The sequence below is a fragment of the Mesorhizobium sp. WSM4847 genome (assembly GCF_055811335.1).
On sequence record NZ_JBVVPY010000006.1, the window covers coordinates 57,106 to 170,405 of the forward strand.

Below are 113,300 nucleotides of genomic sequence, written 5' to 3' on the forward strand. Positions count from 1 at the left end.
CCAGCGATCTGGGCCTCAAAAAATCGAACGCAAGGCACCTTGGAGGAAACCGATGGCTGGACGCAGAACCCACGAGCAGCAATTGCGCATCATTGAAAAGCGGGAGAACACGAAGGGCGCCGGCAAGGATTTCGACGCAGAGGCTGACCTGAAGCGATCAGCAGCGGAACGTGAAGCGCTGCGCAAGGGGTCGGAAATCAGGTCCAAGACACCCGACCTCGTTGACCCTGACGATCGCAACATCCTTCGCGGAGAAAATCAGCAGAGCGTTCATCACAAGAACCGTCCCGACGACTAAGAATTGGAGCAAGCCCATGGCAAAAGGTAGCAAGAAGCACATCGGAGCGGGTGCGCGGGGAAAGGGTTCCGGTGCAGGCGCCATGACCACCACCCCAAAGGACAAGCTCGAGGAAAACAAAGTCCTGTCTAACCGCGACAAGGCCCAGCACACGAAGCAACGCGGTCTGGATTCCAGGCAGATCGCGACTGAGCAGCGCCAGGATCACGCTGCCAATCGTTTGCGCGATTGACGGCTCAACCGCCGCTGGCGCGCGGTGGCGCGGCCCTGACCGGGGCCGCGCTTCAGGTCGGCTGCGAGCGCAAGGGGAGGGGCCGTTTGGCTCAGGCCAGGCCTATTCGCCACTGAAGAGCGGTTCTATCGGATGGCGCGATTTGGTCATTTTGAGTTCGCGCAGAAATATCGCCGCGCTCGACGATCGCCATCGGTTGTCGGTCCTTGCTAGCCATGGCGTGCTCCTTCGGCAGATCGCGTCGACGACCTGCTCTCAAACTGCTCTGCCTCACGCAGCAGCCGGATCACTTCCGCGTCCGTGGTCTGTTCGAAATCCTCATAGTACCGGCTCACCGCAACAAACGGCTCAGGCGTGGCGAGACAGACCACTTCGTCCGCATCGGCTTTGATCAGGTCCAGCGTGTCCCGAGGTGCGACCGGGACGGCCAACACGACATGCGCGGCGCGATCCTTCCTTAGCGCCTTGAGCGCCACTCTGACCGTGCCTCCAGTCGCAATGCCGTCATCGACGACGATGACGGTCCGGCCCAGGACCGAAGCCGCAGGCCGGCTTCCGAGATAGAGGTTTCTGCGACGTTCGATTTCGAGCAGTTGCCGCCGCTTCTCTGCTTCGACGTATTCGTCTGACGGCCGGACCAAAGCCATCGCCTCCTCGTTGAGGACGAGCTGCGGATTTTCCCCGTCGACGACCGCGCCGATGCCATATTCGGAATGGCCCGGCGCGCCGATCTTGCGCACAAGCAGCACGTCGAGCCGGGCACGGAGTGCCTTCGCCACTTCGAAGCCAACCGGCACGCCGCCGCGCGGCAGCGCCAGCACCATTGGATCGGTTGCCGCGAACCTGGCCAAAGCGGCGGCAAGCTGGCGCCCCGCATCCGTTCGATCTTTGAATCCCAAGGCGTCAAAGCGCATGGTCTTCACCCTTTTGACCCTGGCATCGCGCCGCTCAGGCCCGGATTGTCGAAAACACCCCGGCCGGTCGCGCTCCTCGACCAAAATTCCTTACTGGCGAAACGACGATAGGAGGCAATTGTTTCGTCTCACCTTGGTAAAAATTTGCCGAACCATGCGATTGGCCCCGGTTCTGCTGCTGGCCCGGAGGGCGTCTCAGGCAATGGGCTAATGCCGTGGCCTTGGCGCGCGAAAAAAACGCTGCTGGAACAATCGATCGCCCTGCTGCGTTCGACTGTTTTACTCCTGCCGGGGGTGCTCGATGGCGCCACGTCCTTTCTGGAAAGGCTATCTGAAGCTTTCGCTGGTGACCTGTCCGGTGGCGATGACGCCCGCTACCACCGAGAGCGAGAAGGTCCGGTTCCATACGCTCAATCGCAAGAGCGGGCATCGGGTGGTCAGCCAATATGTCGATGCCGTCAGCGGCAAGCCCGTTGCTGAAGACGACGAGGTGAAGGGCTACCAGCGCGGCGAGGACGAATACGTCCTGCTCGAGGACGACGAGATCGAAGCGGTTGCGCTCGAGAGCACGCGTACCATCGATATCGACATGTTTGTCGATGCCGACAGCATCGGCTGGATCTGGTACGACAAGCCGCACTATCTCACCCCTGACGACCCGGTAGGGGAGGAGGCATTCTCGGTCATTCGCGACGCAATGAAATCGACGGGGACGGTCGGAATATCGCGACTGGTCATGTACCGCCGCGAGCGCGCCGTCATGCTTGAACCACGAGGCAAGGGCATCGTGCTGTGGACACTGCGCTATGGCGATGAGGTTCGCGATCCCGAGGATTATTTTGGCAAGATCGACGACGTCAAACCCGATCCGAAACTGATGGATATGGTCTCGACCCTGATCGACGAGCGAACCAGGCAGTGGGATCCCGCCATGACCGGAGATCCGGTCCAGGCGCGGCTGCTGGAGATCATTGCCTCGAAGAAGAAGGGCAAGAAGGGTCCGGCCAAGGCGAAGGCCAAGGCCGAGCAACCGGCCAGCAACGTGATCAACATCATGGATGCGCTGCGCAAGAGCATCGGCTCGGAGCCCGGAAAGCGGAAATAAGCGCCTGGGAGCAGGCTGGGCTGGGAGACAAAGGCAGCACAATGAAGGTCATACCCCGCGATCCTGCTTTCGACAGCACCCGCCGATCCAGCGATTTCCTCCTGCCGCTCGATACGCCTCCAATGGAGGCAAAGGCGGCCGATGCGATTCCCGAAGGAGATGGATGGCAATACGAACGCAAATGGGATGGTTTTCGCTGCCTGGCATTTCGGCAGGATGATGCGGTGGAGTTGCGCGCAAAGTCAGGCAAGCCGCTAGGACGCTATTTTCCCGAACTCCTCGCGACATTGAAGGGACTGCCGTCGCGCCGTTTTGTCGTCGACGGGGAAATCGTCATCTCGGTCGACGGCAAGTTTTCGTTCGAAGCGCTCCAGATGCGGCTTCATCCCGCCGAGAGCAGGATCCGCAAGCTGTCCGCCGAAACCCCGGCTAGCATCGTCCTGTTCGACATGCTCTGCGATCAGCACGGAACCGTCTGGTTGGCGCGGACCCTGAAAAAACGGCGAGCGATCCTTGAGGCTTTCGTCGCTTCGGCAAACCGCAGGAACATCGTGCTTTCGCACTGCACGCGCGATGTGAAGGAAGCCCGCTCCTGGCTAGGGGATGCCGGACATGGGGCGACAGACGGCGTCGTTGCCAAGCGGCTGGACGGTCCGTACCAACCGGGGGTGCGCGCGATGGTGAAGGTGAAGCGGCTGCGGTCGGCCGATTGTGTGGTCGGCGGCTTTCGCTATCTCAGCAGCAGTCGTCAGGTCGGATCATTGCTGCTGGGTCTGTACAACGAGGCCGGCAAGCTCGACCACGTCGGTTTCACCTCGACCATTGCCAAGGAGGACAGGGCCGAGCTTACCCGCAAGCTCGAAACCATGCGCGAGCCACCGGGCTTTACCGGAAAGGCGCCGGGCGGGCCGAGCCGCTGGAGCACCGAGCGCAGCGGCGAATGGGAGCCGGTGCGGCCCGAACTGGTGGTCGAAGTGCGCTTCGATCACGTCACCGGCGACCGTTTCCGGCACGGCACCAAGTTCCTGCGCTGGCGACCAGACAAGGCGCCCGAGCAATGCACGCTCGAGCAGATCGCCTGATTATTCCGATGCATGCACTCGCAGTGCCGTCCTCAAGCCGCTCTCTTGCGCCGGTTTGCACGGTCTTCGATTGGCGCTGCGGCCGCGCGGAAATCCTGCCAGGGGTCCGACGACAGCGAGGCAAGCCGGGTCGGTGTGTTCTCGACCGTAAAATAGGCCGGTCCGATGCCGGGGCCGAGCTCGTCCCAGGCAAGCGGCATCGACACCGCCGCACCCGGTCGTGCTCTTGTCGAATAGGGTGCGACCGCGGTCGCACCACGCTGGTTGCGCAGATAATCGACCAAGATTTTCCCGCGCCGTTTCGATTTTGTGATGGTCGAGACGTAGCGGTTGGGACTGTCGGCGGCCATGGAGTCGGCAATCGCCTTGGTGAAGGCTTTTACAGCTGGCCATTCGGCTTTCGGCTTCAATGGCGCCACGACGTGCAGACCCTTGCCGCCGGAGGTCTTGATGAAGGGGACAAGCCCCGCATCCTTCAGCCGGTCGCGGGTCTCAACGGCGGCTTCGATCACCGCCTCCCAGCTCACGCCTTCGCCGGGGTCGAGATCCATGATGATCGTGTCCGGACGCTCCCAATCGCTCACCGTCGAGCCCCAGGGGTGGATCTCCAGCGACGCCGACTGGACGAGACCGATCAGCCCGTCGAGATCATTGATGCTGATCAGCCGCTCGTCGGGCGGATCCTTGGGGTCGTGGACCAGTACGATGTTGGGGTTCAGCCCCTTCCAGGCATGCTTCTGGAAGAATTGCTCGCCCGAAATCCCGTTGGGACAGCGCACCAGCGCCAGCGCGCGGCCGACGATGTAGGGCGACACATAACGCCATACCTCGGCATAATAGTCGGCGAGGCCTTCCTTGGTCACGCCCTCGTCCGGCCAGTAAAGACGGTCGGGATGGGTGAGCTTGACGGTCCGGCGCTGAGGTTTGGCCACCTCCTTGCTCGTCTTCGGCGTCTCGCGCGTGATTTCTTTCGCCGGCTTGTCTTCGCGCAACCCGCGGAACGAGGCGTGGCGCAGATGGCCGTCGGCGGTCCACGCCCGGAACTCGACTTCGGCGACGAGGTCCGGCCTGACATAGCGGACTTGCCGAGCCTCGTCGGCGCTCAGCCGTTTTTCGAACGGGCTTGACGGAATGCGTAACCGCTCGAGCTTCTTGAACAGGCTCTCGGCGACCGCTGCCGTGTAGCCGGTGCCGACGCGCCCGACATGATGCAGCTTGCCGTGGTCATAGACACCCAGGACAAGCGAACCGATCGCCTTGCGCGACGTTGTCGAGGGGACATAGCCGGCCACGACAAATTCCTGCCGCGCCGAGCATTTCGACTTCACCCAGTTCTTGCTGCGGCCGGCGCGGTAGGGCGCATCGCGAAGCTTGGAGACAATGCCTTCCAGGCTCAGCCGACAGGCATGTCGCAGCACCAGGGCGCCATCCTCCTCAAAATGGCCGCTGTAGCTGATGATGCCGCTGTTACTGCCGATGATTTTTTCCAGCAATTCCTTACGCTTGATTAACGCAACTTCGCGCAGATCGTAGCCGTCGAGATGAAGCAGGTCGAAGACGTAGAAGTGAAAGCGATCACTGCGGCCCTCGCTGAGATCGGCTTGCAGCGCGGAAAAATCCGATGCGCCGGCTGACGTCTCGACCACGAGTTCACCGTCGATCAGCGCCGTCCCGACAGGGATATCGGCCAGCGCCGAAACGACCGCCTTGCCGAATTTCTTCGTCCAGTCGAGACCGCTCCGCGTCAACAGTTTGACGCGGCCGGCTTCGATCCTGGCCTGCAGCCGGTAGCCGTCGAATTTGATCTCGTGCAGCCAGCGCTCGCCCGACGGCGCTGACGAGACCAGGGTCGCCAGCGTCGGTTCGACGAAATCGGGAAGCGCCGCCTTCTTGGCGCCCTTGATCTTTGACGGTTCGGGAACGCTGACAGTGGCGGGGGCCTCTTCCGCTGGAGCTGGCCTGGTGCTGCCGCCGCGGCGCCTGCGAATGCGCCCTGTCTTGGACGACCAGCCGGGCTCTTCGCCGGCGACGTCCTCGATCTTGCGGCCGGTCGCGACGGATTCCGGCCGCTCGTCCAGAATGTCGGGATCACGTTCGGTGCGCGCGGCGTCATCGTCGCCTTTGATCAGCAGCCAGTTCTCGCGCTTCTCCCGGGGCTTTCCGGCCATCCGCACAAGATGCCAGCGGCCGCCAAGCTTCTCGCCGTGAAGTTCGAAGTCGAGATGGCCTTTCGCATAGCCGCGATGCGCGTCGCCGATCGGCGTCCAAGTGCCTCTGTCCCAAAGGAGGACGGTGCCGCCGCCATACTCGCCCTTCGGGATTGTGCCTTCGAAGTCGCCATATTCCAGAGGATGGTCCTCGACGTGGACGGCAAGACGCTTCTCGCCGGGGATCAGGCTCGGCCCTTTTGTGACGGCCCAGCTCTTCAGGACGCCGTCCATTTCGAGACGAAAATCATAATGGAGCCGGGTGGCATCGTGCTTCTGTATGACGAAGCTGTCGCCGGTCCTCGGCGCCCTGCGGCCCTGCGGCTCCGGGGTAACGGAAAAATTGCGCTTCTTGCGGTAGGTCTCGAGCGCCATCGGTCAGCCGGCCTTCCGACGCGGCGCTGTCTGCTTCGCCTTGGCATGGCGCGCTGGCTTTGACTTTGCCGCGGGCTTTCTTGTCGAGGGCTGCTTCCCGCCAACGCCGGCACTCTGGCGCAGCGCATCCATAAGGTCGACGACCCTCTCCCGCTTGGCCGGCTTCGGAACGGCGATCTTCTTGCCCTCGAGCTTTGCCTTCACAAGCTCGGCCAGCGCCGCCTCATAACGGTCGTCGAATTTGGTCGGATCGAATTTGCCTTTCTTGGTCTTGATGATGTGTTCGGCCAGTTCGAGCATCTCGCCCTCGATCTTCAAGTCGGGGATGTTGTCGAAAGCCTCCTCCGCCGAGCGCACCTCGTAATCGAAATTCAGCGTCGTTGCGACCAGGCCTTCGTCATAGGCGCGGACGAGCAGGGTCCGGACGCGCCGAAACAGGACGGTCTGGGCGATGGCGGCGACTTTCTTCCTGCGCATGCCTTCGCGGATCAGCCCAAACGCTTCCTCCGCGTGTTTGTCCGACGGGGCCAGGTAATAAGGCTTGTCGAAATACACGTCGTCGACATCGGAACAGCCGATGAAGGCCGAGACCGACAGCGTCTTGTCGCTCTCGGGAACAGCGGCTGCGACCTCATCGGGTTCGAGCACGACGTACTCACCCGAGCCGATCTCATAGCCTTTGACCTGGTCGTCCTTCTCGACCGGCTTGCCGCTATCGCTGTCGACGAAGGCGCGATGCACCCTATGACCAGTGGCGCGGTTTATCGTGTGGAAGGCGATCCGCTCTGAGGTTGAGGCAGCCGTATAGAGCGCCACCGGGCAGCTGAGTTCTCCGATTTTCAGAAAACCCTTCCAATTTGCTCTCGGCGCCAAGACGATAGCCTCACTGTCACAAGCGTTTGCACTGGAAATGCAACGTGGCGGCGCACGGATTTGTTCCTTTGGCGCCTGCGCGGCGATCATCAGAGGGGTCATGGCCCAGCAGACAAGCCATTCCGCTGCAACCAAATTCACCACCCGCCGTTGTCGAGCAGCAAGGGAGCGGTTGGCCATGACGGGATTGTCATCGAAGAGACTGTCGTTTTTGTCGGCGCTGGTGGCAGCCCTGGCTCTGGCGGGTTGCAGCAACGAGGCCGAGCCGACGCAGGGCGGCACCAGCAGCACGGAACCGACACAGAGCAACACCAACACCGTCGATCAAAATCCCGAGGTCGACAAGGATCAGACGCCGAAGACGACCACAGGCGGCGATCAACCCGGAACGCCGCCGGAGCAGTGAGGGATCGGCCGGCCGACTGGATTCTGCGAGGGCATGCGTTCCCTTTCCGGATGAATTTCTGCCGACAAGGCACCGGGTTTCATCCCGACGGGCTCTGCTCGACCAGATGGTAGCTATACCGGTCGCGAATGAAGGCGTTGAAAAACCGGCCTTTTGACCAGGCCTTGCGGAATGCCGCATAAGTTTGCGGCGGCACGTCGTTGAAATCGTAGCGATTTCCGCTTGGGACAAACCATACGGAGAGGGTCCTCGTCGCCGGGTCGTAATTGACTCGACGCGCCTGGGCAATAACCCGCCCCGGCAATCCGGGTTCCATCTCGCGCATGTGGAGGCAATAATCCGGCGGGCCCCAAGGCCTTGCCGCCACGGGCCGGCTTCACCAATTAGGGTTGATGCCATCGCTCAAAACCAGGCAGCCGCAATCCGCTGGCCAAGGCGACCTGTTTCGCGCGCCTGACTTTCTCGCGCCCGACTTTCACGCACGTGACGACCTGCCGGAAGGATTTTGCTACCGGCCGGAGCTGATCACGGCGGAGGAAGAGGCCGAACTGGTGCGGCAGCTCGAAAGTCTCGCCTTCCAGCCTTTCGACTTCCATGGCCATCTCGCAAACCGGCGCGTCGCCGGTTTTGGCCTGCGCTACGATTTTGACCAACGCAAGGTGGTCGAGGCGCCGGCGATCCCTGCTTTCCTGATGCCGCTCAGGGACAAGGTGGCGGCATTTGCGCGGCTGCCCGCCGAGGCTTTTGTGCAGGTCTTGATCAACGAGTACCGACCCGGCGCGGGTATCGGCTGGCATCGCGACAAGCCGCATTTCGATGCCGTGGCCGGCGTATCTCTTCTTGCGCCGTGCAGCTTTCGGCTCCGCCGGAAGAACGGCACGAGATGGGCTCGCGAGACCGTCACCCTCGAGCCAAGATCGGCTTACCTGATGACGGGCCCGGCGCGCACCGAATGGGAGCACAGCATCCCGCCGGTTGCCGCGCACCGCTACTCCATCACCCTGCGGACGCTGCACCCGCAACGGTCGCCTCGATCAGAAGCGATAGTTCGATGACCAGAATCGAGACCGGCTCCTGTTTTTGCGGTTCGATAAGTGCTGAGATGCATGGTGACCCGTTCTGGATTTGCTCCGATCACGATGACGATTGTCGCAAGGCGATAGGCAGCCCGCTGACCGTCTGGGTCGGCTATCGGCCGGCCCAATTCAGATTGCTCACCGGCGCGCCAAAAAAATTCTCAAGGACCCGAGGCGTGCTCCGCACCTTCTGCGCCGATTGCGGGACATCCATAGCCTACTTCGACCAGGGGCTTCCCGAGGAACTTTATCTGACGATCGGCTTCTTCGACCACCCCGAGCGCTTTGCGCCGCAGGCTCATGCCTATTGGGACATGAAGCTGCCGTGGGTGGAATTTGGCGACGATCTGCCGCGTGTGGGAAGATATTCAAGGCGGCGCGATCCGGCGGTCGGAAATCCGGCCGACCGGTAACCGGCAACGCCGCCGATGGGACCCGAATGGCCCAGCTGAATTGAATTGCGATCAGTTTGTAATCCAAACGGACCGGCATCATCGCTTCTTCACGCCGCTTTCTATACTATCTGTTGAGCGCAAGGCATAGGTCGGAACAGGCAGAAAAATTTGGCACAACGATCGGGAAGCGCAGACCTTCCACTTCATGGCGGACGCGTGCCGAAATGGCTCGGCGACCGGATGACGCGCCTTGGAGCCGTCATGTGCGAGGCGATCATTCACCATTACGGTCGCGAAGAGCTGCTGCGCCGGCTGGCGCATCCCTTCTGGTTCCAGTCGTTTGGCGCCGTCATGGGAATGGACTGGCATTCCTCCGGCATCACGACCAGCGTCATCGGCGCCCTCAAACGTGGTTTGGCTCCGCTCTCCGGCGAACTCGGTATTCACGTGTGCGGCGGCCGCGGCGCGCATTCGCGCAAGACCCCGCATGAGCTTGCCGCCATCGGCGAGCGCGTCGGCTTCGACGGAACAGGCCTGGCGACGGCCAGCCGGCTTGTCGCCAAGGTTGACAGCGCCGCCGTCCAGGACGGCTTCGACCTTTATCTGCATGGCTTTATCGTCACCGATGACGGCGACTGGGTCGTGGTGCAGCAGGGCATGAACGGCGACAGCAAGGTGGCGCGCCGCTATCACTGGCTGTCCGAAGGCCTGAAGAGTTTCGTCGAGCAGCCGCATGCCGCCATCGAAGGCGCCAACCAGGGCGAGATCGTCAACCTGACCGACCGCCGCGCCGACGCCTCGCGCAAGGGCCAGTTGAATCTCCTGCAGGATCTCGGACCGGATCGCATTCTGAGGGAGTTCGCCGCGCTCGAACGTGACGTGGCTGCCGCACCGGAGCCCGACCAGCCAATGCTGCCGCACCTGGTCATGCCGGCGCACCACGACGTTCGCGAAAGCGATGTCGTCATGCGTCGTCTTCATGGCAACATGGCGGCGGCTGCCGAGCGTGGCCCCGCCGATTTCTCCGAGCTTCTCCTGGTGCCCGGCGTTGGTGCGCGCACGGTGCGGGCGCTGGCGCTGGTGGCCGAGGTTTTGCATGGCGCGCCATGCCGTTTTTCCGATCCCGGGCGCTTCTCGCTGGCACATGGCGGCAAGGACAGGCATCCATTCCCCGTGCCGCTGAAGGTCTATGACGAGACGATCGGCGTGCTGAAGTCGGCCGTCCACAAGGCCAGGCTCGGTCGCGACGAAGAACTCGGCGCCTTGAAGCGGCTGGACGAGCAGTCGCGGCAGGTCGAACGCTATGTCACCGGCCCCAGTCTGAAGGAAATCGTTGCCGGAGAGTTCGATCGGTCGCATCTGCTCGGCGGCCGCAGCGTGTTCGGCTGGGAGACCGCACCCGAGGCGCCCGCGGATGCTAAACAAATCAAACAAAAGGGATAATCGGACCGGAACGCAGTTCAGCGGACCTGGCCTGATCCGTGTTCAGGCATCCAGATCAATCAAGGCGATGCCGAGTTCCGGACGTTTTCTGCGGCGCAGATGACCAGGCGTTTCCACCAAAGTGACTTCGAGTGTAGGCCGAACAATGCCATCGAGCAGATGTCCGCCCTTCGTGCTGCCGTCGCGCAATCCGAGCACCGCATGGACGTGAAGGCTGGGCTTGCCGTCGTCGCCGATCGCAACGTCGCCGATCGCGCTGAGCACCTCGCACTGTTCCAGCACCGGGATTTTCCGATAAGTTTTTTCCTCGATGTCGAACCAGCCGACAGTCGCCTTTTCGAAGGCGCCGAGCGCGGTCAGCGAGGCGCCGCCAATATCGTTATCGACAGCGAAAGATGTGAGCGCCGCGAACGCTTCCTCGCCGGGATCAAGCACCACAACGAACGTCCTTTGTCCGGCGCTTTCGGCGACGAGCTGCGATTTCATGATTTCACTCCAGACGCTGTGTCGGCTTTGGGTTGTCATTCGATCGAGAGGTTGAACGGAAAGCTGGCTCGCGAGTTCCCAACAGGTTTGGCTTGGCTTTGAACATCGCAGCGCCGTTCGGCTGTGGCGAAGATGCAGCGGTGCGGAACAAGATTGTCCAGGAAACATTGTTCCCCGCAGGCTATCTCTGAGGAGCGGACGTGGCGCCAACCGAGATCATCGTCAGGCATGCGCTAACGCCGCGTGAGTTCTGGATTGGTCTTGGCCGTGCCTTTGCCGGAGCGTTGATCTTCGCCGCCCCGGTGCTGATGACCATGGAGGCCTGGGCGCTGGGCTTTCACCTTCACCCACTGCGGCTCGCCCTGTTCCTCGCTGTCACTTTGCCAATGCTGGTGCTGCTGCACAAGTACGGAGGCTTTCGCCACACGGTGGCGCTGCGCGACCGCATCGCCGATGCTTTTGTGGCCATACTTGTGGCCGCTGTGGCGGCTACGGCGGTGTTGTTTATTTTCGGCATCGTGACCGCCGAAATGCCGCTGCGGGAGGTGATTGGCAAAATTGCGGTGCAAATTGTCCCAGGCAGTCTCGGGGCATCCTTGGCACGCGCTCAGCTCGGCCCGAGTTTGTTGGAGGAGGAGGACATTCCCGAGCCCGGCTACACCGGAGAGCTGTTCCTGATGGTGGTCGGAGCGCTATTTCTATCGGTGAACATCGCACCGACGGAAGAGGTCGTCCTCATCGCCTACAAGATGGAGCCCTGGCAGGAAATCGCCCTGGTGGTGGTCACCCTCGCTCTCATGCACGCCTTCGTCTATGAGTTCGAATTCCGCGGCTCGCACAGTCCCGAGCCAGGCGCTGGATTCGTCAGCATCTTCTTTCGCTATGCGATCGTCGGCTATGTCCTGGTGATGCTTGTGAACCTCTACATCTTGTGGACCTTCGGCAGGACCGATGGCGCCGGCTTTTCGGAGACACTCAGTGCAGTCGTGGTTCTGTCGTTTCCTGGCGCGCTCGGGGCGGCGGTTGCGAGGCTCATTCTGTGACAAGGAACCCCGCAAAAGGCGACAAGCAACAGAAGCAGCAGTCCGACAACAAAGCAAAGACACGCAAACCCGGGACTTCGGTCACGGAGTGGGTCGTGGCGGGCATAAGCTCCGTAGTCCTGCTTGCCGTGCTCGGTTATCTTGTCGTCGATGGCGTGAGCACGCGCGATGGGACCGCCCGGATCGTTGTGGTGCCACTCGCGGTCGCGGTCACCGAGGGGGGCTACGTGGTCGAGTTCGCCGCTGCAAACAGGGCGGGGAAATCAGTTGCTGCTGTCGAGATCAAAGGTGAGCTCCGCAACGGCGATGAGGTCGTCGAGGATAGCAGCGCTACGCTCGACTATGTCCCACAGAATTCCCAACGGAAGGGCGCGTTGATCTTTCGTCGCGATCCCGAGGCCTATGACCTGCGCCTCTTTGCCATTGGATATAGTGAACCCTGACCAGTCAAAACGCCTATGGATGAAAGGGAACTCGGCGTGGATGACGCGGTCAACCGGCCACTGCTTCGCCCTGCTGTAAAAGCGACATGGCTGCAGAGAACCAACACGGCCGGTGCCTCCGAGGATGATGTGCGTGGGCGATCCTTTCGCACCCTATTCCTCTCTATTCCTCCGGGGCGGTGGCAGGAGCCGTATAACGGCGACGCACCGCATCCAGAACGTGCTTGCGGCTTTCCTGCGCCGAGAGCATTTCGTCCTTTTCCGCCTCGGCGGTCTCGCGCGCCAGATCCTTGTCCCTGATCTGTCGGCGAAACCATTCGGAATAGTCGCCGGCGCGCAGGTGATGCTCCCAGGTTCTGTCGTCGATGCCCTCGGCAATCTGAGCGAAGATCATCAGGTTGTGGGCCCGGAGGTTCATCGCGTTGTCGGGACCTCTGAAATAGAAGCTGCCGGCCTCGTCGAGTTGACCTTCTGCATATTTGCGGCTGTGACGCTTGAGCGACTGGCGCGGCTCGATCGCTTTGACCATGGCAATTTTCTTGCGGGCTTGCGGCCGCCAGAACAGCACACGCTCGCCTTTTGGCGAGGGAATATCCTTTGGCGGCTTGGTGTCCGTCTCCTGACAAAAGGCCTTGATGACATTCTTGGCCTTGGGACCGAGCGCAATGACGGCAGTGACCAGACGCAGGGCGTCGGTCGAGATCGCTTCCGGATGAACGGTGATCAGGACAGTGCCCGGCAATTCCAACGACAGGATGGCGCGCGTGTCGTCGCGCCTCTTGGGCAGAAGATGATGCGCCTCGTCGATGACCAGCCAATGCGGCCTCGCCGTACGGTAGCGGAAATTGCCAAGACCGGGGAGCAGGTCGGCAAAGAAGCCTGGTCGCTCGTTGACCCGCAACGCCAGCCCGTTGACGACCACATTGGTGTCGGGCTTTTCGATCAGGTCGAGCACTTGTGCCTTTGTCGGTTCGCTTGAGGCATCGCCTACCCGGACGGCGCCTTCGAGGCCATCATAGTCGCCTTCCGGATCGAAAACGCAGAATTGAAATCCGTTCTCGACGAAGCGTTCCGTCAGCGCGGTGGCCAAGGTGGATTTGCCGATGCCGGAGCTTCCGGCGATCAGAACCGTGTCGGTCGGCGTCAGATAGACTTCGTCGCCGCCGACCGAACCGAGAAGGATGCCGTCACGGCCTTTTCGGACAAATTCCCGATCACGCTTTACCAGCTTTTCGATCAGTTCCTCGACGCCCTTTCCACGTGCGCCGCGCGTTACAAGATCCGCTGTATCCTTGACCGCCGCAAGGGCGTTCTCGACAGCGACGCTGCAGCCGCAGGCCCGCAGGAACGCATGATCGTTTTCAGCATCGCCAATACCGACCACATTGTGTGGCGACAGCTTGAGGTCCTCAAGTGCGGCTGCCAGCCCGGCTGCCTTGTTGATGCCGGTGGGCAGCACCATCACCGCGCCCTTGTTGAAGATGATTTCCAGCTCCAGCCCGAGTTCCTTGATGACTTCAAGAACTGTTGCCTGGTGTGGTTCCCAGGTCGCGACGATCGACCGTCCGACTGAAAGCGGCTTGACGCCGCGTTTCTTCAAACTGGCGACAAATTTCGGCGCCGGCGCCGGTGAGATCGCACGTTCTTCCTCGCTGGCAGGCGTGTAGATCAACGCCCCATTTTCGGCGACGACCTTGTCGAACACGCCGAGTTCGGGAAAAACCCGCTTGAGGTCGGGCAGTTCGCGGCCAGTGACGAGGATGAGCTTGCGGCCACTTTTCTTGAACCGTTCGAGGGCTGCAAGCGTCTTTTCGACTACGATCCCATCGTGCGCCAGCGTGCCGTCATAGTCCGTCGCCAAGGCAATGAAATACATCTGTCGACCATTTCATATCTGAGATCGCCGCTACCTCCGCCACAGGCGAGAGGTCCACGATGATCGAGGCAGTGCGGGCGACACGTTCTCAGTAGCCGCCGATGATCGGCAATATCTCGCCGGTGATGTAGCTTGAACAATGCGGCGAGGCGAGGAACACATAGGCCGGCGCGATTTCCTCCGGTTGCGCCGGCCGTTTCATCGGCGTGTCTGCGCCAAATTTCGAGACGTCGCCGGCCTGCTTGTCCGACGGGTTGAGCGGGGTCCACACCGGGCCTGGCGCCACGCAGTTCACCCGAATTCCCTTTTCGATGAGGTTGCCGGACAGCGCGCGCGTGAAGGCATGAATGCCGCCCTTGGTCATCGAATAGTCGACCAGCTGCTTCGAGCCCTCGATGCCGGTTATGGAGCCGCTGTTGATGATCGCCGAACCAGGCTTCATATGCGGAACGGCCTCTTGTGCCATGTGGAAATAGCCGTAGAGGTTGGTCTTCAGCGTCGTGTCGAAATGCTCCTCGGTCAGCTCACTGAAGTCGCTGGAATGGACCTGGAAAGCGGCGTTGTTGACCAGCACGTCGATCCGGCCAAATTCCTTCACCACCTTAGTCACAGCCTTGTGGCAGTGGTCGCGTTCGCTGACGTCGGCCTTGACCAGCGTGCAGCGCCGGCCCTCGGCTTCGACGGCCCTCTTCGTTTCTTCAGCATCCTTGTCCTCGCACAGATAGACGATCGCCACATCGGCGCCTTCGCGCGCATAGAGCACGGCCACGGCTCGGCCGATGCCGGAATCGCCGCCGGTGATGACGGCCACTTTGCCGTCCAGCTTTTTTGATCCGATATAGAATGGCGCGTCGTAAAGCGGCGCCGGCTCTATCGCCCATTCATGCCCTGGCTTCGGCTGGTGCTGCTCGGGAAAGGGCGGCTCGGGATATTTGCGTGCTCCGACCTGCATGGCGCCTTGTTGCTTGCCGTTACCCTTCGTTTTGTCCTTGGCGTCGATGCCGCGCTGGATGTGGCGTTGCTTGGCGGCCTCGCCGGCGATTTCCGATTTCCTCTGCATGGCTGTCTCCTTGGCTTGGAGAACGAACAACGCATGTCCGGCGAAAAAGTTTACGCGACGGCGTCATTCCTTCGGCAACGAATCCAAACGCCAGGAAATCGACGGCGTGTACTGCGCAACTGGCAACGAATGACGCGGCCGGACGTTTGGGCACAAGCGGTGTCCGAAAACCTGAAGGCGCGCTGGCCAAGCAGAAGGTATTCCGAGGCTGGTGACCTGACGATTTCCCGCTTCTCGGCCGTACAGGCGATCTTCTGGATCGCGCCAAGGGAAGAGGAAAATGGCTGAAGATCATGCCAAACCAACCGGGCCGGATCTGGTCGAGGGTATCGCGTTATCCGACCTTGCCGACGGCGGAAAGCTCCTCGGCCATTGCGGCGATGAGCCGGTGCTGCTGGTGCGCCGCGGGGCCGAGATCTTCGCCATCGGCGCGACATGCACACATTATGGCGGGCCGCTCGTCGACGGTCTTGTGGCGGAAGACACCGTCCGGTGTCCCTGGCATCACGCGTGTTTTGATTTGCGTACAGGCGAGGCCTTGCGCGCCCCTGCTTTCAGTCCACTCGCGTGCTGGTCGGTGGAACAACGCGATGATCGGATAGTCGTGGGCGAGAAACGCAAGCGGACGGTGTCCAAGCCGCGCCCTGGCGGCTCCAGCCAGGCTCCCGAAAAAATCGTCATTGTCGGTGGCGGCGCCGCCGGTTTCGCGGCGGCAGAAACACTGCGGCGCGAACATTATCAAGGCAGCATTGTCATGCTCAGCAACGACGAAGCGCCGCCGGTTGATCGGCCCAATCTTTCCAAGGACTACCTCGCCGGCAAAGCACCGGAGGATTGGATTCCGCTGCGCCGGGAAAGCTTCTATTCGAAGAACGGCATCGACCTGCGCCTCAATGCGGATGTCGCCAGCATCGATACGCGTTCTGGCGAGGTTGTGCTCGCGGACGGGGCCCGGACTGCCTACGACAGGCTACTCCTGGCGACCGGAGCCGAACCGGTTCGCCTGACCATACAAGGCGCCGACCAGCCACATGTTCACACGCTACGCTCGTTCGCAGACTGCAAGGCGATCATCGAGCGAGCCACGACTGCGCGCCGCGCCGTCGTGCTTGGCGCCAGTTTCATTGGCCTGGAGGTTGCCGCGGCGCTGCGGTCGCGCTCGATCGAAGTTCATGTCGTGGCGCCGGAAAAACGGCCCATGGAACGGATCATGGGTCCGCAAATGGCCGACTTCATCCGCGCCCTGCATGAGGAGAATGGTGTCGTATTCCATCTCGAGGACACTGCGAGCAGCATCGACGCCAGCGAGGTGAAACTCAGCGGTGGCGATACGTTGGCGGCGGATCTCGTCGTCGCCGGCATCGGCGTGCGACCGCGGACAGGGCTTGCCGAAACGGCGGGGCTCACCCTTGACCGCGGTGTCGTCGTAAACGCCTTTTTGGAGACGAGCGCACCAGGCATCTTCGCGGCCGGCGACATTGCGCGGTGGCCGGATCCTCACAGTGGCGAGAACATTCGGGTCGAGCATTGGGTGGTTGCCGAGCGGCAGGGGCAAACCGCGGCCCTCAACATGCTCGGCCATCGCCAGAAGTTCGTCGCCGTGCCGTTCTTCTGGAGCCAGCACTACGATGTTCCCATCAACTATGTCGGCCATGCCGTGCAATGGGACGAGATCGCGATCGATGGCGACATCGTTGCCAGGGATTGCCTGCTCCGCTTCAAGCGCGAAGGGCGCACGCTGGCTGTCGCTTCGATCTTCCGCGACATCGAAAGTCTGGGGGCCGAGGTGGAAATGGAGCGCCAGACGACCTAGCCCGGATATCTCGAGCGAAGCGCACGCTGTGCGGCCGGTTCAGTCCCGGCGCGCAAGGATCCAGTCGGTCGCCGCCGCGAGATCGGCGACGGTTGCGGTCGGGCGCGGATCAAACCGTTTCTCGTCGCCGTGCCGGTATTTGCCGGTCCTCACCAGCAATGCGCCCGACAGTCCGGCGCTTAGCGCGCCAGCTATGTCGGCCTCCGCGTCGTCGCCGACCATGATCGCCTGGTCTGGCGGACAGTCCATGCTTGCCAGCGCCGACAGAAAGAATTCCGGCGACGGCTTGCCGAGAACGGTTGCGCGTTTCAGCGAGGCAAATTCCAATGCCGCGACGAATGGCCCGGCATCGAGGCTGAGCTCGCCGTCGGCATCCCGAAACGTCCGGTTGGTGGCAAGGGCCAGCAATTCGGCCCCGGCGCTCAGCTCGCGGAACGCGTCATTCAACGCCGCATAGGTGAAGGCGTCTCCGGCATCGCCGACGATGACGGCGCGCTTGTCGCGATCCGGCAGTTCGCAAAAGTCCGGCGCAAGGCCGGGGTGAATCAGCAAATATGGCGCTCGGCCATTGCGAAGCAGCCAATCGCGTGCAGCGTGCGCCGGGGTGAAAACATCTGCCCTGGTAACGGTGAGTCCCATCGCCTGCAGACGTTCGAGAACGCTCTGTTTCGACGAGCGCGTGGTATTGCTTATGAAGCGTATGGCCAAGCCGGCCTGGCGCAAACGCGTGACGGCGTCGATCCCGCCTGGTATGGCGGTCTCGCCATCATAGATGACGCCTGCGAGGTCCAGCAGTACACCTCTTGTCATCGGTCCAGCATGACCACGAGTCTGTCAGGCGTCAAATCCGGAACAGGCCATGGTTGTTCCCCTTGGATCAGGGGGCAGGCACATGCGATAGCCGAGGTCACTGCCACCATTCGGGAAGGGTCATGCGAGCGGCCTCGGCCAGCGTCGCGATCGCCTCGTCGGGGACCGAGCTGTAAGGCCAGAGCAGTCGCGGGCCAAGCGGCGCCCAGCCGCCGGCCGCCGCCATCGCTTTGTCGAGCGCCGCATCGCTGACGTCATAGCGAGCGCGAAAGGGCAGTACGTGGGTGGCGAGAAAGGCCTGGATGCGCGTCTCGACCTCGGCAGCGGCCGCCACGTCGGTGCGGATCGTCTGCCACCACATTACCGCGCCCTTGGGGTTAAGGCAGGCGACGTTGGAGTAGCTGCCATGCGCTCCCTGGGCGAATCCCGTCGCCAGCGTATGGCCGGGCACGAAGACCGAAAATCCCGGCAGTTCGCGGCGCATGTCGGCGTACCAGCCGGGGTCGCCGCCCGGCAGCTTGGCGCCGACGAGCGACGGCACCGCTGCACGCAGCCTGGCGATGGCTTCGAGCGTCAGGCGGCGCTTGGCATGCGGTGGATTGTAGAGCACCAGCGGCATGTCGGGCGCGGTCTCGCAAAGGCCGCCGACGAAGCGCATGACCTCGCCGTCGCTGGGCGGCCACCAGTCGGGCAAGGTGAATTGCACCGCCGCCGGGCGAAGCGCCGACACCCGCATCAGCCGCTCGCGCGCGACGCGCGGATTAGACTGGCTGATGCCGATCTGGAAGGGCAGGCGCGCGCGGCCGCCAATCGCGGCCATCAGGGCGCAAAGCCGGTCGAACTCGGGCTCGGTCTGGCAGTGGAATTCGCCGGCCGTGCCGTTGGAATAGATGCCGTCGACACCTGATGCGCAGAGCCGCGCGATCGTTTCCTCCGTCGCTTTCCAGTCGATTGCCCCGCGATCGTCGATGGCCAGCATCACCGCGCCCCAGACGCCGAGCGGCGCGTGTGCGGGCAAGTGGCTCGGGTGGTCGTCGAGCTCAGCGCGCACCGGAGATCTCGTGCTCGCGGCGCGTTTCGTTCGACGCAAAGGCGGCCTCGATGATGGCGATGATCTTGCGGCCATAGGCGCCGTCGACCGGCACCGGCTTGTCGTCGGCAATGGCATCGCGCATCGCGCTCCATTCGCGCACCAGCGCGGCATGCATCCAGTTCGGCTCGAACGAGCCGGGCAGGTCGGTCCAGGCCGTGTCGCGGCCAAGCATCGTGCCGCGGTCCATGTCGATGCGCAGCGTTGCCTGCTCGCAGACCAGGTCCATGGCGTAGCCGGCCGCGCCATTGCGATAGCCGACGCTCTGCACCTGGCCGAGCCCGCCGCCGGCGAAGCGCAGTCCGAGCAGGGCGGTGTCGTCGGCTTCCTGATCATGGGACATGGCGCCAAGCATGGCGCTCACCGACACGACGTCGTCATCCATGAGCCAGACGAGGCGGTCGAGCGCATGGATGCCGGCCGTCAACAGCATGCCGCCGCCGGTGGCCTTGCGCAGATGCCAGTCGCGGCGATTGTGCTCCATCCACAGCTTGATGATCCAGCTCGATCCGACGAGCGGCCGGCCGAGCGTTCCTTGCTCAAGCATTTGCCTGGCCGCCATGCAAGGCAGCGCGAAATGCATGAGATGGGCGACCATCAGCTTGACGCCAGCAGCGGCCACGGCGGCGTTGATCGCATCGCAGGCCGCCGCCGTCGGCGCCATCGGTTTTTCCAGCATGACGTGCTTGCCGGCGTTCGCCGCGCCGATGGCCATTTCGGCATGGAGATGGTGAGGACTGGCGATTAGGACTGCCTCGACATCCTTGTCGTCGAGCAGCTTGCGCCAGTCGGTGTAGCCGCGACCACCATGTTCGCTGGTGAAGGCGGCCAGGGCATCGTTATTCCCGCGGCACGATGCGACGAGATGCAGGCCCTGCACCTGCTTGATTGCCCTTGCATGGGCGGCGCCGAAATCGCCCGCTCCGATAATGCCTATTCCAATCATCGTCCTGCCTTTTCATACGCGGCGTCGATCAGCGACATCGCCGCAACATAGTCATCGACCGAAGTCGCCGGCGGCGCTTTTCGAGCCAGCCGGTCGATCGTGTCTCTCATGCACAGGCGGTAGCGCGTCGCCGGCAATTCGATCGGCAATTCGATGATAGCGCCATCGTCGAGCGTCGCACAGAAGGCGCGCTCGCCATAGTCGATGAGGGTCGCATTCTCACTGACGATACGCCATTCGAAATCGCCGCCGGGGCGCATCGAAGCAAAAGTGTATCCGGCCTCGACGACGAACAACGCTCCGGCAGCGTCTTCCAGCACAAGCAGCGCATGGTCCTCGACCGGGGCGCGGTGAATGCGGTTCTCGATCGAGACGGTTTTTAGCCTGAGCTCGCCGGTTGCCAGGCCGAGCGCGGCATTGACGCCGTGTATGCCGAGGTTCCTCAGTGCGCCGCCGCCACCGATCGCCGGATCCACCATCCAGGCGACGCCGTCGGCCGCATAGCGCTGCGGCGGGCCATTGACCAGCCGGAACTGGCAATGCGCGACCGCACCGGCGCGGCCTTGGCTGCGCAGCCGTTCAAAGGCAGTGGCGGCCGGCCCAAAGCGGTTGGGCAGGGGAACGCTGACAAAGGCCTGGTGCTGCCTCGCCAACTCGCTGAGCACAGCCAACGCTGCGGCGCTGCTCGCCGCCGGCTTTTCCAGGATCAGCGGTATGCCGGCTTCGATGACGGCGCGCGCCCGCGCCGGTATCGTCGAAGGGTGCCCCATCAGCAGGATCGCGTCCGGCGGGCTGGAGAGGATTTTCGCAAAATCGGCGATGATCGGCAAATGATGGCGCGTCGCGAAGGCGCGCGCATGCTGCGCGTCCTCATCCCAAATGCCGGCAATCTCGGCGCCGCAAAAACGTGCAGCGTCGAGATGCATTTCGGCGTGCCAATGGCTTGAGCCGGCCAGGACGACTTTCATTCAGCGTGTAATCCTCTTGCTTGCAGGATATCCTACAAGTCGCTATGCTACAAGCATCGACCGCTTTGCGACGCGCCATCGGCCGCAATTGCAGCGGCGCTGGGAGAAAAATGCCGGAACCCAAGTTGAGCTCGGAACCCAAGTTGAACCCGGACCAAAAATCGATCGAACCGCTGGCCCGACCGCCGCTGCTTCACGTCAGCGTGCAGGAGAGCCTGAGGAAATATATCCAGAGCAACCAGCTCAAGGCGGGCGACCCCTTGCCTCCGGAGACCTTCCTGGCGCAGCGGCTCGGCGTCGGCCGCAACTCGGTGCGCGAAGCGATCAAGGCGCTGGAGTCGATCGGCATTCTGGAGACGCGTCGCGGCATTGGCGTGTTCGTCAAGGAATTCTCGTTCAAGCCGTTGCTGGATAATCTGGCATACGGCCTGCAGGATTCGCTGCGCGACGTCGAGGAACTGCGCGAGATCCGCCGTGTCCTTGAAACCGGCCTGATCGCAAAAACCATCGAGATGATCAGCGCCGAAGACATCGCCGCGCTGCGCCAGCTGACCGAAAGCATGCGGCGGCGCGCCGAGCGCCAGGAGAGCTTTGCCGAAGAGGACCAACAATTCCATCAGTTGCTGTTCCGCTGCCAGAACAATCACATGTTGAGCGCGCTGATCGACATCTTCTGGGTGGCGTTCAACAAGGCCTCGAATTTCACCAGCCTCGACAATCCGACGCCGCTGGCGACCTGGCGCGACCATCACGAGATCGTCGAGGCGGTCGCCGCCAAGGACGTCGACCGGGCGCGCGAGCGCCTCGACGACCACTACAGGGGTATTCAGCAAGTGATCGCCAAAAACCGGATTACCTGACCCAACGCCGAACTACCTGACAATGCCAAGGGAGGAAACCATGCGCATCAGAACTATAGCTCGTCATCTGGCCATCACCGGGCTGCTGCTCGGCGGCATTAGCCTTGCCACCAGCGTCCAGGCACAGGGCGCCAAGACCATCACCGGAGGGTTCGATGTCGGCCCCGGCGGCTTTCCCAAGAACTTCAATCCGTTGGCTGCGACCGGCGGCTTTACCTGGCTCAGCACCTATTTTGAACCGCTGGTCATCTACAACGCCGAACTGACCGAACTCGAAGGCGATCTGGCCAAGGACTACAAGGTCAGCGACGACAAGCTGACCTACACGTTCAACCTTGCCCAGGAGAGCTGGCACGACGGCAAGCCGTTCACATCCAAGGACGTCAAGTTCACGCTTGAGCTCGCCAGGAACAAGGCCTCCGGCAGCCTGTTTGCCGCGCGCCTCGGCGACATCGCGTCGGTCGACGCGCCGGACGATCGCACCGTGGTCGTCAAATTGTCGAAGCCCAACGGCTCCTTCCTGTCGATTCTCTCGCAGGTGATGATCCTGCCGGAGCATGCCCTGGCCGCGATGCCGCCGGAAACGCTGGCCACGAGCACCTGGTGGTCCACGACGCCGGTCGGCACCGGCCCCTTCAAGTTCAAGCGCTATGTCAGCGATCAATATGTCGAACTGGCCGCGGATGACGACTATCGCGGCGGCAAGCCGAAGGTCGACGTGCTCATCAACAGGTATTTCGAGAACCCGGCGGCGGCCGTTGCGGCGCTGCGCGCCGGCGAAATCCAGTTCACCTATGTCGAGCCCGACGACGCGGTAACCTTCAAGAGCGCCAGCAATTTCAAGGTGATCGAGGGCGCCTCCTATGTGGTCAACTACATCGGCCTCAACCAGAAGGTCGAGCTCTTTAAGGATGTTCGCGTGCGCCAGGCGATCATGTACGCGATCGATCGCAATGCCATCATCGAGAGCCTCTATGGCGGCGCGGCCAAACCGGCCAATTGCGGCTACGTCGCGCCGCACCTGCTTCCCGAAGGTCTCGAACCCTATGCCTATGATCCGGCCAAGGCCAAGGCTCTGCTTGCCGAGGCGGGCTGGGACAAGATCAACGGCGACAAGCCGATCACCTTGCTGACCTATTACGGCTCGCCGCAAGCCGCCAACGTGATGGCTGCCATCCAGTCGATGCTGGCCGAGGTCGGGATCAATGTGGTGCCGCGCGTCGTCGATACGCCGACTTATAACGGCATCGTCTACAAGGAAGGCACGCCGGACTGGAACGCGTTTGCGATGGTCTATGCCGGCCTGCAGAACGGTCCCAATCCGGCCGGCATCAGCCCGGGTCTCAACAAGTCCCAGATTCCGCCGGCAGGCTTCAACACCATGCGCATCGAGTTCGATGATCTCAGCGCCGCGTTGGACGCTGCGCTCGCCCAGACCGATCCGGCCAAGATCGATCAATCCTGGCAGCAAGTCTGCAAGGTGATGAACAAGGATCTGCCCTGGGCGACATTATGGGTGGCCAACCGCTATGGCGTAGCCTCCAACAAGCTGCGTGACTTTGTCTGGACGCCGGCGCCGGGCGGCGGTCCTTATGCGGCTCACCCGGAACGCTGGGACATCCAGTGAAACGGCTGACTGGCCATTCCGGCCCGCCAACGAAACGGGCCGGCACGACGCCGGCTCCGCTCACCATCGCCACGGACAGCCAATGCTGAGTTTCATTGCCCGCCGCAGCGCTACAGGACTGTTGATGCTGGTCGCCCTGAGCGTCCTCATCTTCATCCTTCTGCGGCTGGCGCCCGGCGATCCGATCGATGCCTATATCAATCCGTCCAGCCCGATGTCGGCTTCCGACCTCGAAGTCCTGCGCGACCGGCTTGGGCTCGACCAGCCGCTTCCCGTGCAATACCTCGCCTGGATTCGCGCTGCGCTCGGCGGCGACTTCGGCTATTCGATCCAGCGCAGCGGCGTTGGCGTGCTGCCGCTGGTCATGGAGCGCATCGGCCCGACCGCGCTGTTGATGGGCACCGGCCTGGCCATCGCCATCGTGCTCGGCATTTCCGCCGGCATCTTCAGCGCCGTCCGCCGTAACACGCTGCCCGACATCGCGCTGTCGGTGGTTTCCTTCGTCGGCATCTCCAGCCCGGCGTTTCTGACGGCACTTCTGGGACTGTACTTTTTCTCGGTGCTGCTGCGCTGGGCGCCATCAGGCGGCATGCAGACCGCCGGCGCGCCTTTTTCTGTAGCGGACGTGCTCGCGCACCTGGTCCTGCCCGCCTGCCTGCTGTCCATCGGACACGCCGCGCTGATCATGCGCTACATGCGCGCGTCGCTGCTGGAAGTGCTCAACCAGGACTATGTGCGGACCGCACGTGCCAAGGGCGTGCGCGAATTCTGGGTGATCATCAAGCATGCAACCCGCAATGCGCTTTTACCGGTCATCACCCTGATCGGGTCGACGGTCGGCATAGCGATCGGCGGCGCCATCTTCCTCGAAAGCGTGTTCAACTGGCCGGGCATGGGCCTGCTGCTGGTCAACGCCGTCGGCACAAGGGACTACCCGGTGATCATGGGCGCCACTCTGGTAATCGGCATCTGCGTCATTCTGGTCAATCTCCTGACCGATATCGTCTATGCCGTCGTCGACCCGCGCATCCAGGTGTCGTGATGACGATCACCGCACCAGCTCCGACAATCGACCCGACAGCCGGGCCGCAAACCAAGGGACCGCTTCGCCGCGCGCTCGGCCGGTTCTTTGAAAATCGTGCGGCGCGCGCCGGTCTGCTTATCGTCGTCCCCATTCTGCTGGCGGTCTCGACCTATTCCCTGTGGTGGCCGTTCAGCCCCAACACCATCGATCTCAGGGCGATCAACAAGGGGCCGTCCGCCATTCATTGGCTAGGCAGCGACGGCGTCGGCCGCGACGTCATGGCCCGGCTGCTGCAAGGCGGACGGATCTCGCTGCTGGTCGCCGTCTGCTCGGTCGCCATCTCGATCGTCATCGGCTTCCTGGTCGGCGCTGTCGCCAGCTTCGGCGGGCGCCTTGTCGACGGCACGGTGATGCGCTTCGTCGACCTCGCCATGACCCTGCCGCCGGTGATCTTCCTGCTCGTGCTCGCTTCGATCGCCGGCACCGGCATCGCGCCGACCATCCTAGTGATCTCGCTGCTCTCCTGGCCGGTGCTGTCGCGCATGGTGCGCGCCCGGCTGCTCGAGCTGCGCGAGCGTGACTTCGTCGTCGCCGCCCGTGGCATGGGGGCGGGGCTGCCGCATCTCCTGTTCCGCCACGGCCTGCCGAACTGCATCGACATTCTTGTCGTCTACGCCACGCTGCAGATCGCCAATGCCATTCTGCTCGAAGCCGGCCTTTCCTTCCTCGGCCTCGGCATCGCACCGCCCGAAGCCAGTTGGGGCAACATGCTCAATCTCGCCCGCTCCACCGTGGTGCTCGAGCAATACCCCTGGCAATGGATGTTTCCCGGCGCCGTACTCGTGCTCACCGTGCTGGCCATCAACTTCATCGGCGATGGCCTGCGCGATGCATTCGACCCTCGTTCCGATCTCAACTGACCTGAAGGTTTTTGAAAAAATGCCCCTGTTTACCGGTGTCGTGCCACCCGTCGTCACCCCACTCCATTCCGATCTCAGTGTCGATTTTGGGTCGTTCACGCGGACCATCGAAAACCTGCTCGACGGCGGCGTTCACGGCCTGTTCGTGCTCGGCTCGACCAGCGAGGTGGTCTTCCATGACGAGGCCGGCCGCCGGGCCATCATCGAGCACGCGGTCAAGGTCAACAATGGCCGCGTTCCGATCTTCGCCGGGGTCATCGACCCGACAACCGATCGCGTCATCAACCACGCCCTGACAGCCAGATCGGCCGGCGCTGACGCCGTCGTGGTCACCGCGCCGTTCTATGCCCGCACCAGCCAGCCCGAGATCGGCGATCACTTCCGCTACATCAAGGACGCAGTCGACATCCCGATCATCGCCTACGACATCCCGGTCTGCGTCCATGTCAAGCTGGAGCGCCAGACCACCGTCGGCCTTGCCAGCGAGGGCGTTATCGCCGGCATCAAGGATTCCAGCGGTGACGACGGCAATCTGCGTTATGTGCTCAAGGACATGGCCAACGACCCGAATTTTTTCGGCATGACCGGGTCCGAGATCCTGGTCGACAGCGTGCTTGCCATGGGCGCGCATGGGGTCGTGCCGGGCCTCGCCAATGTCGACCCGCACGGCTACGTCAGGCTGTGGAACCTGATGCAGGCGGGTCAGCACGCCGAGGCCCGCCTGGAGCAGGAGCGGCTGTTGAAGCTGTTCGAGATCGTCTGGATCTCGCTCGGCAGGACGAGCGCCGGCTCGGCCGGGGTCGGTGCCTTCAAGACCGCGATGAGGAGCCTCGGCATCATCGCCTCCAACACCATGGCGCGGCCGCAACGCAGCCTGAACGACGAGGAAGGCGCAAAGGTCGACATCATCCTTCGCGACGTCGGCTTGCTGCGCTGACCGTGGACGCTCCGATCCTCTCGATTTCCGGTCTGCGAGCGGTGTTGCGTATCGCCGGACGCGACATCGCCGCCGTGCAGGACGTCGACCTGGTGATAGGTTCGGGCGAGACGGTTGCGCTGGTCGGCGAGTCGGGATCGGGCAAGTCGGTCACCAGCCTGTCGATCATCGGCCTGCTGCCGAAGAAGGTCGGACGCATTGCCGAGGGCTCGATCGCGCTGCGGCGCAGGGACGGCACGGTCACCGAACTGACCGGCCTCGATCCCGAGTCGCTGCGCAAGGTGCGCGGCAACGACATCGGCATGGTGTTCCAGGAGCCGATGACCAGCCTCAATCCGGTCTACAGCATCGGCGAACAGATCGCCGAGCCGATCCGCATCCATCTCGGCAGATCGCACCGTGATGCGGCCACTGATGCCGTGCGGCTGCTGGCTCAGGTCGGAATTCCCGACCCTGATCGGCGGGCGCGGCAATACCCGCATGAGCTGTCGGGAGGGATGCGCCAGCGCGCCACCATCGCCATGGCCTTGTCGTGCGATCCGACCTTGTTGATCGCCGACGAGCCGACCACCGCCCTCGACGTCACTATCCAGGCCCAGATTCTCGACCTGCTGGCCGCGCTGCAGGCGCAACGCGGCATGGGCATTCTATTCGTCACGCACAATCTCGGCGTCGTTGCCGAGATCGCCGACCGGGTCGCGGTGATGTATGCCGGGCGCATCGTGGAATCGGGTCCGGTGAGCGAGGTGTTCAACCGTCCGCGTCATCCCTATACCGCCGGGCTGATGCGTTCGGTGCCGCGGCTTGGCCAAGCCACCACGCTCAAGGCAGCAGGAACGCCGCTGCCGACCATCGCCGGCAATGTTCCATCGCTTGCCTTGCTGCCCAAGGGCTGCTCTTTCGCGCCGCGTTGCGCCCTGGCTGTCGATGCCTGCCGCACTGCTGTACCGCCATTGTTCGCGGCGACGTCGACCCAGCAAAGCCGCTGTTTGCGCTGGGAGGATCTCTGACAGTGGACGCTCCCTTCCTTTCAGTCAGGAACCTGACCAAGCATTTTGCGCCGACGGCGTTCTCGCGCGGTCCTGTCGTCAGGGCGCTGGACGATATTTCCTTCGACATCGCGCGCGGCCAAGTGGTCGGCCTCGTCGGCGAATCCGGGTCGGGCAAGACCACGATCGGCCGCTCGGTGCTGCGTCTCATCGAGCCGACGTCCGGCGAAATAAGGTTTGACAGCGTCGATATCACCAAGCTGAGCGCCGGGCCGCTGGCCCGCCAGCGCCGCAAGATGCAGTATATTTTCCAGGATCCGTTCGCCAGCCTGTCGCCGCGCATGACCTTCGGTCAGATCCTGACCGAAGGCCTGGATATTCAGGGCATCGGCAGCAGGCGCGAGCGGCGGGCGAAGGCTGAGAAGGCGCTTGCCGCTGTCGAGTTGCCAGTCGACGCCTATGATCGCTACGCCCACGAATTTTCGGGCGGGCAGCGCCAGCGCATCGGTATCGCCCGGGCGCTTACGCTCGAACCCGAATTCATCGTCGCCGACGAGCCGGTCTCTGCCCTCGATGTCTCCATTCAGGCGCAGATCATCAATCTTTTGCGCGACCTGCAGGTCCGGCTCGGCCTGACCATGCTGTTCATTTCGCATGACCTGGCCGTCGTCGAATATATCTGCGACACGGTGATCGTTCTCTACCTCGGCCGCATCATGGAAGTCGCGCCTGCTGCCGCGCTCTATGCCCGGCCGCAGCATCCCTATACGCGCGCGCTGCTCTCGGCCATTCCGTCGCTCGACCCGCTGGCCAGGCAAGGCCGGCAGGTGCTGAAGGGCGACATTCCAAGCCCGGCAAATCCGCCGACCGGGTGTGTTTTCCGAACCCGCTGCCCGGTTGCCCTCGGCGCTTGCGCCGGCATCGTCCCGCCATTACGGGCAACAACGTCCGATGGCCATTTGAAGGCCTGCATTCGCGACGACATCGCTTGAGACAAGACCCGACAAGGCGATTTACTTCGCGTGCTGTCTGAGAGACTCTCCGAAGGAAGGCGAAGAACCGGCCGCCAGCTTGCTGCCCAGAAAAGCCCCCGCCAAGCTCAACCGCCTCAATCCCGAGAGATCGATTTCCGAAGCTTCTCGAAAACCAACAGCTTGCTTTTGCGCACGCCGTCTTCAAGCAGGCTTCCGTTTGCCAGGTGCGCGGCGATGGCGCTGGCCAGCGCGCAACCCGTCCCGCGCATCGATCCGCCAAGACGCGGCGCATCGAAGCGGATGGGCTCTTGATCGGCGCGCAGCAGGATGTCCGTCGATCGACACCCCGCGGCGTGGCCGCCCTTGATCAGCAGGGCCTGCAATCCGGCGGTGAGCAATTTCTGACCTTGTCGCAATGCGCCGTCCTCGTCGATGGCCAGGTCTGAGCCGGCAAGGACAGCCAGTTCGATGAGGTTGGGTGTGACGAGACGGCAAAGCGGGATGAGTTCATGCTTCAGGACGCCGATAGCGCCTGTGTCCAGAAGCGGCCAACCCGAAGAAGAGACCAGCACCGGGTCGATGACTGCCGGTATCTGTGGGTTTTGGCGCAGCACATCCGCGACGGCGACGATGGTTTGCTCCGTCGCGAGCATGCCGATTTTGATCGCCCCGACCGCATTGGCTTGCAGCGCGGCACGCATCTGATCGGCCACCAGACCGGGTTGCAAATTGTGGATTTGCGTGACGGCTTCATGCGTCTGCACCGTCACGGTGGTAATGGCAAGGCAGGTGCGCAAGTCGAGGGCGGAGATCGTCTCAATGTCGCGGACTATGCCGGCGCCGCCGCTGGAGTCCGAGCCGCCGACGACAAGCACATGCGGTTCGCGCCTCAACGCCATCGGCTCGTCTTTTCGATCCACTGGCGCGTTCGCGCTTCCGGATCGGCATCCAATGTGATGTCGGTCACTACCGCGGCGCTGTCCGCACCGGCACCGAAGACGCCCTCGATCCGGTCGGGATTGAGGCCGCCAATCGCGACCAGAGGTGTCGGCGCGATCCGGCGCTTCCATTCGCCAAGCCGTTCGAGCCCCTGCGGCGCCCATTTCATCTGTTTCAGGATGGTCGGATAGACTGGGCCGAGCGCGATATAGTTCGGTCTGGCGGCAAGGGCTGTTTCGAGTTCGAGATGGTCGTGCGTGCTGAGGCCGAGACGGAGACCCGCAGCCCTTATCCGGGTAAGGTCCGCCGCTTGCAAATCTTCCTGTCCGAGATGAATGAAATCGCAGTCCTCCTCGATCGCCAGCCGCCAGAAGTCATTGATGATGAGCTGGCATTTGTAACGGGCGCACAAGGCCTTCGCCTTGCGGATCTCGGCGCGCAACGTAGCCTCGTCGAGGTTCTTGACGCGAAGCTGCACCAGCCTGACGCCGAGCGGCGCCAGCCTTTCAATCCAGGCGGCGCTGTCGACGATCAGATAAAAAGGATCGAGTTTCATTGAAAGACTGCCCGGCCAATTGTCGGCGTCGATGGGACGGCGAGGTCGCGCGGCTCGAGCAGGCCCGAGCGATACGCCTCACGGCCGGCATCGACCGCCTTGCCGAACGCGCGCGCCATGCCGATCGGATCGGCGGCCTTGGCGACTGCCGTGTTGAGGAGCACCGCGTCGAAGCCGAGTTCCATCACGAGAGCCGCGTGAGATGGGCGGCCGAGGCCCGCATCCACGATTAGCGGGACATCCGGGAAATGGCCGCGCATCGAGCGGAGCGCGGTGATATTTACCGGTCCAAGCGCAGAACCGATCGGCGCGCACCAGGGCATGAGCACCCTGCATCCGGCTTCCAGCAATCGCTCGGCGACGACGAGATCGTCCGTCGTGTAAGGAAATACAGCAAAGCCGTCGTCGCACAAGATTCGCGCGGCCTCGACCAAGCCGAAGACGTCAGGCTGCAGCGTGTCATGATTGCCGATCACCTCGAGCTTGATCCAGTTCGTGCCGAAGACCTCGCGCGCCATATTTGCGGTCGTGACGGCTTCCTTGACGGAGTGACAACCGGCGGTGTTGGGTAGGACATGCAGCCGCAGCGATTGGATAAGCGACCAGAATTTCTCGCCACCCTTGCCGCCGGCCATTTCGCGGCGCAATGAGACGGTCACCGCGGACGCGCAGGATGCCTTGACCGCATCGGCAAGAATGGCGGGCGAGGGGTACTGTGCGGTGCCGAGAAGCAGGCGCGACGGAAGCTTGGTTCCGTAAAGCTCGATCACGTTGCTAACCTCCTTGCATGGGTGAGAGGATTTCGATCCGGTCGCCGTCCTTCAGCTGGAACAGCGCCCGCTCAGTCGCGTGCACAACCTCGCTGTTCACTGCCGTTGCAAGCCAGTTGCCTTCGTAGTCGAGCGCCGCGAGAAGCTCCGCCAGGGTGGCGGCGGTGATCTCATGCGCTTCGCCGTTGACCGTCAGTTTCATCAGCAAGTTCCACCGGTTTGTCAGAATCGAAAACAAGGTCGGCCGCCCGACGCGCCATGGCGGGGGCCAGAAGGAAACCATGGCGGTAGAGCCCGTTGATCGCGACGGTCCTGCCATGCGCTTCGACGCGCGGCAGGTTGTCGGAAAACGCCGGGCGAATGCCGACGCCCGTCTCAACGATCGCGGCCTCGCCGAAGGCGGGATGAACCGAATAGGCGGCGTTCAGGAGTTCCATTATCGCCCGCACCGTGACCGGCTCCGTGGACAGACTCTCGACCATCGTTGCACCCGCCATGAAATGGTGGTCGGCGCGCGGCGCCAGATAGAGCGGCAAACGCGGGTGCAGCAGCCTGACCGGGCGCGACAGCGAGATGTCCGGTGTACGCAGGATCAGCATCTCGCCGCGAACGCCGCGAAGCCTTTCATCGCTGGACGCCATTCCTATGCAGTCGATCTCGCGGTCGAATCCCGTCATGTGCAGGGCGTCCATTCCGAAGCGGAACTCGACGCCCCTTCCGGCGAGTTTTTCATGCAGCGCCGCCATTGCACGGCGTGGGTCGAGATGGGCTTCGCCCGGGAAGAACAGCCCGCGACGGAAGCGGCCGGCGAGATCGGGTTCCAGGAGCGCGATTTCGTCTTCGTCGATCCGCCGATGACCCGACGTGCGGCTTGCAAACCGGTCGAGTTCGCCCGCATCCCGCGGCGTTGCCAGAACGAGCGTTCCGGCCCGCGTGACATGACCCGGCAGGACCGCATCCCACCAGTCGGCGGCATCGCGTCCGAGATCCAGCACCGGCTGCTCGGCGCTTTCGCGCTCGCACCAGGGCGCCAGCATGCCGCCGGCCATCCATGATGCGTTGCCGCCAAGGCCATGCCGGGTCTCGGCAATGGTTACCGCAGCACCGCGGGCGGCGAGTTCGAAGGCGGCGGTGAGGCCGGCGACGCCAGCCCCTTTGACCAGCAGCCTCATGACGGCTCCGGCATCTTCGGCATGGGCGGTTCGCCGTCCACCGGCATATAAAGATTGCCGCCCTCGCGGTACTTCGCGGCCATCGCCGCCATGCCCTCTTTCTGTGCCTCGGCCCGAATGTCGTGGGAGATGCGCATCGAGCAGAATTTCGGCCCGCACATCGAGCAGAAATGCGCCAGCTTGTGCGCCTCCTTCGGCAAAGTCTCGTCGTGGAAGGAGCGCGCGGTTTCGGGGTCGAGCGACAGGTTGAACTGGTCTTCCCAACGAAACTCGAAGCGTGCGCGGGAAAGGGCGTCATCCCTGACCTTCGCCGTCGGATGACCCTTGGCGAGATCGGCGGCGTGCGCGGCTATCTTGTAGGTGATGACGCCCGTTTTGACGTCGTTGCGGTCGGGGAGACCGAGATGCTCCTTGGGCGTGACATAGCAGAGCATCGCCGTGCCGTACCAGCCGATCATTGCCGCGCCGATGCCTGAGGTGATGTGGTCGTAGCCGGGTGCGATGTCGGTGGTCAGCGGCCCAAGCGTGTAGAAGGGCGCCTCGCCGCAGACTTCGAACTGCCTGTCCATGTTCTCCTTGATCTTGTGCATCGGAACATGGCCCGGCCCCTCGATCATGACCTGGCAATCCTTGGCCCAGGCGACCTTTGTCAACTCGCCGAGCGTTTCCAGTTCGGCGAACTGCGCCGCGTCGTTGGCGTCGGCGATCGAGCCGGGACGAAGGCCGTCGCCGAGCGAGAACGACACGTCGTAAGCGCGGCAGATGTCGCAGATTTCCTCGAAATGCTCGTAGAGGAAGCTTTCGCGGTGATGATGCAGGCACCACTTGGCCATGATGGAGCCGCCGCGCGACACGATGCCGGTGACCCGGTCGACCGTCAGCGGGATGTAGTGCAGCCGCACACCGGCATGGATGGTGAAATAGTCGACGCCCTGTTCGGCCTGTTCGATCAGCGTATCGCGGTAGATTTCCCAGGTCAGGTCCTCGGCGATCCCTCCGACCTTCTCAAGCGCCTGGTAGAGCGGCACGGTTCCGATCGGCACAGGCGAATTGCGGATGATCCATTCGCGGATGTTGTGGATGTTGCGACCGGTCGACAGGTCCATGACGGTGTCGGCTCCCGAGCGGATCGCCCAGACCATTTTTTCGACCTCTTCGGCCATCGACGAGGTGACGGCTGAATTGCCGATATTGGCATTGATCTTGACCAGGAAATTGCGGCCGATGATCATCGGCTCGCTCTCCGGGTGGTTGATGTTGGCGGGAATGATAGCCCGTCCGCGCGCTATCTCGTCGCGCACGAATTCCGGCGTGACGAAGTCCGGGATCGCCGCGCCGAAAGAGTTGCCGTCGCGCTGCATCCCGCCGCGTAAGCTCTCGCGGCCGAGATTCTCGCGAATGGCGACGAACTCCATTTCGGGGGTGATGATCCCGGCGTGCGCATAGGCAAGCTGCGTCACCGCTTGGCCCGTTTTTGCCTTTAGCGGCCGGTGGCGCACGGGAAATTCCGGCGTCAGGCGCTCACCTGACGCAAAGCCGTTGTCCTCCGGCCTGACACTGCGGGCATCGTGGAATTCGACGTCGCCGCGCACCGTCACCCATTCATTGCGAAACCTGGCGAGGCCCTTTTCGATGCTGGTTTCGACAGTCGGGTCCGTATAGGGGCCGGACGGATCGTAAACGGTGACAGGCGGTTCGCCTGCCGTCGGATGGACGGCGATTTCCCGCATCGGCACCCTGATCTGCGGGTGAATCAGGCCGGGTTTGTGGATTTTCCTTGAGGCGGGCAGCGGTCCCGTCGACACGGCGGGGGAAATGGCATTCATTTTGAGGCTCCTTTGCTCATGCATTGGAGACCCAGTTCTGTGCCGGAAGGATGAAAAGACGCTTCTGCCTGCCTGCTTACAGGTTTTCGGGCATGGACTCCCGCAAAGCGCTTGCACCGTCCCTACGCCAGTATGAACTGGATCAGGTTCAACGGGTCACTGCGCCGCGAAAGCCAGCAGTATCTCAGCCCCTTGCCGGGACCCCCCTGGTGAATGGGTCAAATTGAGCGGGCGATCGCCATTTTGTCAAGCGCATTCGGCCCATCAATCGGCCTGCTGGGCGCGCGCGGACGAACTATTGAGCCTGCGTTAGCCATTTGGGCTGCGGCACAGCCTGCAGCAGGCTTTGCGTATAGTCGTGGCGAGGCGCTCCGAACAGCGCCGCGGTTTGGCCTTCCTCGACAATCCGTCCGTCTTTCATGACCATGATCCGGTCGGCAAAATGGCGCACGATCGGCAAGTCGTGGGTGATGAAAATATAGGAGAGGCCGAGCCTCGTCCTGAGGTCGGCCAGAAGGTCGATCACCTGCGCCTGGATAGAGACGTCGAGCGCCGAAACCGCCTCGTCGCAGACGATCAGTTCCGGCTCGCTCGCAAGTGCGCGCGCAATGGCGATGCGCTGCCGCTGGCCGCCGGAAAACTGATGCGGGTAGCGCTCGGCGTGCTCCGGCAACAGCCCCACCAGTTCCAGGAGCTCTGCCACGCGAGCCTTCCACCTGTCCTTCGGCAGGATATCGCGGTGGATCACCCAGGGTTCGGAAATGATGGCGTAAACGCGCATGCGCGGATTCATCGAACCGTATGGATCCTGGAAGACCATCTGGACCTTGCGCCGAAACGCCATGAGGCGCTTCCCATTCATGTCGAAGATGTTCTCACCGGCAAAGACCGCCTTGCCGGCGCTTGGCGCGTTCAGCCCCAACAGCATGCGCGCGACGCTCGATTTGCCGGAGCCGGACTCGCCGACGATGCCGAGCGTTTCTCCTCTCCTGACCTCGAAGCTTATGTCGTCCACCGCCTTGAACGTCCGCTTGCTGCTAAAAGCTCCGGAAGCAAGCTCATAGTGCTTGGTGAGATGTTCCACCTTGAGCAGCGTCTCGCCGGCGATCGCCGTCGAACGCCTGTTCGGCGCCTCCGCTGCGTTGCCGTGGGGCAGGGCGGCGATGAGGCGGCGCGTATAGGGGTGCTGCGGATTGCTGAAGACCTCCTTGGCGATGCCTGTCTCGACGACCTTGCCGCCGTTCATGACGATGATCCGGTCCGCCATGGACGCGGCGACTTCGAGGTCGTGGGTGATCATGATCAACGCCATGCCGGTTTCGCGCTGGAGATCGCGCAGCAGATCGAGGATCTGCGCTTGCACGCTGACGTCCAGGGCAGTCGTCGGCTCATCGGCGATCAGGATGTCCGGTTTCAACGCGATCGCCATGGCAATCATCACGCGCTGGCGCTGTCCGCCCGAGAACTGATGCGGATAGAAGTCGACGCGGTTTTGCGGCTCTGGAATGCCGACGCGCCGAAGCAGTTCTATCGTCTTGGCGCGTGCGCCCTTGCCGCTCTCTGCGCCGTGGCTCTCATAGACCTCCTCGATCTGGCGCCCCACCGTGTAGACCGGGTTCAAATAGGCGAGCGGATCCTGAAAGATCATCGCAATCCTGCGGCCGTTGATGCTTCGGCGCGCCTCGGCACCGAGGCCTGACAGTTCGACGCCATCGAAGAGGCAGGAGCCGGCCACGATGTCGCCTGGCGGACAGTCGATGAGATCCATCACCGTGCTGGTGCTGACGCTCTTACCCGAACCGCTTTCGCCGAGGATCACCAGCGTCTCGCCACGGCTGACGTGGAAAGAGACATCGTCGACGGCGCGTATCGGTTCATCGTCCGAAAGAAAATCGACGGTCAGACACTCCACCTTGAGAATGGTCGCGTTGCTCATCGGGCAGCTTTTCGCAATGTCTGAAGGCGCCAGCGTTGCTGCGGATCGGCGACGGTGCGCGCCCAGTTCGAGAGGATGTTGAGCGACAGCGTCGTCAGCATGATTGCAAGGCCCGGCCAGAATGCGATCCACCAGGCGGTGGCGAGATAGCCGCGGCCGTTTGCGACCATTGCGCCCCAGGTGAAGTCGGGTGGCTGAATGCCGAGGCCAAGGAAACTCAGCGCCGATTCCGACAAAATGACGGTCGCGAAATCAATGGCTGAAATCGTCACCAATGTCGGCAGGACCAGGGGGGCGATGTGCCGGATGATGATCCGGGCCGGCTTCGCGCCCATGGCTCGCGCCGCGCTGACGAACATGCGCTCGCGCAACTCCAGCACTTCCGCGCGCGCCGTTCTGAGGTAGATCGGCATGCGCGTCACGGCGAGAACGATCACCAGGTTGGTGATGCTCGGACCCAGCGTGTAGAGAACGATGAGCGCCAGCAGCAGCGAGGGAAAGCTCATGACGACATCGGCGAGGCGCAGGATGAGATGGCTGTACCAGCGCTCCGAATAGCCCGCTATCAGGCCCAGCGTTCCACCGACCAGCATCGACGCGAACACCGCCGCCGCGGCAATGCCGAATGTGTTCTGCGCGCCGACAATCAGCCTGGCCAGGATGGGCCGGCCGAGGGTGTCGGCGCCAAGGACGTAGATCCAGCCACTGGCCAGCGAGAACGGGGCAAGATTGCGCTGGCGCAGGCCCAGCCGCGAAGCGGCATCGCCCACCAGCCACGGGCCGAGGACCGCAGCGAGCACGACGATCACCAGGAAAATGGCGGCGGCGAGCGCAAGCCTGTCGCGCTTCAAATAGGCGAAAAGCACGCGGCCGCTGCCTGGAACGGCCGCCGGCTTGATGTCGGGGGTGATGATCGTCATGGCTCAGTACCGGATGCGCGGATCGAGAACCGCGTAGAGGAGGTCGATCGCGATGTTCAGGATGAAGATGGCGGTTGCCGTCACCAGGATGGTCGACTGGACGACGGCAAAATCGCGCTGCATGATCGAATCGATCATCAGCTTGCCGATGCCGGGCCAGCCGAATATCGACTCCACGACGACGGCGCCGTTGACGAGGCTGGTCGCCAGGTCGCCGGCGACCGTGACGACGGGCAGCAGCGAGTTGCGAAGCGCATGGCCGAAGATGATCTTCTGCCGCGGCAGGCCCTTGGCCCTTGCGGTCTTGATGTATGGAGAGGCAAGCGCCGACAGCATGGTTCCGCGCACGACCTGCACCAGGAGACCGAAAGGGCGAAGCATCAGCACGAAGGTCGGCATGATCCAGTGGACCCAGGTGCCGGTGCCCGATGTCGGCAAAAGCCCGAGCCCCACGGCGAAGACAAGGATGCCGACGATGGCGACCCAGAAATCCGGCGCGCTTGCGCCGGCCAGCGAGACGAGGCTGGCGATACGGTCGAAGATGCTGCCTGGCCACGCGGCCGCCAGCGAGCCGACAAGGATTGCCAAGGCGGTCGACAGCGTGATCGCGACGACGGCCAGCTTCAGCGTTTCCGGGAACGCCTCGAGCGCGACCTGCATCGCCGAGCGGTTCTGGCGCAGCGATTCACCGAAATCCAGCTGCAGCAGATCGCGCAGATATCCCAGAAACTGCCAATGGATCGGCTGATCGAGGCCGTTCAACCGCGCGAACGCGGCCCGAGCTTCTGCAGTCGAGTCCAGAGGCAGGTACAAGGCGGAAGGATCGCCGGTGAGCCGTGTCAGGAAAAAAACCAAGGTCAAAAGACCGATGACCGACAGGATGCTGTGCGACGCCCGGCGTCCAAGATAGATTATCATTTCGGATGCCCTTCGGCGGATATCGACGGAGGCAGCGGGTCAGGGGGCGCAGGGCGACGACCGCCTGGCACCCCCGTATCGCTCAGTCTTTGATGGCGATATTGGCCAGCGGTATTTCGCTGTTGGTGGTGATATCGGGCTTCCATTCCAGCCTGGTGCCAACCCGGGTATAGCCGATCATGTGGAACATCGGGATGTCCGCCACCACTTCGTTGCGGGCCTTGCCGAAGATCGCCTTGAAGCTGTTGGTGCGGGCTTCGCCGGTCGCCGCCAGTGCCTCGTCTATCTGCTTGTCGAATGCCGGATCGGCCAAGGTCGAGTAGCTGCCGCTCGATCGATAGAAGATCGGCACCGTGAAGGCCGCATCGCCCTTGTTGTTGTCATGCATCATCTGCAGAAGATTGGGGCCGCGCTCCGCCGGGAACGGCTTTTGCAGATAGCGCAGCCAGTCGGCGACATCGAGCATGGTCAGCTTCACGTTGAGGCCGGCATCCTGCCACATCGTCATCATCGCCTCCATCGCTTCGGCGCCGTTCGGATAGATGCCGTTTCGCCCGATGAGCTTGATCTCGGTGTCGACCGCGACGCCCGCCGCGCGCGCCTCTTCGATGAGCTTTTTCGCCTCTTCCGGATCATACGACCAAGGCTCGAGCGCATCGTCATGGCCGTTGATCCCGGAGACGACCATCTGCGACGCACGCTTGACGTCGTCGCCGAACAGCTGGGCAAGGCCTTCCCAGTCGATCGCCAGGTTGAGCGCCTTGCGCACGCGCAGGTCGTCGAGCGGCGGCTCGGCGGCATCGATGCGGATGGCGGTGGTTTCGGAGTTCAGGTAGGCGAAATCCGTCTCCGGATTGCTGGCGTCCTGGATGGCAATCGACGGTGTCAGGTCGGCTTCCCCGGTCTCCACCATGGCGGCTCGAATCGAGGATTCGGGTCGCCAGACATAGGTTGCCTTGGTGATCTGCGGCTTGTTGCCCCAATAGCCGTCGAACGCGTCCAGCACCACGGTCTGCGGGGAAAAGGTCGACAGCGTGAACGGGCCGGTGCCGACCGGATCGTTCACCGCCTGGTCGACCGGCGTCTTCGGCGAGACGATCATGACCACGCTCAACAGCGTCGGCATGATGGGCTCGGGCCTGTCCGACTTTATTTCGACGGTCAGCTTGTCGAGCGGCGTCAGCGTCAGTTTGGCATCGCCGAATTTCGCAATGTTGCTGCAGGTAAGCTTGCCGCTGATCATCCTGTTGATGGAGAAGACGACCGCATCCGCATTGAGTTCGGTTCCGTCCTGGAATTTGACGCCTTCGCGCAGCTTGATCCGCCAGGTGGTCGGATCCACGCTGGTCCACTCGGTCGCCAGTTTCGGCTGGGGCTGTCCGCTGTTCGGATCGATGACGGTCAACGATTCAACTACGTTTTGGCTGAGTATCTGGCCGACATTGGTGATGATGGTGCCGCAGGGCTCCAGATTGGCCGGCTGCTCCGGCAGGACGATACGGATCTCCTGCGCCGCTTCCTGTGCGACGGCCGATGGCGCGGCAGCGGTCATCATTGCGACAGCTGCAATCGTATGAATGCTTCTGTTCATGTCTCTCCTCCCTTGTTCTTCCATTTGGGATCTTCCGTTTTGGCTGTCGCACGAGACGATCCTCCTCATCCCGTGCTGCCGACAACTTGCCGATCTCGCGGCGGCTAGGCGGCGATCTTCTCGATCAGTCCGCGCAGCGCGTCTTTCTCCTGCGGCTTCAGATCCGTCAGCGGCGGCCGAAGCGGGCCGGGTGTTCGTCCGATGAGTTCGACGCCTGCCTTGATGATCGACACCGGATAACCTTGCTCGCGATCGCGCAGAGCCGCGAAGGGAAAGAAGAAGCTGTGCAGGATTTCTTCCATTGCAGCGCGATCACCTGTCCGCATCGCCCTGTAGAAGCGCTGTGCCAATTCCGGCACGAAATTGAAGACCGCGGAGGAATAAGTCGTCACGCCGGCGCCGTTGAAGCCCTCGGCAAACAGCTCATGCGTGGGCATGCCACCGATGTAGCAGAGCCGATCGCCGAGCTTTGCAGTGACGTGGCGGACAAGATCTATCTTGCCTGTGCCGTCCTTGAACCCGATGAGGTTTGGGCACGCGTCAGCAAGGCGGGCGACCGTGTCGGCATTGGCGACCGAGTTCGCACGGTTGTAGATGATGACGCCGAGGCCGGTGGACTGGCACACGGCCTTGACATGCCGAAAAATCCCCTCTTGCGAGGCCTCCATCAGATAGTGAGGCAGAAGCAGGAGACCGTCGGCTCCCGCAGCCTCGGCGCGGCGGGCGATTTCCGTGGCGAGCGCCGTGCCGTAACCGCAGCCGGCGATGATCGGCACGTCTCCCGAGGCATCCTTGGCCGCGCGGGTAACGTCGGCGACCTCTTCCGGCGACAGCGAGAAGAATTCACCGGTGCCGCCGGCCGCGAACAGGGCAGCGGCACCGAACCCCGACAGCCATTCGACATGCGCGCGATAGCTTTCGAGATTGAGGCTGAAATCCTCGTTGAAATGCGTGACCGGAAACGACAGCAGCCCTGAAGCGACACGCGACTTGATTTCATCTGGCGACAAAGGAACTCATCCCACAAATTAATATGATGTCACCTAGATTCATATGATGAGTATCCAGACGAGTCAACCGCCGGTGTTGTCCTGATTTGTCGGGCGCCGGACGGTCAGGGCGCGATAGCGCTTTATCCCGGTCACCAAATGGCGGCGCATCGCCTCACGCGCCTTTTCCGGGTCGCGGGCGAGGATCGCATCGGCGATTTCCCTGTGCTCCTGCAGAATCGGATGGTCGCGATTGGGCAAGGGGTCGACGCCGCCCATCATCGTCTTGAACTTCACCCGCGGGATCATCCGCCGGCCGACATGTTCGAGGAAGGCCTTGAACCTGGCGTTGTTGGTTGCGGCGGCGATCGCCATGTGGAACTGGAAGTCGGCATCGTCCGTGGGTTGCCCTTGCGCCATGAGGTCGGCGAACCTTTCGACCTGGGCCTCGATTTCGGCCTCTTGCGCCGGCGAACTGCGGGCGGCGGCAAGGCCGGCGGCCTCGACTTCGATGCCGATGCGCAGCTCGAGCTCTTCGATGATGTCCGAGATCTTGTTGGTTTCGTCGGTGAACAGCTTCAATCCCTCGTCGACGGGTTTCGGGCCGAGAACGAAGACGCCGGCGCCCTGCCGCGATTCCACCAGCCCATCGGCACGAAGCGCGGCAATGGCCTCCCGGACCACGGTGCGGCTGAACCCGAACCGGTCGATCAGCGCTGGTTCTGTCGGCAATTTATCGCCAGGCGCATAAAAGCCGGCTTCGATCTGGTCGCGCAGCGCATCGGCAACTTGAGAGACGAACGACCGCCGGGACGTTCGATGTTCGGCCTGCTGCATGGGTCCTCCCAACTTTGCCGGATCCTGAGGATCCATACTCCCAGTGCGGGCCAAAAGCGAGGTCATCATATGAAAATTCGTCGTCCGATGTCGAATATCTTAAGGTCATCGTATGGCTTCTGTGTTCAGCGTCGGCCATCAGATCGCCCGTCGTGCTGGGCACGGCGATCAGTGAAATCCACGCAGTGGCAGCTTTCAGGCTGCAGCCGGCAGGTGATCGCGGACCCACCTGACGATCTGTCCCGCCGTCATTGCGCCGGATGTGCGCGCAACCTCCTGTCCGCCATGGAAGAGGATCATGGTCGGGATGCCGCGGATGCCGAGCCTGGCTGCAACGGCCTGCTCATTGTCGGAATTGAGCTTGATCAGGCGAACATGCGGCTCCAGTTCGTTGGCTGCCGCTTCATAGGCCGGCGCCATCATCTTGCACGGACCGCACCATGGTGCCCAGATGTCGACGACGACGGGGAGGCTGCTTCGCGTGACCTGGCGATCGAAACTCTGTGCATCGACGTCTGCCGGGTGACCCGAGAACAGCCTGGAGCCGCACTTTCCGCATTTCGCGTCCCCGGCATCGCGTGCCGGCGGCAGGCGATTGACCCCGCCGCATTTGCCGCAAACCACCAGTTTTTCCTGCGTCATGCCCATTTACCCGTCTTTATGCGCGTCGATCGTCGCCGTCACGATGCGGTCTTGAGTGGAGGATTCTGCGCAAAAGCGACCGCGTCCGAAACCTTGGCCAATTCTGCGGCGATATCGGCGAGCTTTCGATCGGCGTCGACCTTGCGCCAGTTGGACGGGGTAGCCTTTCGCTGCAATTGCCGCGACAAGATATCGACTGTGGCGTCAGAAGGACCGCCACTGCGCTCGCTCACCCGCTGCCAAAGAACGAGCGGATCCGCCTCCAGCCAGAATCCGGCGAAAGCAACGTCTCTGCCGTTTGCAGCTTTCTCGATGCGGTTGCGATTGGCCGGCCGGTCAAAGACGGCATCGGCGACCACCGAACCGCCTTCGGCAAGGATCAAGTCGGCGCGCCATGCCATTTCGCGGTAGACGCGGTCCGACACATCAGGTCGATAAGCCCTGTCCGGCAGCTTCGTCTCGGCTGGCACCCCATGCAGGGCTTTGCGGATGCGGTCGCTTTCGACAATGCGTGCGCCGGGCGGCGCGCCAACATGTGCGGCGAGTGCCTCGGCAACGGCCGTCTTGCCGGAACCGCTCAAGCCGCCGATGGCGATCAGCCGAGGCGGCTTTTCCTGGAGAAGTGTTCGGGCAAGCTCGAAATAGGATCTGGCCTCGGCAAGCAGGCCGCCGGGCATGTCACCGCCTTCCTCGATCTGGGTTGCGGTGACATGCGCGCGCACCGCAGCCCGCACTGCCATGAAAAAAGGCAGGAGGATGAAGCCGTCCTCGTCGTCTGCTTCGTCGAGATAGCGGTTCATCACCAGGTTGGCGAGTTCCGGAAAGCCGCGATGCCAGAGGTCCATCAGCAGGAAAGCCAGGTCGTAAAGCACGTCGATGCTGGCGATCTGGTCGTTGAATTCGATGCAATCGAAGAGGCGGGGCTCTCCGTCGAAGAGACAGATGTTGCGCAGATGCAGGTCGCCGTGGCATCGCCGGATCTTGCCTGCCGCCTCCCGCCGGTCGAGCAACTCGCAATGACGGGCGAGGGCGGTGCGAAACATCCCGGTGAATGGCTTTATCTCGGCTTGCTCGAAAACATGGTTGGTGGCAAAGCCGGCTTCGTTGATGGCGAGCACGCCTGCCAGGTTCGAGGATCCGCTGCCCTTGTGGACCTCCGGCGCGCCGCGATGATAGCGCACGATCATGCGCGCGACATCCGTCATCAGCGCAGGCGTCAGTTCGCCACCGACTGCCATTCCGTCGAGCAGCTTCGACTGATCGAAGCGGACCATTTCGATCGCCGCATCGACCAGTTTGCCGCTTCCGTCGAAGGCCAGCTCGCCGCCGGCCTCGCGGGTGACGCGCCGCACCCCCAGATAGAGGCCGGGGGCAGTCCTGGAGTTGAGATCGACCTCCTTCTCGCAAGCGGCGAGCCGCAGCGCCGGGGTCGAGAAGTCGACATAGGGCAGCTTGACCGCTCGCTTGATCTTGTAGGCGCGCTGGCCAACCAGGAATATCCGCGAGATATGGGTCTCGATCGCCTCGACCGGTCCGCTCTCGCCATATGCGGCAGGGTCCATCAACATCGCGGCCACGGATTGCTGATCCTCGACGATCATCGGATGCCTCTTTGTTTTGTACCCAACCTGGGGAAGCCAGCGAGCGTGGTCGCTGAAATTCCACGCCATCAGGCCCTTGCTGCCACAGCGCCTGGATATAACCAGCCAGGTCACGAATGCGTTCCGTGATGCTGCTGCTCCGGTGTTCGGGGCGTATTCTTGGCGTCCTCCAGCGGCCTGAAACCTGTTGGCGTCGGCACGTGGGCATGTTGATACGGATCAAATGATGACCGGCGGCGTTCTTGACTCAGCGCTAGCAGCGCGCCGAGCCGTCTCGCTGTTGTTGCAACGACGATTGGGCTTTGGGGCAAAATCGGGAGCAGCCGCCATGGCTTTCAGGACGATACTTGCCGTTACGGGACCGCACGAGGGAGACGGTGATCTCAAGCCTGCCGCCGACCTGTGCAACGAGATCGGCGCCTATTTTGCTGTTCTGGTCGTTGCCGTAGCTGCGCCGCCACCAGTCGGGGAGTATGCCGCGGTCGTTTCAGAAGCCTGGCTCGACGAGCGTCGGGCCGTCGAGGATCTGTTGAAGAAGCGGACTGCTGACCTGTCGGCTTTTCTCGCCGGCAGCGTGCTTTCGGCCGATGTCTCCAGCGAATATCCGGAAGCCGGCTGGGCCGACGACACCATCAACCGCCGTGCCCGCTATGCCGACATTACGGTCATTGGACCGGAGCTGCTCGCCAACGAAACGCTGAAAAGCAAAGCGATCGAAGGCGCATTGTTTTCTTCGGGAAAGCCCTTGCTGCTAATCCCCGCGGGGGCGCAGCCGACCCTGAAGCCGAAACGCGTGCTGATTGCATGGGACGCCCGTCTGGAGGCATCGCGTGCCGTCCGCGAATCCCTCGGCCTGCTGCCAGGCGCCGATGAGGTGCACCTCGTCATGGTCGATCCGGTGGAGGACGAGTACCGCCACGGGGCCGAACCCGGAGCCGACGTCGCCGCCTATCTCGCGCGGCATGGCGTGAATGTCACAGTCGACCGGCTGCCCAGCCTGGACCATTCAGTCGTCGACGTGCTTCGCCGGCACGCGCTCGACATCGCCGCCGACCTGATGGTGATGGGCGCTTACGGTCATTCCCGGCTGCGCGAGCGCATCTTCGGTGGCGTCACCGTCTCGATGCTTGAAGACCCGTCGATGCCGATCCTTATGGCGCGTTAGCCGCCGGCGCCCGTCATTGGCATCCCTTTTAAGTCCCAAGGGACACTCTTGCCGCCCATCTAGCCGTCTCATCGGTATCGGCGGAGCCGCGAATCTGTGGTAAGCCGCCGCTCAACCAACCAAAGGACGACACCTGTGAGCGAACCGACCGTGGCCGAGGCGACCGAAAGTATCTATGCCTCCCTCCGGGCGGACAATGCCGACATCGACGCGCATATCGCGACGCTTAAGGCGGCGATGACACGAGAAGGGATAAAACAGGCGGTGTTCGATCCGACCAGGCTTGCGCAGAACAACCGTTCGGGCCGCAAGCTGATGCAGGCTTATTTTCGGCAGCGCGGCGTGAGCGTGAGGTTTTCGGCCTCGTAGGGCGCACGCTGAGGCGCCACGGCCCGCCGGCAACCATTGTGGTCCAGGATCCGCCGGGGGGCTCAGGCAAGTCCGCTTTTGGCTTCTACCTTCTGTAGCCCGACTTTTGGCTTCCGACCCGCCCGACGTCAAAGTATGTGGGAAATCGGCCGCCAAATGGTCAATTCAATCACTTGCGCCGGCTGCCGAGTACATCTGTGACCGATTCGCCGCCTCTGGCCTACGGATTTGACCGGCTCGATCGCATGAATCTGCCGCTTTAAGCGCTTCAGCGCGGTAAGCCTTGTCTAACGCTCCGATCCGTCGAACCGACGCGAAGAACCGTGGATAGTCGCCCGAACACAAATCGAGCAAGCGGAGAAACGTCGCCACCTGATCGCCGTAGACGGAAGTCGCCGCGAGCTTCGCGTTGTTAATCGGAGCATTGAACCAGACATCGTATCCCCGGTATCCACGCCAGCGACTGTCGCGCATCTCTCGGTAGCGCATCCGCAGCCGTTCGATCGCGGCCATCTTCGCGGCCCGCTTCTGCTCAGAGGTAGCGCTGCCGTCATAGACATGGCTTAGCTCGTCCCGGGTCTGCGACACCAGCGCAAGAAATTGAGCTCTGCGCCTCCGGTCGGCTTTGTAACGGCGCAACTCGGCGGTATCACCAGCCGCGCGCAGCCATTTTCTCACGCCGGTTGTTTCGACGGCGACAGCGAACGCCTCGTTGAATGCGGAATCGTCCTTCACATAGACGCGTTGGTGGGCCAACTCGTGGAAAACTAGCCCTGCAAGATACGTTTCATCTTGGCTGAGCATCGTGCTTAGCAGCGGGTCACTTGACCAGCCAAGCGTGGAATATGCAGTGATGCCCGTCACATAGACGTCCAGGCCCTGTCTCTGAAGTTCGACAGCGGTTTCAATCGCAGACCTTTTGGAGAAGTATCCTCGGTACGGAACGCATCCGAACACCGGAAAGCACCATGTTCGTGGCGTCAGCGAGAATTCCGGCGCGGCGAAGATGGCCCATGTCACCGCGTCCCGACCAACGTTGACATAGCTGCGGTAGCTATCGTTGTCCGGCAGCGCTAGTTCATCTATCGCAAACTGTCGGATGGCGCTCGCCGATTCCATTCGAGCGCGCAATGTCCCAGGGATCGAAGGATCGTCGATCAGCTCTTCGACATCCTGGCGCGCCGCCATGATCTCCACGTGACCCTTCAAGGATTGTGCATAGTAGGAAATGCTCGTGCAACCTGCCAGGCCGGACATCACGATCGTCGCAGCAACCGAACGAAAAAATGCACGCATCACGGTTGCCCACGGCATTTGCTCACACGTCCGGATAGGGCAAACGTCGCAACTACGCCCGGTCCCAAACAGTGGCTCCAATTTGGTTGATGTCCTGGGATGAGGTTTAGGTTAGACGTTCGTCTTCGGCAAGATTGTCACAATGTGGTCATTCGCTGCCAAATTGCCGAATGTCCGCTATAAGCCGGACACGGCGGCATGCGAACTATCCGCCTAGCAGGTCTTTTTGTCCTGAAGCTTCCGGTCGCATACGGCCCAACGCTTGGTCCGCAATGCGCCTAATCTCTGTCGTAGGGGTAAACTTTGCCTTCGCCTGGAAGCGGACAACGCGGCAGACCTAGACGGGGTCGCGTTTGCGGCTCGAAGCCGTCATCCGAGTCTTCGCTCAGTTTATGGGCCCCGACCCGTGTTCCGCCTTTCGCAGCAGGCCCTCGAGGCGAGCCGCCCATTCCCTGTTCCCATCTCTGAACGGACCAAGCGCGTCGCCTGCAGGCTCCGGGAGATCGCTTGCAGCGACGGCGAGGCGGCGAGCCTCCTGATTATGTCCCGCGGCTGCTTGGCAGCATGCCTGAATGCGGAGGAGCGCCGGCCAATCAGGCCGCGCCTTAAGCGCCGCGCGTCCCGAGTTGAGCGCGCCCTCGACGTCGCCCGAAAAGAACAGCGCAAGCATCAAGAGGCTAAACCAGACCGCATTCTGGGGATCGTGGGGGTTGAGTTCGAGGCCGCGAGCCAACGGCTTTCGCGCACCGGCCGCATCGCCCACGAAAAGACGGGCCATACCGAGGACGAGATACCCCAAGGCAAAGCTCGGACCGAGTTCGATGGACCGTTCCGCTGCGAGGATCGCATGTTCGGCCCTGCCTGTGTAGGCTGACACAATCGCCAACGCATAGTGGGCATAGGGATTTCGAGCATCGAGATATATCGCCCGCAGGGCCGCATCGAGTCCTTCCTTCCCGTCTGCGGCGAGATTTTCCGTCCAACCATAGGCGATGAGGCCTGCGTTGACCCGCGCCAGCCAAATCTGCGCCTCGGGAAGCATGGGATCGAGTTCCGTTGCCCCTCGGAAGAATTGTCGTGCGAGACTGTGCGTCGGCTGCGTGACCTTGTGAAAGTTGAATGTGCCTTGCCGTACGAGATCCCAGGCGGTCACGTTGCCGGTGTGCGGAGCAACCTGAAGTCCATGGCGCAACAGCAACTCGGGCTCGACCGCCGCTGCGATCCGCTCGGCGATGGCGTCCTGCACAGCAAATACCTCGGCCACCGGAAGATCGTAATGTTCGGACCAGATGGTGGCGCCCTTCATTGCGTCCGCGAGGTGCACCGATATCCGCATCCGATCGCCGGCGCGCCGGATGGCTCCATCGACAAGAAAATCGACGCCAAGGTCGCGCGCGATAGACTTCGGGTCCTTCGAGACATTCCCCCTTGCGAAACTCGCCCCGCGCGACGCGACGCGGAACCATCGGAACCGAGCGAGTGCCATGATCAGATCGTCGGCGATACCGTCGGCCAGATACTGTCTCTCTGCACCGCCGCCGAGATTCTCGAAAGGCAGTACTGCAATAGCGGAGCTGGATCTCGCCTCTGAACGCCCTTCGCTACCGAGTCCGGCGGACCGGCTCTCTACCGGACCGGAAAATCTGTATCCGACCCGTGGGACCGTGACGATCCAGTCGCCGCCGTCTGATGCCGGGCCAAGCAGCTTGCGAAGGGCAGCAATCTGAACGGAAAGATTACTCTCCTCGACAGCGAGCCCAGGCCAAACGGCATCCATCAGCGCCGACTTGGTGATGACACGCCCATCTGCCGCGAGCAGAGCGGCAAGCAACGAAGCGCCGCGGGTGCCGATGGAGACATGCCGATTCTCACGGTGAAGGCATCCGTCCTCGATAATGAACTCAAAGGGGCCGAATACAAGGTGCTGGGCGCTCATATTGGGAATGATACGCCCGATTTTTGCAGTTTTTCGGAATTTTTCGGCGTCGTTTCAGGACTTGTGCCGACTCCGCGCGCAGATTCAGCTCCATGCAGCAGTTGAGGTGGTGAGAGCGATGAAGAACGAAACAATGCAACCGAAAAATGCTTCTTCGTTATCCGCGAAAATCGCACGCGGGAGTGACAGCTATATCGCCGAGCAAGGATCTGTCTATCGCTCGGGAGTGTCGGCGGAGAGCGTCGGATCTAGCATGCTGTGGCTCGGAACAATCTCGCTACCTGCAGGGCGACGAACCAGCGCCCATCGCCATCAGGGGCACGAGACAGCCCTTCTTATGACCGCAGGCAAAGAGATCGAGATCTGGTCGGGGGCCGCGCTCGAACGGTGCGATATGGTCCTTCCCGGCGACTACCTTTTCATTCCGGCCGGCGTTCCGCACGTGGCCGTCAATCGCAGCACGGAAAATGCCGAGTTCCTCGGTGCCCGCAACGACCCCGCAGCAAACGAGAGCGTCGTGCTGATGCCGGAGCTCGACGACATCGTACCCTAATCGGGCCGGGAGGTGCTCTATGACCATCATCGAACAACGTCTAGCTGCTATGGGCCTGGAACTGCCCGAGCCTCTGAAAGTTCGCGAGGGGCTGCATATGCCTTTCGCCTGGGTCCGGGTGCGCGGCAGCCGCGCCTACATCTCGGGTCACGTCGCGTGTAACCGGGATGGAACATTGGCAAGACCCCTCGGCAAGGTCGGGACCGAGGTTTCGCCAGAACAGGGTTACGCATCTGCGCGGCTCGTTGCCCTAGCCCATCTCGCGAGCCTCAAGCGGGCCGTCGGAAACCTCGATCGGGTTACTGCTTGGCTGCGCGTCTTCGCCATGGTGAATGTTGCTCCGGGTTTCAATGAGACACCACTGGTCACAAACGGCTATTCCGATTTGATACTGCGCCTATACGGGCCTGACGCTGGCGCCCACGCCCGCTCGTCCATCGGCATGGCCATCCCTTTGAATGCGCCCGTAAACTGCGAAGCCGAAGTGGAAATTGACGGGTGACCGCGTGCGGTTACAAGCTTTTAGAGTCCCTCTGATTGGGCCGATACCTGTGACCCCAGACGCAACCGCTTCCGACTCTCCACAACAGACGCCGGCGCAATCCTAGTATCGGCATTTATCCCATGTCCCGCGCAGCGGAACGGCAACTTCTCGACATCGCATTCCCGAAAGCTGACGGACGCCTCTCGGCCCCAAAATGACCATGAACGGCCGAGGTTTGGTGGAAAACGGAACGTCCGCTGTCGGCGCACCCTCCAGCAAATTTCCACCACATCCCAGAACTAACGGTCGCTTCATCGGGATTGGCTGATAGTTTCGGCACGTCTTGGCATGACATGACTGCGGGAGGATGCCCCCTTGAGAATGAGATATCTGCTAGCAGCCTCACTCGTTGTGGCGATCGTCCTGACGCTCAGATGGGAATGGCTGGAGCCCCATCACTTCGAGGATGACGTCATGCGAGCCGCGCTGGCGGAGGAAGTTCGCCGGGACGACACCCGTTGCCCGCTCAGCAGCAAAGCTGTGGAGCAGGCTCGGCCATGGGTTCTTGCAGCCTGCGCGGCAGGCGGGCTCGGCTGGCATGAGGCAGCGGCGAAATATGGCGACGATGCAGCCAGAGTGCTCCTCGTCTATGGCGAGGATGCGGATTTCGTGGAGGTTTTCGACCGTCTCGGCCATCCGGTCGTGCCGGTGATTGCTTACTTCGTGAAGAATGGATCGTCGCAGTACTTGTTGCAGGAAACCATCGGTCAGGGCCTCTCGAGCCTGTGGGACGACCGGCAGGTGGGATTCGGCCTCGCCGAGATTTCGCCGGAGCAATATGGGCTTATTGCCATTCGCGAGCTCAAGGATCGCGGGCATGAGATGCTGTCGGAGTTCGAGATCGTTGACGGAACAGCAGTCCGCAGACAGCTCACCCGCACGCTGCTTGGTGCGAAGAACATAGTCCTGGGCGGCGTTTCCGACCTGGAAGGGGTGATCACCCGCGGCGAGCGGCTTCCGACCTGGGACGAGATGGGTTGGGCGGCCTTCGATGCGGCAATCGTCGTCGGGGGCATGGGCGCCGCAGCCAAGGCATTGCGGGTTGCGAGGGCACCGGTGGCCGCAGCTGGTCGCGGAACTGTGCGGATCTCACATCTGAGGGCTGCAGGCAAAGGTGCGTTCCAATCGCTTTCCGCCGTCGGTACCGCAGCCGGTGTCGCCGCCGTCGTCGCACTTCCCTATGTGGCGATCACGCGACCTCACCTTCTGACAAACGCGGCCGGTTGGATAGCCGAACAAGCAGGTCTCCCGGCCTGGCTCGGCGCCTTTGCGGCCTACCTTATACTCTGTCTTGTCCTGGCTTCTCTGCTGAGGATGGTTCTGGCGCCGCTGGCCTGGACGCTGCGAACGCTGGGCAAGATCGTTGGACGATTCGCCGGTGCCGGCGGTGTCCGATCCGCCTAAGTCCCGGGCACAGCGCCAATGGTGCGCGAAGCAGACATAGTTTAGATGGCGCGGCCTCAGATTCTGCAAAATCGCGAGTGGGTATGTGCCGGAACAGCCGACCTGGGGTTGGCGGGTGAAATGGCAGCAATAGCGTGTCGCAGTTAAATAGTTATGCGTCTGCCAGCTCCATCGAGCGGCCTAGATGCTTTTCCATCTTTTCAGTGGGGATATCTGTGGGGCAGGCAGAATTCGGGATGCCTAACCCATTGTTTTTTCTGGTCGGAGTGGCAGGATTTGAACCTGCGACCCCATCGTCCCGAACGATGTGCGCTACCAGGCTGCGCTACACTCCGTGACCAGACCGCGGGCTTATAGCCGCCGTACTTCGTTCCTGCAAGCACCAATGGCAGCGCTTCTGTCGCATTTCTTGCCGTTTCGCTCTAACGTCATACAGGTTTCAGTTCCCTGCGGGATAAACACCGCTTAACGGCTCGTGTTATAGGCATGGCCACCTGCGTTGAAACCACTCTGAATCCAGCCGCTTGGAGTTGCTGTCTTGTCCCTGAAGATCGTTAGTGAAGCCCTTCCCAACACCTTCGAGTTTGAAACCTCGGCGCTGATCAAGGCGTCCGGCTTTCGTGAGTATGATGCGCGCTGGTGGTTCGGCCATCCGGGCTCTGCCGAGCCGCCGGAGCTCAACCTGATCGGTGTCCAGGCGCTTGGCATGGGGCTCGGCACGCTGATCCGGCGCCTGGGCGCCGGACCAGATATCGTGACCGGGCATGATTTCCGCTCCTATTCGCTGGCGATCAAGCTGGCGCTGGTTTCCGGGCTGATGGCCGCCGGCGCGCGGGTTAGGGATATCGGGTTGGCGCTATCGCCGATGGCTTATTTCGCCCAGTTCGCGCTCGACACGCCGTCTGTCGCCATGGTCACCGCCTCGCACAACGAGAACGGCTGGAGCGGCGTCAAGATGGGGGCGGCGCGTCCGCTGACTTTCGGTCCGGAGGAAATGAGCGCATTGAAGGCGATCGTGCTTGCCGGCGACTTCGACCTGGTCGGCGGCGGCTCCTATGACTTCGTTGCGGATTTCCGCAAGATCTATCTCGACGACCTGACCCGCGACAAGCGCATAGCGAGAAAGCTCAAGGTGGTCGCCGCCTGCGGCAACGGCACTGCCGGCGCTTTTGCACCTGAAGCGCTGGAACGGATCGGCTGCGAGGTGATCCCGCTCGATGTCGAGCTCGATCATAGGTTTCCGAATTACAACCCCAATCCCGAAGACATGAAGATGCTGCACGCGATCCGCGACAAGGTGCTGGAGACAGGAGCAGATGTCGGGCTTGGCTTCGACGGCGATGGCGACCGCTGCGGCGTGGTCGACAATGAAGGCAACGAGATCTTCGCCGACAAGGTCGGCGTCATGCTCGCGCGCGACATTGCGCGCCTGCATCCAGGCTCGACCTTCGTCGTCGACGTCAAGTCGACCGGATTGTTCAATACCGACGCCGCGCTGCGCGCCGATGGCGCCGTCACCGATTATTGGAAGACCGGCCACTCCTATATAAAGCGGCGCGTGGCCGAGCTTGGCGCCATCGCCGGTTTCGAGAAATCCGGTCATTTCTTCTTCAACCCGCCGATCGGGCGCGGCTATGATGATGGTCTGATCACAGCCATCGCCATCTGCGAGATGCTGGATCGCAGCCCGACAAGCAGCATGGCCGATCTCTATCGCGACCTGCCGCTGACTTTCGGCACGCCGACCATGTCGCCGCACTGCGCCGACGAGCTGAAATATGGCGTGGTCGAGCGGGTCGTTTCCGACTTTCAAGCCATGAAGCATGACGGCGCCATCTTCGCCGGCCAGAAGATCGCCGAGCTGATCACCGTCAATGGCGTTCGCGTCGTTGCCGAGGACGGCACCTGGGGCCTGGTGCGGGCGTCGTCGAACAAGCCGGAGCTTGTCGTCGTGGTGGAGAGCCCGGTGTCGTCCGAACGGCGCCGGCAGATGTTCGAAGCCGTCGATGCGGTGCTGCGCCGCAGCCCCGAAGTCGGCGCCTACAACCAGACGTTCTAAGTTCTCTGGCTAAGGTCTCCGGACGGCGGCGCGGTGAGCCTCAATAGGGGCTCGCGACGTCGCCGGCCTCGACATAGACCGACTTCAACTGCGAATAGAGTGCCAACGCGGCAAGCGAGTTTTCTCGCCCGATTCCTGACTGCTTGAAGCCGCCGAAGGGAATTTCGACCGGCGTTAGGTTGTAGGCGTTGATCCAGCAGGTGCCGGCCTGCAGCTCGGCGATGACGCGGTGGGCGCGCGGCAGGTCGCGCGTGAACACGCCGGCGGCAAGGCCGAATTCGGTATCGTTGGCGCGGTCGATCACCTCGTCCTCACCGTCGAATTTCAGCACGCTCATGACAGGCCCGAAAATCTCCTCGCGCGCGATGCGCATCGTGTCGGTGACGCCGGTGAAGACCGTCGGCTCGACGAAGAAGCCGCCTTGGAAACCTTGCAGCGAAGGTACATTGCCGCCGCAGGCGAGCACAGCGCCATCTTGCTTGCCGGCCTCGATATAGCCGATGACCTTTTCATGCTGCGCCTTGGAGACCAGCGGCCCCATCTGCGTTTCCTGGTCAAGCGGATCGCCGATACGGATTTTCTTGGTCCGCTCGACCAGCCGTTCGACGAAACGGTCGTGGATGCCCTTCTGCACGAACACCCGCGTGCCGTTGGAGCAGATCTGGCCGGCCGAATAGAAATTGCCGAGCATGGCGCCGCCGATGGCATTTTCGAGATCGGCATCGTCGAAGACGATCAGCGGCGACTTGCCGCCAAGCTCCATGGTGGCATGCTTCATCTTCGAGCCGGCGAGCGACAGCACCTTGCGGCCGGTCGGCACCGAGCCGGTCACCGAAACCTTGGCGACGACATCGTGGCCGACGAGGCCGGCGCCGACATCGCCATAGCCCTGCACGACGTTGAACAGCCCATCGGGCAGGCCGGCCTCGGTGTAGATTTCGGCGAGCGCCAGCGCCGACAGCGGCGTGTTCTCCGACGGCTTGAACACCATGGCGTTGCCCATGGCGAGTGCCGGCGCCGATTTCCAGCCGGCGATCTGGATCGGGTAGTTCCAGGCGCCGATGCCGACGCAGACGCCCAGCGCCTCGCGCCTTGTATAGGCAAAGGCGCCGCCGAGATCGACGGACTCGCCATTATAGGCAGCGACCGCGCCGCCGAAATATTCGAGGCAGTCGGCTGCCGATGGCGCGTCCGCCACCAGCGTCTCCTGGATCGCCTTTCCGGTATCCAGCGTCTCGATGCGCGCCAGGTCGGCGTTGCGCACGCGCAATATGTCGGCGGCGCGGCGCAGGATGCGCCCGCGCTCGACCGGCTTCAGCCGCGCCCAGGCCGGTTGTGCTGCACGCGCTGCTTCGATCGCCAGTTCCAGCACGTTCGGCGTCGCCGAACGCAGCATCGCGATGGTCTCGCCGGTTGCCGGATAGATGACCGGCAGCGGCGCACCTTGCTCATCGTCGATGTAGCGTCCGTTGACATAGTGCGATGCCTTTGGCTGGGCGCGCATGGGACCTTCTCCAAATTGTCTTTCGATGCGACCGGCGGGCAGACACCGCCGGATCATCGCTTATCGCATCGGCCCGAAAATCGGAATCGATTTTCGGAAAGCACGATGCGAGGACTAAAAAGCGATAGAGCGCTTGTGCGTCCGAATGGACGAACGTCGTTCTATCGATCCGACACCTGCCAGCGCGGATTGATCCATGGTTCCTGGTTGGACGGCGCCAGCGGCGTGCGGCCGAGAATGTGGTCGGCGGCCTTTTCGCCGGTCATGATTGAGGGCGCGTTGAGATTGCCGTTGGTGACGCGCGGGAAGATCGAAGAATCGGCGATCCGCAGCCCGTCGACGCCGATGACACGGCATTGCGGATCGACGACGCTCATCGGATCATCCTTGCGGCCCATCTTGCAAGTGCCGCAAGGGTGGTAGGCGCTTTCGGCGTGATCGCGGATGAAGGCATCGAGATCGTCGTCCGACTGCACGTGCGAGCCCGGCGAGATCTCCTTGCCGCGATAGGCATCGAAGGCCGACTGGCCGAAGATCTCGCGCGTCAGCCGGATGCAGTGGCGGAACTCGATCCAGTCGTCCGGATGCGACATGTAGTTGAAACGGATCACCGGCTTCGAGCCGGGATCGGGCGAGCGCAGCGTGACGGAACCGCGCGACTTCGATCGCATCGGCCCGACATGCGCCTGGAAACCATGCGCTTTCGCCGCCGCCTTGCCGTCATAGCGGACCGCCGCCGGGATGAAATGATACTGGATGTCGGGATAGTCGACGCCGGCGCGCGAGCGCACGAAGGCGGCCGCCTCGAAATGGTTGGTTGCGCCGAGGCCCGATTTGAAGAACAGCCATTGCGCGCCGATCAGCGCCTTGGAGAACGGGTTCAGCACCGAATTCAGCGTGATCGGCTGCGTCGATTCCTGCTGGATGTAGAGTTCCATATGGTCCTGCAGGTTGCGGCCGACGCCGGGCCGGTCGGCGATCACCGGAATGCCGTATTCCCTCAGATGTTGGGCCGGGCCGATGCCGGACAGCATCAGGATCTTGGGCGAATTGATCGAGGAGGCGGCAACGATCACTTCACGTCGCGCCTTGATCACCTGAATCCGTCTGCGCACTTCGATCTCAACACCGGTGGCGCGTTGATTCTCGATGATCACCCGTCGGGCGAAGCCCTTGACCAGGCTTACATTTTTCCGCCTCAGCGCCGGCCTGAGATAGGCACTCGCCGCCGACCAGCGGCGGCCGCCGCGAATGGTCTGCTCCATCGGACCAAAGCCTTCCTGCTTCGCGCCGTTGTAGTCGTCGGTCAGCTCGAAGCCGGCCTGACGGCCTGCCTCGACGAAGGCGCCGTAGAGTGGATTCGTCCTTGAGCCGCGCTGCACGGTCAGCGGGCCGCCGTGGCCGCGCCAGCCATTCTCGCCGCCGTTGGCGTCCTCCATGCGCTTGAAGTAGGGGAGCACGTCGGCAAACCCCCAGCCAGCCGCGCCCTGTTCGGCCCAATGGTCGAAATCGCGGGCATGACCGCGTACATAGACCATGCCGTTGATCGAGGACGAGCCGCCGATGACCTTGCCACGCGGCGTCGCCAGCACACGGCCGCCGAGATGCGGCTCCGGCTCGCTGGCAAAACCCCAGTCGTAGAGGCTCATATTGAGCGGGATCGACAGCGCCGACGGCATCTGGATCAGCGGCCCGATGTCGCTGCCGCCAAATTCGATGACGATCACCGAATATTTGCCATCCTCCGACAGCCGGTAGGCCATGGCCGAGCCGGCCGAGCCGGCGCCGATGATGACGAAATCCGCCTCAAGCATGGTTCATATGCGCCCATCGTTCATATGCGTCATGAAATCGGCGAGCGAGACATTGCCGCCGGTTGCCACCACGAGCACGCTCTTGCCGCTCACATCCACCTTGCCGCCGAGCAGCGCCGCCAGCGATGCAGCGCCCGAAGGTTCCAGCACCAGCTTCAACCGTTCGAAGGCGACGCGCATCGCGCCGCGCACCGATTGATCGTCGACGGTGATGCCGCGAACGCCCGCGGTCCTGACCGCCGCGAACGGCGCGTCGCCGGGCCTGCGCGCCATCAGCCCGTCGCATATCGATTTCGGCCCGATCGGCATGGTTTCGATGACGCCATGCGCCAGCGACGCGCCCATTCCGTCGAAACCTTCCGGCTCGACGCCAATGATCTCGGTCGCCGGCGACAGATAGTGGAAAGCCAGCGAAACGCCGCCGATCAGCCCGCCGCCGCCGACCGCGCAGAACAGCAGATCGGCGCTGGCATTCCTGGCATCGAGTTGCTCGAGTGCCTCCAGCCCGGCACCAGCCTGGCCGGCGACGATCTCGGGGTCATCGAACGGATGCAGCAGCGCCAGCCCCTCGGTCTCGGCGATCTCTCGCGCCGTGGCGGCGGCAACCTCCTCACGCGCGCGCTCGCCATGGTCGGTCAGCACCACGCGCGCGCCATAGCCGGTCGTTGCGTCGCGCTTGGCGGCCGGCGCGTCGATCGGCATGACGATGGTCACTGGAATGCCCAGCGCCTGGCCGGCGGCGGCCAGCCCTTGCGCAAAATTGCCGGAGGAATAGGCGACGACGCCCTTCCTGGCTTCATCGGGCGAAAGCCGCTTCAGCCGCCAATAGGCGCCGCGCACCTTGAAGGAACCCGCCCATTGCAGCGACTCCGGCTTGACGAAGACGCGCAAGGCGCCGGTCTCTCTGGCCAAGGCCGCCGATCCCAGCAGCGGCGTGATCTGCGTCGCCTTGGCGGTGACGGCATAGGCCTGTTTGAGGTGATCGAGGGAGGGGACCTGGGTTGTCATCATTCGCCTCGTGGAAAGCGCTTCTGCTCTTCGAGCAGGTCGAGGTTCATGTGGTTGCGCATGTAACGTTCCGAGGCCTTCTGCAGCGGCTGGAATTCCCAGGGGTAATGCGTGCCGTTGCGCAGCGCCGGATAGACCACCCAGCGGCGCGCCTGGCTGGCGCGTACGGCGGCATCGAAGGCAGCCATGTCCCAGCGCGCCCGGACCTTATCGGTGAAAGAAGCCACCAAAGCCGCGTGCGCCGGGTCGGCGGCGAGGTTGGTCAATTCCCGCGGATCCGATTCAAGATCAAACAGTTGCGGCGGATCGATCTCGCAATGGATGAATTTGTAACGGCCCTCGCGGATCGCCACCATCGGTGCGTTGGAGCCTTCGGCCGCATATTCCATCAGCACAGGTTCAGTGCGCGTCTTGCCGTCGAGCAGCGGCAGCAGCGACTGGCCGTCGGTCCATGGCGCAATCCCGCTCATGTCGATGCCGGCGAGGTCGCAAAGCGTCGGCACGACGTCGAGATTGGAGACCGGTGCGTCGATCAGGATGGCCGAAATGTCTTTTCCGGCGATCATCAGCGGCACCCGCGCCGAGCCCTCGAAGAAGCACATCTTGAACCACAGGCCGCGCTCGCCGAGCATGTCGCCGTGATCGGAGCAGAACAGGATGATCGTGTCGTCGAGCATCCGCGTGCGCTCGAGCACCGACAGCAGTTCGCCGACCTTGTCGTCGAGATAGGAGATGCTGGCGAAATAGCCGCGCCGCGCGCGGCGGATCTGCTCGCCGGTGATGTCGAAACTGTCATAGTCGCTGGCGCGGTAAAGCCGCTGCGAATGCGGATCCTGTTCGTCATAGGGGATGAAGCCGACTTCCGGCTCGAGCGCCGGGCAATCCTCGTAGAGATCCCAATAGCGCCGGCGCGCGACATAGGGGTCGTGCGGATGGGTGAAGGAGACGGTCAGGCACCACGGCCGGCGCGCGGCATCGTCCGAGACGCGGGCGAAATCATAAAGCTTCTGCACCGCGTGAAAAGCGACTTCGTCGTCATATTCCATCTGGTTGGTGATCTCGGCGACGCCGGCGCCGGCCACCGAGCCGAGATTGTGATACCACCAGTCGATCCGCTCGCCGGGCTTGCGATAATCCGGCGTCCAACCGAAATCGGCCGGATAGATGTCGGTGGTCAGCCGCTCCTCGAAACCATGCAACTGATCCGGCCCGACGAAATGCATCTTGCCGGACAGGCAGGCGTGGTAGCCGGCGGCACGCAGATGATGCGCATAGGTCGGGATCGACGAGGCGAATTCGGCGGCATTGTCATAGACCTCGGTGCGCGACGGCAACTGGCCGCTCATGAACGCCGCACGGCCCGGCGCGCAGAGCGGCGAGGCGGTGTAATTGTTCTTGAAGCGCGCCGAACGAGCCGCCAGCGCCTTCAGATGCGGCGCATGCAGGAAGTCCGCCGGCCCATCCGGGAACAATGTGCCGTTGAGCTGATCGACCATGACGATCAGAAAATTGGGTCGCTTCGACGTCACTGCGCGCTCCGCCGGCCGAGTTTCGTTTCGAGATAGTCCTCGATCAGCGCGATCGCGGTCGCGGCATTGGGCACGCCGTCCTTCAGCGCGCGCCTGATGTAGAGCCCGTCGATCAGCGCCGCTGTCGCCTCGGCGACGCGGTCGGCTTCGCTTCTCGGCAGGATGCAGGTCAGCCCGCTCAACAGATTGGAATGCAGGCGTCGCGCATAGACCTTGAGCAGCCGGCGCAGCGCTCGCGATTTCTGCGCCTCGACATAGAAGGCGAGCCAGGCGGCTATCGTTTCCGGCTGGAACTGGGCGTCGGAGAAATTGACCGCGACCACCGCCGAAACGCGCTGGCGTGGCGTGCTGGCCGATCGAAGCGCGCGCCGCATGTCGGCGGTCAACTCGGCCAGGATGTGCCGCATCGTCGCCAGCAAAAGTTCGTCCTTGGCGCCGAAATAGTGATGGGCGAGCGCCGAGGACACGCCGGCGCGCCCGGCGATTTCCGACATCGTCACATCAAGCGAACCGCGCTCGCCGATCGCCGAGATCGTCGCGTCGATCAGCGCCCTGCGGCGCAGCGGCTCCATTCCGATTTTCGGCATCTTTGCTCCGGTCCGTTGCGGCAAGATTATTTTTTATTGACGGATCAATCAACAAAAATCCGACGCGATTTTGTGGCAAAAGTCGGCTGCCGTGACCAGATATCAAGATCAAGTCGTTGTGTGGTTCTGGCCCCTTTACGAAGTCGCTGGAACGGTTCATGCTTGAACAATGTTGATAGCGCGCCGCGACATCGCGTAGCCCGGCCCGCAGGGATGGAGATAACCATGACAGCATGCATCGTCGGCTGGGCGCATTCGCGCTTCGGCAAGCTCGAAGGCGAGACGCTGGAGGGCCTCATCACCAAGGTGGCTAGCGAGGCGCTCGATCATGCCGGCATCGGTCCGGACGAGGTCGACGAGATCGTGCTCGGCCACTTCAATGCCGGCTTTTCCGCACAGGATTTCACTGCAAGCCTGGTCCTGCAGGCCGACGACCGGCTGCGCTTCAAGCCGGCTACGCGGGTCGAGAACGCCTGCGCCACCGGCTCGGCGGCGGTCAGGCAAGGCATCCGCGCCATCGACGCCAATGCGGCGCGTATCGTGCTGGTGGTCGGCGCCGAGCAGATGACGACGACATCAGGTCCGGAAATCGGCAAGAATCTTCTCAAGGCCTCGTATCTGCCCGAGGAGGGCGACACGCCGGCAGGCTTCGCCGGCGTTTTCGGCCAGATCGCGCAAGCCTATTTCCAACGCTATGGCGACCAGTCGGACGCGCTGGCGATGATCGCCGCCAAGAACCACAGGAACGGCGTCGACAATCCCTACGCGCAGATGCGCAAGGATTTCGGCTATGAGTTCTGCCGGCACGAGAGCGAGAAGAACCCCTTCGTCGCCGGTCCCCTGAAGCGTACCGACTGCTCGCTGGTCTCGGATGGCGCCGCCGCCCTGGTGCTTGCCGACACGGCGACGGCATTGAAGATGCGCCGCGCCGTCGCTTTCCGCGCCAATGAGCACGTGCAGGATTTTCTGCCGATGTCGAGGCGTGACATCCTGGCATTCGAGGGTTGCGAGCAGGCCTGGAATCAGGCGTTGAACAAGGCCGGTGTGACGCTCGACGATCTGTCCTTCGTCGAGACGCATGACTGCTTCACCATCGCCGAGCTGATCGAATATGAGGCGATGGGCCTGGCCAAACCGGGCGAGGGCGCAAAACTGGCGCTGGACGGCGAGACGGCGAAGGACGGCCGGTTGCCGGTCAATCCGTCAGGCGGGCTGAAGGCCAAGGGCCATCCGATCGGCGCCACCGGCGTCTCGATGCACGTGCTGAGCGCCATGCAGCTCGTCGGCGAGGCCGGCGGCATCCAGGTGCCCGGAGCAAAGCTCGGCGGCATCTTCAACATGGGCGGCGCCGCGGTCGCCAACTACGTTTCCATTCTCGATCGGATCAGATAAAAGCGGCCCGCATTACAGCGCCGCGCGCCCTTCCGGACGCGAAAAGGGTGCTGTAACACTTTGATTTACGCATGATCCTTTTCGAAAATCGAATCCGATTTTCGAGGTCACGCGTTAGCGGGGAATTCATGACAAATCCGGTTCTGGTCGAAGTTTTGCGCGGCGCCGTGGTAGAGAGCGCGCATCGTGGCGCCATTGCGGTCTTCGATGCCGATGGCAAGCCGTTCCTGGAAATCGGCGATACGGCTCGCCCGGTGTTTCCGCGCTCGGCGGTCAAGGCGATCCAGGCGCTGCCGCTGGTCGAAAGCGGCGCCGCCGATGCGTACGGTTTCGGCGACCGCGAACTGGCGCTGGCCTGCGCTTCGCATTCCGGCGAGCCGGCGCATGTCGAACTGGCGCGGGCGATGCTGGCCAAGGCCGGGCTGGACGTGGCGGCGCTGGAATGCGGCGCGCATTGGCCGTCCAGCCATGACGCGACCGTTGCGCTGGCCAGCAACGGCAATTTGCCAAACGCGCTGCACAACAATTGTTCCGGCAAGCATGCGGGCTTCCTCTGCACCTGCGTCCACGCCGGCGTCGCCCATCGCGGCTACGTCAAATCCGGCCATGCCTCGCAGGAGATGGTGCGCGATGCGATGCAAGCGGTGACCGGTGCCGCCCATGATGTCGATCATTGCGGCACCGACGGCTGCTCGATCCCGACCTATGCCGTGCCGCTGCGCAGCTTCGCCCTCGGCTTTGCCCGCATGGCGACAGGTATCGGCCTTGAACCCGTGCGCGCCAAGGCCGCAAAGCGGCTGCTTTCCGCCTGCATGGCCGAGCCATTTCTGGTCGCCGGCACGGGCAGGGCCGATGTTGCGCTGATGCAGGCCGCGTCAGGCCGGATTTTTGTGAAGGTTGGGGCCGAAGGCGTCTATTGTGCGGTACTTCCCGAGCTTGGCCTTGGCATTGCGCTGAAATGCGATGATGGCGCCGGCCGCGCCGCTGAAGTCATGGTGGCGGCGTGCATGGCCAAGGTTTTGCACGCCGACAAGGCGCTGGCGGCGATACTGATCGAACAGGCACATCCGCCCATAGAAAGCCGGATCGGCGCCAAGGTCGGCTCACTCCGGCCCTCCGCTGCGCTGGCCTGAGAACGAGCATTCAGCTCGCATGATTGCGTCCGACGGTCAGTTGCGCAAAGCCACACAAATTCCCAGCGTCCTGCCATCGCGCCGCAGCAATCGTGCCAGACCGGATCGGCAATCCGGTTTGCCGGCAATAGCTTGTGGAGTCGCCACGCGAGGCATAAGCTCGACTGATGAGCAGAGCCTTCACGCGCGAAGAAGATAGCGAAAACGCCATCGCCGGCATCGGCGAGCGGCCGATCAGCCACCACCGCAATCTGGTGACGCAACGCGGCCTGGCGCTGATCGACGCCGAACTGGCTGGCCTGCGCGACGATCTGGGCAGAGCGGAAAAGAGGGCCGACCGCGAGCGCATCGCGCTCATCTCGCGTGATCTGCGCTACTGGACCGCGCGGCGTGAAAGCGCCGAGCTTTCTGTGCCGGAACCGGGCAGCGACCTGGTTCGCTTCGGCATGGGCGTCACGCTGGAAGGCGATGACGGCAGGAAGGTGCACTGGAGGATTGTCGGCGAGGATGAGGCGGATCCGGCCAAGGGGACGATTTCCCATGTTTCACCGATGGCCTTGGCCTTGTTCGGCAAGAAGGTCGGCGAAATTGCCGTGGTGAACGGCAAGGAGTGGGAAATCGTCAAGCTCTCCGACAATTAGACATCGATCTTGATGACATGGTCGCGGAAGAACGCCGCAGCACCAGCCTCGTCGATCTCGCCGGCGGCAACGCCCATGACGAACTCATAGATCGTGCCGTTGTCGGCCGTCAGCACATAGCCGTTGACAATCAGGAACGCGCCAGCGGCGACGATGGCCGTGCGCTTGTTGCCGTCGACAAAGGCGTGATTTCTGGCGATGCCGAAGATATAGGCCGCGGCCAGATCCTCGATCGATGGATCACCATAGTTGGCCTTGTTCTCGGCTCGGGCGAGCGCCGATTCGAGGGCATTCTCATCCCTCAAACCGTGCGCTCCGCCGTGCCGACGCAACTGGTCGGCGTGCATGGCTTCGACCGCACGCCGGCTCAGGAACTCCCAGCTCATTCGGCGAGCTTCTGAAGCGCGACTTTGTATTTGTCCATGACTTGGCGAGCAGCTTCCATCTGCCGCTCGAAGCTGTCGTCCACTGGCCGAAGGGCGATGCCCTTGCTCGTTTCGACGATCTCAAGCTGATCGCCGGCCTTCAGATTCAGGCGATCGAGAATTTCCTTGGGCAGGATCACGCCTTCGGAATTGCCGATTTTGCGAATGGTCGTGTTCATGGATTCAACCCTTGTTGCAACGCCAATTTATAACTCAAATTGTCGGTCGTTGCAACATGGATTATAACATGTTCAGCCGGCCTGCAGCAGCCTATCCATCAGCCGCTCCGCCGCTTCCGGGATGACGGTGCCTGGCGGGAAGATTTCCACAGCACCCGCCTGCCGTACCGCCTCATGATCTTGCGGCGGGATGACGCCGCCGGCGACGATCAGCATATCGTCGCGGCCAAGCTTCTTCAGCGCGTCCCTGAGTTCGGGAATGAGCGTCAAATGACCCGCGGCCAGCGACGAGGCGCCAATGATATGCACGTCGTGCTCGACGCCAAGCCTGGCGATCTCGTCCGGCGTCTGGAACATCGGCCCGACGGTGACGTCGAAGCCTAGATCGGCAAAGGCGGTGGCGATCACTTTCTGGCCGCGATCGTGGCCATCCTGTCCCATCTTGGCGACGAGAATGCGTGGCTTGCCGCCGGACTTCTCCTCGAACGCGACGATCTTGTCCTGCAGCCGATCGACCGCCGGATTGTCGCCGAGCGCCTTGCGATAGACGCCGGAGATCGTCTGGACGGAGGCGACATGGCGGCCAAAAACCTTTTCCAGCGCCAGTGAAATCTCGCCGACCGTGGCGTTGGCGCGTGCGGCGCGAATGGCGAACTCCAGCAGATTTTCGCCGCTCTCCGCAGCCCGGCTCAGCGCACTCAGTGCGCTCTCGACGGCGCCGACGTCGCGCGTGCCTTTCAGCCGCTGCAGTTTCGACAATTGCCGGGCCCTGACTTCGGCGTTGTCGATCTTCAGCACGTCGACTTTGATATCCGTCTCGGGACGATGGGCGTTGACGCCGACCAGGATCTGCTCGCCGGAATCGATCCGCGCCTGCGTGCGCGCGGCGGCCTCTTCGATGCGCAGCTTCGGTATGTTTTTTTCGGTTGCGGCGGCCATGCCGCCCAGGCTCTCGACCTCTTCGATATGGGCAAGCGCGCGCGCCGCCAGGTCATGCGTCAGCCGTTCGAGATAGGCAGAGCCGCCCCACGGGTCGATGATGCGGGTGGTGCCGGATTCCTTTTGCAGGATGAGCTGCGTGTTGCGGGCGATGCGGGCCGAATGGTCGGTCGGCAGCGCCATCGCCTCGTCGAAGGCGTTGGTGTGCAGCGATTGTGTATGACCCTGCGTCGCCGCCATCGCCTCGATCATGGTGCGAATGATGTTGTTGTAAGGGTCCTGCGCCGTTAGCGACCAGCCCGAAGTCTGGCAATGGGTGCGCAGCGACAGCGAGCGCTCGTCCTTCGGCGAGAAGTTCTTCAGCATCAGGGTCGACCACAAAAGGCGGGCTGCCCTCAGCTTGGCGACCTCCATGAAGAAGTTCATGCCGATCGCCCAGAAGAAGGACAAGCGCGGCGCAAAACGGTCGATATCGAGACCCGCCGCGACACCGGCACGGGCATATTCAATTCCATCGGCGATCGTGTAGGCGAGCTCGAGGTCGGCGGTCGCCCCTGCCTCCTGCATGTGATAGCCGGAGATCGAAATCGAATTGAACTTCGGCATGTGCTGCGACGTATAGGAGAAGATGTCCGACACGATCCGCATCGAAGGTTTTGGCGGATAGATGTAGGTGTTGCGCACCATGAACTCTTTCAGAATGTCGTTCTGAATGGTCCCGGCGAGGTCCTTTTGCGCAACGCCCTGTTCTTCCGCGGCGACGATGTAGAGCGCCATGATCGGCAGCACCGCGCCGTTCATGGTCATCGACACCGTCATCTCGTCAAGCGGGATGCCGTCGAAGAGCTGGCGCATGTCGAGGATGGAATCGATGGCGACGCCTGCCATGCCGACATCACCGGCAACGCGCGGATGATCGCTGTCGTAGCCGCGATGCGTGGCAAGGTCGAAAGCGACCGACAGTCCCTTCTGGCCGGCCGCGAGGTTGCGCCGGTAAAAGGCGTTCGACTCTTCCGCCGTCGAGAAGCCGGCATATTGCCTGATCGTCCACGGCTGCTGGACATACATGGTCGGGTAGGGGCCGCGCACGAATGGCGGCAGGCCCGGATAAGCGTCGAGATGCGGCAACCCCTTGAGGTCGCCCTGGTTGTACAGATGCTTGATGGCCAGTCCTTCCGGGGTCATCCGCTGGCCCTTGACCTCAATCGGCGCCCGGCGCGGCGCCGACCAGCCGATCTGGCTGAAATCCGGAATCATGATGCTGCTCCGAGCGATTGATCGATACGGATCGGAAACAGCGGCTCGCACACCGCGACGCCCTCGGTGACCGAGGGCCGCCGCTCCGCCGCCAAGGTTTCGACCGGACGTTCGATCTTCGACGGGTGAAGCGTCGTGCCGATGATGGCCCGGTCTCCCGCCTGATAGGCGGCATTGCGGCGGGCGGCGGCCGCCTGAACCCGTTTCTGGATGTGCCCTTGCTGCAGGCTGGACAGCACGCCGCCTTCCGCCTCGATCCGCTGGAATTCTTCCCACGCAGCTTCACCGAGTTCGCCAGTCAGCGCTTCAACGGCGCCCGAACCGCAAGCAGGGTCGGCGACATGATCGATATGGCTTTCGTTGGCCATGATCAGTTGCGTATTGCGGGCAACACGGCGGGCAAAGCCCGCCGGCAGGCCATGCGCGATCGTATGAGGCAGGATGGAGACCGAGTCCGCCCCGCCGGCTGCCGCGGCAAAAGCGGCGATCGTGGTGCGCAGGATGTTCGTCTCCGGGTCTGCCGAAGTCATCATGCGGAACGATGTCTCGGCATGAACGTTGGCGGTGGCGGCGGAGATCGAGCATGCCTCCTGGACCCGCGCCCACAGCCTGCGCAGGGCCCTGACCTTGGCCATCGATACGAACTGGTCCTGGTCGACGCTCAGCGCAAAGCCGATATGGGGCGCCGCATAGACAAGCGGCTGGCGCGCCTCCTCAAACATCCGGAGATAGGAGACCGCCGAAGCCATCATGGTGCCCAGCTCCTGCGCTTCGGTGGCACCGGCATTGTGGAAGACGCGTCCGTCTGCCTCCAGCAGGACCCCGGGCACGCCCATCGAGAAAAAGTGCGCCAGGGACTGCGGCATCGACGCCTGCAAGGCCTCTATCGACATCCGCAACCGGCCGGTTCCGGCAAAGATCGCCGCCGGGTCGATGCCGAAGGATAGGTTGAGCTTTGCCGGGTCTGACCGGCGCTTGCTCAAGAACGCAACCAGCCAGTCGGCCACGGCGCGGCTCCAGGGATGCGCGTCGATGCGGACCTGGATGCGGTTGAGCGGCACGCCGTCCAGCACGGTCTCCAGCGCCTCGGCAGTCCTCGGCAGGCCGTAGCCGAACGCATTCGGCGCGCCTTCGAAGACAAGCGACAATCCGGTGGCGCCCTGTGCGACGTCCTCCAGGGCCTGGGTTTTGGCGCGGCCGACATCCGGATCGTCGATACGCTGGCTGACGATCCACGGCGATCCGGGGTTTGCCCGTGGGAGAGGCTCTGCGGTGACCGAACGATCATAAAGCGGTTCGATGCGGATGCCATCGTCCGTATGGGATACGAGTTTTTCCTCGAAGGATCCGCCGGCCAGGGCTTTTTCCGCAAGGGCCAGCCACCGCTGCCGGTCAGGGTTCGGAAGTTCGGCATCGTGGTTCAAGGCACCGGCCATCCGCTCTCCTCGTCTTCTCGGCCGATAGGCCTGGAACGTCAGTCTACGGTTCCCCGTCGCATATCACAATGCAACACGCGCCCTGCGACGGTGAACCGTCAACCGATTGCCAAACATGCGCAAAATCCGCAAGCTCCAAAACCCAATTTCGACCATGGCCATTGTCGCTGCGCAATGGCGTCATTATACCTGCGGCGAGCCCCGCTACTTTCAATAGATCAGGGCATTCAACACTTCAGGTTGCGGAGACCCGACACATGGCTGACGACACCAGTATTTTCATCGGAGCCAGCCGAAAGCCTGATGACAGCTACCAGCGCGCCGAAAACCTGCTGCTTCAGTATGGCAATCGTCATGGCCTGGTCACCGGCGCGACCGGCACCGGCAAGACCGTGAGCTTGCAGATTTTGGCGGAAGGTTTCTCCAATGCCGGCGTGCCGGTCTTCTGCGCCGACATCAAGGGCGACCTGTCCGGTATCGCCATGATGGGCACGGCACAGGATTTTCTGGTCAAGCGCGCCGAGCAGGTCAAGCTCGATCCCTATGCTTTCCAGGAATTTCCGGTCATCTTCTGGGATCTTTTCGGCGAGCAGGGCCATCCGATCCGCGCCACAGTCTCGGAAATGGGGCCGCTGCTGCTGTCGCGCCTGATGAACCTGTCCGAGGCGCAGGAAGGCATCATGAACATCGCCTTCCGCATCGCCGACGAGGAAGGCTTGTTGCTGCTGGACCTGAAGGACCTGCAAGCGCTTCTTGCCAACATTGCCGAACGCGCCGAAGAAATCGGCGCTCGCTACGGCAATGTGACGAAACCTTCGGTTGGCGCAATCCAGCGCACGCTGCTGGTTCTGGAGCAGCAGGGCGCGACGAATTTCTTCGGCGAGCCGGCATTGCGGATCGCCGACATCATGCGCACCACCCGCGACGGGCGCGGCGCGATCAGCGTGCTGGCCGCCGACAAGCTGATGATGAATCCCCGGCTCTATGCGACATTCCTGTTGTGGCTGATGTCGGAACTGTTCGAGGAGCTGGCCGAAGTCGGCGATCCCGACAAGCCAAAGCTGGTCTTTTTCTTCGACGAGGCGCACCTTCTGTTCGACGACGCGCCGAAGGTGCTGATCGACCGCGTCGAGCAGGTGGTTCGCCTGATCCGTTCGAAGGGCGTCGGCGTCTACTTCGTCACCCAGAATCCGCTGGATATCCCCGAGACCGTTCTGGCCCAGCTCGGCAACCGGGTGCAGCACGCCCTGCGCGCCTACACGCCACGGGAGCAGAAGGCCGTGAGGACCGCCGCCGAGACGTTCAGGCCCAATCCCGACTTCGACTGTGCTACCGTGATCACGCAGCTCGGCACCGGCGAGGCGCTGGTCTCGACGCTGGAAGCCAAAGGTGTTCCGTCCATGGTCCAGCGGACGCTGGTTCGCCCGCCGTCGTCGCGACTTGGCCCGATCACGCCTGACGAGCGCCGCACGCTGATCACCGAGAGCCCGGTTGTGGGGCAGTACGATCAGACCGTCGATCGCGAATCGGCTTTCGAGATGCTGCAGAAAAAAGCCAAGGATGCGTTGGACGCGGAGGCGCAGCAGCAGGAGAGCGGCGGCTCGCGCTGGACCATTCCAGGCTTCGGCAATGATGATCCCGCCCCCCAGCCCACCGGCGGCAGGCGAGCACCGGCGCCACGAGCGTCCAATCGCCAGTCGGTGGCGGAGGCGGCGATCAAATCGGTGGTTCGCTCGGTCGGCACGTCCGTTGGACGGGCGATCGTGCGCGGCATCCTCGGCAGCCTGGCCAGGGGGCGGCGCTGAAAGCACCGCATCGGACCAAAAACCGGGCACCGGTTTTGCGAGAATCCGATGCTCAGGGAAAAGCATCGGACCGGCAAGTTGCGGCACCGAAAGTCCACCGCTCCAGCGCCTTCGACCAGCTCAGAAGATCGGCTCCGAGATCGCCCCTGCCGGGCCGAGCAGGATCGATCCTTCCGGGACGCCCGCATCGATTGGAATGGCTTTGCGGTCTGCCGTGGCAACCAGTTCCTGACCGACACCGGAGGTAACGATCACCGGCGTCTTGTTGGGCACACGGTCATAGAGGTCGATAATGTCCTGATTTATCAAGCGAACGCAGCCAGATGACACTGATTTGCCTATGGAAAACCACTCCGGCGAGCCGTGCAGGCGGTACAGCGTGTCCTCGTTGCCCTCGAAGAGATACAGCGCCCGCGCTCCGAGCGGATTGGTGAGCCCGCCGGGCATGCCGCCATTCTCGGCGCTGTATTTTGCGTACTCGGGCTGGCGGGCGATCATTTCGGCCGGCGGCGTCCATTTCGGCCACTTCTGCTTCCACTGGACGACGGCATCGCCAGACCATTCGAAACCGGCGCGACCCAGCCCGACCCCATAACGAATGGCTTGTCCGCCCGGACGCACGAAATAGAGGTGGTGGCCGGCCGTATCGACGACGATGGTGCCGGGCGCTTGGCCGGTCGGATCGGGAACGATCTGACGCAGAAATTGCTCGTCGATTTTCTCGTAGGGTATGCCCGGCAGCTCGAACCCATTGTCGCTGACCGGACCGTACATTGTTGCATAGTCCATGAGCGGCGGCTCGACGTTGGCAGGCGGCGGCAGCTCGACAGGCCGGCCTGCCGTCGTGGTGCAGGCGGAAACCGCAATCGAGGCGGCGCCGAGCGCAGCGGCGTTGAGAAAGCCGCGACGGCTTAGGCGATAGGAGTCGATTTCGGTTGTGAACATCGTTGCCTTTTTTAAGTCTCATATCGAAACAGAACATGAATACGCCAATCAGTACGGCGCGCCAGCCCTACCAATGCCTGGCGCGATAGGCGGTTCCGATTCTGGCCTGAGGGTGAACAAACAAAGGCAAAGCTGTGACGGTTCAGCCCCTGTTGCGCCGAGGCAACAGGCCCGCAGCGCCGCGCGTAATGATCCTTTCCAAAAATCGATTCCGATTTGGGCTCATGTGTCAGCCTGCGGCGAGCAGGCCTTCGAGCGAGGGCAGGATCAGGGCCGGCGGAAAGTCCCGGTATTCCTCGGGCTGGTCGGAGCGGTTGATCCAGACTGTCCGGAACCCGAATTTGGTGGCGCCGGCGACGTCCCAGCGGTTGGATGACTGAAACGACACCGCACCCGGATAGAGACGCCAGCCTGTCGTGACCATGTCGTAGACCGACGGATCGGCCTTGAAGCGCTTGACGGCCTCGACGGAATAGATGTCGTCCAGAACCTGGTCGAGCGCGGCCGATTTGACCGCCGCTTCCAGCATTTCAGGCGAGCCGTTGGATAGGATCGCCAGCTTGGCGCCAGATGCTTTGAGCGCCTTGAGCACGGCCGGCACCTCCGGATAGCAGTCCAGCCGCCAATAGGCGTCGAGCAGCTTGGCCCTCAGTCCCTTGTCCGCGGAGGGAACCTTGCGCAAGGCGAAATCCAGCGCCTGTTCGGTGAGTTGCCAGAAATCGGCGTAGGCGCCCATCAGCGTCCTCACCCAGGAATATTCCAATTGTTTGGCGCGCCAGATCTCCGACAGGAGCTGGCCGTCCGGTCCGATCTGGTCGGCATGACGGCGGACGGCTGCGTGCACGTCGAACAGCGTTCCGTAAGCGTCGAAAACGTAAGCCGCATGTTGCATGGTGACAGTTTTGCGGCGAGGCAAGGCCAGGCGCAAGCACGGATTGCAATTTCGCATGCCGCTGGCCTTAACAAATCTCAGCCATATCAGTTGACGGCAGACGCCAAAGCATCTTCCAATGGCGAGACAAGACAGCTCTGAAACGCGGAATCAAGCGATGACACTGGCGGCTGCGGCGCAATCCGCGACATGGACCTTCGTGGATGGCGACTGGTATGACGGCAACGTCGCCATTCTGGGGCCGCGCAGCCATGCCATGTGGCTCGGCACCAGCGTGTTCGACGGCGCCCGCTGGTTCGAGGGCGTCGCCCCCGACCTCGACCGCCACGCCGCCAGGGTGAACGCCTCGGCGATCGCGCTTGGTCTCAAACCATCCATGAGCGCCGAAAAGATCGTCGGGCTGACCTGGGACGGGCTGAAGAAGTTCGACGGCAAGACGGCGGTCTACATAAGGCCGATGTACTGGGCCGAACATGGTGGCTATATGGGCGTGCCGGCAGATCCGGCCTCGACCCGGTTCTGCCTTTGCCTCTATGAATCGCCGATGATCTCGCCGGCAGGCTTTTCTGTCACCGTCTCGCCGTTCCGGCGCCCGACCATCGAGACCATGCCGACCAACGCCAAGGCCGGCTGCCTTTATCCCAACAATGGTCGTGCCATCCTCGAAGCCAAGATGCGCGGCTTCGACAACGCGCTGGTGCTCGACATGCTGGGCAATGTCGCCGAGACCGGAACCTCGAACATTTTCCTGGTCAAGGATGGCCATGTCCTGACGCCGGCGCCGAACGGCACGTTCCTGTCCGGCATCACCCGTTCGCGGACGATGACGCTGCTTGACGAATATGGCTTCAAGACCATCGAAAAGGCGCTGTCGGTGCGCGAATTCCTCGAAGCCGACGAGATATTCTCGACCGGAAACCACTCGAAAGTCGTGCCGGTCACCCGCATCGAGGATCGCAATCTCCAGCCCGGGCCTGTAGCGAAAAAGGCGCGCGAACTCTATTGGGAGTGGGCGCATTCGACTTCGGCCGGCTGACTGGCTAAAAAGCGAACCGGCGCTTCGTTCCGGAGTTGCTCCACACCAATCCAGACCTATGTTAGTCCGGTATCGACACCGGATTTTTTCCACGAGGAGTACGACCGATGGCTTTTGAATTGCCCGCCTTGCCCTATGACTATGAGGCGTTGCAGCCTTACATGTCGAAGGAGACGCTGGAGTATCACCACGACAAGCACCACAAGGCCTATGTCGACAACGGCAACAAGCTGGCTGCCGAAGCCGGGCTCGGCGATTTGTCGGTCGAAGAGATTGTGAAACAATCCTTCGGCAAGAACCCCGGGCTCTTCAACAATGCCGGCCAGCACTACAATCACATCCACTTCTGGCAGTGGATGAAGAAGGGCGGCGGCGGCAACAAATTGCCCGGCGCGCTGCAAAAGGCGTTTGACAGCGATCTTGGCGGTTACGACAAGTTCAAGGCCGATTTCATCGCCGCCGGCACCACCCAGTTCGGTTCGGGCTGGGCCTGGGTTTCGGTCAAGGACGGCAAGCTGGCGATCTCGAAGACCCCGAACGGCGAGAACCCGCTGGTCCATGGCGCGACCCCGATCCTGGGCGTCGATGTCTGGGAGCACTCCTATTACATCGACTATCGCAACGCCCGGCCGAAATATCTCGAAGCCTTCGTCGACAATCTCATCAACTGGGACCATGTCCTCGAGCTCTACGAAAAGGCGTAGGCCTGACTGAGTTGCAGAAGAGCCCCGGCAAAACCGGGGCTTTTCTCTATGTGCCAAATGATCGGCCGCCCTTTTCCAACGACCGTCGCGAAAAATTCACACAAGCGTGAGGCGAATTTCCGGAATTTTCAAGCCAGTTTTGCCGTTATGGATCAGTCGGACCTTCACCCGAAACATCTTCACCATGGAGCCAGTTGAATGAGAAAGCTTATCCTCGCCATCTCGATGCTCGCCTTCGCCGGTTCGGCGGCGTTTGCCGATCCGATCCAGGAGCGGCAGGCCATTATGAAGGAACGTGGAAAGATCGCCGGCCAATTGTCGAAAGTCGTCAAGGGCGAGACCCCTTACGACGCAGCGGCCGTGCTGGCGGCGTTGAAGGCGCTGGAGGCAAACGCCGAGAAGTTCCATGCAAAAGTCGACACTCTTTTCCCGGCTGGCAGCGACACCGGCGACACCACAGCTGCCCCAAAAATCTGGGAGGATATGGCCGGCTTCAAGGCGGTGGAAGAAAAATATCTCGCCGACGTCAAGGCTGCGGCGGCCGCCGCTCCTGCCGACGTCGATGCCTTCAAGGCGGGGTTCAACACCATAGGCGGCGATTGCGGCACCTGCCACAAGACATACAGGATTAAGAAGGGCTGATAGCGGGCGATGCGCCTGCTGAAAAAACTCGTCGGCGCCGCCCTCGTTCTGGGCGTCGCCGGCGCGGTTGCCGGCTGGTTCCTGTCGGCGCCGGTCAGGCTCGACAGCGAGGCTCTGGCGCAGCTCGGCCCCGGCGATGCCGCCAGGGGCAAGCGCATTTTTTATGCCGGCGGCTGCACGTCCTGTCATGCGAAGCCAGGCTCGCAAGGCGACGCCCGCCTTCAACTGGCCGGCGGTCTCGAACTCAAGACGCCGTTCGGCATCTTCGTGCCACCGAACATCTCGCAGGATGCCACGGACGGTATCGGCGGCTGGTCGGTCGAAGACCTCGCCAACGCCATGCTGAAGGGCGTTTCGCCGAGCGGCGAGCACTTCTATCCGGCGTTTCCCTATGCGTCCTACGCACGCATGAAGCCGGCCGACATTGCCGATCTCCATGCCTTCCTGAAAACGCTTCCGGCGGTGGCGGGCAAGGCGCCGCCCAATTCGCTGGGGTTCCCATTCAACATCCGTCGCGGCATCGGGCTGTGGAAACGTCTCTATTTGAGTGACCAGCCGGTGGTTTCCTTCCCCGATGGCACGCCGGATCCGGTGATGGCCGGCCGTTACCTGGTCGAAGGGCCCGGCCATTGCGGCGAATGCCACACGCCGCGCGATTTTGCTGGCGGCACCAGGAAGAGCGAGTGGCTGGCCGGAGCCACCGCTGCCGAAGGCAGCGGCATCGTGCCGAACATCACTTCGGGCGAAGGCGGGCTCGGTGACTGGTCGGAGGCCGACATAGCCTACTTTCTGGAGACCGGCTTCACCCCGGATTTCGATTCCGTCAGTGGCGCCATGGTCGACGTGCAGAGAAACATGGCCGAGTTGGCACCGAACGACCGTGCGGCGATCGCGGCCTATCTGAAGGCCATCCCGCCGCACCCCAACGGCTATCCCCCACGCAAGCCGGCGAATTAGCACCCGTCAGCCGGCTGGCTCTGGCCCATTCTCAGGCCGGCCAGCCTCCATCAGGTCGAAGATCTTTTCAAGCCGGACGACGACATCGCTGGTTTCCAGAAGCTGCTGCTTCTGTTCGATACTGATCGACAGCAGCGGCGCGAGCGTATCGGCTAGGACACCGGGATCGCCGATGGAGGGCAGGCCGAGTCGCGCCTTGGCCCTTCGTGGAAGCGAGGAAAAATCGATGTTGGCATAGCTCTGATATGTATCGAGAACCGCGCTCGAACGTGCTACCGCCTCCGCCGATTGGCGACGCTGCTCTTCGACTGGCGCGACCTCCGCCGCCAGAAAGTCGGCGTTGACCAGGTGAAGGATCGCGGCTCGCTGGAGGCCGGAGACCGAGACCTTGAGTACCCCATCCACCTGCGTCTGGCAGTTTATCACGCTAGCCGTGACACCCACCGGATAGAGAGAATCGAGGTTGCCGGGATCGTCGTCGGTCGCCTGCCTCTGTGCGACCACAAGAACGCGGCGGTCGCCTGCCATCGCGTGCTCCACTGCGCGCCGCGTTTTGTCGCGGCTCACGAAGACCGGAACAGTCATTTGCGGAAAGAGCACGAAATCCCGCATTGGAAAAATCGGCAGATCCGCGCCGGTGGACGGGGGCGGGCTGGCCTCGGGCGCCGGGTTTCTGGGCCCAGCACCGACTGGTTGGCTCGCCTGAATCCTTGCAGCCAATACGTTCCAGTCGCGCAAGCCGAGGACCCTAGCAATGAGCTCGAGGCTTTCGCTGTGGGACAGGGAAACGGATTTGGCGCTCAGCGCTTCGGACAGCGTTTGCGCCATGGCTTTTGCATCGCGGAAATCGCGCATGGAATCATCCTTTGCTTCGAGGAACGGAAGACGTCAGAGCTTGCGTTACTGACCCGTTCGTTCGGGCAAAGGGAGCCTGAAGTGGCTCGATACATTCACCTTACCCCGGAGGGCGCAAGCAGCAGGTTGTATCCACCTGTTTGGAAGGTGCGCTGAAGGTCCGGTGTTGTCAATCCTGCCCGCGATGCATTCCACGTTCCCGATTTACGGGTGGCGATCGCCGAGGAAATCGAAGCCGGTTTCGAAGAAATGATTGTAGTTGCAGGTCATTTCCTCGCCGGGCGCGATGTCGCGCAGTGCATAAGTCTCCTCGGGCGAGGCGACGTCGCAATTCGGGTCGTCGGCATGGTTCATGTAGCGGGCGTCGTCGGCTTCGAAGACGACAAAGTTTGGATCGCGCCGGTCGGGATAGGAATAGCGATCGAGATAGGCTCTGACCGGCCCGGTTTCGCGTTCATAGACCTCGACTGGGATGCGCCGGTCGTAATTGGGATGGAGCTTCCAGACCAGTGTGCCGCGGGGAATGTGGTTCTTGGCAAAGACACCGATGCCCTGGATGGGCGATTTGTCGAGATAGACGTCGACGAGCAACATGGCGGACCCTTGGCGTGACTGGATGATTTTTGGGTGGCGCGGCTGCGAAAAGCCGCGCATTGGGTAGCGCGCAGCTATGGCAATCGCGAGCGGAAAATCGACCTGACCTGACCCGGAATCGATTTTCCGCTGGTGGGGATGGTGCGCAAGATCAAGCTCCTACAGCGCCGTCTGTGCGTCCAACAGGGTCGGCGGCGCTGTGGTGGCAAGGTCGGCCTTGCCCGCCACCTTCAGCGCAAACGCATAGGTGAAGGCGATTTCCTCGAGCCGGGAAAACCGGCCGGATGCACCGGCATGACCGGAGTCCATGTTGATCTTGAACAGCACTGGATTGTCGCCGATCTTGCGGTCGCGCAGCCGCGCCACCCACTTGGCCGGCTCCCAATAGGTGACACGCGGGTCGGTGAGGCCGGCAAGCGCCAGGATCGGCGGATAGTCGAGCGCGGCGACATTGTCATAGGGCGAGTAGGCGGCGACCGTTCGGTAGTCCTCCTCCGAGGCGATCGGATTGCCCCATTCGGGCCATTCCGGTGGCGTCAGCGGCAGGGTCGCGTCGAGCATGGTGGTGAGCACGTCCACGAACGGAACCTCGGCGACAATACCGCCGAAGCATTCCGGCGCCATATTCGCGACGGCGCCCATCAGCAGGCCGCCGGCCGAGCCGCCCTGACCGACGATGCGGTCATGTTGCGTATAGCGTTCGGCGACGAGATGGTGGGCGGCTGCGATGAAATCGGTGAACGTGTTCATTTTGTGCGCCCGCTTGCCGTCGTCGTACCAGCCATAGCCCTTGTCCTTGCCGCCGCGGACATGGGCAATCGCGTAGACGAAGCCGCGATCGACCAGCGATAACAAATTGGTGTTAAAGGCGGCCGGGACCGTGATGCCGTAGGAGCCGTAGCCGTAAAGCAGGCAAGGCGCTGATCCGTCGAGCGGCGTGTCGCGATGGTGAATGAGCGAGACCGGCACCAGTTCGCCGTCGGCTGCGGGCGCCATCAGCCGCCGCGTCACGTAATGGTCCGGGTCGTGACCGGACGGAACTTCCTGGGTCTTCAGCAGCACGCGCTCACGGGTCCGCATGTTGTAGTCGAAGACCTGCGCCGGCGTTGTCATGGATGAGTAGGAAAAGCGCATGATCTCGGTATCGTATTCATAGGATCCCGACAGGCCGAGCGAGAAGGCTTCCTCGTCGAAGGAGATGAGATGTTCCTCGCCGCTGTTGCGGTCATGCACGACGATGCGCGGCAGGCCTTCCTTGCGTTCAAGCCTGACCATGTGGTCCTTGAAACCGATTACCGAAAGGATCAGCCGGCCCGCTTCGTGCGGCACCAACTCCTGCCAGTTGGCGCGCACCGGGTCGCTCGCCGGCGCAGTCATGATCTTGAAATCCTTGGCGCCGTCGGCGTTGGTGAGAATGAAGAAGATATCGCCGCCTTCTTCGAGGTCGTATTGCAGGCCGGTCTCGCGCGGGGCAACCAGCTTCGGTTCGGCGAACGGCTCGCTGGCGCTCATGATGCGATATTCCGAGGTCTCGTGGTCGTTGATGCCAAGCATGATCCACTCGTTGGAGCGTGTGCCGCCGACATTCATGAAGAAGCCTGGATCGGTTTCTTCGTAGATCAGCCGGTCGTTCTCAGGACTGTCGCCAAGGGCATGGAACAGCACCTTGGAAGGACGGTGGTTGGCATCGAGGCGGGTGTAGAAAAATCCGTCATTTCCGGCATCCCACACGCCGCCGCCACCGGTATCCGGAATCCTGTCGGCCAGATCGTTGCCGTCGGCGAGATCGCGGACGCGAAGCGTGTAGAATTCGGAACCCTTGTCATCGAAGGCCCACAGAAGCTTGCGGTGATCGGTCGAATGGTCGACACCGCCGAGGCGGAAATAGGCCTTGCCTTCGGCCTCGAGATCGCCGTCGAGCAGGATCTCTTGGTCGCCGCCGTCGCGCGGCGTGCGGAAATAACGCGGCTGCTCGCCGCCAAGCTTGAAAGATGACCCATAGGCGTACGGCCCATCCTTCATCGGCACGGACGAATCGTCCTCCTTGATGCGGCCCTTCATCTCCTTGAAAAGCCGCTTCCGCACCTGGGCGGTGTCGGCCATGAGCGCTGCCTGATAGACGTTCTCGGCTTCGAGATGGGCGCGGATTTGGGCGTCGAGCAGCGACGGATCCCTGAACATCTCTTGCCAGTTGTCGGCTCTCAGCCAGGCATAGTCGTCCGTCCGCGTCACTCCATGATGCACATCGAAGACCGGTCGCTTCTCAGGTTGCGGCGGGCTGATAGTTGGAAATGCTGGGGTTCGGGTCATTGCGTCTCGCTGTGGAAGTTACTGTATGGAGAATGAACACGCCGATCAGCGCAGGTTCAAGAGCCGGAGTATATGTTTGCGCCGGGCTCCAGAAGATGAGCCGGAGGAGAGGGAAAAATGAAGTTCCGTTTTCACGCTGCTGCGGCTTTCGCCGTCGCTTCGACAGTCTTCGCCTTTATCGGCCAATCTCATGCAACCGTGTTCGCAGCTTGGCAAGTGACCAACCTTCCGTTTGGCGACACGCTCAACGTGCGCAAGTATCCGGCCGGATCGTCCCAGAAACAGGCCGCCTATCCCAACGGTGCCGTTTTGCAGATGACCGGGAGATGCACCGGCGGCATAAACCTGCTCGACATCGGCAAACAGCCGGTTTGGAAGCAGGAACAGAAGATCCGCTATCGCTGGTGCGAAGTCTGGCACGATCCGGCCCAGAACGGCAATTTCGTCACCGGCTGGGTCTACGGAAAATACATCACCCCACATTGATGGATCGGTGCCGGTCCGCGGTGCTGATTTCCGGCTTGCTTGCAACAGCAAATCGCAACCTATGGTTTTGTAGATTCTAAAAACAACCAGATAGCCTACGCCACAACCAAGCATAGCCAAGCATTGAGATTTTTTTACTGGCTCTCATGGATGTAACGGCAGCTTGACTGGGCGTCCGCCGCTGCTGGTCTGCCCAGAAAATATCGCAAAGTTACAGAGTGCACGAAAGGTTGAAGCTGATCGTCGAATATTTTATTGCCATCGATGAATACAGCGCAAGAAGCGAATTGACTTACTTGGCTTAGTGGCTCATTAGGATGCTACGACGCGAATCGCAGAGGCTCTTTCCTGCAAAAATTTCGCGCGATGCCCGACCTATCAAAAATAGGGCGCAGGTAGAAACAACTCACGTTGGGGCCAGGAAGCCATGGATATTATCGAAACACCTTCCAGAAATAGTGATGCGCTGATCGAATTGACGGCCGATGTCGTGGCCGCCTATGTCAGCAACAATCCGGTGCCGGTCGGCGAGCTGCCGAGCCTCATCGCCGATGTCCATGCCGCCCTCGGGCGCGTGGGCGGGGCCAGTGAACAGCCCCCTGCCGACAAGCAGAAGCCGGCAGTAAACCCGAAACGCTCCGTCCATGACGACTACATCGTCTGTCTTGAAGACGGCAAGAAGTTCAAGTCGCTGAAGCGTCACTTGATGACCCACTACGGTCTGACGCCCGACGAGTATCGTGAAAAATGGGGCCTGGACGCAAGCTACCCGATGGTTGCTCCCAACTATGCTGCGGCCCGCTCACAGCTCGCCAAGAAGATGGGTCTCGGCCGCAAGCGCAAGGGGCGCTGATACCGGCTCTCTTCCCAACCTGGGTTAGATGATAAACGGCGCCTCCGGGCGCCGTTTTGATCTTGGGGCGATGCTGGAGCAATCGATATGCGTTGCGACATGTGCGGCTCCGATCATGTCGGGCCATCGCGCGCTGTTCGTCTGATCAGGCGGTCTGCTTCAAGGCCGCCTCTGCGTCGCGCTTGATGCGCTTGACCATGGAACGAAGACCATTGGCGCGTTGCGGCGACAGGTGCTCGTCGAGGCCAAGTGCCTTCAGCGTGGCTTCCGCGTCGGTTTTCCGGATCTCGCTGGCGGGTCGTCTGGAAAACAGCGCCAGCATGATAGCGACGAGGCCGCGCACGATATGCGCGTCCGAATCACCGGCAAAGGTGACGACTGGGTCGGGCCCCGGTCCATATTGGGTCGTCAGCCAGACCTGGCTGACGCAGCCGGGCACCTTGTTGGCAGGGTTGCGTTCCTCATCGGGAAATGGCGGCAGGGCCTCGCCCAGTTCGATCACATAGCGATAGCGGTCTTCCCACTCGTCAAGCAGGGAGAAGTCGTCGCGGATCGTTTGGATCGTCGTGGTCATAGCCCCGGATATAATCATCCGGCGGCGCCGCGTCACGGAAAAAGAGGAAAAGCGCGTCGCGAGAGGCCGGCCAAAGCGCTTTAGGGCGGACGGGGTGCGGTGCTGTGACAGATGCGCTGAAAAATATCTCAGTTTTTCGCCGGCAAATCGACTTTCGCCGGCAACACGATGTCTTCGGGCACGCTGCCGGTCGTTGTCGCCGTGTCGGGTTCGGCGGTCTTGTCGTCCAACATGGCGGCCGCGATCTTGGCTGTCTCCCTGGCCCGGGCGGTGATCGTGTGCATTGCGGACTTGCCGGTCTCGCAGACGTCGGGCTTGCGCTCGCATATGCCGGCAATGTCGCCGACCGCCTCGCGTGCCGCAAACAACGCCTGGATCGGCCCGACGCTTTGGTGGCCTGTCTCGTCGGAGCCGACATTCAGCGGCAATGCCAGAAGCACCAGCGAAAACCAGAAAGCCATTCTGATCAGAAAGCCCATCTGTATGCCCTCATTCGTGACCGGATCATGCGTTCATGCGGCATGACCTCTTTATGGATACGATAGTGACATGGACGCGCAAAGGACGGCTTGCCCGGTCAGCGAAAATTTTCCTCAAATTTTAGGCAAATTCGAAACGAAGCATTTGCAATGGATTTGTCTCAAATCCAGCCGATTTTCTTCACTTAAGGTTAACCATCTATCCAACTGTTTTCATTATCTATTTTCCAGAAGCGCGGCTTACCGGGGGCGACTATCAAAGGCGGGAGGGCGGTTCGCCCGGATAACGCTCCATTTACTATGGCCACAATTGCCAAGGTTTGCCCCGTGCCGGCCTCCCAATATTTGCCTCAGGCCGGGCATTGATCGGTCCTGCCTTATCCATTCCTTAAACGCTGGATGCGAGTTTCAGATCAACAAAAGCAACTGCGAAGCAGGGCTGTTCACGACCAGGTGCGAGTGCGTTGAGTTGAGTTCGATAAGGGCCAGATACGTTGAGTTGCCCGGCGCGATGGCAGCCGGTTGCGAACGTATGGTTCATCCGTCGATCCTCGGACAGAACGACCGCCGGTGCCAGAGGCGGTTTATCGGTGTCATGCTGGCCGCTCCGTTCTTTGCCGCAGGCGCAGCAGTCACGCTGGTCACCTCGGGCATGGGCGTGGCCGTGACCATGGCTGCGATCTTTGCGACGTTCGGCCTCTGCTGGTTTGCTGCCTTGCTGGTGGCCGCATCGGGCAAGATGGCGTTCGCCGGCCAGGTCGCCCTGGTGATGGGCAGTCTTGCTCTTGCCGGTGTCATCGCCGCGGCGGGCGGGATGGCCTCGCCGGTCGCCATGCTTGTCGTCGCGCTGCCGTTCGAAGCCTGGTGGATCGGCGCGTCTCGTCGCGCTGCACTCTGGGGTGCCGTCTCCGCATGTGTCGCTGTCCTGCTGCAGGCTTTTGCCGGTTCGGTCTTTCCGTTCGGCCCGGCGGAAATCGCCGCTTGGCATTGGCTGCTGCCGCTGGCCTGGGGGCTCACTCTCGTTCCCCGCGTCGCAGCGCTTGGCAGCCCGGCCGGCGCGCAGCTTGATCCGGCGACCGACGACCGGCTCGAGAACATCATCGACGCCGTTGTCCTGCGGGCCGGCAGGCATGGCGAGGTTCTGGATGCGTCGGCAAAGGCGCGCACGATCCTGAAGCTGCAGCCGGAGCTGCTGTTCGGTACCGGCCTGTTCGACCGCATCCATCTGTCCGATCGCGTCGCATACCTTAGCGCGCTGGCCGACATGCGCGATGGCGCGCCAGCGCGCCGGTTGGATCTTCGCGTCCGGCTGCCGCAAAACGGCAATGGCCCGACGGCGGACAATTACCGGCCGTTTTCGCTTGAATTGGCGCGGGGGGAAGAGCAGCAGGACGTCCTCACGTTCGTCCTGCGCGAAAACGACGAACTCGCCGGCTTGCGCGAAGAGCTTGCCGCTGCGAAAGAGGCGGCCGCGTCTGCCGAAGTGGCAAAGGGACGGTTTCTGGCGGTCGTCAGCCACGAGCTGCGCACGCCGTTGAACGCCATCATCGGTTTTTCCGACATGCTGCTGCATGAGATGTTCGGCACCTTCAAGGATCCGCGGCAGAAGGAATATGTCGGCCTGGTCAAGGAGTCCGGCCAGCATCTGCTTGCCGTCGTCACCTCGATACTCGATGTATCGAGGATCGAAGCCGGCGCCTACGCAACCGAGCCGGAACCATTCCGTTTCGTCGAAGCGGTCGAAATGTGCCAGTCGATGATGCGCTTGCAGGCCGAGGCAAAGAACATCGATCTTCAGGCCCAGATCGCACCGGATGCAGGCGAGATAAACGCCGACCGTCGTGCCGTGCAGCAGATACTCATCAACCTCGTCTCCAACGCCATCAAGTTCACGCCCGATGGCGGCGATGTCGTCGTCGGCGCCAAGCGGATCGGCTCGCGACTGCATTTCTGGGTCAGGGACACCGGCATCGGCATCGCCGAGGAAGACTTTGCCAATCTCGGCAAGCCGTTCATGCAGATCCAGAACGACTATACGCGCCGCTTCGAGGGGACTGGGCTCGGCCTGTCGCTGGTGAAGGGTCTGGTGGCGCTGCACGAGGGCACGATGTCGATCGAAAGCATGCCGGGGGAGGGCACCACGGTCACGATCAGCTTGCCGGTGAACGGACCGAACGGACGTTCTAACGACAAGCCCGGCGTACTGCCGATGCCTGCAGCCAAGGCGGAGACGAAAGGGGACAGGCATGGCTCGCTCCGCAAAAGAGCCTAGGGCGGTCAAGCGCCGCGGCAATGCCTTCCAACGCAGCGCGGTCGCCCTCGGCAGCCAGATTTTACGCAATCCGGTTCTGGTTGGCGGTTCGACCGCCTTCCTGGTGACGCTGTTCTACGTCTCGGCGAACGCTTTGTGGTATCAGCCTTTTCCTCATGCCGGCGCTTTTTTTGCAACCAGGAGCATGGAGGGCTTTCCTCGAGCCGGCGCCGACGAGCCTGAAACCACCATCAACATCGTGCGGCCGGAGCCGGCCCCGATCAAGAGCGATCCGGTCGTCGAGCAGGTCCAGGGCATATTGAAGGATCTCGATTTCTATTCCGGCACCGTTGACGGTATTTCCGGCCCCAACACGCGCAAGGCCATCCAAGCCTATCAGCAGAAGGTCGGGCTCAACGCTTCCGGCGAGATCGACACCATTCTGCTCGATCAACTGGGCGCCATGCCAACCGCCTCGACAGTCGTGCCGCATCCGGCACCCCGTCCGGACGACATGGCCGCGATTCCCGTCTCGGCTTCGCCGGCAGATGCGCCAGCGCAGGCACCCGACGCCCGCATCATCAAGATCCAGGCCGGGTTGAAGGCATTCGGCAATGACGACATGCAACTCGATGGCGTGGTCGGGGCTCGCACCAAGGCAGCGATCAGGGAGTTTCAGTCGCTGTTCGGGCTGCCTGAGACCGGCGAGCCCGACGAGGTCGTCTACGTCAAGATGCGCGAGATCGGCCTGACCAACTGATGATTGGAGGCGGGCGGTTTTTGGTTTCACCCAAACGCAAAGCGCTCTAAGTACCGTCCGATGTCGTCCAGAATGCTGCCATGCGCGTAACCACCGATCTGTGGGTGTCGGCCCTGCTGCGCCGGGTTTTCGGCGCCGGCGGCTTTGCCGCCGTAGTCAAGCGCGGCGCAACCGAGGCCGGCGCCGTCTTCGTGCTGGCGCGTGGCCGCATGGGCGAGATTGCCTTGTTTGGCCCGGCGCCGCAGACGAGCTACGATTCAGCCAAACCCGACGACCGTTACTTCAGTCTGCTCGGCGCCGGCGACGATGCCGCCGTCTTTGACGCGCGACTGGAAAGGGAGAAGAAATTCGATCCCGACATCTGGGTGGTCGAGATCGAGGCCGGCTCTGTTCCCGTCGAGGAGCTTCTTTCCGTCAAGTCGCAATAGCGATATGCAGACAAAGGCTTAGAGCGTTCGCTTGAATCTCTTTTCAGGCGCGACGGCGGGTCAAACGCGACGCGCTTTAGGGCTGGCGGCAGCATTGTCGCTGTCCGCCTTGCGGACGTCGGCGTTTGCCGCGATCGGTCCGGCATTGCGAATGGCCTTCGACAGTGTCTCGGCCTTCCAGCCGCGTAGCCTGTCCAGCGCTGCGTCGCGATGCAGCAGCCGATAGCGGTCGAGGAAGATGCGGATGGCCTGCGGATGCGAGAACTCTGTGGGATAGACGGCGGCGGTGATCAGGAACGCCCTCTCTTCGCCGAGATCGAGCGCGCGCAGGGCGGCCAGCAGCGACGTGTAGTTCTGGTTCGCGGTGAGCGACCGCGCCGTTGAAAAATCGATCTCGAGCGCGTCGGCCAGTGCTGTCTGGAAGAAGGCAGCATTGCCGGTCAGCGCCGTCTCGCGCAGTTTGAGGTAGGTGTTAGCGCTGGCGAACGGATTGATCGTCGCGCCGCCGCTCTCGGCATCACGCATCATCGACCGCAGCCGACGCCGTGCATTCTCGGCGGCGCCGGCGGGCACCTGCTGGCTGTCGGCGACGACTTCGGCGCTTTCGGGTACCGTTTTGGCGTTTGCCTCAGGCTGCCGCACGCTCACCAGCGTCGGCTTTTCAAGCGCCCTGATCAGGTGGGCGATGGTCGGGTTCAGATCCTTGCGGCGCGCAATGGCACGCGCATGCGGCAGGCCATGCCGTCCGATCAGCGCGATGAGGTCGATATCGCTGAGCGCGCGCGAGCGGATGAGCAGCGGCGCGGCAACGTCGACCGGCTCCTCGCAAAGCCGCCGGACCAGCGCAGCGGGCGCATATTCGCATTCGGAAAGGGCGGCGGCGACGTAGCGGCGCGATTCGACCGACACATCGGCGAAAAGCGGCAGCGTCAGATCCTCAAGTTGCGCGATCTCCCGACGCGAAGGGCGGGTGAGCGAACAGAACGCCGACACCGTGGCGCGGAACAGCCTTTCGGCCTTTCCCGATTCAGCCCGTATAGCGATTTGCCTAAAATCCGCAGATGACACGAAGGATACGCCTGACACTCGACACAATCTTGACCATGCTCGACCGGGACTGTGTCGGTTTCGCATTTGCCACGGGTCAGGACTTCCTGACCTCAGAACAAAGATCAAATTAGGGGCGATCCGTTAGCGTTCCGTTAACCTACTGGCTCCTTAATCAGATTGGAGGCGTTGCGTTGTGCTCCGGGGCAACCGAGAGGAATGCACGAACCATGGGCATGGTACTGTCTTTCGTGCCGCGAACGGCGGCAACCAATCGAGCAGACCGAAACACCGGAACGCCGGCGGCGGTGATCATTTTCCCCGGCGTCCGCTACGAGCAACCGCCACTGACGGGCGAGACGCGGCCAGGCGCCGGTCCGGACAAGCCGGGTTCGTCAAGGACGATGCCGGGGACGTCGGGGACGTTGCCTGTTCCGCATCATTAAAGCGCGTCGCGGCTGAATGGATTCGCCGCGCCCTGTTGGGCGCGCAAAGGACGCTCTATCTCCTTGAATGAGCGCCGCGGCGGCTCGCAAGGCATGGGCCGCAACCGGCGGCATGTTTCGGTTGACGTCAGTAGTCCTGCAGCTCGCAGGAACTCTGCTCGAGAAACCGCGACACGGTCGGCTTCCAGCTGTCGTCGGGCACGAAGGAGCGGATGACGAACATGCCTTCGTCGATCGGCGCTTCGACGAAGATTGCCCCTTGCAATTCCTCCGGGAGATCCTTGCGGATCTCGATCATCTGCGCCGGCGTCAGTACGATACTGTCCAGCACCCTTCCGGTCGCGCTGTGGTCGTTGAAGGAGTAGATGTTATGGCCGCTGCGGTCATAGACCGATACGGACCAGAACGGGACGTTTCCCGGTGCCTTCACCCGAACCATCCCATCGGACAGATCGAAGCGGCAAGCCGCAGCATAAAACAGCGGATCGACCGATTTCACCACAGGCGTACCGCCGGCCTCAGCGTCCAGCCTGGTCATCCGATAAAGGTTGGAGGCCATGGCCAGCCGCGACCAGGCATTGCGTTCGGAAAATTCCGGGGCGAGCAGCAGCACGATGATGTGTACGATGCCGGCGCCAAGCAGGCCGAGCAGGATCGCGTGCAGCAGCCTACGCATTGCAGCCGACCTTTACGATCTGCGGCAGCGTGACATCCGAAAGGCCCGTGCTGCTGGCGATCGGCGTGTCGTAGAATGTCAGCACGAGATACATCCGGCCGAAGCCGTCGGAAAGCAGCCAGTTGCCGGGCGCGGGGCGGTTGCTGACGGAAATAAGCACGGAATTGTCGGGCTGGCGCAGCACCTGGTAGGACTGAAGTGCCGCAAGCCTTGGCTTGCCGGTCTCGACCACGCCGAGCGACCGATCGGCGGCATAGAGGGTCCAGAACCGGGCTGTGGGAAATCCGCCTTCGATTTCATAGGCGCATTGGCGTTTCAATAGTTCGCCATCGGAATCGCGTTCGGCGATAAACGACAGGCCTTCTGCCTGCCCGAGTGCAAGGACACCCTCGCGCGCCACGCGGGCTTTCGAATAAGGATCCGCCGACTGCGTGCCGATATCGGGAAACGCCGTCCATTGGCCGATCCTGATCGCGCCAATGCCATCCTGCGTCTTGAGAGCGTACCAGACGCTGCTGCCGCCGCCGCCGATGGATATGGCAAGCGCGAGGAGCGTCAGGAATGCGTTCTTGAACATGAAGAGCCGCGGGCAAGAGGAGTGCCGCTCGGGGATATCGCGGGGCAGGGGGCCATGGCAAGCGGACCTCTGTGGAATTGCGGCGCGAGGGATGGCCTGGCCCGTCGTGCCGGCATCAAAGCGCCGACAGGGTCTCCGGTGTCGCAGGCGCCTGGAGGACGGGCGCCGACTGGAACAGCCTGGTGATGTCCCTGAGCGCCCGCGTCGTCTGGCTGGACAGCACCGGCGGCCGCTCGGCGGCGGTGTCGGCCGCTGCCTGCTCGGCATTCTTCTTTTCCGCTTTCTCGGCCTTGGCGGCGATCTCTTCGTCGACGAAGGGATGATCGAGGCCGGGGATCGGCTTGAGGTCGATATTCTGGTGCGCATAGACCATCAGCCGCTGCCAAACCATCGCCGGCAGCGAGCCGCCGGTCATGTTGTTGGTCGGGGTGAAGTCGTCATTGCCGAGCCACACGGCAGCCGTGTAGTTGCCGGTGAATCCGACATACCAGGCGTCGCGGTAAGACTGCGTTGTGCCGGTCTTGCCGGCCGAAACGATATTGGGAAGCGCAGCGCGCCGCGCCGTGCCCATCACCGGCACCGCCGCCAGCATGGTGTTCATGGATTTCAGCGCCTGCTCCGAGAGCACACGGCGCGGCGGCGCCGCATCCTTGGCGAAATCGTAAACCACCTCGCCGGTACGGGTGACGAGTTGGGTGACGCCATGCCGGGAGCCGACAAAGCCGTTCTGGGCGAACACGCTAAAGCCTGTCGCCTGGTCCATCACGGTCATGCCCGATGTGCCGAGCACCATCGTCTTGTGCGATTCGAGCGGCGATTCGACGCCCATGGCTTCCGCCATCGCCTTGATCGGCTTGATGCCGAGATGATTCTTGGCCAGCCGCACCGGCACGGTGTTGACCGATTTGGCCATCGCCGTGATCAGCGTGACCTTGCCGGCCCGTCCGTCATTGTAATTGTGCGGCGACCAGGCACCCCAGGAGATCGGCGCGCCGGAAACGACGGAGTCCGGCGTGAAGCCGTGCTCCATCGCCGTTGCGTATACGTAGGGTTTAAACGACGAGCCGCTCTGGCGCAGCGCCTTGGTGGCGCGGTTGAACTGGCTGGCACCGTAGTCGCGGCCGCCGACGATCGCCCTGACTGCGCCATTGGTTTCGATGACGACCATGGCGCCTTCGGTGACGTTGTATTCCTTGCCGAACTGGCGGAGATGGAACTCCATTGATTCTTCCGCCGCCTTCTGGATGTTGGCGTCGAAAGTGGTGTGGGCGACCAGCGAATGCTGGCCGGACTTCGCGGCGATCTTCTTGACCTCTTCGAATGCCCAGTCGAGGTAGTAATCCGGGCTCTTCTGCTCGCCGCGGTCGACGATTTCAGCCGGATGCAGCCGCGCCTGCAGCACCTGACCCTCGCTCATGAAGCCGCCTTCGACGAGATTCGACAGCACCACATTGGCCCGCGCCCTGGCAGCAGGCAGGTTGATATGCGGCGCGTATTTGGTCGGTGCCTTGAACAGGCCGGCCAGCATCGCCGCTTCGGCGAGGTTCACATCCTTGACGCTTTTGCCGAAATAGAAATCGGCGGCCGCTTCGATGCCGAACGTGCCGCCGCCCATATAGACGCGGTCGAGATAGAGCTGCAGGATCTCCTTCTTCGACAGATTGGCCTCGAGCCACAGCGCCAGGAAGGCTTCCTTGACCTTGCGCTCCAACGTCCGTTCATTCGTCAGGAACAGGTTCTTGGCCAACTGCTGAGTGATGCTCGAGCCGCCCTGCACCACGGAATTCGCCCGCACATTCGCGAAGATCGCGCGCGAAAGGCCGAGCGCGTCGATGCCGTAGTGATCGAAGAAACGCCGATCCTCGGTGGCCAGAACCGCTTTGATGACCTGGTCGGGCATCTCGTCGACCGGCACCGAATCGCGCTGGATGATGCCGCGCTGGCCGATCTCATTGCCGTAGCGGTCGAGGAAGGTGATGGCGAAATCGCCCTGGGCGCGCCAGTCGCCGGCGGTTTCCTGGAAGGCCGGCAAGGCAAGCGCCAGCATGACGACGATGCCGCCGGCGCCGAGCGTGAAGCCCTCACTCAACAGTTCGATGATGCCGCGGCGCCAGCCGGAGACGCGGAAGCGCCGGAAAAAAATGGTGGCCGCTTCCCAGAACCGGCGCGCCTTGAAGCCGGTCTCGTAGAGCGAGGAATCGAACCACGCATCCGCCGCCAGCAGTCTTGCGGCAATCGGACCCCTTCTCCTGCGTGTTTTCAAAGGACTGGCCATTCCAAGATCCGGCTGCGGCTACGCCTCCCACTGAGAAGCGGCACTCATACCAGACTATTTGTCCATTTTGGCCTCGCTCACAAGAGTGAGGGGGGCTTTCGCGGTACAGTTTGTTGATACCAGGGTCGGGCCTGCGACCTCTGCCACCTCGCACCCACCTAACGCGCCGCGATAAAGCGCATGAAATGCGCCACGTCGGCATCGCTTGGCTCCTGGCCGGTGAAACTGCGCAGATAGGCGGCGAGATGACTGACCCTCGCCTCGACCGGTTCCTTGAGGTCGAGCACATAATAGCCGATCTGCATGTAGTAGAGCACACGGGCGCGGATGAAGGCATCCTCTTCGCCGTAGCCATGCCGGCGATACATGTCGCGGATCGCACCCAGTCGGTCATTGTCGGCCTGGTCGATGGCCCGGCGCACGTCCTCGGAGCGACGCGCCCATTCCCGGATGGCGAAGTCGAGCCTGGGATCGAACAGGCGCTCGTCGGTCCAGCATTCGAACACGTTCATGACCCCCATGATGATGCTTTCGGCCGGCCGCTGCGCGCGTTCGACGATCGACTTGGTGTTGGTGTCCCGCCAATGGGCAAGCAACTGGTCGAGCAGGTCCTGACGGCTCTCGAAATACCAGTAGAAGCTTGAGCGCGATACGCCGAGCTTCTGGCCGAGCGGCAGCACGCGCACGCTTTCGATGCCGTCTGAAATCAGTGTCTGGAGCGCAAGATTGATCCAGTCCCGGCGCGTCACCTTGGTGTTGCCGGGCGCCGGCTCGTGCTGCGGAGAAATCATGGTCATGGCCGCACAATAGGCATGAGGGCGAACTGCATACAACCGTACTAGACACATATGTACAGTACAAGTATCCTGTCTGCCTCAACGAACTGGGCCGAGCGGCCGACGCGCGTCATCGCGGCTCCTGCCTACGATCCGCAACGCAGGGCAATACGGCAATGAGGAGTATCCGCCATGGTCGATGACGCCGCACGCAACCTCAGGCGCGAACGCAGGCGCGGACGAACCGGCGAGGCCGGCAGCGAGACCAGCCGCCGGCCGGACTATCGTTCGCTGAAGAACCCGTTCCTGCCGCAGCCGATCTTTTCGGCCGACCAGGTCGCCGCGATCCACGACACGGCGCTGCGCGTGCTCGAGCAACTCGGCGCCAAGGTGCTGCTGCCGGAGGCGCGCGCCATTCTTGCCCGTGCCGGCGCGCTGGTCGACGAGGACAGCCAGATGGTGCGCATCGGCCGCGATATCGTCTCGGCGGCGCTGGGCTCGGCGCCGAAATCGATCCGCGTCCATGCCGGTGACCGTGCCCGCGACCTGACGCTCGAACTCGGCTCGATGACGTTCCTGGCAGGATCCGGGGCGCCAAACGTCACCGATCTGGAGCACGGCCGGCGGCCGGGAACGCTTGCCGCTTTCGAGGATCTCATCCGCCTGGTGCAGCATTTCGACGTGCTGCACATGCTGGGACCTTGCATCGAGCCGCAGGACATCGACAACCGCTTCCGCCATTATGCCGTCAACCGCGCGCAGTTGACGCTGTCGGACAAGCTGCCGTTCGTCTTCGCGCGCGGCACGCCGCAGGTCGAGGACGGCTTCGAGATGCTGCGGCTGGCGCGGGGTCTGTCCGAGGACGAATTCCGTTCGGGCGCTCATTGCTACACCGTCATCAACACCAACTCGCCGCGTCAGCTCGACATTCCGATGGCACAAGGCATCATCGACTTTGCCAAGGCGGGGCAGGTGCTGATCATAACGCCCTTCTGCCTGGCCGGCGCCATGGCGCCGATCACCGTGGCCGGCGCGCTGACGCTGCAGCACGCCGAAGCGCTGGCCGGGCTGACGCTGGCCCAGATCGTGCGGCCGGGCGCGCCGGTGGTCTATGGCTCCTTCTCCTCCAATGTCGACATGAAGTCCGGGGCGCCGGCCTTCGGCACGCCGGAGCACGTCAAGGCGACGCTCGGCGCCGGTCAGCTTGCACGCTTCACCGGCCTTCCCTGGCGGTCCGGCGGCGGCAGTGCCGCCAACATTTCGGACGCGCAGGCAGCCCACGAAACGCAGTTCGCGCTATGGGGTTCGGTGCTCGCCGGCGCGACGGTCTGCATCCATGCTGCGGGCTGGCTCGAAGGCGGGTTGAGCGTCTCGTTCGAGAAGCTGATCACCGATATCGAGGCGCTGCAGACCATCGCGGAACTCTGCGCCGCGACGCCCGGCGACGAGGCTGCGATCGGCTTCGAGGCCATCGCCGAAGTGCAGCCGGGCGGGCATTTCTTCTCGACCGGGCACACAATGGCGCGCTACCGCACCGCATTCTACGAACCGCTGGTCGCCGACTGGTCGAATTTCGGCAACTGGACGCAGGCCGGGTCAAGAACCGCCACCGAGCGCGCCACCGGCATCTGGAAACGGCTGCTGGCCGATTTTCGGCCGCCGGCTTGCGCCGCTGCCACATCAGGTGTTCTCGACGAATTCATTGCGCGGCGCACGGAAGAGGGTGGCGCAGCACCGGTCTCGTGAGGATCAGCGCAGCGTCCCTGCCCGAATAGATGGCGGCCGTAAGCCCAGGCTAGCACTGGTCGGAGCGGGCGTACATGAGCAGTCGGTGCCGCATTGAGTTCTGTGCGAATGAATTCAGTATTATTTCACAATGTCATTTCAAGCATTTGTTCAATCAAAAACATTCTGAAAATTGGTTTTTCCGTTCCGAGTTCCTATTTTAGGTGAGAAACTAATTTTCATCACCTCAGCGAAAAGGAGATTTTATCGATGGCGGAACCCAATCAGAATATCATGGAAAAAGCTGAAGCGCGCTTCATGGAGAAGCAGAAGAAAACCGCCGAGCGAAATCAGGCTACGGCCGAATATATTTCCGAGGCCAAGGCCAGGACCATCAAGACCGAAAAGTTGCGGGCGCTGCGGCTGGCCAAGGAAGAGGCCGACCGTGCGGCGGAAGCCCTCAATCCCGTCGCTCCCAAGAAAAAGCGGGCGGCAGGCAAGAAAGCGGGGGCCGCTTGACGGCATCAAGTCATGAGCCTGACATTTCCAAACCTAAGCCGAAGCTACGACGAGGCGAGCCGGCGGATCCGCTTCGTCGGCTATGATGGCATGTGCCAGATCTCTTTCTTTGTCCATGCAGACGCCATCTCGACGGCGCCGCCGGGGACGGCGACAGCTGAAGCCACATATCTCGCCGCCTTCGATTCGGCCGTCGGTCCCATACATGACGTCGCAAGGAACGCTTATACCCGTACCGGCAAGAGCATGTATGTGCTGACCGCATCCGATTTTCGATAAGTCCCGACTGTCCGCGCGATCGCGGCCTTGGAAATCCCGGGATCTGGCGGCAGAATTTCAACGCGGCTACGCTGCAGGCGGAATCTGTCGGGTGAAGGCCTGTTTAGCCGCGACGGGCGAGGGAGAATACAATGACCGCGCCGGCTGCCGCGTTGCAGAAGGCCTTGTTCCAGGCGCTGGACGCTGACGGTTCCCTGTCAGCGGCGTTGGGCGGCGCAAAACTATTCGACCATGTCCCGGAAAACATCCCGTTTCCCTATGTGACGTTCGGCCGGACCAGCGTCTATGATTGGGTAACAGGCAGGGAGAAAGACGCCGAGCAGCTTTTCACTCTGCATTTCTGGTCGAAATCCGAGGCCAGGAAAGAAATGCTCGACGTGATGGACATGGTCAGCGCCCGCCTCCAGGATGCGGCGCTCGCGCTCGACGAGCATCACCGCGTCAATCTCAGGCTCGAATTCACCGAGGTCCGTTACGACCAGGATCTTTCAGCCTGTCACGGGCTGCTGCGCTTTCTTGCCGTGACGGAAGAAAACGCCTGACGCGCTTTCAATAAGGCTGCAACACAGTCTAGACTGGCGCCGGGATTTGCCGGGTTGGGGCGGCCAAATCACCGGGGTTGGTTGTGTCGCATACCAGGGGGTGAGACAGGCATATGTTGCAGGCAATGTTCATATCACGTTCAGCACCGATGAGTTAGGACGCTGATCATGAAAACGCTTCGCTCCCACTTCCCAACCGCGACACTTGCTCTCTGCGCTGCTGGTCTGTTTGCGTCGCAGGCGACGGCGCTGCCGGTCGTCGTGCCCGAGCAGAACCGGCCGATCGTCCTGGCCGCCTCCGACTGCTACGCGATCGGTCAGCAGGTCGCCGAGCAGAATGGCGGCACGCTGGCCAAGGCGTCACAGTCGACGCGCGGTGGCCAGCCGGTCTGCGTCATCGTCGTGCTGGTCCCGGGCAAGGATGGGCAGCGTCCACGCCGCACGGAGATCGTCGTTCCGCTGAACTGATGCCTGCCGTATCCCAGGCGCTGGAATCGGCCTATACCTGACGTCCAGCTCCTCAACAGGCCGATTCCTCAACTGGTATGATCCCATATGCGCGTACTCGTTGTCGAAGATGACAAGGACCTGAACCGGCAGATATCCGACGCGCTGGTCGATGCCGGCTATGTTGTCGACCGGGCTTTCGACGGTGAGGAAGGGCATTTCCTCGGCGACACCGAGCCCTATGACGCCGTGGTGCTCGACATCGGCTTGCCGCAGATGGACGGCATCAGCGTGGTCGAACGCTGGCGGCGCGGCGGCCGCAAGATGCCGGTCCTGATTCTGACGGCGCGCGATCGCTGGAGCGACAAGGTATCCGGCATCGACGCCGGCGCCGACGATTATGTCACCAAGCCGTTCCACATCGAAGAGGTGCTGGCCAGGGTCCGAGCGCTCATCCGGCGCGCGGCCGGCCATGCGTCGTCGGAGCTGACCTGCGGGCCGTTGCGGCTCGACACCAAAGCCTCCAAGGCCGATGTCGACGGCGTGCCGTTGAAGCTGACGTCGCACGAATTTCGCCTGCTTGCCTATCTGATGCACCATATGGGCGAGGTCGTGTCCCGAACCGAGTTGGTCGAGCACCTTTACGATCAGGATTTCGACCGCGATTCCAACACAATCGAGGTCTTTGTCGGGCGGCTTCGCAAGAAGATGGGCATCGACATGATAGAAACCGTTCGCGGCATGGGCTATCGAATGCGTGAGCCGGAGGCGTAAGGCGGAACCGCTCAGACAGACTGTAAGGACGCCGCTTTCAGTGCGGTTCGGGCCGCGTTCGCTGGCGTTCCGGGTGATCGCCTTTTCCACGGTCTGGGCGATACTCACCCTGATTGTCATCTTCACGCTGATCACGACCCTTTATCGCCAGGCGAACGAGCGCGGTTTCGACAGCCTGCTGTCGGCGCATCTGTTCAATCTGATCGGCTCGGTCGGCGTGTCCGAAGGCGGTTCGCTGACCGGCGCTCCCGACCTGGGCGACCTTCGGTTCTCGGAGCCGAAGTCCGGCTGGTACTGGTCGGTGGAGCCTGCGTCGGAAGGCGTGAGTGGTGAGTTGCACTCCTCCTCAATGACCACGGCGATCCTGTCGCCAAGCGTCGCCGAGGTTCCGTTCAATGCCAGCTTCCAGCGCAGCTATACGACAGAAGGCATCGATGGCGAGGAACTGGAAGTGTTCGAGAGCGAATTCGTTCTCGACGCGAAAAATCGCGCAGCGCGCTTCCGCGTCATGGGCAACCGGACCGAGCTCGAGCAGGAGATAAGCGCCTTTCAGCGTCGCCTGCTGACCTATCTTTCGCTGTTCGGCGTCGGCATGATCGCCATCAACGCCATCGCCATCCTGCTGGGCCTGCAGCCATTGCGCCGGGTCAGGGACGCTCTCGCCATGGTGCGCGAAGGAACCGCGCAAAAGCTCGACGGTCGCTTCCCCGCCGAGATCGAGCCGCTCGCCGACGAGACCAACGCGTTGATCGAAAACAACAAGCGTATCGTCGAGCGCTCGCGGACGCAGGTCGGCAACCTCGCCCATTCGCTGAAGACGCCGCTGGCGGTGCTGATCAACGAGGGACGGGCGCTCGGCGGTGCCAAGGGCCAGCTCATAGCCGAACAGGCCGCCTCGATGCAGAAGCAGATTGACCATTATCTGCAGCGCGCCCGCGTTGCGGCGCAACGCGACAGCGTCGTCTACCGCACGCCGGTGGCGCCGCTGGTCCAGCGCATGGTGCGCGTGCTGCAAAAACTCAATCCGCAGACAGCTCTCTCACTTTCGCTGCCGGCAGTCGATATCGTCTTTGCCGGCGAACGCCAGGATCTGGAAGAATTGCTTGGCAATTTGCTCGACAACGCCATGAAATGGGCAAAGAGCGCGGTCGCTGTGTCGGTGGCGCCAATCTCGGGCAAGGGTGGCTCCGCCAAGAAGAGTGGCGCCGGCAAGGAGGGTGCTGTCAACCTGTTCGAGATCAGTATCGAGGATGACGGCCCGGGTATTCCGGAAGACAAGGCGCGCGAGGCGCTGAAGCGCGGGCGGCGTCTCGACGAGACAAGGCCGGGGACCGGGCTTGGACTTGCCATTGTCGCCGACCTCGTCAACGAATACGGAGGCGTTCTGGCTCTGGAACGGTCCAGCATGGGCGGGTTGAAGGCGGTGGTTCGATTGCGGAGCCTTCACTAGGCCCATGCTTTTTGCTGGGCCGGTCGACATTGATCGACGGTGCGTGATATGGCGGCATGTCGACTGGTCCCGGAGCCGTCGGCCGCGGCCAAATTTCCGACAAACATCGACACTATGGCCACGCCGACTTCCCCGATGGCGCCGCCCCCAGCTTTAACTCAAGAGACCGGTTTTTGGCATGAAGATTCGCGTCGCGCTCGTCTCCGCACTGCTGGCCGTTTCCGGCTGCACGACGCTGGGCAGGAACCCTGGCCCCACGGTGGCGCCGCAGCCGGCCGCAACGCCGCCAAGTGACGGCAAGATCGCGACGACGGTCATTTCCGCCATGGGCGGCGGCCTCGTCAGCGGATCGATCGGTACTGGCTTGAGCGATCCCGAAAAGCGCAAGGCGCTGGAGGCGGAATACAGGGCGCTCGAGTACACGGCGAGCAGCCAGAAGGTGACGTGGAAGAGCGATCGGTCGGCGCATTACGGTGAAGTCGTGCCCGCCCAGCCCTATCGTGTCGGCTCGCAGGACTGCCGACAATACACCCATACGGTGTTTACCGGCGCCGCCGGGGCCACCGCGCGCGGAACCGCTTGCCGCAACGCCGATGGCAGCTGGACGCCGCTGACGTAACGACCGGCCGGATAATGCATGTCGCGCAAAAGCATGCCCTCGGGCCTGACTCGAGGGTGTGCAGCGATCTTGCGATGACGATATGCATGAAAACAACTATCTAAGGTGCGTCGCATGACGCCGGTCGAACGCGACGCGCTTTAGGTCCGGTTGACATCAATCAAGGACATGCGACGCATCTGCCGTCAAAGCGTCGCAGGACGCCTGTGTTGGCAGGGCAGGGCTCTGCCGTTATTGGAAGAAGCATGCTGTTCTGGGTCATAGCCGCCATTCTCACGCTGGGTGCAAGCCTGGCGGTGCTGCTGCCACTGGCCGGCGGCCCGAAGGGTGGTTCGCCAAGCAGCGATCATGACCTTGAAGTCTATCGCGACCAGCTGTCCGAGCTTGACCGCGACGTGGCGCGTGGCCTGATCCAGCCGGCGGAGGCCGAAGAGGCGCGTGCGGAGATCGCCCGCCGCATCCTTCGCCTCGACAATGCCGCCGACAAGGCAGCGGCGCGGCAGCCGTCGATGGCGACCAGGCTGGTCGCGACGGCTGCGGTCCTGGCGGTTCCGCTGGTCAGTTGGGGCTTGTACAGCCAACTCGGCTCGCCCGATCTGCCGTCGCAGCCGCTCAGCGAGCGACTGGCCAAGAATCCCGCCGACAGTTCGGTCGACGAACTGGTGGCACGCGCCGAGGCCCACCTTGCCGCCAACCCGTCCGATGGCAAGGGTTGGGACGTCCTGGCGCCAATCTATCTGCGCATGCAGCGGTTCTCCGACGCAGTGACGGCCTACCGCAACGCTATTCGCCTCGACGGCGACAGCGCAGCCCGCCAGGCCGGCCTCGGCGAGGCGATCGCCAGCGAAGCGGGCGGCATTGTCTCGGCCGATGCCCAGGCAGCCTTCGAGGCGGCGCTGAAGCTCGATCCGGCGACTCCGAAGGCCAGCTTTTATCTGGCGATGGGCATGGCGCAGGAAGGCCGCATCGAGGAGGCGACGGCCGGCTGGCAGAAAATGCTCGCGGCCTTGCCGCAGGACTCGCCCTGGCGCGGCGCCGTCGCGCAGGCACTGGCCGAAACCGCCAGGCGCAGCGTCGCTTCGGGAGTGCCTGCAAAAGGCCCGAACGCCGGGGATGTCGACGCCGCCTCGTCGATGTCGCCGCAGGATAAGGAAGCGATGATCAACACCATGGTTGCGGGGCTTGACGAAAAACTGCGGCAAAACCCGCGCGATGTGGAAGGATGGATGCAGCTTATTCGTTCCTATGTCGTGCTGGGCAAGGCCGATCAGGCGCGCGACGCGCTCAATCGCGGTATCGCCGTTTTTGGCTCCGATAGTGACGAAGCGAAGAAATTCACCGCCTTTGCCGCCTCGCTTGGCCTGACGGCGACGGAGTAAGAAATGACGCGCAAGCAGAAAAGACTGTCGGTGATCGCCGGAGGGTTGGCCTTCCTCGGTGCCGCCACCGGCCTGACCTTCTATGCGCTCGGCCAGAAGGCCTCCTACTTCTACATGCCCGCCGATCTGACCACCGCCAGCCTGCAGCCCGGGCAGCGTATCAGGCTCGGCGGCCTCGTCGAAAAAGGCACGATCGAGCGCGGTCAGGGGACCACCGTCGCCTTTTCGGTGACCGACAACCAGAAGCAGGTCAAGGTCACCTACACCGGGATTCTTCCCGACCTTTTCCGCGAGGAGCAGGGCGTCATCACTGAAGGCATTTTTCGCCCGGACGGCGTCTTCGTCGCCGACAGCGTCCTGGCCAAGCACGACGAGAACTACATGCCCAAGGAGGTGGCTGACGGCCTCAAGTCCAGGGGCGTGTGGCAGGAGAGCAAAAAGTGACTAAGCAGGTTCCGCAAAAGCCTGCCCTCGGGCTTGACCCGAGGGTTCCCACGATTTTGCGGCAAGACCCTGCGGCAAGACAAAAACCTGGCGGGCTTGGCCACAATGGTTGAAACCGGACATTTCGCGCTGGTCCTGGCGTTCGCGCTGTCTTTGGTGCAGGCGCTGGTGCCGCTGTTCGGCGCGCGTATCAACAGCCAGAAGATGATGGCCGTCGGCGGTCCGGTCGCGGTGACCGGCTTCGCCTTGACCGCTCTGTCCTTCGCGGCGCTGGCGACGGCCTATGCGACGTCCGACTTTTCGGTGGCCAACGTCTGGGACAACTCGCATTCGCTGCAGCCGCTGATCTACAAGATCACCGGCACATGGGGCAATCACGAGGGCTCGATGCTGCTCTGGGTGCTTATCCTGGGCTTCTTCGGGGCGCTCGTCGCTGCTTTCGGCAGCAATCTTCCAGCGACCCTTCGAGCCAACGTGCTGGCCGTGCAAGGCGCGATCGGCGCCACCTTCTTGCTGTTCATCCTGGCGACGTCCAACCCGTTCACCAGGCTCAATCCGGCGCCGATCGAGGGCCGCGATCTCAACCCGATCCTGCAGGATCTCGGCCTCGCCATCCATCCGCCGCTGCTCTATCTCGGCTATGTCGGCTTCTCGATCTGCTTTTCCTTCTCGGTCGCCGCCCTCATCGAAGGCCGCATCGACGCGTCCTGGGCGCGCTGGGTGCGGCCATGGACGCTGGTCGCGTGGATGTTCCTGACCGGCGGCATCGCCATGGGTTCCTACTGGGCCTATTACGAACTTGGCTGGGGCGGTTTCTGGTTCTGGGATCCGGTCGAGAACGCCTCGTTCATGCCTTGGCTGGCCGGCACCGCGCTGCTCCATTCGGCGATCGTCATGGAAAAGCGCTCGGCCCTGAAGATCTGGACGCTGTTGCTGGCGATCCTGACCTTCTCGCTGTCGCTGCTCGGCACCTTCCTGGTGCGCTCCGGCGTGCTCACCTCCGTCCACGCCTTCGCCACCGATCCAACGCGCGGCGTGTTCATTCTCTGCATCCTGACACTGTTCATCGGCGGATCACTGGCGTTGTTCGCCTTTCGCGCCTCGAGGTTGACGGCCGGCGGCCTGTTTCATCCGATCTCGCGCGAAGGGGCGCTGGTCCTCAACAATCTGTTCCTGACCACGGCCACCGCCACCGTGCTGATCGGCACGCTCTATCCGCTGGTCGTCGAGGCCGTTTCGGCCGACAAGATTTCGGTCGGCGCGCCGTTCTTCAACCTGACGTTCGGCCCGCTGATGGTGCCGCTCCTGGTCGCGGTTCCGTTCGGGCCGCTGCTGGCCTGGAAGCGCGGCGACATTTTCGCCGTCGCCCAGCGGCTGATGGCGGCCTTCGCCGCCGGGCTTCTGGCCGTGCTGGTGACGGCCTTGTTCATCGACGGCTCGTCGGTGTTCGCTGCACTTGGCGTCGGCCTGGCCTTCTGGCTGATCTGCGGCGCGCTCACCGATATTGCCGTCAAGTCCGGCTTTGGCAGTGTCGCGCCCGGCATCATGTTCAGGCGCTTCGCCGGCCTGCCGCGTTCGGTCTTCGGCACCGCGCTCGCCCATCTCGGTCTTGGGCTGACGACGCTGGGCATTGTCGGCACGCTTTGCTTCGGCACCGAGAAGATCCTGTCGATGCGTGCCGGCGAGACCGTGCAACTGTCCGGCCACACACTGCGCTTCGAAGGGCTCTATCCGGCCCAGGGGCCTAACTACAGCGAGGATCGCGGCCGCTTCGCCCTGCTCGGCGCTGATGGAGGCACCACCGCCGTGATCACCTCGTCCAAGCGCTCCTATCCGGTCCGGCAGATGACGACGACCGAGTCCGGTATCAAGACGATCGGTTTCAGCCAGCTCTACCTCTCGCTTGGCGATGAGGCGACCGACGGCTCCGTCGTGGTGCGGCTGTGGTGGAAGCCGCTGGTGACGCTGATCTGGGGCGGCGCCCTTGTCATGATGGCAGGCGCTGCGATGTCGCTGATGGACCGGCGGCTGCGCGTCGGCGCACCGTCCCGCCGCCGCAAGTCGGCGGGCGCCATGCCTTCGGCGAGCCTGCCATGACCGCAAGAAAAACTTCACTGGCCTCCCTGATCCTGCTGCTGACGCTGTTGTTTGCCGGCGCCGCACTTGCGGTGAAGCCGGACGAGGTTCTGGCCGACCCGGCGCTCGAGGCGCGGGCGCGGACGCTTTCGGAAGAGCTGCGCTGCATGGTTTGCCAGAACCAGTCGATCGACGAATCCGATGCCGACCTTGCCCGCGACCTGCGCGTGCTGGTGCGCCAGCGCCTGGTCGCCGGCGATACCGACCGGCAGGTGATCGATTACATCGTTTCCCGCTACGGCGAGTTCGTGCTGTTGAAGCCGCGCTTCAGCCTGCGCAATGCGCTGTTGTGGGGCACGCCGGTCCTTCTGCTGCTTGCCGGCGGGATTTTCATCGTGCTGACCGCCCGGTCCCGCCGATCGGCGCCTGCGGCCATGCTCACGGCCGAGGAGAAGGCAACGTTGGACAAGATGCTGGGTAACTAATTCGGCCCGGCCGCCCCGTCGCCAAGACCGCGGCCGTGTCACGATGTCTCGAGACCAGGTGACGAACCGCTTCAAGCCTTGTCTGCGCGCCTGGCTTCCGACGCTTCGATGATGGCGTCGATTTCCGCCATGGCTTCTTCGTGCGGCACGACACGGCCAGCTGCCGCATCGGCCATGCCGCGTTTGATGCCTTCGATGATCTCAAGCTCGCGATCGACATAGGCCGATATCGCCTCGGCCGCGAGGAAGGATTTGCTGCGCCGCGTGTCGGCGGCGATCCGCTCCAGCTTCAGCTTGGTTTCGACGAAACCCGAATCGTCATGGTGGCGCTTGCGGTCATGGTGAAAGCCTTGTGCTGAACTGTGTACAGGGCAACGGGCGGGCGCAACCAAAGGGTTGGTGCCTGCAAACATTACCAAAGTTTCATGCACTGGAAATGGCGCCGTAATGTGCGCGCCTCTATTTCTCTTGCCCGAGGATGCCGAGCAAAGCGCATCCCTTGAAAGAGGATACGAGACCCATGAATATTGCCCCCAATTCACATTCCCGCACCCGCAAACGCCTGATGGCTGCCGCCGCATCAGTGGCCATTGCCGGCGCGATCGGCTTCGGCGCGGTTGCCACCGGGACAGCCCCCGTCCTGGCCGAGGCCGTGCGTGTCGAGGCGCCTCAAGTCCCGAGCTTCGCCGACGTGGTCGAGCGCGTTTCGCCGGCGGTCGTCAGTGTCCGCGTCAAATCCAAGATAGAATCGACCGCCGACGACGGCTCCGACCTTCCCGACGCCTTCGGCGATCTCCCCGACGATCCGCAATTGCGCCGCTTCTTCAGGGAGTTCCGTGGCTTTGGCGATCAGGATGGCCGGGATGGAATGCGACGTTTTGGACGCGCTGACCGCCAGCCACGGCCGGTCGCTCAAGGGTCCGGCTTCTTCATCTCCGAGGATGGCTACCTCGTCACCAACAATCATGTCGTCGGAGAGGGCTCGTCCTTCACGGTGGTGATGCATGACGGCAAGGAACTCGACGCCAAGTTGGTCGGCACAGATCCGCGCACCGATCTCGCAGTGCTCAAGGTCGAAGGCGACGGCAAGTTCACCTATGTCGACTTCGCCGATGATTCAAAGGTTCGCGTCGGCGACTGGGTGGTGGCCGTCGGCAATCCGTTCGGCCTCGGCGGCACAGTCACTGCCGGCATTGTCTCGGCCCGTGGTCGCGACATCGGCGCCGGTCCTTATGATGATTTCATCCAGATCGATGCCTCGGTGAACCGCGGCAATTCGGGTGGCCCGACCTTCAACCTCAACGGCCAGGTCGTCGGCATCAACACCGCGATCTTCTCGCCGTCCGGTGGCAGCGTCGGCATTGCCTTCGACATTCCCGCCTCGACCGCAAAACAGGTCGTGCAGGATCTGATGAAGGACGGCACCGTCCAGCGCGGCTGGCTTGGCGTCGAGATCCAGCCGGTCACCTCCGAAATCGCCGAATCGCTCGGGCTGAAGTCCGACAAGGGTGCGCTCGTTTCCAGCGCCCAGGACGATGGTCCCGGCAAGGAGGCCGGCATATCGGCTGGTGACGTCATCACTCAGGTGGACGGCAAGGACGTCGCTTCGCCGAAGGAACTCGCCCGTCTGATCGGCGCCTACCCGCCCGGCAAGCCGGTCGACGTCACGCTGTGGCGTGACGGCAAGAGTGAAACGGTCAAGGTCGACCTCGGCACGCTGCCTTCGACTGACAAACAGGCTTCGGCCGACCAGCAGCCTTCGGTTCCACCAAAGGCCGATACACTGGCCGATCTCGGTCTCACCGTCACCAGGTCCGACGATGGCAAAGGGCTTGTGGTGACCGATGTCGATCCCGACAGCGATGCTGCCGATCGCGGCATCCAGCCCGGCGACGTCATCACCTCGGTCAATTCGACGGAGGTCAACGGCACCGAGGATGTCGCCAAGGCCATGGCCGACGCGGTGAAGTCGGGCCGCAAGGCGGTGCTGATGCAGATCACCCGCGACGACAGCAACCGCTTCGTCGCGCTGCCTGTCGCCAAGGGCTGACGTTCCTGACTTTTCCGATGCGGCGGTTTCAAATACCCGGAGCCGTCGGATGGGAAAGCACGGGGCTTGAATACGTTAGTCAGTCATCGTGTTCCGCCCCAGCGGCAGCGGGCTCCCATCGCCCGCGGCCGCTCGAACAGAGCATGACGATATGCTCAAGCAACAAAGCATGTCGCCCAAAAGTGTGAAGCGGTTTTGGGATGACGACATGCTCAAACAACAGAGCATCTCGCCCAAAAGCCTGCGTGGAGCTTGATCCAGGGTGGTCGATGGCTCGGGGTCAACAACATTCCAAAACAAAGACTTACTGCTCGTTCTTGAATCATTTTGTTCGCGATACACCTTGAGGCCATAATGCCTATGCCGGCCACTCAATCTTCCAGCGAAATCGCGTATAACGGTCCCATGAAGATTCTCGTCATAGAAGACGATCGCGAAGCGGCCGATTACCTCCAGAAAGCCTTTACCGAGGCCGGACATACCGCCCATGTCGCCGGCGACGGCGAAACCGGCTTCGCGCTCGCTGACTCCGGCGACTATGACGTGATGGTCGTCGACCGCATGCTGCCGCGCCGCGACGGCCTGTCGGTCATCGCCGGTCTTAGATCCCGAGGCAAGACTACGCCGGTGCTGATCCTGTCGGCGCTCGGCGAAGTCGACGACCGGGTCACCGGCTTGCGCGCCGGCGGCGACGACTATCTGACCAAGCCCTATGCCTTTTCCGAGCTTCTGGCCCGAGTCGAGGTGCTGAACCGCCGCGCCAGCGCCAGGGAGGCCGAAACCGTCTACCGGGTCGGCGATCTCGAACTCGACAGGCTGTCGCATTCGGTGCGGCGCGCGGCCCGAGAGATTACGCTGCAGCCGCGCGAGTTCCGCCTGCTCGAATATCTGATGCGCCATGCCGGCCAGGTGGTGACGCGCACCATGCTGCTGGAAAATGTCTGGGACTATCATTTCGATCCGCAGACCAACGTCATCGACGTTCACGTCTCGCGGCTGCGCGGCAAGATCGAGAAGGGCTTCGACAAGCCGATCCTGCACACGGTTCGTGGCGCCGGCTATATGCTCAAGAGCGGCTAGCATGGCCCTTTCTATGCCGGCCATCATGAAGACGACGGCAGCGCGGCTTTCGGCGCTCTATCTCCTGCTGTTCGCCATCTGTGCGGTGCTGCTCGTCTTCTACATGACGTCGCTGTCGGCGCGCATGCTGACCGGCCAGACGCAGGAGACCATCAACGACGAGGTGCTCGGCCTCGCCCGGGTCTATCAGCGCGGCGGCTTGCCGCTGCTGGTCCGGGTGGTCGAGCAGCGCTCCCGCCAACCCGGCGCCAATCTCTATTTGATCGCCGATGCCAACGGCCAGATCCTGACCGGCAACGTGCAGAGCCTGGAACCCGGCGTTCTCGTGGCCGAGGGCTGGACGACGGAGCCGTTTTCCTACCGGCGCTTTGGCGAGGGCGAGCTCGAGCGGCAACGCAACCCGATCGCCGACCCGAACGAACCCAGCCAGAGCGAAGTCCAGGTCGAAGGCGAGAAGGGCCACAACGCCATTGCCTTGGTGCTGCGCCTGCCGAACCAGATGATCATGCTGGTCGGCCGCGATCTCGGCGAGCCTGAGCGGTTCCGCGCCGTCATCCGCCGCGCCTTGACGTTGGCGCTCGGCATGATGGCGCTTGGCGGAATTTTGATCTGGTTCTTCGTCGGACGCGCGGCGCTGAAGCGCATCGACTCGGTGTCGCAGGCCAGTCGCCGCATCTTGGGCGGCGACCTTTCCGGCCGGCTGCCGGTCACCGGCGCCGGCGACGAGTTCGATCGGCTCTCCGAAAATCTCAATTCCATGCTGGCCAGGATCGCCACGCTGAATGAAGGACTGAAGCAGGTCTCCGACAACATCGCCCACGATCTGAAGACGCCGCTGACCCGGCTGCGCAACCGCGCCGAGGCGACGCTCTCCGGCAAGCACAACTCCGCCGACTACCGGCAGGCGCTGGAAGCGACCATCGCCGAGTCCGACCATCTGATAAAGACCTTCAACGCCATCCTGATGATCTCAAGGCTGGAGGCGGGCTATTCCTCAGAAATCACCAGCCGGGTCGATCTGGCTGCTTCCGTGCGCGATGTCGTCGAGCTCTACGAGCCGGTGGCGGAGGAGGCGGGAGTGACACTCGAGACCTCGGTGCAGGATGGCTTCGCCGTTGAAGGCAATCGCGAGCTGATCGGCCAGGCGCTATCGAACATCGTCGACAACGCGATCAAATATTCGACCGACTCGACAGCCAAGCCGACCGTTCGCGTGGCGCTCGATCGCGTCGGCAGCGAAATCAGGCTTTCCGTCACCGACAACGGCCAGGGTATTCCCGACGACGCCGATCGCGCCAGGGCGACCGAGCGTTTCGTGCGGCTGGAGAAGAGCCGCTCGCAGCCGGGTTCCGGTCTCGGCCTCAGCCTCGCCAAGGCGATCATGACATTCCACAAAGGGCGGCTTGATCTCCTGCCCGCCAATCCTGGATTATCCGTCGTCGTGAGTTTTCCCGAACGGGAGGATCGCTGATGGCGGTGAAGGCGGCTGCGGAACACACCAACTGGCTTCTGAAGCCGGCGGCAAAGCTCGTGCCTCTGGATCAGAACCGAGCCCGGCGGGAATTGTCGGAGATCGCTTCCGCAGCGCAGGAAGAGGAGCTTGCCGGGGCGGCGAAATTCCTGGCCGGCGAGGGCGCCGTCCAGGAGTTCCTCGCGGCAGTTTTCGACCTGTCGCCGTTCCTGCGCGACACGGTGCGCCGCCGCCCGCAGATCCTGGATGCGCTTTTCGACGAGACCGTCGAGGCCCGGCTGGCGTCGATCGGCGCCGCCATCGACAAGGCCGCGCGGGCGGAAGCCATCTCTGAGAACGGCCTGATGATGGAGCTGCGGCAATGGAAAGCGGAAGCGCATGTTCTGATCGCGCTGGCCGATCTTGCAGGCGAGGCCGAAACTGCAATCACAGTACGGCGGCTGAGCGATCTTGCCGACGCCTGCACCCGCGCTGCCGTCGACTTCCTGCTTCGCGACGCGCACCGACAAGGCAAGCTCAAACTGCCGGATCTCAAGGATCCGGCGCGCCGGTCGGGCTGGATCCTGCTCGGCATGGGCAAGCTTGGCGCGCATGAGCTGAACTTCTCCTCCGACATCGATCTCGTCGTTTTCTTCGACCCGCAAGCGCCAGCAGTCGTCGATCCGCTCGATGCGACGGAGCTGTTTTCGCGCCTGACCCGCCGGCTGGTCCGCATGCTCCAGGACCGCACCGAACACGGCTATGTTTTCCGCACCGACCTCAGGCTTCGTCCCGACCCCGGTTCGACGCCGCTGGCGATCCCGGTCGAGGCGGCGCTGCGCTACTACGAGGCGCGGGGCCAGAACTGGGAGAGGGCCGCAATGATCAAGGCGCGTCCGGTGGCCGGCGATGTCGCCGCCGGCACTGCGTTCCTGAAGGAGCTCCAGCCCTACATCTGGCGCAAATACATGGACTATGCGGCGATCGCCGACGTCCATTCGATCAAGCGCCAGATCCATGCCCACAAGGGTCTTGGCGAGATCGCGGTGAAGGGCCACAACGTCAAGCTCGGCCGCGGCGGCATCCGCGAGATCGAGTTCTTCGTCCAGACCCAGCAGCTCATCGCCGGCGGCCGCTTCCCCGAACTGCGCGGCCGCGAGACGGTGCCGATGCTTGGCCAGCTTGCGGCACGCGGCTGGATCACTGCCGATGCGCGCGATACGCTCACAAGGCAGTACTGGCTCCTGCGCCGCGTCGAGCACGCCGTTCAGATGGTCGCCGACGAGCAGATCCACATACTGCCGGACGATGACGAAGGGCTCGAACGCATTGCCCGCCTGCTCGGTTTTGCCGATGCGGCGACCTTTGCCGAGGCGTTCCGCGCCGCACTCCATCAGGTCGAACGCCACTACGCAGCGCTTTTCGAGACCGCGCCCGAGCTTTCGGCGGGCATCGGCAATCTGGTCTTTACCGGCGATGTCGACGACCCCGATACGTTGCAGACCCTGCAGAGATTGGGATTCCAGCGGGCGAGCGACATCTGCCGCGTCATCCGCGGCTGGCATTTCGGCCGCTATCGCGTCACCCAGTCAGCCGAGGCGCGCGAGCGGTTGACCGAACTGACGCCGGCGCTGCTGCAATCCTTCGGCCAGACGCGCCGCGCGGACGAGGCGTTGATACGCTTCGACGAATTCCTTGCCGGTCTGCCCGCCGGCATTCAGCTGTTCTCGCTGCTCCACTCCAATCCGGCTCTGCTGAAGCTGCTGGCGACCATCATGGGCGCGGCGCCCCGGCTGGCCGCCATCATCACACGCCGGCCGCACGTGTTTGACGGCCTGCTTGATCCGGCCCTTTTGACCGAACTGCCGGACCGCGCCTATCTGTCCGGCCGTCTCGCCGCGTTTCTCGAAGGCGACAGGGCCTATGAGGACGTGCTCGACCGCTTGCGCATCTTTGCGTCCGAGCAAAAATTCCTGATCGGCGTCAGGCTGCTTGCCGGCTCGATCGATCCGGCGCGCGCCGGCCGTGCCTTTTCCGATCTGGCCGATCTCACCATCGACGCGGCGCTGCGGGCGGTCATCGCCGAGTTCGCGCTACGCCACGGTCGCATCGCCGGCGGCACGGTTGCGCTGCTCGGCATGGGCAAGCTCGGCAGCCGCGAATTGACGGCCGGCTCAGACGTCGACCTCATTCTGCTTTATGATCACGACGCCGATGCCGACGAATCCGATGGCGACAAGCCGCTCGCCCCGTCGCACTATTACGCTAGGATGACGCAGCGGCTGATCGCTGCGGTGTCCGCGCCGACCGCCGAGGGCGTTCTCTACGAACTCGACCTTCGCTTGCGGCCGTCCGGCAACAAGGGGCCGGTGGCGACCCATGTCGATGCCTTCAAGAAGTACCAGCGCAAGGACGCCTGGACCTGGGAGCATATGGCGCTGTCAAGGGCCCGCGCGATCGGCGGCGATCAAGCGCTATGCGCCGAGGTCGAGACCGAAGTGGCACAGGTGCTTGCCCTGCCGCGCGACAGCGCCAAGGTGATGGCCGAGGCGGCCGAGATGCGCGCGATGATCGAGAAGGAAAAACCGCCGCGCGATCTCTGGGAGATCAAGCTGATCCCGGGTGGTCTCATCGATCTCGAATTCATCGCGCAGGTGGCGGTGATCACGGGAAAGGTCGAAGCCGGCCGCCGGGTCACCGGGACGGCGGACGTGCTGTCGAGGCTGGCGCCGGATTTCGCCGAGGCGCAGATCAGGCAGGAGCTTTGCGATGCCTATGCGCTCTATCTGGCGCTGACCCAGATGACGCGGCTCTGCCTCACCGGCGTATTCGAACGCGACGACGTTCCGCCGGGGCTTTCGGATCTGCTACTGGCGGTCACCGACCTGCCGGATTTCGGCGTGCTGGAAGCGCACCTCAAGGAGACGTCGCAAAATGTCAGGAAGGATTTTGGCTTTTTGCTTCGTGCGAAACGACCGTGATGGCGCAACGCCAATCGGCTGTTTCGAATAGCATCGGGGTTGCTGTCGGTCCGGCGTTTTCCGAAAGTTGCAACCGCTTCACGACGACAGAGGGTCAGGCGGCGGCCCTGACCGGCTGCGTCGGCTTCCTGGTCGGAATGCGCACCGACACGATCGTGCCGGTGCCTTCGGTGGAGCGGATTTTCAAGGCGCCGCCCTGAAGCTCGGCCAACGAGCGTGAGATGGCAAGGCCGAGGCCGGAACCGGCATGGCTCTTGGAGAACTGGTTCTGCACCTGCTCGAACGGCCGCCCGAGCTTGCTCAGCGCCTCCTTCGGGATGCCGCAGCCATTGTCTTCGATCGTCAGCACCAGAGCGCTGGAGGTGTTGCGGGCCCTTACCGCAATGCGGCCGCCCTGGCCGGTGAACTTCACCGCATTCGACAGCAGGTTGATGATGATCTGCTTGATCGCCCGGCGGTCGGCGAACAGTGTCAGCGAATCGGGGATGCGTGTTTCGACGGTGATCGACTTTTCCGCCGCCTGCAGCGAGATGACGCGCACCGTTTCCCGCATCAGCGGGCAGAGGTCGATTTCCTCCTGATCCATCGAGAACTGGCCGGCCTCGATCTTCGACATGTCGAGGATGTCGTTGATGACGCCCAGAAGATATTTGCCGCTGCCGTTGATGTCGGTGGCGTATTCCTCGTAGCGCGGCGAACCCAGGGGCCCGAACAGCGCCTGTTCCATCAGTTCGGAGAAGCCGATGATCGCGTTGAGCGGCGTGCGCAATTCATGCGACATGTTGGCCAGGAACTCGGATTTGGCCCGGTTCGCGGCCTCGGCGCGCTCGGTTTCTTTCATGTATTTGTGATTGAGCTCGACCAGTTCGCGCGACCGCTCTTCCTCTGCCCGGCGGGCAAGGCTGAGATCGTGGATCGTGGCCATCAGCCGGCGCTCGCTGTCGACCAGCTTCTCCTGGTGCAGCTTGATCTGGGTGATGTCGGAGCCGACCGAGACGGTGCCGCCGTCCCTGGTCCGCAATTCGTTCACCTGCAGCCAGCGGCCATCGGCAAGCTGCCGCTCGAAGGTCACGCCGCCTTGCTGCCCGTTGGTGTTGGCAAGCCGGCGCTCCGAGGCGAAGGCAAGCATGCGATCTTCAAGAACGGCGCGCGAGGCGCCCGGCATCACGTCGCGATCCGACAGGCCGTTGTCCTGCTGGTACTTGGAATTGCACATGATCAGGCGCTGGGCCGAATCCCAGAGCACGAAGGATTCGTTGATGTTTTCGATGGCCGTTCGCAGGCGAAGATCCGCGGCCTCGGAGCGCAGCGCCAAATGCCGCTGCTCGGTGACGTCGACGGCGATGCCGATCAACTGGATCTCCGGCGCTTCCGGGTCGATCACCTGCGCTCTTGCGCGCATCCACACCCATTGTCCGTCGGCGTGGCGCATCCGGAACACCTGGTCGATGTGGTCGATCTCGCGTGCGACGATCCTGTTGGCGAGTTGGAACAGGTCGCCGTCCTCCGGGTGGATGATCCCGTCGACCTCGCCGAACGACAGCATCGTGTCGCAGGGCTCATAGCCCAGCATGTCGTACATCGAACGCGACCAGTACATCTTGCCGCGCACCATGTCCCAGTCCCACAGGCCGCAGCGGCCGCGCACCAGCGCCATGTCGATGCGCTGGTGCGCTTCGAGATAGATGCGGTCGGCGGTCTGGGCGCGCGCCGCCTGGCCGAAATAGGCATAGAGAACGATGATCAGCACGCCGGCCGTCAGCACGAACAGCGTGACGTTGAGCGAAACGGTCTTGCGCCACGTGTCGAAGACCGCATCCTGCGGGACGAGCGCTGCGGCAGCACCATTCCTGCCGTTTGCCAGGCTCACCGCCGCATACCAGTCCTGGCCGCCGATGCTGACCTCCATCACCCCGGCGCGGTCGCCGAACATGAACAGCGGTTGACCGCCCTGGGCGATGGCGTCGAGCGACCGCCCTTCCCAGCCCGTCGATTGCGGTGTCACGGCAACGATCTTGAACGCGCTGTCGGTGACCGCAAGCACGTGGCTTCGGCCCATGGCGCCCTGACGGCTGATGCCCTCCAACAGGTCCTGCGTCGCGCCAGGCGTCGAGGCCATGCTCGCATCGACGCTGATCGAACTGGCCAGTTGGCCCGCCGCGAGCGAGAGGATCGCCTTGGCGTCGCGTTCCACGTCGTCGCGCTCGTGCATCAGCGACAGGAACCGCAGTGCCGCGATGACAATCAGGAAAATGATGATGAGGGCCGGTATCGATCGGCGCAGCAATGGCTCGGCTGCCAGAAGCCGTCGGTAGGCGGGTTCGGCGATAAGCCGCGCATTGCCGGCGAGACCGTCGCTTCCCGCCTCACGCTGCTCAAAACCCGTCCCTCCGGGCGCGCCCCACGCGTCCGCCTTCGCCATAAATGGCTCTCCCCGATTTTAAATCTGCTTGACGATCCGGCGACGCCGCACTTCCGAATCTTCAGCTAAAGAATCAAAGGTGATTCGGCTTGTCCATAGGCGCAGCGAAAAAAGATTAAAAATCGACTAAAATAATGGACTTTCCCGCCCGATGGTGCCGGGCGGCAACCTTCTAAGGTGTGTTGAGATTCAGGTCAGGCCGTGCCGAGAACGGTGGATTCCGAGAACCGGAGCGGAGCGTACTTTTGGGTACGTGAGCACCGGAAGCGCAGGAAGCCGCCGTTCGCAGGCCGGCATCACCTGAATATCAACTTACCTTACGCCAGCGTGCGCTCAATGATGTCGCGCAAATCGGCCGACAGGTTCTCGGTACTGGCAATCGAAAGCAGCGCTTCCCTTGCCTTGCCCTGCCGGGCAGGTTCCAGCGAGCGCCATGATCTGAGTGCCGTCGCCAGCCTGGCGGCCAATTGCGGGTTGCGCTTTTCGACCTGCAGGACCGTTTCGACGAAAAACCGGTAGCCCTCGCCGTCGGCGCGATGGAAGCCGGTCTGGTTGGCGCTGGAAAACGTGCCGACGAGCGAGCGCACCCGGTTCGGGTTGGCCATCGAGAAGGCCGGGTGGCCGGTCAGGGCGCGCACTGCATGAATGGTTTGCGGGCCCGGCACGCTGGCCTGGATATGGAACCATTTGTCCATCACCAGCGGATCGGTCGCATATTTCGCTTCGAACTCCGCCAGCGCCTTGACCGTCTCGGGCGAACCGCCATGGCGCAGCGCAAGCACGCTCAATGCGGCGGCGCGGTCGGTCATGTTGGTCGCGGACTGGAAATGCCGGGCCGCAAGCGTCGCACCTCCTTGCAGCAGCGAAAGATAGTCGAGCAAGGTGTTGCGCAGCGCCCGGCGACCGGCGCTTGCCGCATCAGGACTGAAAGCGTCCTTGTCGGTCAGTCGATCGTAGAGGTCGGAGAATATCTCCCGATTCGCCTCGGCGATTGCGACCGTCAGCGCCTCGCGGGCCGAGAAAATGGCATCGGGGTCGATGTTCTTGCCGATGTCACGGGCGATATCGGCTTCGCTTGGAAGCGCCAGGGCCAGCGCCCGATAGGCCGGTTCGAGTGTCTCGTCGCCGGCTATTTTGCCGGCAAGCTCGATCAACCGCGATGCGAAACCGGGCTGCTTGCCGTCAAGGACCTGGCGGAAGGTGGATATCAGAGCCTCGGTCAAAAGTGTGTTGAACGCCTGCCAGCGCGAGAAGGTATCGTTGTCATGGCCAGCAAGGAAGAACTGATCGTCGGCCCTCTGCTCGACGGAAAGCGTCACCGGCGCCGAGAAGCCGCGATTGAGCGACATCGCCGGGCGCTCGGCGACGCCCGAGAAGCGCACCATATGCCGGCGCCTGCGGATATGGATGACGCCGTCCTCGACGCTGGCGCCCTCGACGCCGCTATATTCTATCGCTTTGCCGTCGGTGCCGACCAGGCTGAAGGCCAGCGGAATATGCATCAGCCGCTTGCGGCTTTCGGACGGCGTTGGCGGCACCGACTGCTCGATCTCGAGCGTGAATTCCTGGGCCGCCGCATTGTGCGTCGAACTGATGGTCAGATTGGGCGTGCCGGCCTGATGGTACCAGAGCGAAAATTGCGCGAGGTCGCGCCCGGACACATCCTCGAACACCTTGATGAAGTCCTCGATTGTCGCAGCCTCGCCGTCATGGCGCTCGAAATAGAGATCCATGCCGGCCCGGAACGTCTCGGCGCCGAGAATGGTGCGGATCATGCGCACCACTTCCGAGCCCTTTTCGTAGACTGTCGCCGTGTAGAAATTGTTGATCTCGCGGTAGCGGCGCGGTCGCACTGGATGCGCCAGCGGTCCCTGGTCTTCGGGAAACTGATGTGCCTTGAGCGTGCGCACTTCGGCAATGCGTTTCACCGCTCGCGATCGCTGGTCGGCGGAGAATTCGTGATCGCGGAAAACCGTCAGCCCTTCCTTCAGGCAAAGCTGGAACCAGTCACGGCAAGTGATTCGGTTGCCAGTCCAATTGTGGAAATACTCGTGCGCGATGATCGCCTCGATATTGGCGAAATCGGCGTCCGTTGCGGTCTCCTGGTCGGCCAGCACATACTTGTCGTTGAAGATGTTGAGGCCCTTGTTCTCCATCGCGCCCATGTTGAAGTCGGACACGGCGACGATGTTGAAGACGTCGAGGTCGTATTCGCGGCCGAACGCCTCCTCGTCCCATTTCATCGACCGTTTCAGGGCGTCCATGGCGTAGCCGGCGAGCCGCTCCTTGCCCGGCTCGACAAAGATGCCGAGCTCGACCTCGCGGCCGGACAATGTGACGAAGCTGTCCGCGACCTTGCCGAGAGCGCCTGCGACCAGCGCGAACAGATAGGACGGCTTGGGGAAGGGGTCGTGCCAGACTGCATAGTGCCAGCCGTCGGCAAGTTCGCCGCCGCCAGCCGGGTTGCCGTTGGAAAGAAGCAGTGGCGACTCGTGGTGCGGCGCCTCGATGCGCACCGTATAGACCGACAGGATATCGGGACGGTCGAGAAAATAGGTAATGCGCCGAAAGCCCTCGGCCTCGCATTGCGTGCAATAGACGTTGCTCGAGCGATAGAGGCCCATCAGGGCTTCGTTGTGCGCCGGCGCCAGCTCGGTTTCGATCAGGAGCTGGAAGCGGGCTGCTGTAGGCGGCGTGGTGATCGTCAACTGATCGGGCGTGGCGAAAAAATCGGCCGGCGCAAGTGTCTGGCCGTCGATTGCGATGCGGCTGAGCGTCAGGCCATCGCCGTCCAGCACCAGCGGCATTGACGCCGCGACGCCGTCGCGGCGCTCGACCGTCAGCACGGCGATGACGCGCGTGGCTTCCGGCGACAGGCGGAAAGTCAGGCCGGTTTCCGGAATGAGATAGTCGGTGGGGCGATAGTCTTCGAGCTTGAAGACCTGGCCGGTGTCCGTGCGCATTCCGTTGGTTTTCCTGTCGATTCCCGCAGCGGCAGGTGGGTCCGCTGGTCGAAGAAATGTGAAGCACGCGCTCTTTACACGAAACCGTCACTCGACAAAACTGGCGCAGCGCCTATTTCAGGCACTCGTTTTCCAATCATCGTCGCGAGGTATCCATGACCGTCGTCACACCGAAATTCGGCATGGGCGCCTCTGTGCTGCGTCGCGAGGACCAGGCCTTCATCAAGGGTCTCGGCCGCTATACGGACGACATCCAACCGGCCGGCCTCCTGCACGGCTATGTCCTGCGCTCGCCGGTGGCCAAGGCAAGCTTCACCCTCGGTTCGACCGAGGCGGCCAAGGCGGCATCTGGCGTCCATCTGGTGCTGACCGGTGCGGATCTTGCTCATCTCGGCAAGCTGAAATCCGGCGTCATGCAGAGGCAGCCGGACGGCACCAAGGCGCCGACCCGCGACATTCCGGTCCTTTGCCGCGACCGGGTCAATTATGTCGGCGACGCCGTCGCCTTCGTCGTCGCCGACAGCCGCGCGCTGGCGCAGGACGCGGCCGAACTGATCGAGGTCGAATACGAGGGCGAGGATGCCGCGTCCGGCACCGCCACGGCGCTTGACGAAGGCACGCCGCTGGTCTGGCCGGAACTCGGCTCCAACCGTGCCTTCAGCTACCACATCGGCGACAAGGCGAAGACCGCGGCGGCATTCGCCAGGGCGGCGCATGTCACCCGCATCGAATTCATCAACAACCGGCTGGTCTGCAACTACATGGAGCCGCGTTCGGCGATCGGCGAGTGGAACACGCAGGAGAACCGCTTCGTGCTGACCACGGGCTCGCAGGGCGTGCATTCCATGCAGTACATCCTGGCCGACGTCTTCAAGATCAAGAAGAACCAACTGCGCGTCATCACGCCGGATGTCGGCGGCGGCTTCGGGCCGAAAAGCTTCGTCTATCGCGAGCATCCGCTGGTGCTGGAGGCCGCCAGGCGCCTTGGCCGCCCGGTGAAATGGGCCGGCGACCGCACCGAGCATTTCCTCACCGATGCGCAAGGCCGCGACAATGTCGTGACCGCCGAGATGGCGATGGACAAGGACGGCCGCTTTCTCGGCATGAA

Annotated in this window: 106 protein-coding genes, 1 tRNA gene, 1 pseudogene and 1 riboswitch (1 of these 109 running past the window's edge); of the genes and pseudogenes, 56 read left to right on the forward strand and 52 right to left on the reverse strand. The window is 62.8% G+C overall.

What is annotated here, in order from left to right:
• Positions 1-52: 52 nt before the first annotated feature.
• Together AC0L28_RS10205 and AC0L28_RS10210 are read left to right on the forward strand one after the other, a co-directional pair.
• Complete coding sequence (locus AC0L28_RS10205; protein WP_091590277.1) at positions 53-298, forward strand: hypothetical protein; 246 nt, start codon at positions 53-55, stop codon at positions 296-298.
• Positions 299-314: 16 nt separating this feature from the next.
• Positions 315-530, forward strand: a complete 216-nt coding sequence (locus AC0L28_RS10210; RefSeq protein ID WP_027154083.1) for a hypothetical protein — start codon at positions 315-317, stop codon at positions 528-530.
• Between the two features lie 209 nt (positions 531-739).
• Here AC0L28_RS10210 and AC0L28_RS10215 read toward each other — a convergent pair whose 3' ends face one another.
• Positions 740-1,444, reverse strand: coding sequence for a phosphoribosyltransferase (locus AC0L28_RS10215; protein ID WP_091590822.1), 705 nt, complete (start codon positions 1,442-1,444; stop codon positions 740-742).
• A gap of 301 nt (positions 1,445-1,745) precedes the next feature.
• On the opposite strand from AC0L28_RS10215, the gene ku (AC0L28_RS10220) reads away from it, so the two are divergent.
• The gene (ku, locus tag AC0L28_RS10220; protein WP_287216947.1) at positions 1,746-2,549 is read left to right on the forward strand and encodes a non-homologous end joining protein Ku; all 804 of its coding nucleotides are present in this window, start codon (positions 1,746-1,748) and stop codon (positions 2,547-2,549) included.
• 41 nt (positions 2,550-2,590) lie between these two features.
• On the forward strand, positions 2,591-3,631 hold the full coding sequence (locus tag AC0L28_RS10225; protein WP_473477178.1) for an ATP-dependent DNA ligase: 1,041 nt from the start codon (positions 2,591-2,593) through the stop codon (positions 3,629-3,631).
• 32 nt (positions 3,632-3,663) lie between these two features.
• Here the strand turns inward: AC0L28_RS10225 and ligD are convergent, their stop codons facing one another.
• Together ligD and ku (AC0L28_RS10235) are read right to left on the reverse strand one after the other, a co-directional pair.
• On the reverse strand, positions 3,664-6,213 hold the full coding sequence (gene ligD, locus AC0L28_RS10230) for a DNA ligase D (RefSeq protein ID WP_473477179.1): 2,550 nt from the start codon (positions 6,211-6,213) through the stop codon (positions 3,664-3,666).
• Between the two features lie 3 nt (positions 6,214-6,216).
• On the reverse strand, positions 6,217-7,086 hold the full coding sequence (ku, locus tag AC0L28_RS10235; protein WP_031255739.1) for a non-homologous end joining protein Ku: 870 nt from the start codon (positions 7,084-7,086) through the stop codon (positions 6,217-6,219).
• A gap of 178 nt (positions 7,087-7,264) precedes the next feature.
• Here ku (AC0L28_RS10235) and AC0L28_RS10240 point away from each other — a divergent pair, with 178 nt between their 5' ends.
• Positions 7,265-7,492: a hypothetical protein gene (locus AC0L28_RS10240; RefSeq protein ID WP_473477180.1), complete on the forward strand. Its 228-nt coding sequence runs from the start codon at positions 7,265-7,267 to the stop codon at positions 7,490-7,492.
• A 79-nt stretch (positions 7,493-7,571) separates the two neighbouring features.
• Here AC0L28_RS10240 and AC0L28_RS10245 read toward each other — a convergent pair whose 3' ends face one another.
• Positions 7,572-7,817: a KTSC domain-containing protein gene (locus tag AC0L28_RS10245; protein ID WP_287228745.1), complete on the reverse strand. Its 246-nt coding sequence runs from the start codon at positions 7,815-7,817 to the stop codon at positions 7,572-7,574.
• A 67-nt stretch (positions 7,818-7,884) separates the two neighbouring features.
• Between AC0L28_RS10245 and AC0L28_RS10250 the strand changes: the two genes are divergently transcribed.
• The 3 genes from AC0L28_RS10250 to AC0L28_RS10260 all read left to right on the forward strand — a co-directional run bounded on the left by AC0L28_RS10250 (position 7,885) and on the right by AC0L28_RS10260 (position 10,406).
• Complete coding sequence (locus AC0L28_RS10250) at positions 7,885-8,547, forward strand: alpha-ketoglutarate-dependent dioxygenase AlkB (protein ID WP_287228747.1); 663 nt, start codon at positions 7,885-7,887, stop codon at positions 8,545-8,547.
• Entirely contained in the window at positions 8,544-8,981 is a 438-nt protein-coding gene (locus AC0L28_RS10255; protein WP_128167985.1) for a GFA family protein, read from the forward strand. Before AC0L28_RS10250 ends, AC0L28_RS10255 begins: the two co-directional genes overlap by 4 nt.
• A 150-nt stretch (positions 8,982-9,131) precedes the next feature.
• The gene (locus AC0L28_RS10260) at positions 9,132-10,406 is read left to right on the forward strand and encodes a DUF763 domain-containing protein (protein WP_287174496.1); all 1,275 of its coding nucleotides are present in this window, start codon (positions 9,132-9,134) and stop codon (positions 10,404-10,406) included.
• A gap of 42 nt (positions 10,407-10,448) precedes the next feature.
• Here AC0L28_RS10260 and AC0L28_RS10265 read toward each other — a convergent pair whose 3' ends face one another.
• Positions 10,449-10,892, reverse strand: coding sequence for a PPC domain-containing DNA-binding protein (locus AC0L28_RS10265; protein ID WP_023801352.1), 444 nt, complete (start codon positions 10,890-10,892; stop codon positions 10,449-10,451).
• A gap of 284 nt (positions 10,893-11,176) precedes the next feature.
• On the opposite strand from AC0L28_RS10265, the gene AC0L28_RS10270 reads away from it, so the two are divergent.
• Positions 11,177-11,935, forward strand: a complete 759-nt coding sequence (locus AC0L28_RS10270) for a TIGR02587 family membrane protein (protein WP_245277751.1) — start codon at positions 11,177-11,179, stop codon at positions 11,933-11,935.
• Positions 11,932-12,378 carry a TIGR02588 family protein gene (locus tag AC0L28_RS10275; protein ID WP_023801355.1) on the forward strand — a complete coding sequence of 149 codons (447 nt, stop codon included), beginning with the start codon at positions 11,932-11,934 and terminating at the stop codon, positions 12,376-12,378. Before AC0L28_RS10270 ends, AC0L28_RS10275 begins: the two co-directional genes overlap by 4 nt.
• Before the next feature lie 163 nt (positions 12,379-12,541).
• Here AC0L28_RS10275 and AC0L28_RS10280 read toward each other — a convergent pair whose 3' ends face one another.
• Both AC0L28_RS10280 and AC0L28_RS10285 read right to left on the reverse strand, forming a co-directional pair.
• Positions 12,542-14,254, reverse strand: coding sequence for an HAD family hydrolase (locus tag AC0L28_RS10280; RefSeq protein ID WP_236388341.1), 1,713 nt, complete (start codon positions 14,252-14,254; stop codon positions 12,542-12,544).
• A gap of 88 nt (positions 14,255-14,342) precedes the next feature.
• Positions 14,343-15,314, reverse strand: a complete 972-nt coding sequence (locus AC0L28_RS10285; RefSeq protein WP_287228755.1) for an SDR family oxidoreductase — start codon at positions 15,312-15,314, stop codon at positions 14,343-14,345.
• A gap of 33 nt (positions 15,315-15,347) precedes the next feature.
• On the opposite strand from AC0L28_RS10285, the gene AC0L28_RS10290 reads away from it, so the two are divergent.
• Together AC0L28_RS10290 and AC0L28_RS10295 are read left to right on the forward strand one after the other, a co-directional pair.
• The gene (locus AC0L28_RS10290) at positions 15,348-15,602 is read left to right on the forward strand and encodes a hypothetical protein (protein WP_287228756.1); all 255 of its coding nucleotides are present in this window, start codon (positions 15,348-15,350) and stop codon (positions 15,600-15,602) included.
• A complete protein-coding gene (locus AC0L28_RS10295; protein ID WP_473477183.1) occupies positions 15,595-17,127 on the forward strand; it encodes an FAD-dependent oxidoreductase in 1,533 nt (510 codons plus the stop codon). Before AC0L28_RS10290 ends, AC0L28_RS10295 begins: the two co-directional genes overlap by 8 nt.
• 39 nt (positions 17,128-17,166) lie before the next feature.
• Here the strand turns inward: AC0L28_RS10295 and AC0L28_RS10300 are convergent, their stop codons facing one another.
• The 4 genes from AC0L28_RS10300 to AC0L28_RS10315 all read right to left on the reverse strand — a co-directional run bounded on the left by AC0L28_RS10300 (position 17,167) and on the right by AC0L28_RS10315 (position 20,941).
• The gene (locus AC0L28_RS10300; RefSeq protein WP_287174501.1) at positions 17,167-17,937 is read right to left on the reverse strand and encodes a TIGR01458 family HAD-type hydrolase; all 771 of its coding nucleotides are present in this window, start codon (positions 17,935-17,937) and stop codon (positions 17,167-17,169) included.
• Positions 17,938-18,034: 97 nt separating this feature from the next.
• Positions 18,035-18,988 (reverse strand): dihydrodipicolinate synthase family protein, encoded by a 954-nt coding sequence (locus AC0L28_RS10305; protein WP_473477186.1) that lies wholly within the window; start codon positions 18,986-18,988, stop codon positions 18,035-18,037.
• Positions 18,978-19,973, reverse strand: coding sequence for a Gfo/Idh/MocA family protein (locus AC0L28_RS10310; RefSeq protein ID WP_473477188.1), 996 nt, complete (start codon positions 19,971-19,973; stop codon positions 18,978-18,980). Before AC0L28_RS10310 ends, AC0L28_RS10305 begins: the two co-directional genes overlap by 11 nt.
• Positions 19,970-20,941 (reverse strand): Gfo/Idh/MocA family protein, encoded by a 972-nt coding sequence (locus AC0L28_RS10315; RefSeq protein ID WP_473477191.1) that lies wholly within the window; start codon positions 20,939-20,941, stop codon positions 19,970-19,972. Before AC0L28_RS10315 ends, AC0L28_RS10310 begins: the two co-directional genes overlap by 4 nt.
• A 110-nt stretch (positions 20,942-21,051) precedes the next feature.
• On the opposite strand from AC0L28_RS10315, the gene AC0L28_RS10320 reads away from it, so the two are divergent.
• The 7 genes from AC0L28_RS10320 (at position 21,052) to AC0L28_RS10350 (ending at position 28,290) form a co-directional block, all read left to right on the forward strand.
• The gene (locus tag AC0L28_RS10320; RefSeq protein WP_023801363.1) at positions 21,052-21,801 is read left to right on the forward strand and encodes a FadR/GntR family transcriptional regulator; all 750 of its coding nucleotides are present in this window, start codon (positions 21,052-21,054) and stop codon (positions 21,799-21,801) included.
• Between the two features lie 40 nt (positions 21,802-21,841).
• Positions 21,842-23,428 (forward strand): ABC transporter substrate-binding protein, encoded by a 1,587-nt coding sequence (locus tag AC0L28_RS10325; RefSeq protein ID WP_473477194.1) that lies wholly within the window; start codon positions 21,842-21,844, stop codon positions 23,426-23,428.
• Between the two features lie 82 nt (positions 23,429-23,510).
• Positions 23,511-24,470, forward strand: coding sequence for an ABC transporter permease (locus AC0L28_RS10330; RefSeq protein ID WP_473477195.1), 960 nt, complete (start codon positions 23,511-23,513; stop codon positions 24,468-24,470).
• Positions 24,470-25,372 (forward strand): ABC transporter permease, encoded by a 903-nt coding sequence (locus tag AC0L28_RS10335; RefSeq protein WP_473477197.1) that lies wholly within the window; start codon positions 24,470-24,472, stop codon positions 25,370-25,372. The genes AC0L28_RS10330 and AC0L28_RS10335 overlap by 1 nt, the downstream gene beginning before the upstream one ends.
• 19 nt (positions 25,373-25,391) lie before the next feature.
• Complete coding sequence (locus AC0L28_RS10340; RefSeq protein WP_473477200.1) at positions 25,392-26,309, forward strand: dihydrodipicolinate synthase family protein; 918 nt, start codon at positions 25,392-25,394, stop codon at positions 26,307-26,309.
• Between the two features lie 2 nt (positions 26,310-26,311).
• Positions 26,312-27,319, forward strand: a complete 1,008-nt coding sequence (locus AC0L28_RS10345) for an ABC transporter ATP-binding protein (protein ID WP_473477203.1) — start codon at positions 26,312-26,314, stop codon at positions 27,317-27,319.
• A gap of 2 nt (positions 27,320-27,321) precedes the next feature.
• Positions 27,322-28,290, forward strand: a complete 969-nt coding sequence (locus AC0L28_RS10350; protein WP_473477206.1) for an ABC transporter ATP-binding protein — start codon at positions 27,322-27,324, stop codon at positions 28,288-28,290.
• 116 nt (positions 28,291-28,406) lie between these two features.
• Here AC0L28_RS10350 and AC0L28_RS10355 read toward each other — a convergent pair whose 3' ends face one another.
• From AC0L28_RS10355 to AC0L28_RS10420, 14 genes are all read right to left on the reverse strand, one after another.
• Positions 28,407-29,171 (reverse strand): hydroxymethylpyrimidine/phosphomethylpyrimidine kinase, encoded by a 765-nt coding sequence (locus AC0L28_RS10355; protein ID WP_473477209.1) that lies wholly within the window; start codon positions 29,169-29,171, stop codon positions 28,407-28,409.
• Positions 29,162-29,767, reverse strand: a complete 606-nt coding sequence (locus tag AC0L28_RS10360; RefSeq protein ID WP_287319039.1) for a thiamine phosphate synthase — start codon at positions 29,765-29,767, stop codon at positions 29,162-29,164. The genes AC0L28_RS10355 and AC0L28_RS10360 overlap by 10 nt, the downstream gene beginning before the upstream one ends.
• A complete protein-coding gene (locus tag AC0L28_RS10365; protein WP_128172631.1) occupies positions 29,764-30,537 on the reverse strand; it encodes a thiazole synthase in 774 nt (257 codons plus the stop codon). Before AC0L28_RS10365 ends, AC0L28_RS10360 begins: the two co-directional genes overlap by 4 nt.
• A 4-nt stretch (positions 30,538-30,541) precedes the next feature.
• On the reverse strand, positions 30,542-30,739 hold the full coding sequence (thiS, locus tag AC0L28_RS10370; protein WP_128168003.1) for a sulfur carrier protein ThiS: 198 nt from the start codon (positions 30,737-30,739) through the stop codon (positions 30,542-30,544).
• Positions 30,708-31,709: a glycine oxidase ThiO gene (gene thiO, locus AC0L28_RS10375; protein ID WP_473477212.1), complete on the reverse strand. Its 1,002-nt coding sequence runs from the start codon at positions 31,707-31,709 to the stop codon at positions 30,708-30,710. The genes thiS and thiO overlap by 32 nt, the downstream gene beginning before the upstream one ends.
• The gene (gene thiC, locus AC0L28_RS10380; RefSeq protein ID WP_473477215.1) at positions 31,706-33,535 is read right to left on the reverse strand and encodes a phosphomethylpyrimidine synthase ThiC; all 1,830 of its coding nucleotides are present in this window, start codon (positions 33,533-33,535) and stop codon (positions 31,706-31,708) included. Before thiC ends, thiO begins: the two co-directional genes overlap by 4 nt.
• A 101-nt stretch (positions 33,536-33,636) precedes the next feature.
• Positions 33,637-33,753: riboswitch (TPP riboswitch) on the reverse strand.
• A gap of 77 nt (positions 33,754-33,830) precedes the next feature.
• The gene (locus tag AC0L28_RS10385; RefSeq protein ID WP_473477217.1) at positions 33,831-35,471 is read right to left on the reverse strand and encodes an ABC transporter ATP-binding protein; all 1,641 of its coding nucleotides are present in this window, start codon (positions 35,469-35,471) and stop codon (positions 33,831-33,833) included.
• The gene (locus tag AC0L28_RS10390; RefSeq protein ID WP_128168007.1) at positions 35,468-36,391 is read right to left on the reverse strand and encodes an ABC transporter permease; all 924 of its coding nucleotides are present in this window, start codon (positions 36,389-36,391) and stop codon (positions 35,468-35,470) included. The genes AC0L28_RS10385 and AC0L28_RS10390 overlap by 4 nt, the downstream gene beginning before the upstream one ends.
• 3 nt (positions 36,392-36,394) lie before the next feature.
• Entirely contained in the window at positions 36,395-37,309 is a 915-nt protein-coding gene (locus AC0L28_RS10395) for an ABC transporter permease (RefSeq protein ID WP_473477220.1), read from the reverse strand.
• Positions 37,310-37,391: 82 nt separating this feature from the next.
• A complete protein-coding gene (locus AC0L28_RS10400) occupies positions 37,392-38,900 on the reverse strand; it encodes an ABC transporter substrate-binding protein (RefSeq protein WP_128247490.1) in 1,509 nt (502 codons plus the stop codon).
• 104 nt (positions 38,901-39,004) lie between these two features.
• Positions 39,005-39,910 (reverse strand): 5-dehydro-4-deoxyglucarate dehydratase, encoded by a 906-nt coding sequence (kdgD, locus tag AC0L28_RS10405; RefSeq protein ID WP_128168010.1) that lies wholly within the window; start codon positions 39,908-39,910, stop codon positions 39,005-39,007.
• Positions 39,911-39,973: 63 nt separating this feature from the next.
• Positions 39,974-40,726 carry a FadR/GntR family transcriptional regulator gene (locus tag AC0L28_RS10410; RefSeq protein ID WP_128247489.1) on the reverse strand — a complete coding sequence of 251 codons (753 nt, stop codon included), beginning with the start codon at positions 40,724-40,726 and terminating at the stop codon, positions 39,974-39,976.
• Between the two features lie 195 nt (positions 40,727-40,921).
• A complete protein-coding gene (gene trxC / locus AC0L28_RS10415; RefSeq protein ID WP_027154047.1) occupies positions 40,922-41,368 on the reverse strand; it encodes a thioredoxin TrxC in 447 nt (148 codons plus the stop codon).
• Between the two features lie 38 nt (positions 41,369-41,406).
• Positions 41,407-42,969, reverse strand: a complete 1,563-nt coding sequence (locus AC0L28_RS10420) for a bifunctional aminoglycoside phosphotransferase/ATP-binding protein (RefSeq protein ID WP_473477222.1) — start codon at positions 42,967-42,969, stop codon at positions 41,407-41,409.
• Positions 42,970-43,297: 328 nt separating this feature from the next.
• Here AC0L28_RS10420 and AC0L28_RS10425 point away from each other — a divergent pair, with 328 nt between their 5' ends.
• Both AC0L28_RS10425 and AC0L28_RS10430 read left to right on the forward strand, forming a co-directional pair.
• Positions 43,298-44,134: a universal stress protein gene (locus AC0L28_RS10425; RefSeq protein WP_473477225.1), complete on the forward strand. Its 837-nt coding sequence runs from the start codon at positions 43,298-43,300 to the stop codon at positions 44,132-44,134.
• 135 nt (positions 44,135-44,269) lie between these two features.
• Positions 44,270-44,503, forward strand: coding sequence for a hypothetical protein (locus tag AC0L28_RS10430; protein ID WP_023801385.1), 234 nt, complete (start codon positions 44,270-44,272; stop codon positions 44,501-44,503).
• 165 nt (positions 44,504-44,668) lie between these two features.
• On the opposite strand, the gene AC0L28_RS10435 is transcribed toward AC0L28_RS10430, so the two are convergent.
• Together AC0L28_RS10435 and AC0L28_RS10440 are read right to left on the reverse strand one after the other, a co-directional pair.
• Positions 44,669-45,799: an aminopeptidase gene (locus tag AC0L28_RS10435; protein ID WP_473477227.1), complete on the reverse strand. Its 1,131-nt coding sequence runs from the start codon at positions 45,797-45,799 to the stop codon at positions 44,669-44,671.
• 385 nt (positions 45,800-46,184) lie between these two features.
• The gene (locus tag AC0L28_RS10440; protein WP_473477230.1) at positions 46,185-47,735 is read right to left on the reverse strand and encodes a winged helix-turn-helix domain-containing protein; all 1,551 of its coding nucleotides are present in this window, start codon (positions 47,733-47,735) and stop codon (positions 46,185-46,187) included.
• Here AC0L28_RS10440 and AC0L28_RS10445 point away from each other — a divergent pair.
• The 4 genes from AC0L28_RS10445 (at position 47,658) to AC0L28_RS10460 (ending at position 50,236) form a co-directional block, all read left to right on the forward strand.
• Positions 47,658-47,840 carry a hypothetical protein gene (locus tag AC0L28_RS10445; RefSeq protein ID WP_473477514.1) on the forward strand — a complete coding sequence of 61 codons (183 nt, stop codon included), beginning with the start codon at positions 47,658-47,660 and terminating at the stop codon, positions 47,838-47,840. The genes AC0L28_RS10440 and AC0L28_RS10445 overlap by 78 nt on opposite strands.
• A 13-nt stretch (positions 47,841-47,853) precedes the next feature.
• Entirely contained in the window at positions 47,854-48,288 is a 435-nt protein-coding gene (locus AC0L28_RS10450; RefSeq protein ID WP_473477233.1) for a cupin domain-containing protein, read from the forward strand.
• Between the two features lie 19 nt (positions 48,289-48,307).
• The gene (locus AC0L28_RS10455) at positions 48,308-48,790 is read left to right on the forward strand and encodes a RidA family protein (RefSeq protein WP_473477236.1); all 483 of its coding nucleotides are present in this window, start codon (positions 48,308-48,310) and stop codon (positions 48,788-48,790) included.
• 363 nt (positions 48,791-49,153) lie between these two features.
• Positions 49,154-50,236, forward strand: a complete 1,083-nt coding sequence (locus AC0L28_RS10460; protein ID WP_473477239.1) for a hypothetical protein — start codon at positions 49,154-49,156, stop codon at positions 50,234-50,236.
• 258 nt (positions 50,237-50,494) lie between these two features.
• On the opposite strand, the gene AC0L28_RS10465 is transcribed toward AC0L28_RS10460, so the two are convergent.
• Positions 50,495-50,571 (reverse strand) — tRNA-Pro (locus tag AC0L28_RS10465).
• A 203-nt stretch (positions 50,572-50,774) separates the two neighbouring features.
• Here AC0L28_RS10465 and AC0L28_RS10470 point away from each other — a divergent pair.
• Positions 50,775-52,295 (forward strand): phosphomannomutase/phosphoglucomutase, encoded by a 1,521-nt coding sequence (locus AC0L28_RS10470; RefSeq protein WP_128168021.1) that lies wholly within the window; start codon positions 50,775-50,777, stop codon positions 52,293-52,295.
• 40 nt (positions 52,296-52,335) lie between these two features.
• On the opposite strand, the gene betB is transcribed toward AC0L28_RS10470, so the two are convergent.
• The 5 genes from betB to betI all read right to left on the reverse strand — a co-directional run bounded on the left by betB (position 52,336) and on the right by betI (position 58,737).
• Positions 52,336-53,799, reverse strand: coding sequence for a betaine-aldehyde dehydrogenase (gene betB, locus AC0L28_RS10475; protein WP_473477243.1), 1,464 nt, complete (start codon positions 53,797-53,799; stop codon positions 52,336-52,338).
• A 161-nt stretch (positions 53,800-53,960) separates the two neighbouring features.
• Positions 53,961-55,613: a choline dehydrogenase gene (gene betA / locus AC0L28_RS10480; protein WP_473477246.1), complete on the reverse strand. Its 1,653-nt coding sequence runs from the start codon at positions 55,611-55,613 to the stop codon at positions 53,961-53,963.
• Positions 55,614-55,616: 3 nt separating this feature from the next.
• On the reverse strand, positions 55,617-56,624 hold the full coding sequence (locus AC0L28_RS10485; RefSeq protein WP_473477249.1) for a threonine/serine dehydratase: 1,008 nt from the start codon (positions 56,622-56,624) through the stop codon (positions 55,617-55,619).
• Positions 56,621-58,150 carry a choline-sulfatase gene (betC, locus tag AC0L28_RS10490; RefSeq protein WP_287173937.1) on the reverse strand — a complete coding sequence of 510 codons (1,530 nt, stop codon included), beginning with the start codon at positions 58,148-58,150 and terminating at the stop codon, positions 56,621-56,623. The genes AC0L28_RS10485 and betC overlap by 4 nt, the downstream gene beginning before the upstream one ends.
• Positions 58,147-58,737 carry a choline-binding transcriptional repressor BetI gene (betI, locus tag AC0L28_RS10495; RefSeq protein ID WP_287173935.1) on the reverse strand — a complete coding sequence of 197 codons (591 nt, stop codon included), beginning with the start codon at positions 58,735-58,737 and terminating at the stop codon, positions 58,147-58,149. Before betI ends, betC begins: the two co-directional genes overlap by 4 nt.
• Before the next feature lie 225 nt (positions 58,738-58,962).
• Here betI and AC0L28_RS10500 point away from each other — a divergent pair, with 225 nt between their 5' ends.
• The 3 genes from AC0L28_RS10500 (at position 58,963) to greA (ending at position 61,903) form a co-directional block, all read left to right on the forward strand.
• The gene (locus tag AC0L28_RS10500) at positions 58,963-60,129 is read left to right on the forward strand and encodes an acetyl-CoA acetyltransferase (RefSeq protein ID WP_473477252.1); all 1,167 of its coding nucleotides are present in this window, start codon (positions 58,963-58,965) and stop codon (positions 60,127-60,129) included.
• Positions 60,130-60,257: 128 nt separating this feature from the next.
• Entirely contained in the window at positions 60,258-61,262 is a 1,005-nt protein-coding gene (locus AC0L28_RS10505) for an asparaginase (RefSeq protein ID WP_473477255.1), read from the forward strand.
• A 167-nt stretch (positions 61,263-61,429) separates the two neighbouring features.
• Entirely contained in the window at positions 61,430-61,903 is a 474-nt protein-coding gene (greA, locus tag AC0L28_RS10510) for a transcription elongation factor GreA (RefSeq protein ID WP_287228781.1), read from the forward strand.
• Here the strand turns inward: greA and AC0L28_RS10515 are convergent.
• From AC0L28_RS10515 to AC0L28_RS10530, 4 genes are all read right to left on the reverse strand, one after another.
• Positions 61,900-62,289, reverse strand: coding sequence for a type II toxin-antitoxin system death-on-curing family toxin (locus AC0L28_RS10515; RefSeq protein WP_287228782.1), 390 nt, complete (start codon positions 62,287-62,289; stop codon positions 61,900-61,902). The two genes, greA and AC0L28_RS10515, sit on opposite strands and share 4 nt — an antisense overlap.
• Entirely contained in the window at positions 62,286-62,507 is a 222-nt protein-coding gene (locus tag AC0L28_RS10520; protein ID WP_128168029.1) for an AbrB/MazE/SpoVT family DNA-binding domain-containing protein, read from the reverse strand. Before AC0L28_RS10520 ends, AC0L28_RS10515 begins: the two co-directional genes overlap by 4 nt.
• Positions 62,508-62,579: 72 nt before the next feature.
• Complete coding sequence (gene scpA / locus AC0L28_RS10525) at positions 62,580-64,703, reverse strand: methylmalonyl-CoA mutase (protein ID WP_128168030.1); 2,124 nt, start codon at positions 64,701-64,703, stop codon at positions 62,580-62,582.
• Positions 64,700-66,139: a methylmalonyl-CoA mutase subunit beta gene (locus tag AC0L28_RS10530; protein ID WP_473477258.1), complete on the reverse strand. Its 1,440-nt coding sequence runs from the start codon at positions 66,137-66,139 to the stop codon at positions 64,700-64,702. Before AC0L28_RS10530 ends, scpA begins: the two co-directional genes overlap by 4 nt.
• Before the next feature lie 257 nt (positions 66,140-66,396).
• On the opposite strand from AC0L28_RS10530, the gene AC0L28_RS10535 reads away from it, so the two are divergent.
• Positions 66,397-67,944 (forward strand): helicase HerA-like C-terminal domain-containing protein, encoded by a 1,548-nt coding sequence (locus AC0L28_RS10535; RefSeq protein WP_473477261.1) that lies wholly within the window; start codon positions 66,397-66,399, stop codon positions 67,942-67,944.
• 120 nt (positions 67,945-68,064) lie between these two features.
• Here AC0L28_RS10535 and AC0L28_RS10540 read toward each other — a convergent pair whose 3' ends face one another.
• Both AC0L28_RS10540 and AC0L28_RS10545 read right to left on the reverse strand, forming a co-directional pair.
• On the reverse strand, positions 68,065-68,889 hold the full coding sequence (locus tag AC0L28_RS10540) for a L,D-transpeptidase (protein ID WP_473477262.1): 825 nt from the start codon (positions 68,887-68,889) through the stop codon (positions 68,065-68,067).
• A gap of 229 nt (positions 68,890-69,118) precedes the next feature.
• Positions 69,119-69,781, reverse strand: a complete 663-nt coding sequence (locus tag AC0L28_RS10545; RefSeq protein WP_023800845.1) for a haloacid dehalogenase type II — start codon at positions 69,779-69,781, stop codon at positions 69,119-69,121.
• 157 nt (positions 69,782-69,938) lie between these two features.
• Between AC0L28_RS10545 and AC0L28_RS10550 the strand changes: the two genes are divergently transcribed.
• The 4 genes from AC0L28_RS10550 to AC0L28_RS10565 all read left to right on the forward strand — a co-directional run bounded on the left by AC0L28_RS10550 (position 69,939) and on the right by AC0L28_RS10565 (position 73,120).
• Entirely contained in the window at positions 69,939-70,817 is an 879-nt protein-coding gene (locus AC0L28_RS10550) for a branched-chain amino acid aminotransferase (protein WP_128168036.1), read from the forward strand.
• A gap of 107 nt (positions 70,818-70,924) precedes the next feature.
• Entirely contained in the window at positions 70,925-71,521 is a 597-nt protein-coding gene (locus tag AC0L28_RS10555; RefSeq protein ID WP_128168037.1) for a superoxide dismutase, read from the forward strand.
• Between the two features lie 198 nt (positions 71,522-71,719).
• The gene (locus tag AC0L28_RS10560; RefSeq protein WP_473477265.1) at positions 71,720-72,163 is read left to right on the forward strand and encodes a c-type cytochrome; all 444 of its coding nucleotides are present in this window, start codon (positions 71,720-71,722) and stop codon (positions 72,161-72,163) included.
• 9 nt (positions 72,164-72,172) lie between these two features.
• Positions 72,173-73,120, forward strand: a complete 948-nt coding sequence (locus AC0L28_RS10565) for a cytochrome c (protein ID WP_287122032.1) — start codon at positions 72,173-72,175, stop codon at positions 73,118-73,120.
• A 6-nt stretch (positions 73,121-73,126) separates the two neighbouring features.
• Here AC0L28_RS10565 and AC0L28_RS10570 read toward each other — a convergent pair whose 3' ends face one another.
• The 3 genes from AC0L28_RS10570 to AC0L28_RS10580 all read right to left on the reverse strand — a co-directional run bounded on the left by AC0L28_RS10570 (position 73,127) and on the right by AC0L28_RS10580 (position 76,879).
• Complete coding sequence (locus AC0L28_RS10570; protein WP_473477267.1) at positions 73,127-73,975, reverse strand: LON peptidase substrate-binding domain-containing protein; 849 nt, start codon at positions 73,973-73,975, stop codon at positions 73,127-73,129.
• Between the two features lie 204 nt (positions 73,976-74,179).
• Positions 74,180-74,569, reverse strand: a complete 390-nt coding sequence (locus tag AC0L28_RS10575) for an SET domain-containing protein (protein ID WP_027152788.1) — start codon at positions 74,567-74,569, stop codon at positions 74,180-74,182.
• Positions 74,570-74,728: 159 nt separating this feature from the next.
• Entirely contained in the window at positions 74,729-76,879 is a 2,151-nt protein-coding gene (locus AC0L28_RS10580; RefSeq protein ID WP_473477270.1) for a S9 family peptidase, read from the reverse strand.
• A 117-nt stretch (positions 76,880-76,996) separates the two neighbouring features.
• Between AC0L28_RS10580 and AC0L28_RS10585 the strand changes: the two genes are divergently transcribed.
• The gene (locus AC0L28_RS10585) at positions 76,997-77,365 is read left to right on the forward strand and encodes an SH3 domain-containing protein (RefSeq protein ID WP_287244297.1); all 369 of its coding nucleotides are present in this window, start codon (positions 76,997-76,999) and stop codon (positions 77,363-77,365) included.
• A gap of 427 nt (positions 77,366-77,792) precedes the next feature.
• Positions 77,793-78,218, forward strand: a complete 426-nt coding sequence (locus tag AC0L28_RS10590) for a Ros/MucR family transcriptional regulator (RefSeq protein ID WP_023800837.1) — start codon at positions 77,793-77,795, stop codon at positions 78,216-78,218.
• Between the two features lie 145 nt (positions 78,219-78,363).
• Here AC0L28_RS10590 and AC0L28_RS10595 read toward each other — a convergent pair whose 3' ends face one another.
• Together AC0L28_RS10595 and AC0L28_RS10600 are read right to left on the reverse strand one after the other, a co-directional pair.
• Positions 78,364-78,792: a SufE family protein gene (locus AC0L28_RS10595; RefSeq protein ID WP_287307638.1), complete on the reverse strand. Its 429-nt coding sequence runs from the start codon at positions 78,790-78,792 to the stop codon at positions 78,364-78,366.
• Positions 78,793-78,920: 128 nt separating this feature from the next.
• On the reverse strand, positions 78,921-79,271 hold the full coding sequence (locus AC0L28_RS10600) for a DUF5330 domain-containing protein (protein WP_023800834.1): 351 nt from the start codon (positions 79,269-79,271) through the stop codon (positions 78,921-78,923).
• 532 nt (positions 79,272-79,803) lie between these two features.
• On the opposite strand from AC0L28_RS10600, the gene AC0L28_RS10605 reads away from it, so the two are divergent.
• From AC0L28_RS10605 to AC0L28_RS10615, 3 genes are all read left to right on the forward strand, one after another.
• A complete protein-coding gene (locus AC0L28_RS10605) occupies positions 79,804-81,543 on the forward strand; it encodes a PAS domain-containing sensor histidine kinase (protein ID WP_473477274.1) in 1,740 nt (579 codons plus the stop codon).
• On the forward strand, positions 81,518-82,282 hold the full coding sequence (locus AC0L28_RS10610) for a peptidoglycan-binding domain-containing protein (RefSeq protein ID WP_473477276.1): 765 nt from the start codon (positions 81,518-81,520) through the stop codon (positions 82,280-82,282). The genes AC0L28_RS10605 and AC0L28_RS10610 overlap by 26 nt, the downstream gene beginning before the upstream one ends.
• A gap of 80 nt (positions 82,283-82,362) precedes the next feature.
• Complete coding sequence (locus AC0L28_RS10615) at positions 82,363-82,710, forward strand: DUF1491 family protein (protein WP_128172662.1); 348 nt, start codon at positions 82,363-82,365, stop codon at positions 82,708-82,710.
• 60 nt (positions 82,711-82,770) lie between these two features.
• On the opposite strand, the gene AC0L28_RS10620 is transcribed toward AC0L28_RS10615, so the two are convergent.
• The 5 genes from AC0L28_RS10620 to AC0L28_RS10640 all read right to left on the reverse strand — a co-directional run bounded on the left by AC0L28_RS10620 (position 82,771) and on the right by AC0L28_RS10640 (position 88,528).
• Entirely contained in the window at positions 82,771-83,778 is a 1,008-nt protein-coding gene (locus tag AC0L28_RS10620; RefSeq protein ID WP_473477278.1) for a hypothetical protein, read from the reverse strand.
• 552 nt (positions 83,779-84,330) lie between these two features.
• Entirely contained in the window at positions 84,331-84,879 is a 549-nt protein-coding gene (locus AC0L28_RS10625; protein WP_027152781.1) for a DUF1254 domain-containing protein, read from the reverse strand.
• Positions 84,872-85,456 (reverse strand): DUF1214 domain-containing protein, encoded by a 585-nt coding sequence (locus tag AC0L28_RS10630; RefSeq protein WP_236371816.1) that lies wholly within the window; start codon positions 85,454-85,456, stop codon positions 84,872-84,874. The genes AC0L28_RS10625 and AC0L28_RS10630 overlap by 8 nt, the downstream gene beginning before the upstream one ends.
• Before the next feature lie 115 nt (positions 85,457-85,571).
• Entirely contained in the window at positions 85,572-87,731 is a 2,160-nt protein-coding gene (locus AC0L28_RS10635; RefSeq protein ID WP_473477280.1) for a transglycosylase domain-containing protein, read from the reverse strand.
• 158 nt (positions 87,732-87,889) lie between these two features.
• Positions 87,890-88,528, reverse strand: a complete 639-nt coding sequence (locus AC0L28_RS10640; RefSeq protein WP_473477281.1) for a TetR/AcrR family transcriptional regulator — start codon at positions 88,526-88,528, stop codon at positions 87,890-87,892.
• Positions 88,529-88,699: 171 nt separating this feature from the next.
• Here AC0L28_RS10640 and AC0L28_RS10645 point away from each other — a divergent pair, with 171 nt between their 5' ends.
• From AC0L28_RS10645 to AC0L28_RS10700, 12 genes are all read left to right on the forward strand, one after another.
• The gene (locus AC0L28_RS10645; RefSeq protein ID WP_287228800.1) at positions 88,700-90,253 is read left to right on the forward strand and encodes a trimethylamine methyltransferase family protein; all 1,554 of its coding nucleotides are present in this window, start codon (positions 88,700-88,702) and stop codon (positions 90,251-90,253) included.
• 249 nt (positions 90,254-90,502) lie between these two features.
• On the forward strand, positions 90,503-90,751 hold the full coding sequence (locus tag AC0L28_RS10650) for a hypothetical protein (RefSeq protein ID WP_023800824.1): 249 nt from the start codon (positions 90,503-90,505) through the stop codon (positions 90,749-90,751).
• A gap of 12 nt (positions 90,752-90,763) precedes the next feature.
• Positions 90,764-91,030 (forward strand): DUF1488 family protein, encoded by a 267-nt coding sequence (locus AC0L28_RS10655; protein WP_128172667.1) that lies wholly within the window; start codon positions 90,764-90,766, stop codon positions 91,028-91,030.
• A gap of 131 nt (positions 91,031-91,161) precedes the next feature.
• Positions 91,162-91,572 (forward strand): DUF3168 domain-containing protein, encoded by a 411-nt coding sequence (locus AC0L28_RS10660; RefSeq protein ID WP_027152773.1) that lies wholly within the window; start codon positions 91,162-91,164, stop codon positions 91,570-91,572.
• Positions 91,573-91,740: 168 nt separating this feature from the next.
• Complete coding sequence (locus AC0L28_RS10665; RefSeq protein ID WP_023800821.1) at positions 91,741-92,040, forward strand: hypothetical protein; 300 nt, start codon at positions 91,741-91,743, stop codon at positions 92,038-92,040.
• An 87-nt stretch (positions 92,041-92,127) separates the two neighbouring features.
• A complete protein-coding gene (locus AC0L28_RS10670) occupies positions 92,128-92,793 on the forward strand; it encodes a response regulator transcription factor (RefSeq protein WP_023800820.1) in 666 nt (221 codons plus the stop codon).
• Positions 92,777-94,243 carry an ATP-binding protein gene (locus AC0L28_RS10675; protein WP_128172669.1) on the forward strand — a complete coding sequence of 489 codons (1,467 nt, stop codon included), beginning with the start codon at positions 92,777-92,779 and terminating at the stop codon, positions 94,241-94,243. Before AC0L28_RS10670 ends, AC0L28_RS10675 begins: the two co-directional genes overlap by 17 nt.
• Before the next feature lie 178 nt (positions 94,244-94,421).
• Positions 94,422-94,862, forward strand: coding sequence for a hypothetical protein (locus tag AC0L28_RS10680; protein WP_023800818.1), 441 nt, complete (start codon positions 94,422-94,424; stop codon positions 94,860-94,862).
• A 245-nt stretch (positions 94,863-95,107) separates the two neighbouring features.
• Complete coding sequence (gene ccmI, locus AC0L28_RS10685) at positions 95,108-96,241, forward strand: c-type cytochrome biogenesis protein CcmI (protein WP_023800817.1); 1,134 nt, start codon at positions 95,108-95,110, stop codon at positions 96,239-96,241.
• A gap of 3 nt (positions 96,242-96,244) precedes the next feature.
• Entirely contained in the window at positions 96,245-96,685 is a 441-nt protein-coding gene (gene ccmE / locus AC0L28_RS10690) for a cytochrome c maturation protein CcmE (RefSeq protein WP_023800816.1), read from the forward strand.
• A 105-nt stretch (positions 96,686-96,790) separates the two neighbouring features.
• Entirely contained in the window at positions 96,791-98,782 is a 1,992-nt protein-coding gene (locus AC0L28_RS10695) for a heme lyase CcmF/NrfE family subunit (protein WP_473477286.1), read from the forward strand.
• On the forward strand, positions 98,779-99,246 hold the full coding sequence (locus tag AC0L28_RS10700; protein WP_473477288.1) for a cytochrome c-type biogenesis protein: 468 nt from the start codon (positions 98,779-98,781) through the stop codon (positions 99,244-99,246). Before AC0L28_RS10695 ends, AC0L28_RS10700 begins: the two co-directional genes overlap by 4 nt.
• A gap of 71 nt (positions 99,247-99,317) precedes the next feature.
• Here AC0L28_RS10700 and AC0L28_RS10705 read toward each other — a convergent pair.
• Positions 99,318-99,586: pseudogene (locus AC0L28_RS10705) on the reverse strand (CopG family ribbon-helix-helix protein).
• Positions 99,587-99,766: 180 nt separating this feature from the next.
• Here AC0L28_RS10705 and AC0L28_RS10710 point away from each other — a divergent pair.
• The 4 genes from AC0L28_RS10710 (at position 99,767) to AC0L28_RS10725 (ending at position 106,807) form a co-directional block, all read left to right on the forward strand.
• Positions 99,767-101,296 (forward strand): Do family serine endopeptidase, encoded by a 1,530-nt coding sequence (locus tag AC0L28_RS10710; RefSeq protein ID WP_287341854.1) that lies wholly within the window; start codon positions 99,767-99,769, stop codon positions 101,294-101,296.
• A gap of 405 nt (positions 101,297-101,701) precedes the next feature.
• Positions 101,702-102,376 carry a response regulator transcription factor gene (locus AC0L28_RS10715; protein WP_023800810.1) on the forward strand — a complete coding sequence of 225 codons (675 nt, stop codon included), beginning with the start codon at positions 101,702-101,704 and terminating at the stop codon, positions 102,374-102,376.
• Position 102,377: 1 nt separating this feature from the next.
• Complete coding sequence (locus AC0L28_RS10720; protein WP_236388416.1) at positions 102,378-103,847, forward strand: sensor histidine kinase; 1,470 nt, start codon at positions 102,378-102,380, stop codon at positions 103,845-103,847.
• On the forward strand, positions 103,847-106,807 hold the full coding sequence (locus AC0L28_RS10725; RefSeq protein WP_473477292.1) for a bifunctional [glutamine synthetase] adenylyltransferase/[glutamine synthetase]-adenylyl-L-tyrosine phosphorylase: 2,961 nt from the start codon (positions 103,847-103,849) through the stop codon (positions 106,805-106,807). Before AC0L28_RS10720 ends, AC0L28_RS10725 begins: the two co-directional genes overlap by 1 nt.
• A 94-nt stretch (positions 106,808-106,901) precedes the next feature.
• Here AC0L28_RS10725 and AC0L28_RS10730 read toward each other — a convergent pair whose 3' ends face one another.
• Positions 106,902-109,229 carry a PAS domain-containing sensor histidine kinase gene (locus tag AC0L28_RS10730; protein WP_128184614.1) on the reverse strand — a complete coding sequence of 776 codons (2,328 nt, stop codon included), beginning with the start codon at positions 109,227-109,229 and terminating at the stop codon, positions 106,902-106,904.
• A 317-nt stretch (positions 109,230-109,546) separates the two neighbouring features.
• The gene (pepN, locus tag AC0L28_RS10735) at positions 109,547-112,192 is read right to left on the reverse strand and encodes an aminopeptidase N (protein ID WP_473477295.1); all 2,646 of its coding nucleotides are present in this window, start codon (positions 112,190-112,192) and stop codon (positions 109,547-109,549) included.
• Between the two features lie 155 nt (positions 112,193-112,347).
• Between pepN and AC0L28_RS10740 the strand changes: the two genes are divergently transcribed.
• A protein-coding gene (locus AC0L28_RS10740; RefSeq protein WP_473477297.1) for a xanthine dehydrogenase family protein molybdopterin-binding subunit crosses the window boundary here: on the forward strand, positions 112,348-113,300 show its 5' end (the start). It continues 1,354 nt past the right edge of the window; the window shows 953 of its 2,307 coding nt (coding positions 1-953); the start codon lies at positions 112,348-112,350; the stop codon falls past the right edge of the window.

Bases quoted from the DNA above. Each gene is read 5' to 3' on its own strand.
- AC0L28_RS10520 (WP_128168029.1), bottom strand. From the start codon at position 62,507: ATGAACACGACCATTCGCAAAATCGGCAATTCCGAAGGCGTGATCCTG.
- AC0L28_RS10410 (WP_128247489.1), bottom strand. From the start codon at position 40,726: ATGCAGCAGGCCGAACATCGAACGTCCCGGCGGTCGTTCGTCTCTCAA.
- AC0L28_RS10400 (WP_128247490.1), bottom strand. From the start codon at position 38,900: ATGAACAGAAGCATTCATACGATTGCAGCTGTCGCAATGATGACCGCT.
- AC0L28_RS10625 (WP_027152781.1), bottom strand. From the start codon at position 84,879: ATGCGTAGGCTGCTGCACGCGATCCTGCTCGGCCTGCTTGGCGCCGGC.
- AC0L28_RS10655 (WP_128172667.1), top strand. From the start codon at position 90,764: ATGAGCCTGACATTTCCAAACCTAAGCCGAAGCTACGACGAGGCGAGC.
- AC0L28_RS10635 (WP_473477280.1), bottom strand. From the start codon at position 87,731: ATGGCCAGTCCTTTGAAAACACGCAGGAGAAGGGGTCCGATTGCCGCA.
- betI (WP_287173935.1), bottom strand. From the start codon at position 58,737: ATGCCGAAAATCGGAATGGAGCCGCTGCGCCGCAGGGCGCTGATCGAC.
- AC0L28_RS10595 (WP_287307638.1), bottom strand. From the start codon at position 78,792: ATGACCACGACGATCCAAACGATCCGCGACGACTTCTCCCTGCTTGAC.
- AC0L28_RS10460 (WP_473477239.1), top strand. From the start codon at position 49,154: ATGAGATATCTGCTAGCAGCCTCACTCGTTGTGGCGATCGTCCTGACG.
- AC0L28_RS10435 (WP_473477227.1), bottom strand. From the start codon at position 45,799: ATGCGTGCATTTTTTCGTTCGGTTGCTGCGACGATCGTGATGTCCGGC.
- AC0L28_RS10605 (WP_473477274.1), top strand. From the start codon at position 79,804: ATGGTTCATCCGTCGATCCTCGGACAGAACGACCGCCGGTGCCAGAGG.
- AC0L28_RS10300 (WP_287174501.1), bottom strand. From the start codon at position 17,937: ATGACAAGAGGTGTACTGCTGGACCTCGCAGGCGTCATCTATGATGGC.
- AC0L28_RS10340 (WP_473477200.1), top strand. From the start codon at position 25,392: ATGCCCCTGTTTACCGGTGTCGTGCCACCCGTCGTCACCCCACTCCAT.
- AC0L28_RS10325 (WP_473477194.1), top strand. From the start codon at position 21,842: ATGCGCATCAGAACTATAGCTCGTCATCTGGCCATCACCGGGCTGCTG.
- AC0L28_RS10575 (WP_027152788.1), bottom strand. From the start codon at position 74,569: ATGTTGCTCGTCGACGTCTATCTCGACAAATCGCCCATCCAGGGCATC.
- AC0L28_RS10335 (WP_473477197.1), top strand. From the start codon at position 24,470: ATGACGATCACCGCACCAGCTCCGACAATCGACCCGACAGCCGGGCCG.
- AC0L28_RS10245 (WP_287228745.1), bottom strand. From the start codon at position 7,817: ATGCGCGAGATGGAACCCGGATTGCCGGGGCGGGTTATTGCCCAGGCG.
- AC0L28_RS10640 (WP_473477281.1), bottom strand. From the start codon at position 88,528: ATGACCATGATTTCTCCGCAGCACGAGCCGGCGCCCGGCAACACCAAG.
- betB (WP_473477243.1), bottom strand. From the start codon at position 53,799: ATGCGCGCCCAGCCAAAGGCATCGCACTATGTCAACGGACGCTACATC.
- AC0L28_RS10265 (WP_023801352.1), bottom strand. From the start codon at position 10,892: ATGAAATCGCAGCTCGTCGCCGAAAGCGCCGGACAAAGGACGTTCGTT.
- AC0L28_RS10645 (WP_287228800.1), top strand. From the start codon at position 88,700: ATGGTCGATGACGCCGCACGCAACCTCAGGCGCGAACGCAGGCGCGGA.
- AC0L28_RS10530 (WP_473477258.1), bottom strand. From the start codon at position 66,139: ATGGCCGGTGCCTTGAACCACGATGCCGAACTTCCGAACCCTGACCGG.
- AC0L28_RS10250 (WP_287228747.1), top strand. From the start codon at position 7,885: ATGCCATCGCTCAAAACCAGGCAGCCGCAATCCGCTGGCCAAGGCGAC.
- AC0L28_RS10455 (WP_473477236.1), top strand. From the start codon at position 48,308: ATGACCATCATCGAACAACGTCTAGCTGCTATGGGCCTGGAACTGCCC.
- thiS (WP_128168003.1), bottom strand. From the start codon at position 30,739: ATGAAACTGACGGTCAACGGCGAAGCGCATGAGATCACCGCCGCCACC.
- AC0L28_RS10590 (WP_023800837.1), top strand. From the start codon at position 77,793: ATGGATATTATCGAAACACCTTCCAGAAATAGTGATGCGCTGATCGAA.
- AC0L28_RS10720 (WP_236388416.1), top strand. From the start codon at position 102,378: ATGGCCCTTTCTATGCCGGCCATCATGAAGACGACGGCAGCGCGGCTT.
- AC0L28_RS10445 (WP_473477514.1), top strand. From the start codon at position 47,658: ATGCCGATTCTCACGGTGAAGGCATCCGTCCTCGATAATGAACTCAAA.
- ligD (WP_473477179.1), bottom strand. From the start codon at position 6,213: ATGGCGCTCGAGACCTACCGCAAGAAGCGCAATTTTTCCGTTACCCCG.
- AC0L28_RS10700 (WP_473477288.1), top strand. From the start codon at position 98,779: ATGACCGCAAGAAAAACTTCACTGGCCTCCCTGATCCTGCTGCTGACG.
- AC0L28_RS10515 (WP_287228782.1), bottom strand. From the start codon at position 62,289: ATGAGCTGGGAGTTCCTGAGCCGGCGTGCGGTCGAAGCCATGCACGCC.
- betA (WP_473477246.1), bottom strand. From the start codon at position 55,613: ATGCTTGAGGCGGATTTCGTCATCATCGGCGCCGGCTCGGCCGGCTCG.
- AC0L28_RS10730 (WP_128184614.1), bottom strand. From the start codon at position 109,229: ATGGCGAAGGCGGACGCGTGGGGCGCGCCCGGAGGGACGGGTTTTGAG.
- AC0L28_RS10715 (WP_023800810.1), top strand. From the start codon at position 101,702: ATGAAGATTCTCGTCATAGAAGACGATCGCGAAGCGGCCGATTACCTC.
- AC0L28_RS10725 (WP_473477292.1), top strand. From the start codon at position 103,847: ATGGCGGTGAAGGCGGCTGCGGAACACACCAACTGGCTTCTGAAGCCG.
- AC0L28_RS10485 (WP_473477249.1), bottom strand. From the start codon at position 56,624: ATGATGACAACCCAGGTCCCCTCCCTCGATCACCTCAAACAGGCCTAT.
- AC0L28_RS10315 (WP_473477191.1), bottom strand. From the start codon at position 20,941: ATGAAAGTCGTCCTGGCCGGCTCAAGCCATTGGCACGCCGAAATGCAT.
- AC0L28_RS10440 (WP_473477230.1), bottom strand. From the start codon at position 47,735: ATGAGCGCCCAGCACCTTGTATTCGGCCCCTTTGAGTTCATTATCGAG.
- AC0L28_RS10285 (WP_287228755.1), bottom strand. From the start codon at position 15,314: ATGCAGAGGAAATCGGAAATCGCCGGCGAGGCCGCCAAGCAACGCCAC.
- AC0L28_RS10670 (WP_023800820.1), top strand. From the start codon at position 92,128: ATGCGCGTACTCGTTGTCGAAGATGACAAGGACCTGAACCGGCAGATA.
- AC0L28_RS10205 (WP_091590277.1), top strand. From the start codon at position 53: ATGGCTGGACGCAGAACCCACGAGCAGCAATTGCGCATCATTGAAAAG.
- AC0L28_RS10615 (WP_128172662.1), top strand. From the start codon at position 82,363: ATGCGCGTAACCACCGATCTGTGGGTGTCGGCCCTGCTGCGCCGGGTT.
- AC0L28_RS10320 (WP_023801363.1), top strand. From the start codon at position 21,052: ATGCCGGAACCCAAGTTGAGCTCGGAACCCAAGTTGAACCCGGACCAA.
- AC0L28_RS10225 (WP_473477178.1), top strand. From the start codon at position 2,591: ATGAAGGTCATACCCCGCGATCCTGCTTTCGACAGCACCCGCCGATCC.
- AC0L28_RS10710 (WP_287341854.1), top strand. From the start codon at position 99,767: ATGAATATTGCCCCCAATTCACATTCCCGCACCCGCAAACGCCTGATG.
- greA (WP_287228781.1), top strand. From the start codon at position 61,430: ATGAGCAGAGCCTTCACGCGCGAAGAAGATAGCGAAAACGCCATCGCC.
- ccmE (WP_023800816.1), top strand. From the start codon at position 96,245: ATGACGCGCAAGCAGAAAAGACTGTCGGTGATCGCCGGAGGGTTGGCC.
- AC0L28_RS10540 (WP_473477262.1), bottom strand. From the start codon at position 68,889: ATGTTCACAACCGAAATCGACTCCTATCGCCTAAGCCGTCGCGGCTTT.
- AC0L28_RS10240 (WP_473477180.1), top strand. From the start codon at position 7,265: ATGACGGGATTGTCATCGAAGAGACTGTCGTTTTTGTCGGCGCTGGTG.
- AC0L28_RS10390 (WP_128168007.1), bottom strand. From the start codon at position 36,391: ATGACGATCATCACCCCCGACATCAAGCCGGCGGCCGTTCCAGGCAGC.
- AC0L28_RS10660 (WP_027152773.1), top strand. From the start codon at position 91,162: ATGACCGCGCCGGCTGCCGCGTTGCAGAAGGCCTTGTTCCAGGCGCTG.
- AC0L28_RS10450 (WP_473477233.1), top strand. From the start codon at position 47,854: ATGAAGAACGAAACAATGCAACCGAAAAATGCTTCTTCGTTATCCGCG.
- AC0L28_RS10695 (WP_473477286.1), top strand. From the start codon at position 96,791: ATGGTTGAAACCGGACATTTCGCGCTGGTCCTGGCGTTCGCGCTGTCT.
- AC0L28_RS10600 (WP_023800834.1), bottom strand. From the start codon at position 79,271: ATGGGCTTTCTGATCAGAATGGCTTTCTGGTTTTCGCTGGTGCTTCTG.
- AC0L28_RS10210 (WP_027154083.1), top strand. From the start codon at position 315: ATGGCAAAAGGTAGCAAGAAGCACATCGGAGCGGGTGCGCGGGGAAAG.
- AC0L28_RS10255 (WP_128167985.1), top strand. From the start codon at position 8,544: ATGACCAGAATCGAGACCGGCTCCTGTTTTTGCGGTTCGATAAGTGCT.
- trxC (WP_027154047.1), bottom strand. From the start codon at position 41,368: ATGACGCAGGAAAAACTGGTGGTTTGCGGCAAATGCGGCGGGGTCAAT.
- AC0L28_RS10555 (WP_128168037.1), top strand. From the start codon at position 70,925: ATGGCTTTTGAATTGCCCGCCTTGCCCTATGACTATGAGGCGTTGCAG.
- AC0L28_RS10385 (WP_473477217.1), bottom strand. From the start codon at position 35,471: ATGAGCAACGCGACCATTCTCAAGGTGGAGTGTCTGACCGTCGATTTT.
- AC0L28_RS10665 (WP_023800821.1), top strand. From the start codon at position 91,741: ATGAAAACGCTTCGCTCCCACTTCCCAACCGCGACACTTGCTCTCTGC.
- AC0L28_RS10505 (WP_473477255.1), top strand. From the start codon at position 60,258: ATGACAAATCCGGTTCTGGTCGAAGTTTTGCGCGGCGCCGTGGTAGAG.
- AC0L28_RS10310 (WP_473477188.1), bottom strand. From the start codon at position 19,973: ATGATTGGAATAGGCATTATCGGAGCGGGCGATTTCGGCGCCGCCCAT.
- AC0L28_RS10650 (WP_023800824.1), top strand. From the start codon at position 90,503: ATGGCGGAACCCAATCAGAATATCATGGAAAAAGCTGAAGCGCGCTTC.
- AC0L28_RS10610 (WP_473477276.1), top strand. From the start codon at position 81,518: ATGGCTCGCTCCGCAAAAGAGCCTAGGGCGGTCAAGCGCCGCGGCAAT.
- ccmI (WP_023800817.1), top strand. From the start codon at position 95,108: ATGCTGTTCTGGGTCATAGCCGCCATTCTCACGCTGGGTGCAAGCCTG.
- pepN (WP_473477295.1), bottom strand. From the start codon at position 112,192: ATGCGCACGGACACCGGCCAGGTCTTCAAGCTCGAAGACTATCGCCCC.
- AC0L28_RS10280 (WP_236388341.1), bottom strand. From the start codon at position 14,254: ATGTATTTCATTGCCTTGGCGACGGACTATGACGGCACGCTGGCGCAC.
- scpA (WP_128168030.1), bottom strand. From the start codon at position 64,703: ATGATTCCGGATTTCAGCCAGATCGGCTGGTCGGCGCCGCGCCGGGCG.
- AC0L28_RS10545 (WP_023800845.1), bottom strand. From the start codon at position 69,781: ATGCAACATGCGGCTTACGTTTTCGACGCTTACGGAACGCTGTTCGAC.
- AC0L28_RS10395 (WP_473477220.1), bottom strand. From the start codon at position 37,309: ATGATAATCTATCTTGGACGCCGGGCGTCGCACAGCATCCTGTCGGTC.
- AC0L28_RS10565 (WP_287122032.1), top strand. From the start codon at position 72,173: ATGCGCCTGCTGAAAAAACTCGTCGGCGCCGCCCTCGTTCTGGGCGTC.
- thiO (WP_473477212.1), bottom strand. From the start codon at position 31,709: ATGAGGCTGCTGGTCAAAGGGGCTGGCGTCGCCGGCCTCACCGCCGCC.
- AC0L28_RS10295 (WP_473477183.1), top strand. From the start codon at position 15,595: ATGGCTGAAGATCATGCCAAACCAACCGGGCCGGATCTGGTCGAGGGT.
- AC0L28_RS10330 (WP_473477195.1), top strand. From the start codon at position 23,511: ATGCTGAGTTTCATTGCCCGCCGCAGCGCTACAGGACTGTTGATGCTG.
- AC0L28_RS10550 (WP_128168036.1), top strand. From the start codon at position 69,939: ATGACACTGGCGGCTGCGGCGCAATCCGCGACATGGACCTTCGTGGAT.
- AC0L28_RS10420 (WP_473477222.1), bottom strand. From the start codon at position 42,969: ATGATCGTCGAGGATCAGCAATCCGTGGCCGCGATGTTGATGGACCCT.
- AC0L28_RS10535 (WP_473477261.1), top strand. From the start codon at position 66,397: ATGGCTGACGACACCAGTATTTTCATCGGAGCCAGCCGAAAGCCTGAT.
- thiC (WP_473477215.1), bottom strand. From the start codon at position 33,535: ATGAATGCCATTTCCCCCGCCGTGTCGACGGGACCGCTGCCCGCCTCA.
- AC0L28_RS10630 (WP_236371816.1), bottom strand. From the start codon at position 85,456: ATGTTCAAGAACGCATTCCTGACGCTCCTCGCGCTTGCCATATCCATC.
- AC0L28_RS10290 (WP_287228756.1), top strand. From the start codon at position 15,348: ATGTCCGGCGAAAAAGTTTACGCGACGGCGTCATTCCTTCGGCAACGA.
- AC0L28_RS10215 (WP_091590822.1), bottom strand. From the start codon at position 1,444: ATGCGCTTTGACGCCTTGGGATTCAAAGATCGAACGGATGCGGGGCGC.
- AC0L28_RS10425 (WP_473477225.1), top strand. From the start codon at position 43,298: ATGGCTTTCAGGACGATACTTGCCGTTACGGGACCGCACGAGGGAGAC.
- AC0L28_RS10585 (WP_287244297.1), top strand. From the start codon at position 76,997: ATGAAGTTCCGTTTTCACGCTGCTGCGGCTTTCGCCGTCGCTTCGACA.
- ku (WP_287216947.1), top strand. From the start codon at position 1,746: ATGGCGCCACGTCCTTTCTGGAAAGGCTATCTGAAGCTTTCGCTGGTG.
- AC0L28_RS10500 (WP_473477252.1), top strand. From the start codon at position 58,963: ATGACAGCATGCATCGTCGGCTGGGCGCATTCGCGCTTCGGCAAGCTC.
- AC0L28_RS10560 (WP_473477265.1), top strand. From the start codon at position 71,720: ATGAGAAAGCTTATCCTCGCCATCTCGATGCTCGCCTTCGCCGGTTCG.
- AC0L28_RS10360 (WP_287319039.1), bottom strand. From the start codon at position 29,767: ATGAAACTCGATCCTTTTTATCTGATCGTCGACAGCGCCGCCTGGATT.
- AC0L28_RS10680 (WP_023800818.1), top strand. From the start codon at position 94,422: ATGAAGATTCGCGTCGCGCTCGTCTCCGCACTGCTGGCCGTTTCCGGC.
- AC0L28_RS10580 (WP_473477270.1), bottom strand. From the start codon at position 76,879: ATGACCCGAACCCCAGCATTTCCAACTATCAGCCCGCCGCAACCTGAG.
- AC0L28_RS10355 (WP_473477209.1), bottom strand. From the start codon at position 29,171: ATGGCGTTGAGGCGCGAACCGCATGTGCTTGTCGTCGGCGGCTCGGAC.
- AC0L28_RS10570 (WP_473477267.1), bottom strand. From the start codon at position 73,975: ATGCGCGATTTCCGCGATGCAAAAGCCATGGCGCAAACGCTGTCCGAA.